The sequence below is a fragment of the Mesorhizobium sp. KR1-2 genome (assembly GCF_040045035.1).
Lineage (GTDB): Bacteria > Pseudomonadota > Alphaproteobacteria > Rhizobiales > Rhizobiaceae > Pseudaminobacter.
In genome coordinates, this window is the sequence record NZ_JBDZDS010000011.1 from 54,501 (window position 1) to 169,843 (window position 115,343).

Genomic DNA, 115,343 nt, shown 5'->3' on the forward strand with positions numbered 1-115,343 from the left:
TCGATTCTGCGGGGCCACCCTAGAGCAACGCACCTCCAGATGAAAAGCCCGTTGGCGAGGCACAATCGCCGTGATCGGGGCGCAGCTCCATCCCGGGGCACAAAAAAATGCCGCCGTGGTGGAGGGGAACCACGGCGGCGACTTTTAAAAAGGGTGCGGCAGCCCGGAGAGGGGGGATTAGGCTGCCGCAACGTCCGGTCCAGGCGGGGGACGGGCCTTATCCGGACTCGGCTAAGATTGCCGATGATCGGTATTTGGAGCGAGCAACATGGCAATTCAAGGGCGCCTAGATTACGGTTTTGTAACATAACCGTGATCGCCAAAACTGTCAGCTTTGGCAGGACGCAGACGCCGTTTCCGCGCTTTGCAATGGACAGTTTTCGGCCCGCAAGGTAGGGCTAACTCCATGAAAACAGGCGATCACCTCTTCCTCGTTGACGGCTCCGGCTACATCTTCCGGGCCTATCATGCACTGCCGCCGCTGACGCGCAAATCGGACAGTCTTCCGGTCGGCGCGGTGTCCGGCTTCTGCAACATGCTGTGGAAGCTGATGAAGGACGCGCGCAACACCGATGTCGGTATCGTGCCGACGCATTTTGCAGTGATCTTCGATCATTCTTCGAGAAACTTCCGCCACGATCTCTATGCGGAATACAAGGCCAACCGTTCGGCGCCGCCGGAAGACCTGATCCCGCAATTCGGGCTGATCCGCCAGGCGACCCGCGCCTTCCATGTGCCCTGCATCGAAATTGAAGGGTTCGAGGCCGACGACATCATTGCCACCTATACGCGGATGGCCCGTGAGGCCGGCGGCGACGCGACCATCATCTCGTCCGACAAGGACCTGATGCAGCTCGTCGGGCCGTCGGTTTCCATGTACGACCCGATGAAGGATCGCCAGATCGGCATTCCGGAAGTGGTCGAGAAATGGGGCGTGCCCCCTGAAAAGATGATCGACCTGCAGGCGCTGACGGGCGACTCCGTGGACAACGTGCCCGGCGTGCCCGGCATCGGCCCCAAGACGGCAGCCCAGCTTCTGGAACAGTTCGGCGACCTCGACACGTTGCTCGCACGTGCCGGCGAGATCAAGCAGGACAAGCGCCGGCAGTCGATCATCGACAATGCCGACAAGGCGCGCATCTCGCGCGAGCTGGTGAAGCTCAGGACGGACGTGCCGGTGCTCGAGGCGCTCGACGAACTCGTGCTGCAGCCGCCGAACGGGCCGAAGCTGATCTCCTTCCTCAAGGCGATGGAATTCTCGTCGCTCACCCGCCGCGTGGCGGAAACGACCGGCACGGAAGCGGCGGAGATCGAGCCGGCGACCGTCATCGTCCAGCGGAAAGAGGAGGCCCATGGCCCCGACCTCGATGTTGGCGCCGCTTCCGCCCAGGCGCCTGCGCTGCAAAGCGCTACCGCGGTGGCTGAAAATGCGCCCCCCGCCTCGGAAGCCGTTTCGAGTCGAGGCTCAGACGGGCTCTCCCCGTCCGCGCTCGCCGAGGCGCGGGCGCATGCGGCCGTCGCCGAGAAGATCGACACCGACAAATATATCTGCATCCGCGACTTGCAGACGCTGGCCGACTGGGTGGCCGAAGCCACCGAGGCCGGCGTGGTCGCCTTCGACACCGAGACGACCTCGCTCGACCCGATGCTGGCCGAGCTCTGCGGCTTTTCGATCGCCACGCGGCCCGGCCGCGCTGCCTATGTGCCGCTGAGCCACAAGAACGGCCAGGACGACCTGCTCGGTGGCGGCCTTGTCGAAAATCAGATCGCGATCCGCGACGCGCTGGCGCTCATCAAGCCACTGCTGGAGAATCCTGCCGTCCTCAAGGTCGCGCAGAACATGAAATACGATCTCGTCATCATGAGCAGGCATGGCATCGACGTCGCCCCGTATGATGACACGATGCTGATCTCCTATGTCATCGACGCAGGACTGAACGGCGGCCATGGCATGGACGCGCTGGCCGAGCGCTGGCTCGGCCACAAGACGATTGCCTACAAGGACGTGGCCGGCAACGGCAAGGCGGCGACCACCTTCGATCTGGTCGGCATCGACAAGGCCACGCGCTACGCCGGCGAGGACGCCGACGTCACCTTGCGGCTCTGGCGCGTGCTGAAGCCGAGGCTGGTGGCCAAGGGCCTGGTTTCTGTCTACGAGCGACTGGAACGGCCGCTGATCCCTGTCCTAGCGCAGATGGAGCAGCGCGGCATCTCTGTCGACCGGCAAATCCTGAGCCGCCTTTCGGGCGAGCTCGCGCAGGGCGCAGCCGCGCTCGAGGACGAGATCTACCGGCTCGCCGGAGAGCGATTCACCATCGGCTCGCCCAAGCAGCTCGGCGACATCCTGTTCGGCAGGATGGGCTTGCCCGGCGGCTCCAAGACCAAGTCCGGCCAGTGGTCGACCTCCGCGCAGGTGCTGGAAGACCTGGCGGCGACGGGCCACGAACTTCCGCGCAAGATCGTCGACTGGCGCCAACTCACCAAGCTGAAATCGACCTACACCGACGCCCTGCCCGGCTACATCCACCCCGAGACCAAGCGCGTCCACACCAACTATGCGATGGCCGCCACCTCGACGGGTCGCCTGTCGTCGTCCGAGCCGAACCTGCAGAACATTCCGATCCGCACGACGGAAGGTCGCCGGATTCGCACCGCCTTCATCGCCGACAAGGGCTTCAGGCTGGTGTCGGCCGACTACAGCCAGATCGAGTTGCGCGTGTTGGCGCACGTCGCCGACATTCCGCAGTTGCGGCAAGCTTTCGCCGACGGCATCGACATCCACGCCATGACGGCGTCGGAGATGTTCGGCGTACCGGTCCAGGGCATGCCCTCCGAAGTCCGCCGCCGCGCCAAGGCGATCAATTTCGGCATCATCTACGGCATCTCGGCCTTCGGCCTTGCCAACCAGCTCTCCATTGCCCGCGAAGAAGCCGGCGACTACATCCGGCGCTATTTCGAGCGCTTCCCCGGCATCCGCGACTACATGGACGGCACCAAGGCCTTCGCCCGCGAGAACGGCTATGTCGAGACCATCTTCGGCCGGCGTGCGCACTATCCGGAAATCCGCTCGTCCAACCCGCAGGTGCGTTCCTTCAACGAGCGCGCGGCGATCAACGCGCCGATCCAGGGCTCGGCCGCCGACATCATCCGCCGTGCCATGGTGAGGATGGAAAAGGCGCTGCCGGAAGCCGGCCTCGGCGCTCGCATGCTGCTGCAAGTGCACGACGAACTGATCTTCGAGGTGCCCGACGAAGAGGTCGAGGCGACGCTGCCGGTCGTGCGCTCGGTGATGGAAGGTGCAGCCATGCCGGCCGTGGCGCTGAAGGTGCCGCTGCAGGTCGAAGCCCGCGCCGCCGACAACTGGGACGAGGCGCACTGACACTGACGTAAGGAGCAGGTGAAAATGACGTCGCGCATCGAAACGCCCGCTGTCCTGGTCGACCTCGACCTCGCGCGCCGCAATGTCGAGAAATTCCAGGCCTATGCGGACGGGCATGGCATTCGCGTGCGCCCTCACATCAAGACCCACAAGCTCCCTTATATGGCCGAGATGCAGCTCGATGCCGGCGCGATCGGCATCACCTGCCAGAAAGTCTCCGAAGCTGAGGCGATGATCGCGGCAAGCGAGCGCATCACCGATGTGCTGATCACCTACAACATCATCGGCGAGGCAAAGCTCGCGCGCCTGGCCAAGCTGAACGACAAAGTGAAGCTCAGCGTCGTTGCGGACAATGCCGTCGTTGTCGACGGGCTTTCGGCCCATTTCAGCAAAGTGGGCAAGCCGCTTGCGGTGCTGGTGGAATGCAACACCGGCGCCAATCGCTGCGGCGTCTCCACGCCGGATGAAGCCGTAGAGCTTGCCCGGCGGATCGCGGCGGCACCAGGCCTGGCCTTCGCAGGGCTGATGACCTACCCGCCCGTCAACGGCGCGGCTGCGGTGCAGCAGTTCATGAGCAAAGCGCGCGATCTCATCGAGGCCAAGGGCATTGCCGTTCCCATGATCACCTCGGGTGGTACGCCGAGCATGATGGACGCAGCGGAAGCGCCGATCGTGACCGAATACCGACCGGGCACCTATATCTACAACGACCGCTCGCTGGTGGCGCGCGGCGCCTGCGGCTGGGAGGATTGCGCCCTGACCGTGTTGGCGACCGTGGTTTCGGTTCCGGCGCCCAACCGCGCCATCATCGATGCCGGCAGCAAGACGCTGACCTCCGACCTTTTCGGCCAGACCGGCTACGGCCACGTGCTGGGGCGCCCCGACATTTCCATCGACCAATTGTCGGAGGAGCACGGCCGCCTTGTCTCGCAAGGCGAGATTGGGCTGACCGTGGGGCAACGCATTCGTATCGTGCCGAACCATGCCTGCGTCGTCGTCAACATGGTCGACGAGGTTCAGATCGTGCATGGGGAAGAGTTCGTCGCGGCTTGGCCGGTAGTGGCGCGCGGCCGCATCACCTGAGGCGCCGGCTTACGCCGCCAGCGCCGCGCATTTGGCGCAGGTGCCGCGAAATTCGATCACCGCTCGTTTCGCGGCAAAACCTGTCGAGCCGACCCAGGCGTCGAGCTGCTCGCCGATGACCTCGTCGGAAAACTCCGAAACCTGGCCGCATTTGTCGCAAATGGCGAAGGCGATCATGCGGTGACTGTGGTCGTGCGGCTCTGAACAGGCCACGAAGGCGTTCATGCTCTCCAGCCGGTGGACGAAGCCGGCATTCATCAGCCCGTCGAGCGCGCGATAGACCTGCAGCGGCGCGCGAAAACCCTGATCGCGCAACTGGTCGAGCAGCATGTAGGCGCTGAGCGGCCCGCTCGAAGCCTCAAGCTTCTCGAGCACGCGAAGCTGGTTCTTCGTCAGCCTGTCCCTTGCCGCCATGATGTTGCTCTCGCCCTTCCTTGCCCGCTGCTTCGAAACTTGGCTCGAAACGGCAGGTTTGTCACTCTCTTGAGCTCACATAGCGATTTGATGGGCAATTTGCCACTGCGGGAGGCCGCGCGATGCCGGGCATCGGCGCCATCCGTTGTCCCAGCCGCAGCCGAATCGAGTGCTGCCCTGCCGCCGGCCCCACCTGTTCCGACGGCGCTACAGCTTCGTCCAGGCCGCGTTCTTCTTCGAAGATTTCACGCAGGCTTCCACGAAGGCCACGCCTTCGACGCCGTCATGGACGGTCGGGAAGATCACGTCCTTTGCCGGCTTGCCGTTCTTGCGCCGCGCAGCGCGGATCGCCTTGGCGGCTTCGGCATAAATCGTGGCAAAACCTTCCAGATAGCCCTCGGGATGCCCGGCCGGCACGCGCGTGACGCGGCCCGCCGCAGGCCCGGCGCCAGCGCCCGAGCGCGTGATGAGTTGCCTGGGCTGGCCGAAGGGCGTGTACCAGAGATAGTTCGGGTCGCTCTGCGCCCATTCGATGCCGCCCTTGGTGCCGTAGACACGAAGCTTCAGCGCGTTCTCGTTGCCCGGCGCCACCTGGCTTGCCCACAGCATGCCCTTGGCCCCGCCCTTGAAGCGCAGCATGACATGCGCGTTGTCGTCGAGCTGGCGCCCGGCCACGAAGGCGTCGAGGTCGGCCGAAAGACTGTCGAGTTCCAGCCCGGTGACGAAGCGGGCGAGGTTGTAGGCATGGGTGCCGATGTCGCCGGTCGAACCGCCTGCGCCCGACTGCTTGGGGTCGGTGCGCCACGCCGCCTGCTTGGAGCCCTTGTCCTCGGCCTTCTCGGTCAGCCAGTCCTGCGGATACTCGGCCTGCACCACGCGGATTTCACCGAGCTGGCCCTTCTGCACCATCTCGCGGGCCTGCCGGATCATCGGATAGCCGGTGTAATTGTGGGTGAGGACAAAGACTTTACCGGTCTTTTCCACCAGTGCGGCGAGCTTCCTGGCGTCGGCCAGGTTGGAGGTCAGCGGCTTGTCGGAGATGACGTGGATGCCGGCTTCGAGGAACGCCTTGGCGGCCGGATAATGCATGTGGTTGGGGGTGACGATGGCCACCGCTTCGATGCCGTCCGGGCGCTTCGCCTCGGCCTTGGCCATCTCCTGGAACGAGCCATAGGTGCGCTCCGGATCGAGCCCGAGCTCGGCGCCCGAAGCTTTCGCCCTTTCGGGATCGGACGACAGCGCGCCCGCCACAAGCTCGAACTCGCCGTCGAGGCGAGCGGCAATGCGGTGCACGCCGCCGATGAAAGCCCCCTGCCCGCCGCCCACCATGCCGTAGCGGATCGGGCCTTCCCTGCGCTCGCTGCGTCCCTCTATCGCCATGTCGAAACCTCCCCTCGCGGCTCGTCCGTCTTGAACCATGTCCTATCCGGTGACCGGAACCTCTCCGCGATCGGGCCGCCGGTTCAGATGCTCAGCAAATGCCCATCATCTTGCGCAGCGCGGAGCGGTCCGTCGCGCCGCCGGCAAAATCGTCGAAGGCCTTTTCCGTCACCCGGATGATGTGGCTGTCGATGAAAGGCGCGCCCTCGGCCGCACCGACTTCGGGATGCTTCAGGCAGCATTCCCACTCCAGCACCGCCCAGCTTTCATAGTCATAGGCGGCGAGCTTGGAGAAGATACCCGAGAAATCGACCTGGCCGTCGCCGAGCGAGCGGAAGCGGCCGGCGCGCTGCACCCAGCCCTGATAGCCCGAATAGACACCCTGCCGCCCGTCCGGATTGAACTCAGCATCCTTGACGTGAAACGCCTTGATGCGCTCGTGGTAGATGTCGATGAAGGCCAGGTAGTCGAGCTGCTGAAGCAGGAAATGCGACGGGTCGTAATTGATGTTGCAGCGCTTGTGGCCGCCGACCGCATCGAGGAACATCTCGAAGGTCGCCCCGTCGAACACGTCCTCGCCCGGATGGATCTCGCAGCAGAGGTCGACGCCCGACTCCTCATAGGCGTCGAGGATAGGCTTCCAGCGCCTGCCGAGTTCGCCGAACGCCTCCTCGATCAGCCCCGCCGGCCGCTGCGGCCAGGGGTAAAGGTAAGGGAAGGCGAGCGCTCCGGAGAAGCTGACCGAAGCCTTCAGCCCGAGATGCTCCGAGGCCTTGGCGCCGAACATCATCTGCTCAACCGCCCATTTCTGGCGCGCGATCGGATTGTTGTGGACCTCCGCCGGCGCAAAGGCGTCGAACTGGCTGTCATAGGCGGGATGCACGGCGACGAGTTGGCCCTGCAGATGCGTCGACAGCTCGGTGATCTCCACGCCCGCGTCGGCGCAGATGCCCTTGACCTCGTCGCAATAGGTTTTGGAGGAAGCTGCCTTCCTGAGATCGAACAGTCGCCCGTCCCAGGTCGGGATCTGCACGCCCTTGTAACCGAGGTCGGCCGCCCATTCCGCAATGCTTTTCAATGAATTGAAGGGCGCGGCGTCACCAGCGAACTGCGCCAGAAATATTGCCCGGCCCCTTCAGCGTCTTTGCCATGCTTCTGCTCCCCTCCTCAAGCGCGTCACCGTAACCGGAATCGCAGGTTACATCAAACCGCCGGCCGGTTCGCGCAGATGTGTTCACCCTTCAACAATCTCTGGGCGGGGCTTCTGCGCCGGGCTTCATGTCTGCGCCGCGAATCCGATGATCCATAAACCGATCGAGGAGACTGTGACGGTGGAGGGGGGTATGATTGCAATCCCGGACCTCCCTCCGAACGCCCCCGGAGGCCCACAAGCAGAGCGCCTGACGATGAAAGACAACAACCTGCTCGCCAAACTTGCCGCCCACCTGTTTTCCTGCTCCGCCGCAGAGACCGGTCGCACTCCCTCCGAACGCGAGCTGGCCGAGCATTTTTCCGTGAGCCGCGGCCAGATCCGCGAGGCGCTGGCGATCCTCGAGGCGATGCGCATCGTGGAACGGCGCGCCAAATCCGGCATCTACCTCACTACCCGCCAGGCGAGCGTGGAGGCCATGGCGCTGTTCGCCAAGGCGGGCGTGCCGCTCGACCCGATCCAGATCTACGAGACGGTGGAACTGCGCAAGATCCACGAGATCAAGGCCGCCGAGCTTGCCTGCTCCCGCGCCACCGAGGAGAACTACGAGCGGCTGCGCGAGATCCTGAAGGAATCCGAGGAACGGCTCGCTGCCGGCCTGGACCTTGCCAAGCAGGACCGAGACTTCCATCTCGAGATCGTGCGGGCGACCAAGAACAGCGTCTTCCATCGGGTCTGCAGCGTCTACTACATCATGGGCGAGCAGCGCCTGCCGATCTATTTCAGCGACCCCGAGCGCGGCCGCAAATCGCATGCCGAGCACATCCGGATCTACGAGGCGCTGCTGCGCCGCGACGGCAACCTCGCCCAGGCGCTGATGAGCGCGCATCTGCAAGGTGCGGAGAGCTACTGGAAGGGGCTGATCGCCGGCACCGAACCCGGCACGGCGCCCAACCAGCCCAAGAGCGCGGCACGGCAGCCCGGATGACGGCTGGGATGGATGCCTGAACTCGCCGGCGTTGAGGGCTTGCGGAAAAACACCCTCCCGCCCCGAGCGGAAGCGATGGCAAAGCGAGGGACGTCCGTGATCGGCTGCCTGCGTGGCCCTACCTCCCGTCGTCCTCGGGCCGGAGCACGAGCGCAGCGAAGTGCGGAGGTTCCGGGGACCCAGGCCGCGGACTCGCAACCGGCAGTCCGAGGCAGGTTTCGCGTCAGAAAACTATCCGGGGAAGTCGGCCCGGCTCTGATCCGCGGCTTTTCCAAGCGTTATCCCGGAGGGGGCGCAGTGATTTGCGCGGATCGGCCTGCACCGCTGCGGCAGCTTTGGCCGACCGGCATGGGTCCCCGGAACCTCCGCACGTCGCTTCGCTCGTGCTCCGGCCCGAGGATGACGGCGGCCGGCGCTATCCACGCTTAGCCGCTCCCCTACCCGGCCCTGCCCAGCGCGGCCTCAACCGCAGTCGCGATGGCGAGCAGGCGGTGGTCGTGGCCGTGGCGGGCAAACAGCATCAGCCCGGCGGGAAGCGCCATGTCGGGCATGGGCAGCGATATCGCGGTGAGATCGAACTGGTTGGCGACCTGCGGATTGCGCAACACGAGATCGTCCGTTCGGTTCTGGGCGGCGATGTCGTTTTCCACCGAGGCGATCAGCGGCGCGACGATGGGCGTGGTAGGCAGGGCGAGGACGTCGACCTCGGCCAGGCGCGCGTCCATGGCGCGGGCTAGCGCCGTGCGCCGCTCGATGAGCTTTATGTAGGCGCCGGCCGAAACCGTGGCGCGGCGCGCCAGCGGCCCGGCGACGCGCGGATCGACCCGCGCCGCGAGAGCCGGATCGGCCAGCCATTCGGCATGCACGGCCGCCGCCTCGATGCCGGCGATGGAGCCGCCGCGGGTGGCGCCGATCATGGCGTCGACGATGTCGTCGATGCCGTGGTCGGCAACGCGGGCGCCGGCCGCTTCCAGCAGGCCGAGACTGTGCCGGAAGCCGGCCTCGACCGCCGGCTCCATGCCCTCCAGCAGGCGGCCGCGCGGCAGGCCGATGCGCAGGCCCGCGAGCGGCACGGCGCGCGGGGCGCAAAACTCCTCGCCGGCCATGATCGCGTCGGCCCGGGCGCAGTCGGCCACGTTCCTGGCCAGCGGCCCAAGCGAATCCAGGGTGGAGGACAGCGGAAACGCCCCCTCGAGCGGCACGCGCCGGGCGGTTGGCTTGAAGCCGACCACGCCGTTGAGCGCGGCCGGGATGCGGATGGAGCCGCCGGTGTCCGAGCCTATGGCAATCTCGCTGGTGCCCTCGCCCGCGGAAACGCCGGCGCCCGAGGACGAGCCGCCGGGAATACGGGCGGGATCGGCCGCGTTGCCCGGCGTGCCGAAATGCGGGTTGGTGCCAACCGCAGTGAAGGCGAACTCGGTCATCGCCGTCTTGCCGACGATGACCGCCCCGGCGCGGCGCAGGCGCTGGACGACGAGCGCGTCGCGCACGGCAGGCGCCGCCTCGCGGCGGATTGCGGAACCGGCCAAGGTGGGCTCGCCGGCGACGTCCAGCAGGTCCTTGATGGAGACGAGCCGGCCGTCCAGGGCGCCGAGCGACACGCCCGCCTTGCGGCGGGCATCGGCGGCGTCGGCCGCGGCGCGGGCGGCTTCGGCATAGACGCGGGTGAAGACGCGCTCCTCGCCCGAGCGGGCCGAGAGGCGCGCGAGGACGGCTTCGAGACGGTCGCGGCTAGACTGCATGGCTCCCCCTGCTTGCCTCGGTCCGGCGCGGTTGACTAAAAGAGATTTCGGGCACCCCGTTCGAGGGCGCTATCCATCTATTCGACCACGGCAATTTCGGGAAACCGGTTCCCATTTTTCGGGCATCCGGTCAAGGCAAACGCAGGACCAAGGAAAAGCACGATGCAGAAGACGATCGAGACGATCAGGGGCAATGGCGACGGGGTGGCTTACGAATTTCCCGTCTTCCGCATCGCGGGTTCGGCAGCCGACGCGCCGAGCGCCTATATCCAGGCCGCACTCCACAGCGACGAGCTGCCCGGCGTGGTGGCGATCGACGCGCTGATGCCGAAGCTGCGCAAGGCCGAGGCCGAGGGCCGCGTGCGCGGCAACCTGACCATCGTGCCGCGCGCCAACCCGGTGGGCCGGGCGCAGCAGTTCTTCGGCGCGACGCAGGGCCGGTTCCATCTCGGCACGCGCACCAACTTCAACCGCGATTTCCCGCTGATCGACCGGCCGGACGCCAGCCTGCTGCCGGGCGACGACGCGCCGCTGAACGCCGACGAGCAGCTTAAGGCACGGCTGTTGAAGCTTTCGCTCGGGCACGAGATCGTGCTGGACCTGCACTGCGACGACGAGGGCCTGCCCTATCTCTACATCCAGAGCGACCTCTGGCCGGCCATGGCCGATTGTGCCGCCTCGATGGGCGTGGACGCGGTGGTGCTGTGGAGCGACGCCTCCGGCGCCTCCTTCGACGAGGCGGCTCTGTGCCCCTATCTGAAGCTGCCGGCCGCGGAGGCGAAGCTGGAGCGCCGCGTGGTGACCACGGTGGAATATCGCGGCATTTTGGACGTTGAGGCCGGCCATGCCGAGGCTGACGCCGAAGGGCTCTACCGGCTGCTGGTGGCGCGCGGCGTGATCGAGGACAAGTCGGTGGAGACGCCGAAGGAATTCAAGGGCGAGGTGGCACCCATCGACCATATCGAGATGATGCCCGCGCCGGCTGCCGGCGCGATCCTCTACGACGTGAAGCCCGGCGACCGGGTGAAGGCCGGCCAGCGGCTGGCAACGATCGTGGCTGCCCCGGGCGAGCAAGGCGGCCGCGTGGAGGTGCTGGCGCCGCAGGACGGCTTTATCCTGACCCGCCGCGCCACCCGCTCGATCCGGGCCGGCGACGATCTGGTGAAGCTGGTGGGCGTGGCGCGCAGCGCCGATGCACGCTCGGGCGCGCTGGAACAGTAGTTCCGAAGGCCGATTTGGGCCCGTCTCGCGTCGCGAGCGGGCCTCAGGGCTGTGCAGCGTAACAAAACTGACATGCAACCGACATGGCGGTTTCATGTTGGTCCGTTAGCGGAGTCTTCCCAAGAGGCTGATACAGCCAAACAGGGAAGCCGCCATGCTCGAAATCCGCAATGTCTCGCGCCGCTTTGGCAAGAAGACCGCCGTCGACAGCGTCGCGCTCGAAATCCAACAGGGTCAGATGGTCGGTATCATCGGTCGCTCCGGCGCCGGCAAGTCGACCCTTCTGCGCATGATCAATCGCCTCATCGATCCTACCGATGGGGCGATTTTTTTTGACGGCAAGGAAGTGTCGGCCCATCGCGGCGGCACGCTGCGCCGCTGGCAGCGCGACTGCGCCATGGTGTTCCAGCAGTTCAACCTGGTGCCACGCCTCGACGTGCTGACCAACGTCCTGCTCGGCCGCCTGAACCATCGCTCCACCGCGCTCAACCTGATGGGCATCTTCTCCCGCGAGGAGCGCGCGATGGCCCTTGGAGCCCTTGAGCGACTGGACATCGCCCAGACCGCGCTGCAGCGCGCCGGCACTCTCTCCGGCGGCCAGCAGCAGCGCGTGGCGATAGCCCGCGCTCTGATGCAGCAGCCCAGGCTGATCCTCGCCGACGAGCCTATCGCCTCGCTCGACCCGATGAACGCCAAGGTGGTGATGGACTCGCTGCGCGACATCAACCTGCGCGAAGGCATCACCGTCATCACCAACCTGCATACGCTCGACACCGCGCGCGCCTATTGCAACCGCATCATCGGCATGGCCGGCGGCAAGGTGGTGTTCGACGGCGCGCCGGAGGAGCTGACGCGCGAGGCCGTGCGCCTGGTCTACGGCGCCGACGCCAATGGCGAGGAAATCTCGGAAGCCATCACCTCCACCAGCATCCGCCCCGAGCGGCTGCGCAGAATAGAATCCGCCGGAAGCCTCGTGCCCGCCTTTGCCGGGCACTGAACGACCGTGATCGTCTCGCCCGCGTGAAGGGCTCAGTGCTGCCAAACCGCAACGACACTTCGACCCAACAGGAGTACACCATGTCGCTCAAGAAAGCCCTTCTGGGCGCGCTTGCCCTCGCCCTCTCGTGCGGCACTGCCGCCCGCGCCGAATCCCTGGAAACCTTCCGCGTCGGCATCCTCGGCGGCGAGAACGAGGCCGACAGCCTGCGCAACTACCAGTGCCTCGCCGACAAACTGCCCGCCGCGATCGGCGTCAAGGAAGTGAAGCTGTTCCCGGCCACCGACTATGACGGCGTCATCCAGGGCCTGCTGGGCGGCACGCTCGACTACGCCGAGCTCGGCGCCTCGGGTTATGCCAAGATCTATCTTGCCAACGCCGATGCGGTCGAGCCGATCCTGACCACGGTGCAGACCGACGGCTCCAAGGGCTATTACTCGATCATGGTCGCCCGCAAGGACTCGGGCATCAAGACGCTCGCCGACATGAAGGGCAAGAAGCTCGGCTTCGCCGATCCGGACTCGACCTCGGGCTACCTGATCCCCGTCACCTCGTTGCCGAAGGACCTCAACAACGTCGCCGTGAAGGACTTCTTCGGCGAAACCGGCTTCGGCGGCGGCCATGAGAACCTCGTTCTCGCGGTCAAGGACGGCAAGCTCGACGCCGGCACCACCTTCGGCTCGGGCGTCGGCAACTTCGACGAGGGCTACACCTCCGGCAACCTGCACAAGATGGTGTCCAAGGGCATGATCGACATGAAGGACTTCGTCGAGCTCTGGAAGTCGCCGCTGATCCCGAACGGCCCGATCGTCGTGCGCACCGCGCTGGACGCCGACCTCAAGGCCAAGTTCAAGCAGTTCATGGTCGACCTGCCGAAGACCGATCCGGCCTGCTTCTCGGCCATCCAGGGCGGCGACTTCACCAGCTACACCGAAGTGACGCCGGCCTTCTACCAGCCGATCATCGACGCCCGTAAGGCGCAGATCGGCGGCTAAGAGCCCTCGCATGACGATGGCCGGGTGCGAAAAGCGCCCGGCCATTTCTATAACCGACTTTCCAAAGTGGAGACGGCATGAGCCAGACTGCCCACACCTTGTCCGCCGAGGGCCTCGCCATCGAGCGGCACTGGCATGAACTGGCGGCACGGCGCCGTCTCTACACCGCCCTCATCGTCGGCGCGCTGGCGATCGCTCTCGGCAGTTCGCTCTGGTTCGCAAACGAATCCAACGCCGGCAAGTTCTTCGACCGGCTGCCGCATTTCTTCGATTTCGCCGGCGACATGCTGCCCCGCGACGGTCTCGAGATGTGGCGCGCGCTGTTCGACCTGCCCTCGCCCTATTTCGACGGCAGCCTGAAATACGATTACCCCGAAGGCCGCGTCTATCTCTTCGGTTCGGGCTTCTACGTCCCCGAATATTTCTACAAGATGCTGGAGACGCTGAACATCGCAGCACTCTCCACGCTGATCGGCTTCATCTTCGGCTTCCTGCTCTGCTTCCTCGCCGCCAAGAATCTCGTCGCCAGCCGCGTGCTGCGCTTCGTCGTGCGGCGCTACATGGAAATCCTGCGCGCCTTCCCCGAAATCGTCATCGCCGGCTTCTTCGCGGCGGTGCTCTCGCTGGGCGCCATCCCGGCCATCTTCGCCGTCGGCATCCACACCATCGGCGCTCTGGGCAAACTGTTCTACGAAGTGGTCGAGAACGCCGACATGAAGGCCGAGGAAGGCCTGCGCGCGGTAGGCGCCAACTGGTTCGAGCGCGTGGGCTTCGCCATCGTGCCGCAGGTGATGCCCAACTTCATGTCCTATGCGCTGCTGCGCTTCGAGATCAATGTGCGCGCCTCCACCATCATCGGCGCGGTGGGCGGCGGCGGCATCGGCGAGGAGTTGCGCCTGTCGATCGGCCGAGGCCACGAGGCCAAGACGCTCGCCATCATCCTTCTGTTGTTCACCACTATCGTGGCGGTCGACCAGCTTTCCGCCTGGCTGCGCGCCAAGCTGGTGGGCGCGCAATCCTTCGACTTCGGACGCTGACCATGACGCTTCTTTCCGCCGGCCAACTATCCGAGATCGAAAGCCGTCATCCGGACGTGTTCCACCAGCCGCTGCTGAAGCGCTCGCTGCCCCTGCTGATCGTGCTCGGCACGCTTCTCTACGTCGCCTATTGCTGGTGGTTCTTCGCCATCGGCACGGTGATTGCCGGCGGCCAGTGGGAGCGCGCCGAGATCTATGCGCGGCAGTGGTATTCCTATGACCTGAGGCCCACGATCCGCTTCTCCGGCGACGACGCCAAGATAAGCTGGCCGCGCTACTCGCCGCTGGGCGACAATCCCCACCCGGACTGGGTGGTTCAGGACGGCAACAGGTTCACGGTAGACTTCGGCTCGGCCGGCGGCGTCGTCGCCGATGCGAAGCTGGTCGAGGTCGAGCATCGCGGCGAGAAGCTGACGGTGCTGCTCGACCCCACGGGCGCCAAGCCGCAGGGCGAGCTGCCCGCCTGGGCAACGCTGCGCGAGGACGAGGTGAAGGCCGATTTCGGCTTTGCCGGCGAAGTGCGCATCCTGCCCGAGCGCGTGTCGATGAGCCGCCGCTTCCTTGGCTGGCCGAACTTCCTGTTCGACCCGCGTTCGCCCTTCTGGGGCAAGCCGCTGACCGAAGTGGCAGGGCTGATCGTCTCGGGCGAACGCATCAAGCCGGAGATGTCGAATGCGGCGCTTGCCTTCGACAACATCTGGAACAACTCGCAATGGCAGCATGGCGACGTCTGGACCAAGCTCTTGCAGACCATCGTGATGGCCTTCGTGGGCACGCTGTTCGCCTCCTTTGTGGCGCTGCCGCTGGCCTTCATCGCCGCGCGCAACATCACGCCGAGTTTTTTCGCCAACCAGGCCACAAAACGTTTCTTCGACTTCCTGCGCTCGGTGGACATGCTGATCTGGGCGCTGTTCTTCACCCGCGCCTTCGGCCCCGGACCGCTGGCCGGCATCTCGGCGATCTTCTTCACCGACACGGGCACGCTCGGAAAGGTCTATTCGGAGACGCTGGAGAACGTCGACGACAAGCAGCGTGAGGGCGTTCGCTCCGTGGGCGCCTCGCCGGTGGTGGTGCAGCGTTACGGCGTGATGCCGCAGGTGCTGCCGGTGTTCCTCAGCCAGGCTCTCTACTTCTGGGAATCCAACACCCGCTCGGCCACCATCATCGGCGCAGTGGGCGCGGGCGGCATCGGCCTGAAACTGTGGGAAGCCATGCGCACCAATTCGAACTGGTCCAACGTGGCCTATATGGTGCTCTTGATCCTGATCGTCGTGTTCATCTTCGACAACATCTCGAACGCTTTGCGGCGGCGGCTGATGGAAGGCAGCGCGGGGCGTTAGGCCTGCCTTTGCCTTCGCCTGGATTCGCTTTGTCAACTCTGGTCCGACCAGATAGACTGGCGATATTCAGGGGGGGAGCGATGAATATTGCAGCGGGGACGACCCGGGAGAGCCATCCGCCTTTCGACCACGCAAAGCTCGACCGGCTGATGGACGAGGCCGGCATCGACGTGCTGGTCGCGACTTCCAAGCACAATGTACAGTATCTGCTGGGCGGCTATAAATTCATCTTCTTCTCGGCCATGGATGCGATCGGCCACAGCCGCTATCTGCCGGTGCTGATCTATGAAAAGGGCCGGCCCGACCACGCCGCCTATATCGGCAACCGCCTGGAAGGTGGCGAGCACCACAACAATCCGTTCTGGACGCCGACGGTCGAGACCGCGACCTGGGGCTCGGTGGATGCGGCCACGCTGGCTGCCGCGCATCTGAAGAAGATCGGCAGGCAAGGCGCGCGCATCGGCATCGAGCCGGCCTTCCTGCCCTCGGACGCGCATGGCGTGCTGGCGCAGGCACTGGGCAACGAAAGGCTGGTGGACGCCACCGGCACGCTGGAGCGGTTGCGCGCGATCAAGACGCCGCAGGAACTCGACCTGCTACGCCAGGCCTCCGAGCTCATCACCGACGCGATGCTGGCGGTGTTTTCCGGCCAGCGCGCGGGTGCGAGCAAACGCGAAATCGTGGAAGCGCTACGCCGCGAGGAAACCGATCGCGGGCTGCAGTTCGAGTATTGCCTGATCGCCATCGGTGCCAGCCACAACCGGGCGATCTCGCCGCAGAGCTGGAACAAGGGCGAGGTGCTGTCGCTCGATTCCGGCGGCAATTTTCACGGCTATATCGGCGATCTCTGCCGCATGGGCGTGATGGGCGAGCCGGACCAGGAGCTGAAGGATTTGCTGGCCCAGATCGACGCCGTTCAGCAGGCCGCCTTCGCGCACTGCCGGCCCGGCACCAAGGGCGGCGACATGATTGCGCATGCCGAAAGCGTGCTGAAGGCCTCGCCGGTGACCGCCTATACGGATTTCTTCGCGCACGGCATGGGGCTGATCGCCCATGAGGTGCCGTTCCTCATGACCAACCACCCCGTGGCCTATGAGGGCGTCGATGCCGACAGGCCGCTCGAGCCCGGCATGGTGCTGTCGGTGGAGACGACGATGCTCCATCCCACACGCGGCTTCATCAAGCTGGAGGACACGGTGGCGATTACCGCAGACGGCCACGAGATGTTCGGCGAGCGCGGCCGCGGCTGGAATGTGGGAGCGTGAGGCGCGCTCCGGCGAACAGCCCCCTACCCGCCGTGCTTCTCCAAAAACGCCTCGGCCGAAAGCTCGCGGAAATCGTCGAGCGCGGTGCGCAGGCGCGCATGGTCCCAGTCCCACCAGGCAAGCGCCTGGTAACGCTCGGCGGTGCGGCGGTCGAAGCGCTCGCGGATCGGCTTGGCCGACACGCCGGCGACGATAGTGTAGGGCGCGACGTCCTTGGTCACCACCGCGCCTGAACCCACGACGGCGCCATCGCCGATCGTGACGCCCGGCAGCACCGTGACGCCATGGCCGAGCCAGGTGTCGTGGCCGATGCGCACGGCGTTGGAGCGCCGCCACTCGAAGAACTCTTCCTCATGGCCGGCATCCTCCCAATAGTCCGAGGCGCGGTAGGTGAAGTGGTGCAGGGTCGGCCGCCAGGTCGGGTGGTTGGTGGCGTTGATACGCACGGCCGCCGCGATGTTGGAGAACTTGCCGATCTCGGCGCACCAGACGCCGCAATCCTGCATGACGTAGGAATAATCGCCGAGCGTGCTCTCGTGCACGCGGCTGCGGTCGGCGATCTCGGTGTAGCGACCAAGCGTCGACTGGCTGACTTCCGCCGTCGGATGGACCAGCGGCTGTTCCGATAGTTTTGTCGTCATGCCGCGATCCTTTCCGGTGCGAACTTCGTCACGTCGATGATGCGGTCGGCGACCGCATCGCGCACGTCCTGGTCGTGGAAGATGCCGAGCAGCGCCACGCCCTCCCGCTTCTTCTGCGCGATCATGCCGACGACGACCTCGCGGTTGACGGCGTCGAGCGAGGCGGTCGGCTCGTCGAGCAGCAGGATGGGATGGCTGGTGATGAAGCCGCGCGCGATGTTGACGCGCTGCTGCTCGCCGCCGGAGAAGGTTGCCGGTGGAAGCAGCCACAGCCTTTCGGGCAGGTTGAGGCGCGACAGCAGCTCGCGCGCCTTTTCGCGCGCCGGCTCCCTGCCCTCGCCCAGCGCCACCAGCGGCTCCGCGACCACGTCGAGCGCGGAGACGCGCGGCACGGTGCGCAGGAACTGGCTGACATAGCCGATGGTATCGCGGCGGATGGCGAGCACGGTGCGCGGGCTGGCCGAGGCGAGATCGACGAGCTGGCCGCCATGGTTGGCGATGATCTGGCCCTCATCCACGGCATAGTTGCCGTAGAGCATTTTCAGGATCGAGCTTTTGCCCGCGCCCGAGGGCCCGCCCAGCACCGCGCATTCGCCGGCAGTCAGCGAAAACGAGACATCGGCCACCACCGGCAGCTTGATGCCGTCGCGCAGGTGCATGGTGAAGCTTTTGGCGACTGCGGAAACGACGAGAGGCGTGGCCATGGTTACACCTGCAAAATGGAGGAAACGAGAAGCTGGGTGTAGGGCGCGCGCGGATCGTCGAGCACGCGGTCGGTGAGGCCGGCTTCGACGACATGGCCGTCCTTCATCACCATCATGCGCTGGGAGAGCAGGCGCGCGACGGCGAGGTCGTGCGTCACGACGATGGCCGCGAGGCCGAGATCGGTGACGAGGCCGCGCAGCAGGTCGAGCAGCCGCGCCTGAACCGACACGTCGAGACCGCCGGTGGGCTCGTCCATGAAGACGAGACGCGGGCCGGTGACGAGGTTGCGCGCGATCTGCAGGCGTTGGCGCATGCCGCCCGAGAAGGAGCGCGGCTCGTCGTCGATGCGGTCCTCGCCGATCTCGACGCGGGAGAGCCAGTCGATCGCGGTCGAACGGATATTGCCGTAGTGGCGGTCGCCGATGGCCATCAGCCGCTCGCCGACATTGGCGCCGGCCGAGACGGTCATGCGCAGGCCATCGGCCGGGTTCTGGTGCACAAAACCCCAGTCGGTGCGCATGAGGAAGCGGCGTTCCGCCTCGCTCATGCGGTAGAGGTCGCGCCAGCTGCCATCGCGCATGCGATAGCTGACGCCGCCCGAGCTTGGCGTCAGTCGGGTCGACAGGCAGTTGAGCAACGTGGTCTTGCCCGAGCCGGATTCGCCGACCACGGCCAGGACCTCGCCCGGCCAGAGGTCGAAGGTGACCTCCTCGCAGCCCAGCCGCGCGCCGTAATATTTGGACAGCGCGTTGACGCGCAGAAGCGGTTCGTCGGTCATTCGGCAGGCTCCATGGCTTCGGGGGCGAGATGGCCGCGATGGCCTTCCGCCTGACGCTTTTCGCAGTGGTCGGTGTCGGAGCAGACGAACATGTGTCCGCCCTTGTCGTCGAGGATCACCTCGTCGAGGTAAACCTGCTCGGCCCCGCACAGCGCGCAGGGCTGGTCAAAAGTCTGGATCTCGAAAGGATGGTCCTCGAAGTCCAGGCTGACCACTTCGGTGAAGGGCGGAATGGCGTAGATGCGCTTTTCGCGGCCCGCGCCGAACAGCTGCAGCGCCGGCGACATGTGCATCTTGGGATTGTCGAATTTCGGCGTCGGCGACGGATCCATCACATAGCGCCCCTCGACCTTGACCGGATAGGCATAGGTGGTGGCGATGCGGCCGTGCTTGGCGATGTCCTCGTAGAGCTTCACATGCATGAGGCCGTATTCCTCGAGCGCATGCATCTTGCGAGTCTCGGTCTCGCGCGGCTCGAGATAACGCAGCGGCTCGGGGATCGGCACCTGGTAGACCAGCGTCTGCCCCGCCTGCAGCGGATATTCGGGAATGCGGTGGCGGGTCTGGATGATGGTGGCCTTGGCCGTCTCGGTGGTGACGGCGACGTCGGCGACCTTCTTAAAGAAGGCGCGGATGGAGACCGCATTGGTGGTGTCGTCGGCGCCCTGGTCGATGACCTTCAGCACATCGTCCGGGCCGATGATGGAAGCGGTGATCTGGACGCCACCGGTGCCCCAGCCATAGGGCATGGGCATTTCGCGACTGGCGAAAGGCACCTGGTAGCCGGGAATGGCGATGCCCTTCAGGATGGCGCGGCGGATCATCCGCTTGGTCTGCTCATCCAGATAGGCGAAGTTGTAGGTTGCGATATCCGTTGGCTGCATGGTCATTCTGCCGCTTCCTGCTGTTCGAACTGGTTTTCGCGCGCATCGTGTTCGGCGCGCATGCGGCGGATGAGGTCGAGTTCCGCCTGGAAGTCGACATAGTGCGGCAGCTTCAGGTGCTCGACGAAGCCGGTGGCCTGGACGTTGTCGGAATGCGAGATGACGAATTCCTCGTCTTGGGCAGGCGCAACGACATCCTCGCCGAATTCGCGGGCGCGGAGGGCACGGTCGCACAGCGACATCGACATGGCCTTGCGCTCGGACTGGCCGAAAACGAGCCCGTAGCCGCGCGTGAACTGCGGCGGCACCTTTGCCGAACCCTTGAACTGGGTGACCATCTGGCACTCGGTGACGCGGATGCGGCCGAGCGGTACGGCAAAGGGCAGTTCCGGCACGTCCAGCTCCAGCTCCACCTCGCCGATGCGGATCTCACCGACGAAGGGGTGGTTGCGGCCATAGCCGCGCTGCGTGGAATAGCCGAGCGCGAGCAGAAAACCTTCGTCGCCGCGGGCCAGTGCCTGCAGGCGCAGGTCGCGCTCGATGGGGAAGTCCAGCGGCTCGCGCGTCAGGTCGCCGGTGACGTGATCCAGCGGCATGTCGCCATCGCCTTCGATTAGGCCCTCATGCGCCAGGATTTCCGAAACGCGCGGCATCCGCCCAGCTTCGGCGTCGCGCTGTTCGGGCTCATCGACCGGCGAGCCGGCAGCGATCTCGGGGTCGAGCAGGCGGTGGGTGTAGTCGAAGGTGGGGCCGAGCAGCTGGCCGCCCGGCAGGTCCTTATAGGTTGCAGAAACGCGACGCTCGACCAGCATGGCGCCGGTGTCGATGGCGTTGGTGTAGCCGAAGCGCGGCAGCGTGGTGCGATAGGCGCGCACCAGGAATACCGCCTCGATCAGGTCGCCGCGCGACTGGGCAATGGCGAGCGCGGCCAGCTCACGATCATAGAGCGACCCTTCAGCCATGACGCGATCGACACCGAGCGCGAGCTGTTCCACGATCTGGTCGATGCGCAGCGCCGGCACCAAACGGTCGCCGCGGCGACGGTCGGCAAGCAGCTTGTGCGCGTTGGAAATGGCGGCATCGCCGCCTTTGACGGCCACATACATGGGTCAGGCCTCCGTGGTCTTGATGCGCGTGGTGCGCGGCAGGCAGGCCACCCCTTCGGGTGCGGCCAGTATGACGTCGACGCCACGCGGGAAGCGGGCGCGGTTCTGCTTCCACTGCTCGACAAAGTGGCGCGGCAGGGAAACGGGCGCGAAAGCGAGCAACGTTTCGATGCCGGGGCCTTCGAGGTGAAGCGTCTCGCCACCCGAAAGGCTGGGCACCTGGAGGATGAGCGTGGTGGAGCGGTCGGGATATTCCTGCGACCCTTGCGCGAAATTCTCGAGCGCGATGAGCTCAGCCGGGCCCGAGACGATGGCGAAATGCGCGTCGGCCGGAGCGTGGGCCAGCGGCGCGCCGGTGTGGAAGCCGAGCCAGTGCCTGGCAGCGGGCGATGCCTGCAGGGCCGGATCGAGCCAGAGCGGCGTGTCGGCGTCGCAAAGCGACAGCGCAACGGCAGCCGCGACCGGCGAAAGCGGCGCGGGCGGAGCGGTGAGCTCGCCGCAGGGCTGGATGGTGCCGGGGCGCGCCATAGCGTCCATGACGGCGCGGAACATCGTCTGCGCGTCGAAGACCGGATTGGCGAAGCCGCCGTCTATTGCCTCAATTTGCATCAATCCTCTCCGCGTACCATGGTGAAGAAGTCGACCTTGGTCGCCGCCGCCTCGGCGTGGCGACGTTCATCGGCTTCGGCTTGAGCCGCCTGCAGCGGCGCGATGATCTTGGTTTCGATGTCGTTGCGGCGCGACGTGTCCTGCCAGAGCGCATCGGCTATGGCCGAAAGCAGCGCCTTTTCCTTGTCGCGGCCGAGCGCATAGGCATGGCCCACGGCGCCGCCCTCCACCCGCACCGTGGCGCGGGTGACGGTCGCCTCGCCGAAGTTGAACGGCGCACCGCCGCCGCCGATCCGCCCGCGCACCGTGACGAGCCCGGTTTCTGGTCCGCGCAGCCGCTGCGCATCGCGCGGCAGGCCGGATGCGTCCCACAGCGCCTTCAGCGTTTCGCCCGGCGCGTCGGCAAGCGCGGCCATCGCCGCCTTGCGCGCCAGCGCCTCTTCCTTTTCGTGCCGCCTATCGGTCTTCATGGCCGCTCCATTGACTTCCGTAGATTTGTCTATTGCTCTATACAACAGAACAAATTATACTCCCTTTCTAATTGCTGTCCATGACGGCTGGATGACGGAGCGGGCAAAATGGAGCACACCGGCGAAGACCAGATGGAACGCCGCAGCGGCGTGGCGCTGTGGCGGCAGGTGGCCGACCGCATCCGGCTGGGCATCAGCAACGGAACGCTGGGAGAAGGCGGCAGGCTGCCGCCGGAAATCACGCTGTCGCAGCAATTCGGCGTGAACCGCCACACGGTGCGGGCGGCGATCTCGGCGCTGGTGCAGGAAGGTGTGCTGCGTGCCGAGCAGGGGCGCGGCACGTTTGTCGAAAGTCGCAAGCGGCTGGCCTATCCGATCAGCGCGCGCACCCGCTTTTCCACCGGGCTGAAGGACCAGACCCGGGCGCGCAAGGTGATCTCGCTTGCCCACGCGATCGAGCCGGCGGCGGGGCGCGTCGCCGAGGCCTTGCAACTGGAGCCGGGCGCGCCGGTGCTGCGGCTAGAGACGGTGAGCGAGGCCGACGGCCGGCGCGTCTCACGCGGCACGAGCTGGTTCGACGCCACCCGTTTTCCGGGCTTCGCCGAGATATTTGCCGAGACCGGTTCGGTGACGGCGAGCTTCGCCCGCTTCGGCGTGGACGATTATGTTCGCCGCTCGACGCTGGTATCGGCGCGGCATGCGGATGCCGACGACCTCGACACCCTGAAACTGTCGCCCGGCGCCATCGTGCTGGTGGCAGTGGCTATCAATGACGATCTCGGCGGTCGGCCGATCCAGTTCGCCGAGACGCATTTTGCCGCCGATCTGGTGGAGCTGACGATCGAGACGTAGGGATGGTCCTGGCCCGCAGTTATCCGAGCCGCGACGAATTGCGAGGTCTCGGCTCAAATCTCCGCAGGTCACGCAAGGCATTAGTCGCACGACGGTCGAGGCCTGGATCCCCGGAGCCTCCGCACTTCGCTGCGCTCGTGCTTCGGCCCGAGGATGACGGATTGCTTTTTTGCTCCGCGCCAATCTCCGACGCTGGCGATTGGCACTGCCCTCTCCACCGTCATCCTCGGGCCCCGAGCGCGAGCGTAGCGAGCGGCCGAGGGGTTCCGGGGACCCATGCCTCGATGGTGACGAAGGCCGCTCCCAATCAGAAGAGCTCGCAGCCGCCTCACACCGCCACCGAATGCCGGGCGCCGTTGTTGCCGAGATAGGCGTCGAAGGCCGAGACCACCGCGCGCACCACCGGCCGGCCGCGGTCGGTGACGACAAAGCGGTCGCCGTCGCGCGCGATCAGGCCGTCCTCGTCCTGCGCCACCAGCCGGTCGGCAAGCTCGATCACCGGTGCTCCACTGGCGCCGAAGCTGCGGGCGAATTCCGACCGCGAGAAGAAGAAGTCGCACATCAGCCGCTCGATCACCCAGGCGCGCATGCGGTCTTCCACCGACAGCGCAAAGCCCTTCGCCACGGCAAGCCCGCATTCGGACACCAGCCGCTCGTACTCGCCGGTGGCCGTGTTGTTCTGGACATAGCCTTGGCTCAGCTTGCCGATGGCCGAGGCGCCGAAGCCGATAAGCGTGTCGAGGTCGTCGACCGTATAGCCCTGGAAATTGCGCCGTAGCCGGCCCTCGCGATGCGCCACCGCCATGGAGTCGGCCGGCTTGGCGAAGTGGTCGATGCCAATCGCCTGATAGCCGTGGCCCGCGATGATTTCGGCGGCGCGGCTGGACTGCTCGAAACGCTCCATCACGCCCGGCAGTGCTGCCTCGTCGATCATGGTCTGGTGCTTGCGCATCCACGGCACATGGGCATAGCCGAACAGCGCGATGCGGTCCGGTTGGAGGGAAAGCGCCTGCTCCACCGTTGCCGCGACGCTGTCTGCCGTCTGATGCGGCAGGCCGTAGAGCAGGTCGAGATTGACCGACTGCGCGCCGCGTGCGCGAGCGGCATCCACCACCGCCGTGGTCTGCGCAAAACTCTGCTCGCGGTTGATCGCGGACTGCACCTTTGGGTCGAAATCCTGCACCCCGAGGCTGACGCGGGTCATGCCGATTTCGGCAAGCGCGTCGAAGCGCGCCTCGTCCATGTCGTTGGGGTCGATCTCGACGCTGATCTCGGCATTTTCACGGAAGGCGAAGCCCGAGCGTAGCACGCCGTTCAGCGCGCGCATGTCGTCCGGCGTGAGCATGGTGGGCGAACCGCCGCCGAAATGAAGCGCGCCCACCTCGGCCCTGCCCGCCACAATCTCGGCCACAGTGGCGATCTCGCGATGCAGGAATTGCAGATATTTGGCCACCGGCTCGTAGCGGCGCGTCTGCTTGGTGTTGCAGGCGCAGAACCAGCACAGACGGTCGCAATAGGGAATGTGGACATAGAGCGAGAGCGCGGTGCCCGGCTCAATCGCGCCAAGCCATTCGCGGTAGGTGCCGGAAGTGACGCCCTCGTGGAAATGCGGCGCGGTGGGATAGCTGGTGTAGCGCGGAACGGGCGCTGCATGCTTGCGGATGAGGTCTGGCTGCATCGGTCGGGCTCCGTAAAACTCCGACAGACATAGAGGCGGCCATCGCGGCGTCGTTGATCTCGATCAAGGCCGTCGGAGAGGTCTTTTGCACCGCCGCGCCCTGCCCCGGCGCGGCGGCGAGCCCGCCACAAGGCGGGCTCAGTAGTCCTTTTCGTAGAACACGCCGAGGCTGGAATCGCCATCGGACCCCACCGCGCCCTTCGCCTTGAGGTCCTTGGTGATGTCGAGATTGACCGTGCCGCGCGTGGAGCCCTGGGCACCCGCCTCCACACCCAGATAGATATTGTCCTGGATATAGCGGCCGGCGCGCACGGCGGCGTTGCCCTTGCTGTCGGTGACCACGTCGAGATCGTCGAGGCCGGTGGCGTTGCGCAAATTGCCCAGCAGCGAGTTATTGGAGCCACCGGCCAGCTCGGCCGCGGCTGCGGCAAGCTGCGCGATCTGGAAGGCCGACAGCTCGTCGATGCCGCGGTTGAAGATCAGGCGGGCGAGCACTTCGTCCTGCGGCAGCTCGGGCTGCGAGGAGAATTTTACACTGATGTCGGAGGCACGGCCCGAGACCGTGATGAACACGGTGATGTCGGTGCCCTGCGAGCGCGCCACGAAGTTGAGGAACGGGTTGAGGTCGCCCACCAGCGTGACCGTGCCTTCGTCGAAGGTGATGCGCTGGCTGAGGATGCTGAGCCGGCCGCGGATGAGCTGGAAGCCGCCAACCGGCTGGATGTCGGACACCGGGCCGGTGAGCTTGACCTGGCCGCCGAGCTCGGCATCCAGCCCGCGCCCGCGCACGAAGACGCGGGCCGGCGCATTGACGCTGACGTCGAGCCGCATGACGCTCGGCCGGCCGGTCGGCGTGGGCGTGCCGTCATTGGCGCGCGCGCGCTTCAGCGTCTCGGCCACCCCTTGAGACGGCTTGAGGTGCTTGACGTCGAGCGCGGCCGCACCACCGGCGAAGCTTTCCGGCACGGTGATCTCGGCGCGGCTGACATTGATATTGCCCGAAAGCACCGGATCGCGCGCGAGCGGGCCGGTGATGGCAAGGCTGCCCCCGACCGTGGCCACCACCAGCGTGCCGTCGGCATAGCGGGCATCGTTGAGCGTGACGCGGATGTCAGCCGGGAAGCTTGCCGCTGCGTCGAGCGAGATGGTGCCGGTGGCGCTGACCGAGCCGCCGGCGGCGAGATTGGCCGAGGCGTTGCGGATCGTGACCTGGTCGCCGTCGATGGTGCCCATGACCGCGATGGACTGCAGGCGGACATTGCTTTCCGGATCGACGAATTCGGCGCCCTGGGTGGAGAACATGCCCCGGATGGACGGGTTCTTCAGGTTGCCGGAAATGGTGGCGTTTGCCGAAAGCGTGCCGCCCGCCTGCGCGCCGCGCTCGGCGAGAAAGCGGTTGGCCAGCGCCAGCGGCGCCTCTCCGCGGACGGTGAGGTCCACGCCCTCGCCGGAGACCGGCACGCGGCCGCTGGCTGTGAGAGACAGGCCCTGCGGACCGCTGGCGGTGGCCGACGACAGCGTCAGCACCTTGTCGGCGAAATGGCCGGAAGCGGCGATTTCGAGCGGTGCAGCACCCGCTTCTTCCAATGCGGCCGCGCGAATGCCCGCGCCGTGCAGGTTGAAGGTCGCCGCCGGGTTGGCGATCTGGCCGGAAACCTTGGCGCTGCCGGAGATGTTGCCGCCGAGCCCTTGGCCGGGGGCGGCTGTGTTGAGCACGGCGAGCGGGAAGGATTCGAGCCCGATGTCGAGCGCCAGTGCACCCTTGTCGAGCGGCACGGCGCCGCTGGCCGTGGCGCGCAGGCCGTCGGGGCTGGTCACCGCCGCCTTGACGTTCAGCCGGCTGGCTGTGGAGTTGCCTTCGGCTTCGAGGTTGATCGAGGCAAGACCCGCTTCGCGCAGGGCGGCGGCGGCGATCGAATTGCCCTTGAGCGAGAAGCGCACGTCCGGGTTGGCGCGGGTGCCGCCGATTTTGCCGGTGCCGTCGACCGTGCCGGCCAGCGCCAGGTCCGGGCGGACGGCGTTGGCAATGGCCAGCGGCAGCTTGGTGATGCTGACGGCGAGGTCCAGCTTTTCGTCGATCTCGCCGCGCGCGCTGACGCGCCCGCCGCCGACGTCGAGCACGAGATCATCGATGGAGATCTTTTCGCCGCGCATCTGCAGCGCGGCCGGTTCGGCGAGCTTCGCGGCGAGATTGCCCTGGGTCAGCTGCGCCTGCTGCAGGGCAAGCCGATAGCCGCCCTCGACAGGCGACAACGCGCCGGAAGCGGCGGCGACGGCTCCATTCTCGAGCCTCGCATTGGTCTGGAAATTCGTCGTCCGGCCTTCCTGCCTGGCGGTGGCCTGCAGCGTGGCGACATCGACGCCCCCGGCAACAAGCTTGCTGGCGTTCAGCGAGCCGTCGGCGATCGGCACGCCGAACAGGTCGGCGACGGTCGCGTTGAGATCGGCCTTGCCGACATGGACGGTTTCGACCACCAGCTTGTTGATGTCGGCGCGGACGGTAGCGTTCTGCTTGCCGTCCTGATGGGTCAACGCAATATCGGCATTGACCGCGCCGGTGGCCTGCTTGAGCAGCAAGGCCGCGGCGGTGGAAACATCAGGCGCAGCGAGCGACAGCTTGCCGTCGAGCAGGCCGTCCTTGTTCTGCGTCACATCGCCGGTGATGCGGGCGCCGCCTGCGGTGAATTTCAGGTCGCCGAGGCGCTTTTCGTCGTCATTGACGGCGACTGCCGAGGCAAGCTCGACCCTGACCCCGTCAAGGAAGGCGTTGCCGGTGACATTGCCGTTAAGGTCGCCCTTCTGCAGCGTGCCTTCGAAGTCGAGCACGGCATTTTGTAGCGTCTTGCCGACCAGCGTGCCGGTCGGAACCTCGGCGCCGAAAGTCAGGCCGATCAGCCCTTCGGTGCCGGAAGCGCGGCCCTTGGCGGTGAGGCGGCCGGCGGCCTTGTCGGACACCAGCGCCAGATCCGCCACCGAGAGGTCGAAGCCGAAATCGGCAGTGCCGGTGGCGAAGCGGCCATCGGCCTTGGCCTCAACCTGGTCGTTGAAGATGCGCAGCTGCCGCGCCACCAGGCCGGTCTCGCCGCGCGCGACGCCGCCGGTGATGCGGGTTTGCCCATGCAGCAGATTGTCGGCAGCCGGCGTGCCGATGCCCAGCCCCTCGGCCGTGCCGTCGAGCGCGAGGTCGAAGGCGCCGGTGAGCGGCTTCAGCTCGCCCTTGGCGACGAGATCGGCGCCGCCGGAAAGCTGCCGGTCGGCCAGGCTGGAGAACGGAGCCAGCGATCTGGCCTTGAGGCCGATGTCGCCTTTGAAGACGAATTCGGAAATGTCGCCGGCAAGCGACAGCGAGAAGCCGTTGGCCGCGATTTCGGCTTTGGCGAGCTTCACCGGCGCGCCGGCGCTCCATTCCCCGCCGACATCCAGCGCGATGTGGTCGCCCAGCGCCTCGGTGACATCGGCGCGCTTGGCGACGATGCCGGACACGCCGCCGGTGGCAGCGAAGGTGAGATGGCGCGACGCCGGGTCGGCAATGTTCTGTGCCAGGCCCGAGAGCAGCATCTCGGCCGACTTGGACGAGAAAGTCTCGGTTGCGAGGTCGTCGATCTTCAGCGAGCCCGACCACTCGTCGCCCGGCTTGTCGCCAAAGGCCAGCGCGAGGCTGGCGCGCTGCACGGTGTTCTGGCCCGGCACGGGCAGAAGCACCGGCTTGCCGGCGGGGTCGGCGATGTCGGCATTGAGCGTCAGGCGCTGGAGGAACCCGTCGGGGGCCGTCTCGGCGGTAGCCTTCAGGTCAAGCGCCGCGCTTTGCAGGTCGAGCTTTTCCAGGAGCAAGCCGCCGCCGTCGCGTACCAGGCCGGCGGTCTGCAGCTTCGTCTCGGCGCCGAAGAAATCGCGGAAGCGCGGCGACACCAGCTGGGCGATGGGTCCATGTAGGTCGGCATTGAAGCCGAAGCCGTCGTCCCGATGACGCACTTCGGCCGTGCCGGTCAGCGCGCGCAGGCCATCGGCATCGAGCGTCAGGTTGAGGTCGAGGTCCGAGATCGGCCCCTTGCCGCCCAGCGCCAGCGCCATGGGCGGGCGCCCCTCGACGTTGAGAAGATTGGCGACGATGCCGTTGGCCGGCTCGTCGAGCTTCAGGTCGAGGTCGAGCACCTGCGTGGAATTGGCATAGGCCGCCCGGAGCGCGAGCTGGCCGCCCGGCCCGTCGAGGCGGTTGACGTTCAGCGTGGTGTCGAGCGAGCCGTCGGCAAGCTGCAGGTTGCCGGTGATCGCCACATCGGCGGCAAGGCCGAAGACGCTTTCGTCGAAGGTGACATGCGGCACCTCCAGCGCGCCGAGCGAGACCGAGAGCGGCAGCTCGGGCACCTGGAAACCGCCGGCTTCCGGCGCCGGCGCGCCTTCCGCCGGCAAGGGCTTGCGCATGACGTCGATGCGGTCGGCGGCGAGCCTGTCGATCGATAGCCGGCCGAGCAGCAGCGCCGAGCGGGTCCAGACGATGCGCGCATTGGTGATGCGCAGCCACACGCCCTCGCGGTCGGCGATGGTGATCTCGCCGATGGTGGCATCGGACGACAGCGCGCCCTGGATGTTGTCGATATGGATCTGGCGGTCCGGCGTCGAAAGCTGGTTCTCGACGAAGCCGACGAAATAGGAGCGCTCTGCGTCGGCCGAATCCTGCGCGAGCGCCGACAGCGCGAACGCGGTCAGCGCGCCGACGAAAAGGGCGATGGCCAGAATGATCCGGGTCAAAACGCTTGTCCTATTCCGACATAAAAGCCGATGGTGGGATCGCCCGGGCCGCGATTGAGCGGTACGGCTGCGTCGAGCCTGATCGGCCCAAGCCCGGTGATGTAGCGCACGCCGCCACCGACGCCGACGCGAAGCTGGTCCCTGAAGTTCGGGATGGAATCGCCGCCGACATAGCCGGCATCGGCGAAGCCGACCAAGCCGATGGTGTCGGTGACGCGGGCGCGCAGCTCGGCCGAACCCTCGATCAGGGAGCGCCCGCCGATAATGCGGCCATCGCCCACCGGCACGCCGATGTTGCGATAGGCATAGCCACGCACCGAGCCGCCGCCGCCGGCAAAGAACAGCTTGTCGGGCGCGATCTCGGCCACCGAAGGCCCGGCAATGGCACCGAGCTTGAGGCGGCCGGCGGCGACTATGCGCTTCTCCTCGCCAAAGCCGAAATAGGCGCGGCCCTCGGCCATGGCCCGCATCGCCGGATTGCCGTAGTTGAACTCGTAGAAGGGCTCCAGCGACACTTCGGCGTAGTAGCCTTCCGTGGCGTCGGCCTTGTCGTCGCGGCTGTCATAGATGTCGCCGCCGACGAGGCCGACATTGACGAAGTTGCGGCGGCCGAAGACATCGTCCTCGAAGCGGGCGGCGCCGGCATTGAGCGCCATGCGGCCGGACAGCTGGTCGCTGAAGATCTGGGTCAGGCCGGTCTCGGCGGTGACGCCAGTGCGGGTGTAGGCGTCTAGCACCTCGCGGTCGCCGACCACGGAAGCATAGAAATCGGTGTCCGGCGTGTAGAGGCCCGGCCTGGTGAAGGTGGCGCCGAGCCGGTAGGTCAGTTCCTTCGGATTGAAGGTGTTGACGAGGCCCAGCACCTTGGCGTCGAGGCGCAGGCGCTCGGCATGGCCGAACAGGTTGCGGTGCAGCCAGTAGGCTTCCACGCCCGCCCCGTCGAGCGTGGAATAGCTGCCACCGAAGCCGAAACGGCGCGGCAGGCGCTCCTGCACTATGAGGCTGATGGGCAGCTGGCCGTCCGCGCCGATCGTGTCGCCTTCCTGGAAGCGCATGGCGCGGAACACGTCGAGCCGCGACAGCCGCTTGCTGGCGCGGGCGAGATCGTCGGGGTCGTATTCCTGGCCGGGCTCCAGCCCGGTCATCCAGGCGAGGAATTTCGGGTCGATGCGCTCGGTGCCCTCGACCTCGACCGGCGCGTAATAGGCCATGCGGCCGGGCTCGATGGTGAGCGTGGCGTTCACCACGTCGCGGTCGTGGGCGGCCTCGACGCGACGGTCGGCCACGCTTGCCTTGGCATAGCCCTGCTGGCGCCAGGCCTCGACCGCCAGCCGTTCGGCGGAAAGGATGACGCCCGAGCGGGCCACCTCGCCCGGCGCGAAGCCGACGTGCTCCGGCTGCTCGACCTCGTCATCGGGCCTCACCGGCGGCGGGGCGCGATTGACGATGCTGGTCTCGCCGAACAGGAAGACGGGGCCCGGATTGACCACGACACTGACCGCGACCGGATCGGGCAGTTCGGTGTCGGGCGGCAGGTCGGCCGCCTCGCGCCCGCCTATGAGAATGCTGATGCTGCCGCCATAACGGCCTTCGCTGTAGAGCGCGGCGAGCAGACGGCGGTAGTCGCCGCGCGCCTTGGCGAGCAGGCCGGCGGCACCCGAGGCCGGCTTCTCGTGGTCCTTCCAAAGGGTGGAAGCACCCTTGAGCTTCGATTCGACATCTTCATTGCCGCCGGAAACGGAGAAGTCGACCGTATAGTTCTGCGGCTCGCCGATGACCTCTTCCGACGAATCAGTCTTCTTAGCTCCGAAGATATGGACGCCGAACAGCTCGAAGGCCGCCGCCGGCGCGGCAGGCACGGCAGACAGACCTATTCCAGCAAGCAGGCAGAGCCCCCGCGAAGTCCTGGCAGTAAAAAGTCTCACTCAAGCTCCTAGACGCCGGTCGAATAGGCCGAACGCACCAAAACCAGCGCGCCTCGAAAAGCTCTCCGCCCCCTCAAGAGAGAGGTCGATACTAGGTGATCGCGAAGTGGGAAAAAAGCCTCGGCAACAAAACAGGCAGAAAATCGGATGCAATTTTCAGTCGACATGTGACTGAAAGTAGACGCCAAAGGTTGCAGGTTTGCAAATGACCGCTGGGTGCGGCGGCCATTTGCAACTTCCTCAGTGGCCCGAGCTGAGCTTCAACCCGATGAGGCCCGCCACGATCAGCGACACGCTGACGATGCGGAACAGGGTGGCAGCCTCGCCGAAAGCGATGATGCCGACGATGAAGGCGCCGATGGCGCCGATGCCCGTCCAGATGGCGTAGGCGGTGCCGAGCGGCAGCGTCCGGAGGGCCAGCGCCAGCAACCACAGGCTAATCAGCATGGTGACGCCGGTGACGATGGAAGGCATGAGTCTGCTGAAGCCCTCCGACTGCTTCATCGTCGACGACCAGACGACCTCGAAGACGCCGGCGAAGAAGAGATAAATCCATGCCATATGCTTACTGTCCTCTGTGCTTGCAGGGCGCGCCTAGAGCTGCGCCGGTTTGAAATTCCGGAATCTGAGCGCAGGAATAGGGCCGGCGTCAAATGGCCGTCGTGCATTTTCGACATGAACCGGCATGCCGCGCCACAAGCCAGACGGCAAGGACGACGGGTCCACGCCGCGAGCTGCAATTGCGAAACGATGCCCGGGAAGGGAGCGGGATGGATTGGTCCATTACTTCGGGTCTCCGAAACAATGGGGCCGTCCCCGATGGTCTTAGACGCGGGCCGTCCCGCGCGGGCTCGATATAGACAACTCCCGGGCCAATGGCCAGACCCGAACGCGCGCAGCGTCGGCTATCGGCACTACATCCGGCGGATCGGCGCGCCGAGCTGGAGAAAATCGCGCTCGCGGCAGGTGAGGACCAGCACCTGCTGGTTCTGCGCCGCCTTGCCCAGCACCAGATGCATGCGCTCCAGCCGCGCCTCGTCGGTGTTGACCAGCGCATCGTCGAGCACGATGCAGGCCTCCTGCCCCGCCTCGCGCAATATATCGGCCAGCGCGATGCGGGTGATGACGGCGATCTGCTCGCGCGCGCCGACGCTCAAGCCGCCGAAGGGCTCGGCCACGCCATTGCGCACCAGCTGCTCGATCTCGAAGGTCTCGTCGTGCAGCACGATGTCACTGTCGGCCTGGATGAGCCGCAGATAGGGGGCGGAACGCTCGCGCACAGGCGCCAGCCAGCGGTCCTTGGTCTCGCGCTGCGCGTCGGCCAGCGTGGCATGAAGCAGCTTTGCTGCCTCCGCCTCCAGCGTCATGGCCTTCAGCCGCGCTTCACTGAGAACGATCTGGCCTTCAAGCTGGGCAAGCTGCTCGCCCAGGCCGTCCCTGCCGAGGGCGCGCAGCGCGGCCTCGATCTCGCGCCGTTCGTTGTCGAGCCGGTTGATGTCGGCCTCGATCTCGCGTTCCGACTGCTCGGCCTGTTTCAAGGCGATCTGCTTGGCTTCCGGATCGGCGCCGGCGAACGCGGCTTGGGCCGCCGCACGGGCCTGTTCGGCCTGCCGGAAGGCCTGTTCCTCGCGCGCGCAGTCCTCATCGAGGGTTCTGTCGTCGGCTTCGGCTCGCGCGACGACCAACTCTTCCTGGCGCTTGGCGCACCGAGCCTCAGCGACCGAGGCGCGCTCCTCCCGCACGGCGAGGTCGCGCCGCGCCGTCTCGACAGCGGCGCCGCGCTCCTTCGCCTCGGCCTCGACCGCGCGCAGCGCAGCGGCCGCCTCACCGCAGTCGCGCCGCGCGGCTTCGATGTCGGCCGGTTCGCAAGCTTCCGCCTCGGCGCCTTCGGCCAGAAGCGCGTTGCGGGCAAGCTCCTGCCGCAGCGCCTCGATGCCGTTCGGCGCGAGCGCGGCAAGGGTGGCGCCATGCGTCTTCACCTCGGCGCGCGCGGCCTCCTGCTGGCGCAGCGAAGCGCGCGCGGCCGCGACATCGGCCAGCTCCAGCCGGCGCAGCGCCTTGTCGAGCGCCTGCCTGGACTGTTCCGCGGCCTGCGCCAGCTCTTCCGTGCCGCCGCCGGGGTGGATGCCGATCTCGCCATAGCCTTCGAGGACAAGTCTTGCGTCGCGCGACAGCGAAAGTTCCGTGCCGGCCTCGACGGGCTTGCCGTCGAGATGCGCGGCTTGCGCGCCTTGCGGGTGCAGCGTGATGCGGACGCTGGCCGCCTCCAGCCGCATGAGCGCCTGTTCGACAGCGCGTTCCAGCTTCTCCAGCGCCCCGACGTCCTCCGCCGTCAGCGTGGAAGCCTGCGCGAGCGCCAGCGCCTTGCGGCGAGCGTCGTCGGCCTGCTCGGCAAGCTTCAGCTGGCCGGTCAGCCGTTCCACGGCCTGCGCCGCCTGCCGGCGGGCGAGCGCCTGCTCCATGCCGCGCAGGCGCGCCGTCGCCTGCCGCTCGGCAGCCGTCGCGGCCTCCAGTCGGATAGCAGCCTCGGCGGCGACGGCCTCCAGCCGAGCGAGAGTGGCCAACACCTCGTCGCGCGCGCTGCGAGCGGCGTCCGATGCGCTTTGGTCGGCAGCGAGATCTGCCACGAGCCTCCGGCGCGCCGCGTTGCGGGCGGCGGCCGCGTCGAGCTTCAGCTTCGCATGCTCCACCGCGCCTGCGGCAGCACGCAGCGCGTCCTCGAGGCCGGCCACGGAGGCAGCCGCCTGCCGAGCGGCGGCGGCGCGCTTGCGGCTTGCCTCCAGCGTGTCGTCGCGACGGTAGCGGGCGAGGATGTTGTGGATGCCGGCGAGTTTGGAAACCCGCTCGTCATGCTCGGCCATCCGCCTTTTCAGGTCGGCCAAATTCTGGCGGTCGGCGTCGAGCTGAACGGCAAGCGCCTTGAACTCGCCGCGGGCGTTGCCTCGCTTGTCCCAGAACTGGTCCCGGCGCGCCTCGGCAGCGGCCAGCAAGGCGCGGCCGCGCTCGCCGCCGGTGACCTGGCCGATCTCTCGCTCCAGCGCAGACGCCAGATGGTTGCGGCCCGCGCCGATGCCCAGCTGCCGATGCGACATGCCCTGCTCGACCCAGAGCAGGCCGAACACGCCGTGATGCTCCTGCGGCTTGGTCCCGCCCGAACTCGACGGCGTGAAGCCGAACATTTCGGCCAGTTTCTCTTCCACCGCATCGCCAACGTAGCGCTCGCCATTGCCGGTCAGCTCCGCTTCCTGGCGCTGGCAGAACGCCTTGCGCAGGGTCCAGATTGCGCCGCCGCGCTCGAATTCGACCAAAACTTCCGGCCGCACCGACTGGTTGTAGGGCTGCATGGCCGCCGCTGCGGTGCCGCCGACGCGGTGACGCTCGAACAAGGCGGCGCGTAATGCGGCAAGGAGAGTTGATTTGCCGGCTTCATTGTCGCCGACGATGACGTTGAGCCCATCGCCGAGATCGTCGACGACGACATGGCCGAGCTTGCGGAAATCCTTCACCTCGATGCGGCGCAGCTTCATCTCAGCGCCCGCCATTCATGTGGTCGACATACATCATGCGCAGCGCCACGCGCGCGGCGGCCGCCTGCGGGTCGGCATCATTGGCCGCCTGGGCTTTCAGCCGCTCGACCGCCAGCCGCACGAAGCCGGACGAATCCAGCGCGTCGAGGTCGTCGTCGGTCGGCTCCTCGAACAGGCCGGCATCGTCTACATCGAGATGGTGGAAGCGGTTGCGCCAGTTCTCCAGCTCGGTCTCCAGCCGGTAGCGCTCGGCAAGGCTGACGCCGCCCTTCAGGGTCAGCGTAACGACGCGGCGGGCTGCTTCAGCTTCCAGCTCGGCCAGTGCGTCGAGCCCGGCCCGGCAGGTGCCGTCGAGCATTTCGGCCTCGACCTGATGCCACTGGAAATGACTGGTCGCCACGGCCTCCACGCGCTCGGGCGCATCCGGCCCGTCGAGCTCGACTATGTGCACGAAGCCTGAGCGATTGGCGCGGTGGCGGTCGGTTTCCGGCGTACCGGAATACCAGGTGCGCTGTGCGATCTGCAGCGAACCGTGCCAGTCGCCCAGCGCAAGATAAGACAGGCCGGCGGTGAGCGCCCGGTCTTCGGGGATTTCGTTGCTGGCCTCGGCCGCACCCGGCAGGCGGTTGGCCACGCTGCCATGGGCGAGGCCGATGCGGACCATGCCTTCCGGCGTGGCGGCGGCGTCGAACCATTCGGTCTGGTCGAGCGATTCGCGCCGGCGCGTCAGCGGCGCGGGCAAGATGACGGCGCGCCCGTCCCAGCCCTCGATGGGCTGCGGCCGGTCGGCGATGACGATGTTTTCTTCCGGCCCCATCTGGCGCAGGCGGCTCCAGACACTATGCGCGAGCGCGGCGTCGTGGTTGCCGGGCAGAAAAATCCAGCGGCCGGAAAAGGGTTTCAGCGCGTCCAGCGTGCGCAAAATGGTGCGGTCCTGCACCTCGTTGCTGTCGAAGGCGTCGCCCGCGACCAGAACGGCATCGACATTGCGGGTAGCCGCCAGCCGGGCGATCTCGCCGATAGTGGCGATGCGCTGGGCGCGCAGCTCCGCACCCGCATCGCCCGGAACGTTGCCGAAGGGCTTGCCGATCTGCCAGTCCGCCGTGTGAAGAAACCGGAACGCCATGCCTGCCTTGTTGTCGCCCGCCAAACCAGCCGTTTGGCGCGGCGGCGGTGCTTGCTTCTCCGCCATCGGTCGAATCGGCGGGTAACCGAGATTGGGTTTGGATGCGGGAATGTCAATTCGCGGGCTGGGCCAAAGGTTAGATGGGCGCGACCCGTTGCGACGCCGCGCCAGATTGGTATCATGGTGGTATTACTTTGGTATCGATATTGGTCGGGAAGGGCGTGGACGGAGCCCTGAACTGGCCCGGTTTCAACTGCCGCCCGAAACGGACCCCGCCATGAGCAGCACCCCCATTGCCATCGCCTATCTTGCCGAGCTGACGGCGCGCATCGGCCGCCTCATCGAAGACAACGGCGCGGCGATCGCGGCCGGGGCCGACGCCATCGAGCACGCCGCCCGCAATGACGGGCTGGTCTACATCTTCGGCACGGGCCACAGCCACATGCTGGCGCTGGAGGCGCACTACCGCGCCGGCGGGCTGGCGCTGACCGTGCCGATCCTGTCGAGTGCGGTGATGCTGCACGAGGGCGCGGTGGCGAGCACGGTGTATGAGCGCATTCCCGGCGCGGTGGCGCCGATCTTCGCCCGCTATCCGATCGGCGCGAAGGACGTGCTGATCGTGATCTCCAACAGCGGCGTCAACGCCGCCCCGGTGGAGGCGGCCCGCATCGGCAAGGAACGCGGCGCCACTGTCATAGCCGTGACATCCGAGACCTATTCCAGCCAGGCAGCGCAGGGACGTCCGCGCATCGCAGACATTGCCGACATCGTGCTCGACAACGGCGCGCCTGCCGGCGACGCCATCGTCGACGTGCCGGGCAGCGAACTGCGCGTGGGGCCGATCTCGACCTCGGTGGGTGCTGCGATGATGAACGCCATGTTCGCCGAAGTCGCCGCGCGCCTGGCCTCCGCCGGCTCCGACGCGCCGATCTATCTCAGCGCCAACATGCCGGGCGCCAAGGAAGTGAACGACGCCTTGGTGGCACGTTACCGCAAGCGCAACCCGCATCTGTGAGTGGCTGGCCGGCCTCTGGTCCAACGCCTGGCTCTGGGCGCGCAGCCCCATCCGGTATTTGATCCATGTCAAGGCCGGCGGCGCCGGCCCTGAAATGATGCCCCCGACAACAGAAAGGACTCGGAATGTACAAGCACATCCTCATCGCCACGGACGGCTCCGAACTGGCGCAGAAGGGCGTCGACCACGGGTTGTCGCTCGCCAAGAGCCTCGGCGGCAAGGTCACCGTCATTACCGTGACCGAGCCCTTTCCGATCTACGGCATGGCCGGCAACTTTGCCTGGGTGGCCAGCCCCGCCGACATCGAAAGCTACAACGCCAGCAGCAAGGAATTCGCCGGTAAGGTGCTTGGCGCGGCCAAGGAAGCCGCCGACAGGATGGGCGTGCCGGTTGAGACCTTGCATGCCGACGACAACACGCCGGCCGAGGCAATCCTGGCAACCGCCGAAGCCAAGGATTGCAGCCTGATCGTCATGGCCTCGCACGGGCGGCGCGGGCTGAACCGCATCCTGCTCGGCAGCCAGACGCTGGAAGTGGTGACGAACGGCAAGGTGCCGGTTCTGGTCATCAAGTAAACCGGGAACACGAGTCGGCCGTGTAGCAAGCCCCCTCTCCGCCTCGCTGCGCTCGGCACCTCTCCCCCGCGCTGCGGGGGCGAGGAACCGGAACTCGCCAAAGCCGCGGCATCGCAGAACTTGGGTTCCTCGCCCCCATGAAAATGGGGGAAGCAAACCGGAGAGGGGGTCTTCGTTGCCCCCACCGGCATGAATGGAACAGCCCGCCCCTACTCCGCCGCCGCCACATGCCGCACCCGGCCGATCCTCGCGGCGCAATATTTGAATTCCGGGATCTTGCCGTAAGGATCGAGCATCGGGTTGGTCAGCTTGTTGGCCGGGCTTTCGTTGAAGCAGAACGGCATGAAGATGGTGCCGTCGGCGACCTCGCGATCCGCCCGCAATATCGCCTCGATGACGCCGCGCCGCGTCTCCACCGTGATCATGTCGCCGGGGGCGAGACCGTTGCGGGCGATCTCGTAAGGGTTCATGGCGGCGATGCCGTAGGGCTCGATGGCGTCGAGCACGCCGGCCCGGCGCGTCATGGCGCCGGTGTGCCAGTGCTCCAGCAGGCGCCCGGTGGTAAGCACCAGCGGGTAGCTCTCGTCCGGCACTTCGTCGGGAGGCAGAAGGTCGGCCGGCACGATGCGCCCGCGCCCGTCCTCAGTCGGGAAGCCCGAGGAAAAAACCACCTCGTTGCCGGGCTTGTCGTCGGCGTCGGCCGGATAGATGACCGAATCCTCGCGCTCGATACGCTCCCACGAAATGTGGTTCAGCGAGTGCATGACGCTCGCCATCTCGGTGTAGACTTCGGACACGTCGCCGTAATGCCAGTCGAGCCCGATCCGGTTGGCGAGGTCGACGATTATGTCTAGGTCCTGTCGCGCCTCGCCCGGCATGTCGAGCGCCGGCCGGCCCATCTGTATCTGGCGGTTGGTGTTGGTGTAGGTGCCCCATTTCTCGGCATGGGCCGAAGCCGGCAGAATGACGTCGGCATGCCAGGCCGTCTCGGTGAAGAAGATGTCCTGCACCACCAGATGCTCCAGCATCGCCAGCGCCTTGCGGGCATGCGTCTGGTCGGGGTCGGACATGGCCGGGTTCTCGCCCATGATGTACATGCCCCGGATCTCGCCGGCATGGATGGCATCGACGATCTCGACAACCGTCAGGCCCGTCTTCGGGTCCAGCGTCTGGCCCCAGAAATTCTCGTAGTGGCTGCGGATATCGACGTTCTCGACCGACTTGTAGTCGGGATAGTACATCGGGATCAGGCCTGCGTCGGACGCGCCCTGCACGTTGTTCTGGCCGCGCAGCGGGTGCAGCCCGGTGCCCGGCCGGCCAACCTGGCCGGTGATGAGCGCCAGCGCGATCAGGCAACGCGAATTGTCGGTGCCGTGGACATGCTGTGAAATGCCCATGCCCCAGAAAATGATCGAATGTTCGGACTTGGCATAGGTGCGCGCCACCTCGCGCAGCACGGCGGCCTCGATTCCGCAGACCGGAGCCATCGCCTCGGGCGAAAAATCCTTCACCTTGGCCTTCAGCGCCTCGAAGCCCGAGACATTGGCCTGGATATACTGCTCGTCGTAGAGCTTTTCCTCGATGATGGTGTGAAGGAGCGAATTGAGCAGCGCCACGTCGCTGCCGGCGGTGAATTTCAGCGCAAGGGTGGCGTGGCGCATCAGGTCCTGGCCGCGCGGGTCGATGACGATCAGCTTCTTGCCGCGCTTGGCCGCCTGCTTGAAGAAGGTCGCCGCCACCGGGTGATTGACCGTCGGCCGCGCGCCGATGACGAGGATGCAATCGGCCTTCATCGCATCGTTGAACGGCGCCGACACCGCGCCGGAGCCGACCCCTTCCATCAGCGCCGCGACGGATGATGCGTGGCACAGCCGCGTACAGTGGTCGACATTGTTGGTGCCAAAACCCTGCCGCACCAGCTTCTGGAACAGATAGGCTTCCTCGTTGGAGCCTTTGGCCGAGCCGAAACCGGCCAGCCCCTTGCCGCCATGCTCGTTGCGGATCGCCACCAGACCGGCGGCGGCGCGTTCCATCGCCTCTTCCCATGTCGCCTCGCGGAATATGGTCAGCGGATCGACGCCGCGTAGGTCGGCATTGGCGTCCTTCGGCGCGTCGTCGCGGCGGATCAGCGGCTTGGTCAGACGCTCCGGCGACATGGCATAGTCGAAGCCGAAGCGGCCCTTGACGCAGAGACGGTTCTCATTTGCAAAACCGTTGCGGCCGTCCACCTGGACGACGCGGTTGTCCTTCACCGCCACCCGCGTCTGGCAGCCGACGCCGCAGAAGGGGCAGAGCGTATCCACCACGCGATCGAAGGATTTTACGGCGCGCGTGCGGAATTCCTTGTCCATCAGCGATTTTTCGTAGAGCGCGCCGGTTGGGCAGGCCTGCACGCATTCGCCGCAGGTGACGCAGGTGGAGTGCCCCATCGGATCATGCATGTCGAAGACGGGGATGGAATGGTCGCTGCGACCCGCCATGCCGATCACGTCGTTGACCTGCACCTCTCGGCAGGCGCGCACGCAGGCATTGCAGGCGATGCAGGCGTCGAGATTGACCGCGATCGCCGGGTTGGAGATGTCGAACTCGGCGGCCTCGCCGTTGAACTTGGAGGGATAGCGGCGGCTGCCCGAAATGCCCATGGACGCGGCCCATTGCCAGAAGGCGGACTGGTTGTCGGGCCCCTCTTCCGCCGGGCGCATGTTGCTCGCCAGAAGCTCGAACACCATCTCTCGCGACTTCTTCGCGCGCTCGGTGTCGGTGCGAACCACCATTCCTTCCGCCGGCTTTCGGATGCAGGAGGCGGTGAGCACGCGCTCGCCCTCGACATCGACCATGCAGGCGCGGCAATTGCCGTCGGGCCGGTAGCCCGGCAGGTCGACATGGCACAGATGCGGGATCAGCGTGCCCTCGCGCTTGGCCACGTCCCAGATGGTCTCGCCTTCGGCGGCGACCACCGGCTTTCCGTCGAGCATGAATTTGATCGTGCCAGCCATCACAGGTCACCCCGGAAGTGTTTCAGCAGGTGGTTGACCGGGTTGGGTGCGGCCTGGCCGAGCCCGCAGATGGAAGCGTCGCGCATGACGCTTTCCAGATCGCGGATCGCGGCCTCGTCCAGCGGTGCCGGCTTCTGCAGCAGCGCCACCATCTTGGCCGTTCCCTCGCGGCACGGCGTGCACTGGCCGCAGCTTTCGTGCTTGAAGAAGGTCAGCAGGTTGAGCGTAACGTCCTTGGCGCTGTCGGCCTGCGAGAACACCACGATCGCATGCGAGCCGACGAAGGCGTCGAGCTTGGCGAGCTCTCCGCCGAAATCCAGCGGTATGTCGCCCATCGAAGCGGGCAGGATGCCGCCGGAGGCGCCGCCGGGCAGATAGGCCTTGAATTCGTGGCCGTTGGCCATGCCACCGCAATAGTCGTCGATCAGCTGGCGCACGGTGACGCCGGCCGGCGCCATCTTGACGCCCGGCTCCTTCACCCGGCCTGAAACCGACCAGGAGCGAATACCGGGATGGCCGGGCAGGCCCTTGGCCGCGAACCACTCCGCGCCGTGCTCGACGATGTCGCGCACCCACCACAGCGTCTCGACGTTGTGGTTGAGGGTGGGCAGGCCAAAGAGCCCCACCTCGGCGATGTAGGGCGGGCGATTGCGCGGCAGGCCGCGCTTGCCCTCGATGCTTTCCAGCATCGCGCTTTCCTCGCCGCAGATATAGGCGCCGGCGCCGCGCCGAAGTTCGATGAAGCCCGAGGCGATGATGCCGGCCCTGGCAAGCGCCGCGATCTCTGTGCGCAGGATTTCCAGCACCGCCGGATATTCGTCGCGCATGTAGAAATAGATGCGCTCGGCCTCGACCGCGTGGGCGGCAATCAGTGCGCCTTCCAGCGTGCGGTGCGGGTCGCTTTCCAGATAGAAGCGGTCCTTGAAGGTGCCCGGCTCGCCCTCGTCGCCATTGACGGTCATCAGGCGCGGGCCCTTGAAGGAGCGCACGATGCTCCACTTCTTGCCGGCCGGGAACCCTGCCCCGCCAAGCCCGCGCAGGCCGGCGGCCTGCATGGTCTCGATCAGCGTTTCGGCTGCAATCTCGCCGGCACGGACCTTTGCCAGCAGGCGATAGCCGCCCGCGGCGCGATAAGCATCAAGTCCGACATAGGGCGGCACCACCGTCTTGGTTGCGCCGTCGCGAGCCATTTTCATCAGGCTTTCGCTGGTGGCGTTATCGACCTCGCGCTCGCCGATGCGCGCGGCGGGCGCGGTGTCGCAGCGGCCCATGCATGGCGCACGCACCACGCGTACTTCCTTCGGGTCGACGCCCGCGGCGACTTCCTTCAGCAGCGTCTCGCAGCCGGCTAACATGCAGCTGATGGAATCGCAGACGCGGATGGTCAGCGGCGCGGGCGGGGTCTCGCCTTCCTTGACGATGTCGAAATGATCGTAGAACGAGGCGACCTCGTAAACCTCGGTCTGCGACAGCCGCATCTCCTCGGCCAGCGCGCGCAGATGCGCGGCCGACAGGCAGCCATAATGATCCTGGATCAGGTGCAGGAATTCGATGAGCAGGTCGCGGCGGCGGGGCCTGTCGATCAAAAGGTCGCGCACCTCGTGCAGCGCCTTGTCGTCCAGCCCGCGCCCCTTTGTGCCACGGTCGCGGCCGCCGCCTCGCCTGAATTTCGGGTCCTGGATGTTCACCTGCGCCACCTCCGCATTTCGCGTCGACGTTGGAGCAATGCCAGCCTGCAACCACTATAGGGCAAGGCAATCAGGTGACGCTAGGTAAATCAACCCCCGCCATTGACGACCCCATTTGCCTTCTCGATCACGAAAACGATGCGGCCGTCCTGCCGTTCCGTCGCGACAAGAAGGTCGCCGGTCTCGGAGAGCAGGTTGGGAATGTCGATGGAAGCGAGCGGGTCGGTGCAGACGACCTCGATCCGCTCGCCCGAAGCAAGTCCGCGAAGCGCCTTGCGGGTCTTCAGCGCCGGCAAGGGACATTTCAATCCGCTCAGATCAAGCTTCGTCGTCATGTCGCGCCTACGGTGCCTCACAGGTGCCAGCTGGTCAATCGAGGCATAAGGCGGCTGGTGCAGACGAATTTTCGGCCAGGCATCCTTGCGGCGGGCACGCAGACGTGACATCGGGACGCTTTGATCCACCGGACAAATCGGGCGTGCCCGGCGCGACAGCGCATTTTCGCCTTCGACTTCGCGCGGATCATCGCACAAGTTGGAGACGGTCGAGCACGGCATGACAGCAAATCCGGGGACCGCCGAAATCAAGCCTGCCATCCAGCTTGCACTTGGGATGGCGATATCGGGATCCGTCGGCGTCTTCGCGGTTCAATCCGGGCAGCCTACGGTCAACGTGGTTTTCATCCGCTGCATTTTCGGCTGCCTTTCTCTTGGCGCCTGGTGCTTCCTGACCGGGAACGCGCGTGACCTGATCGGCTTCGACCGGCGCAGCCTGCTTCTGGGAATACTCAGCGGCCTGTTTTTGGTCCTCAACTGGTTGGCGATCTTCGAAGCGTTTCGCCTCACGTCCATCGGCTTCGCCACGATCATCTATCATTTGCAGCCGTTCTGGATCGTGCTCGCGGGCGGCCTTCTGCTTGGGGAAACCGTCTCGCGCTCGAAATATTGCTGGATTGCGTTCGCCTTCCTCGGCCTGCTTCTGGTTGTCGGGCCGAAGATCGGCACCATCAATGCGGATGCCGGATTCGCCGTCGGCGTCATCTACGCGCTGATCGCCTCCATGCTCTATGCGGCGTCGACGCTGACCGTGCGTGCGCTGCGCAATTCGAAGCCCGAGGCCCTGAGCGTGTTGCACTGCCTGATCGGGGCAGTGTTGTTCCTGCCGTTCATGAACGCCGCGGTCGTTCCGCCGGTCACTTCCTCTGACTGGCTATGGCTCGCCGGCATCGGAGTCGTGCACACCGGCATCGTCTACGTGCTGCTCTACAGCGCCTATCCGCGCCTGCCGACGACGGCCATCGCGGTGCTGGCCTTTCTCAATCCTGCAACAGCGTTGCTAGGCGACCTCATCGTCTATGGGCGGGCCATCACCTTGCTGCAGGCCGCGGGATTGGTCCTGATCCTGCTCGCTGGTCTGGGTGTAAACTTGGGTTGGCGGTTTCCAGCTGGAAGACGCGCGGGAGGGCCCGACCGGATACCCGGACTTGCCGACCCTCAGAGCAAAGCCGAATAGGGCAGGAAGCGCACGACGTCGCCCGGTTTGACGCCCGTGACCTCCTCGCCAAGCTCGACCAGCCCATCGGTGTCGACCAGCGAGGACAAAAGGCCCGCCCCCTCGCGCGGGAATTTTTCCGCCTCATGGGTTCCGTCGGCGCCCTTGCGCAGACTTGCACGCACATATTCGCGGCGGCCGGGTTTCTTGCGGTAGGAGAACGCGGCACGCAGCGGCATCGCCAGCAAGGTCTCCGGTTTAGCTCCGGCAAGCGCCCGGATCGCAGGTCGGGCGACATGGGCGAAGGTGACGAAACTCGCCACCGGATTTCCTGGCAGGCCGATGAAGGCAGCGCCGCGAATGACGCCCATGGCGACCGGGCGGCCAGGCTTTATCGCCACGCGCCAGAACACCAGCGAGCCGACGCTTTCGACGCTCGCCTTCACATGGTCGGCCTCGCCGGTGGAGACGCCGCCGGAGGCGAGGATCAGGTCGTGCGTGGCTGCGGCTTCTTCCAGCACGCGGGCGATCGCTACGCCCTCGTCGCGCAATATGCCGAGGTCGGTGACGACGCAGCCGAGCCGGGCCAGCATGGCCCGCAGCATGAAGCGGTTGGAATCGAAGAGTTGCGCAGGGCCGCGCGCTGTTCCCGGCGAAACGATTTCATTGCCCGTGGAAAACACTGCCACTCGCACCCGCCGCCGCACGGAAACCTCGGTGAGGCCGAGGGCGGCGACCAGCGCCACATCCTGCGGGCGAAGAATCTGCCCGGCGCGCAGCACTACGCTGCCTGCGGCGACGTCTTCGCCCATTGGCCGCACATTGGCGCCGCGCTTCAGGCCGGCGGGCAGGATCACGTCGCCTGTCTCGTCGAGGCGGACATCTTCTTGCATGAACACCGTGTCGGCGCCCTCGGGCATGGGCGCGCCGGTGAAGATTCGCACGGCATGGCCGGGATCGATCAGCGCCCCGGGCGACATGCCTGCCTGAACGCGGGCGGCGATGGGAAAGGCCTTTTCGCCTTCGGCGGGCAGATCTGCGCCATGCAGGGCGTAACCATCCACCGCCGAGTTAGTAAAAGGCGGCAGCGGCAGCGGCGCGACAATATCTTTTGCCAGCACACGGCCGTCAGCCTCGGCCAACGTCACGCTCTCCGTTTCGGCAACTGGCATCAGCCGCGACGCGATCAGCGCCACCGCCTCGTCCACCGACATCGTCGGCCCGCCAAAGGCGAAGCAGTCGTCGGAAAGTTGCGCCATGGTTTTTCCCTCCGACCTTCGCCGGGCGGGAAGGCCGGCCTGAGCTTGCGCTGAAAGGGAGGCCGCGCGAGGCCCTCGCCCTTTCAAGATTGGCCTGAATTTGAACAGGCTATAGACTGGGGGTCAAGCTGGCGGCGTGCCAAGCCGCCTGCGGAGATCGCCATGGAGCAGACGCGACAAAAGGCCGAACCGGCCGTGGTCCTGCCCAACCCGGATGACCCGCGCCTGACCGAGCGCGTCGCCGGCATCGACCACACCGGCGCGCCGGTCAAGGTGCAGGTGCCGGTGGAGCGAGCGCTGACGCTCTATCTCAACGCGCAGGAGATCGTCACCATGATGACGATCAACGACTATCCTGAATATCTGGCGATTGGCTACCTGCTCAACCAGAACATGCTGAAGCCCGACGACGTGGTGACCGGCGTCGACTACGACGACGAGCTGCAGGTGGCCGTGGTGCGCACCGAGCGCCACACCAATTACGAGCACAAGCTGAAGAAGCGCACGCTGACCTCGGGCTGCGCGCAGGGCACCGCCTTCGGCGACCTGATGGAGGCGCTGGAGGAGATCGACCTGCCGGACGCGGAGCTGCGCACCTCCTGGCTCTACGAGATGACGAAGACGATCAACACCACGCCATCGCTCTATCTCGCCGCGGGCGCCATTCACGGCTGCGTGCTGTGTCAGCAGGGCCAGCCTATCTGCTACATGGAAGATGTCGGCCGTCATAACGCCGTCGACAAGCTCGCCGGGTGGATGTACCGGCACAATGTCGACCCGGCCGACAAGATCCTCTACACGACCGGCCGGCTGACCTCGGAAATGACGATCAAGACCGTTCGCATGGGCATACCTATCCTCATCTCGCGCTCCGGCTTCACCGCCTGGGGCGTCTCGCTCGCCAGGCAGGCGGGCCTGACGCTGGTGGGCCGCGCGCGCGGAAAACGCTTCATCGCCGTGTCGGGCGAAGAGCGGATCGTGTTCGACCAGGACCTCGCTTCCGTCGAGGAGGAAGCATCCCGACATCACCGCAAGGGCGCCGAAGGCGATGACTGAAACGAAGACCGAAACGATCGGCGTGATCCTCGCCGGCGGGCTGGCGCGGCGCATGGGCGGCGGCGACAAGCCGATGCGCGCCATCGGCGGGCGCCCAATCCTCGACCACGTCATCGAGCGCTTTAAGCCGCAATGCGACGGCCTGATCCTCAACGCCAATGGCGACCCGGCGCGCTTTGCCGCCTTCGGCCTGCCCGTGGTGGCCGACAGCGTGGCCGATTTTCCGGGGCCGCTGGCCGGCATACTCGCCGCGCTCGACTGGACGGCACAAATGCGGCCGGGCGTTAACTGGGTGGCGAGCGTGGCCGGCGACTGCCCCTTCCTGCCGCGCGATCTGGTGGCGCGGCTGCATAGAGCGCGGGCCGCTGAAGGCGCCATGCTGGCAGTGGCGGCGTCGGCCGGCCAGTCGCATCCGGTGATCGGCCTGTGGAACGTGGCGCTGCGCGAGGAGCTGCGCCACGCGCTGGTCAAGGAAGATATTCGCAAGATCGACCGCTGGACCGCACGCTATCCGCTGGCCACCGTGCCCTGGCCGACCGAGCCGGTGGACCCATTCTTCAACGCCAATACGGTCGAGGATTTGGCCGAGGCGGAGAAGCTGGTGGCGCTGGCAGGGTAGGTTTGTTTTCCTGGCCTGCGGAAGGCCACCCGGTTCCGGTCGGCCCTGCCTCCGCGCTCAGCGAGAGCAAGGGGTACGCCCTTCACGGTATCTGTTACTGAATCGTCGCAAAGCTTCGCCGTCGAGGCATGGATCCCCGCAACCCCTCGCCTCGCTATCGCTCGCGCTCGGGGCGCGAGGATGACGGGGTAGCTATTTCGCCGTCGTCCTCGGGCCGGAGCACGAGCGAAGCGAAGTGCGGAGGCTCCGGGGACCCATGCCTCGAAGTCGCCACCCCTCGGCGGGTCCAGACCTCGATCACGCCGGCCTGAATCCCGCGTCCTCCAATGCCCGCCGAACCTCGGGCGAACGCAGCGCGATCAAAAACGCTTGCACGGCTGGCCGGTCGCGCCGCACCGAAACCAGCGCGAAGTCGTAGTGCTCTTCCGTCAGCGGAATGAAGCCCAGCCCGGCGGCTTTCGCCACCGGCGCGATGGTGACGCCCCAATCCGCCCTGCCCTGCAGCACTGCGGCGGCCACCGCGTTGTGCGATTTCGGCTGGTTCCAGTAGCCGTCCGGCCGTGCGCCGGCGAGCAGCGCGTCGATGAGGATGCGCGTGCCGGCGCCCTGGTTGCGGCTGACCATCAGGCAGGCAGGGTCGGCAAGTGCTGCCTTCACCGCCGCCTCGGCAGAAAGGCCTTCGAAGCGCATGTCGCCCTTGCGATAGACAAACCCCTGCATGCGCCGCCAGCCGGGCACCAGTTCGAGGCCGGGCGACAGGAAGGGCTGATTGTAGGTCTGTGTCTTTTCATCGAAGAGATGGATGGGCGCGAGGTCGCATTCGCCACGCCGGGCCGCCGCCAGCCCACCAAGACTGCCGACGGACAGCGAACGCACCGAAAGCCCCTGCCGCACCAGCGGGGCGATCACGCGGTCGAGCCCGGTGCAATGACTACCTATGATGACGAGATCAGGCACATGGACCTGCGGCGTGAACAGCGTCACCTCAACCTGCGCCCCGGCGGGCAAATGGTCGGCCAGCGCCTCGATGCGGACAAAACCGTCGGCCTGGGTGAAGGAGGTGATGGCACCCGAGCCCTTGCCGGTGGGATAGGCAACCAGCCCCTCCTGCCCCTCCACCAGCGAGACCATGACGAATTCCGTGCGGCCCAGTTCGGACGGCACGCGCAGCGGCACGGTCGCGGAAACATGGGCGTCGGCGCGCGGCGGCAGGCCGGCCATACGGCGCAGCACGGGCACGATCATGTCGTGGAAGGTGAACATGGCCGAGGTGGGGAAGCCCGGCAGGATGACCACCGGCTTGCCGTCGCAGATGCCGAGACACAGCGGCTTGCCGGGTTTCAGCGCCACACCATGAGCGATGATACCGGGCTTTCCCAACCGCGCGATGATGCGGTGGGTGACATCGCCCGCGCCCTTGGACGTGCCGCCCGACAGGATCAGCATGTCGTGCTCGGCAAGTGCGGCGCGCATGGCCGCCTCCAGCGTCGCTTCATCGTCCGGGAAGGCGCCGAGGAAGGTCGGCTCGCCGCCGTTTTCGGCGATGGCCGCCGAAACGATGGCGCCGTTGGTGTCGTAGATGCCGGCGGGCGGCAGCGTCGTGCCGGGCTGCACGAGTTCGTCGCCGGTGGAGAGCACCGCAACCTTCGGCTTTCGCGCCACCGGCACGACGGCGATGCCGCAGGCGGCCAGCATGCCGATTTCGCGCGAGCCGATCATGGTGCCGGCGCGCAACAGCGTTTCGCCGCGCGCGATGTCGGAGCCGGCATAGGAGATGAACTGGCCGGAGCTGGCCGCGCGCCGCACCGCGATGCCCTCGCCGGCCGGCTCGGTGTGCTCGACCATGACGACGGCGTCGGCGCCGCGCGGAATGGGCCCGCCGGTGGAGATCAGCGTGGCTGTGCCGCCGAGCACGGCCAAGGCAGGTTCGGTGCCGCAAGCGATGCGCTCGTCGTTGAGCGCCAGTCGCCTGGTGCGCCCCTCGCCCGCCTCGGCAAGGTCGGCCGAGCGCACGGCAAAGCCGTCGACATTGGCACGGTCAAAAGGCGGCACGTCGATGGGGGCGACGACGTCCTGCGCCAGCGCGAGACCGAGAGCATCGGCCAGCGGACGGTGTTCGACCGCGACGGGGCGCGGAAACAGGGCCGCCTCGAAGCGAGCCAACGCCTCCTCGCGCGACAGGATCGTCAAAAACTGCTCCTGCTCGATGTCGGGGCGGACGGTGGCGCCGGGCTTGTTCATGACGCGATCCAATCGCGGAGAGGAAAGGCCGTGACTTCCGTTCCAGCGGAAAAGCCTTCGCTGTCAGCCGGCACGGCCAGCCAGGCGTCGGCTTCGGCGATGCACTGCAGGGGCAAAACGCCGGTGGTGAGCGGCAGCCAGGCAACATTTTCGCGCTTCAGCAGCACGATTTCCGTGACGCCGACGATGGAGGCGATCTTACGCGCCAGAGGCAGGCTAAGCCCCCTGCGCGGCAGGCGGGCCGAGAGACGGTCGAGCGCCGGCAGCGCGAGCGTCAGCCAAACGGCAAGCGCCTGGTCCGGCGCGCCGGGAAGAGCTACGACCGGCGTTGGCCCGAGCCGACCGACGGCCGCGCTGCGCCCCGGCTCCAGCGCGATGCCGTGCGCGGCCAAGGCATGGCGCTGGGTCAGCCCCATCGCCGTTTCGTCGCGGCGCCCCTGACCGGTGCCGCCAACCAGCAGGACAAGGTCGGCGGGTTCCGCGTCGAGCGCTTCGGCGATGGAAACCGCGTCGCGCGCAACCGCCTCGATGCCGACCAGCAAGGCGCCGACGGCACGCCCCAGCTCGGAGATCAGTTCGGTGGTGGCCGTGCCGCCATCGGTAGCGGCGACATCGATGATGCGAAACGAGGGCCGCCGCACCGGCAGGCGCTCAAGGCCGGCGCGGCGGGCAAGCAGGAGATCATATGGCGAAATCGTGCGGCCGGCCGCAACGAGCGGCTGGCCGGCGGCGATATCCTGCCCGGCACGGCGCACGCCCTGCCCCGGAACGGCATCTGCCAGAACCTGAACCAGCGTATCGACCGTCTCGACCAGGCCGGGCTCGACAACGCAGTCACATCCCCTGGGCATCGGCTGACCGGCCTCGACCCAGAATGGCTCGCCGGCGACCGGCAGCGGCGAATAGGACGAGGCGCCCACCAGATCGCCCGCGGCGAAGGCCCAGCCGTCAGCCTCGGCCTCGTCGGTTTCGGGCAGTCCTCGCGCCAGCGGCGGCATCCCGGCCGCGACGCAACCCAGCGCCTCGGCAAGCGGCACCTCTTCGGGCGCGACCGGCTCGAGGCCGTCGAGCAGCCGCGCAAGCGCTGCTTCGACGCCGGTCAGCGCGGGGCCTTGCGGACGGGCGGTCGTCATGGCCCATCATGAGCCATGACGGGCGCGATTTGCAACGCCGCTCTGCGCGGTCAGGAGCCCGTGGCGGCGTTGGGAAAGAAAAGCTGCTGGCCGTCGATCTTGTAGGCGGCGATTGCCTGCTGCCCTTCCGGCGAGATCAGCCAGTCGACGAAGGCCTGGCCGAGATCGGCCTTCACATTGGGGTGCCTAGCCGGGTTGACCAGCATGACTCCATACTGGTTGAACAGCCGCTTGTCGCCTTCCACCGCGATCTCGAGGTCGCCACGGTTCTTGAAGGACAGCCAGGTGCCGCGATCGGACAGCACGTAGGCATTCATGGCGGCGGCGGTGTTGAGTGCCACCCCCATGCCCTGGCCGATCTCGCGATACCAGGGGCCCCTGACTGCGTCGATGTCGATGCCGGCGTCCTTCCAGAGCTTCAACTCGGCCAGGTGCGTGCCGGACTTGTCGCCGCGCGAGACGAAGAGCGCCTGCTTCTGCTCGATCGCCTTCAGCGCCGCGACGATGTCCTTGCCTCCGGTGACGCCGGCCGGGTCGCCCTTGGGGCCGACCAGCACGAAGTCGTTGTACATGACGTCGAAACGCTTCACGCCGTGCCCTTCCTCCAGGAATTTTTCCTCCTGCGCCTTGGCGTGGACGAAGACGACGTCGGCATCGCCGCGCCGCGCGGTGTCCAGCGCCTGGCCGGTGCCTTGCGCCACGACCTTCACGTCGATGCCGGTCTTATCCTTGAACAGCGGCAATATGTGCCCGAACAGGCCGGAATCCTGCGTGGAGGTGGTGGAGGCGACGATGATGGAGCGCTCCTCGGCCAAGGCGGCGGCAGAACCCGCGGCTAGGAGGAACAAGGCGGACAGGCAGAAAAGGAAGGCTCGGCGCAGCATCGGAAACTCCATTTTCAGCGGTTTATAAAAACGTCAGAGAACGAGTTCGCCGCGCAGGAAGGCGGCAGCCTCCGGCGTCGACGGATGGTCCAGGAAATCTTCGGCCGCGCCCTGCTCGCACAGGCGGCCGCGCACAAGAAAAAACACCTCGCCTGCCAGCCGCCGCACCTGGCCGAGATCGTGCGAGGCCATGACGATCTTGATGCCCGAGGCAGCCGCGGCTCGCGGCGCGGGCCTCAACTTCGTGCCGCTTGCCTGGGAGAATTTCGACCTGCTGATGCGCCAGCGCAGCTATTTCCAGTCCCCGTTCCAGGCGCTCGCCGCCTTTCTCGCCAGCGATGGTCCCGCCCGGCGCGCCGCCGAACTGACCGGCTACGACGTCTCGCCCGCGGGCCGCATCCGCTTTGCCCGCTGACAGCGGGCTACTGGAACAGCTTCAGCGCATCACCGATGGCGGCCAGGGTTCGCTGTAGCGGTCCCAGCATGAGCTGCTGCCGGTGCTGAAAAGGGCACTGCGGCGCATGTCAACAACGTCCAGCTCGGGCGCCATGGCCGCTGGCGGTCGAATGTCTGGACTTATCCGGGCGGCTCCAGCCTCGGGTCCGAAGCGCGAACCCGCGCGGACGACCACCCATGGTGAAGCCGCGGGCGATGCTGGAGGACGCCCTGCACGACATCAGCTACCGCGGCGAGATCGTGCTCGACCCGTTCCTCGGCTCCGGCTCGACGGCGCTTGCCGCCGAGACCACCGGCCGGCGCTGCCGAGCGGTCGAGATCGACGGCGGCTACTGCGATGTCGCCGTCAAGCGTTGGCAAGCCATCCTGTCGGATACCGGCGAGAGCTTCGCCGAGGTTGCCGAACGACGAGCACAGGGGATCGACGGAAAGGAAGGCGGCGATGACCAGAAAGCCTGATGATTTGCCGCCGGTTGATCCACACACCATCGGCTATCGGCGGCAATGCCTCAGCCAAGATTGACGATCAGTTGCGACAAGGCCCCGCCTTGTCTGATCGGGATCGAGTCCTATGCAACCGCCCATCATTGGGCGCGAAATTCCGACTTGCAAACCGGGCGGGCTCTAGTTTCCACTGAGAATTGGCACGGCCGGCAGTAAAGGTTGCTCAATCGGTTGAGTTCGCCGCGGCCTTGTCAGGATGAGTGGTCGGGTCGTCGGCCGGCGTCAGAAGCTCTATGCCGGCTGTTTTGAGCGCCTCGGCGATCGCGCCGGTAGGCGCGCGATCGATCACCAGCCTGTCTATCTCCTCGAGCGGGCAGACCCGGAACAGGGCCATCCGGTTCAGCTTGGAGGAATCGGCGATCACGGTGATGCTGCGCGCCTGCGCGATCATGGCGCGGCCGACCTCGGCTTCCTCCAGCGAGAAATCCATCACGCCGAACTCGTCGATTGCACCGACCGTGATCACGGCGTGCACGGCCTGGAAGCGGCCGACCTGCTCGACGGCCAGCGAGCCGAGATTCTCTGCCGCTTCGGACACATACTCCCCGCCGATGACGAAGACGCGGTTGCCGCTCTCGCCCTGGGTGATGATTTGCGCGATTGTCACCGAATTCGTGATGACGGTGATGCCGCTTCGCCTGGCCAGTTCCTCGGCGAACATCACCGTCGTCGTGCCGGTGTCGACGAACAAGGTGTCGCCCGGCTCGAACAACAGCGCGGCTCGCCGCGCGACGGCGCGCTTCTCCCGCATATTCTCGGTCATTCGCAGCTGGAAGCGGTTTTCGCTGCGCGGCTCGGGCAGCGAGGCGCCGCCATGGAATTTCCGAATGAGACCCTCGGCGGCCAGCTCCGTCAGATCCCGGCGGATCGTTTCCTTCGATGCTTCGAGCTCCTCCGCCAGATGCTCGACGCTGAGCCGTTGTCCGTCACGGAGCATCTGGAGGATGCGGTCGCGACGCTCGTTCGGCCGAAATGGCTTTGTCATGCGGGTATGCCCGTCTCCGGATGTTGACGACACGCGTGCGCGTCCGAAGCCGTTTCCTGCGGTTTCTTCACGTCTGCACGTCGGGTGACCGTATGCGGCTTCCAGTCAGAGATGTCGCTGCCAAGGCCTGAATCCGGGCCGGTCACCCAGTTGGCGCACAATCTCACGTCGGTCGGCGTCGCGTCAATCGGTCGAGTTTCGGTCATTCGTGCAAAATTTCGCTTGGCAATCCTGCTCTATTATGACCAAATGAACAATAGTTACGACTGAATGGGCAAATTTGGTGACCGATCAGGATTTTGATTTCGGCATCATCGGCGGGGGTGTGGTGGGCTGCGCCGTGGCGCGACGGCTGACCCTTGCCGGCGCCACGGTCGTGCTGATCGAGAAGGGCGCCGACATACTGAGCGGCGCCAGCAAGGGCAACAGCGCCATTTTGCACACCGGCTTCGACGCCGATCCCGGTTCGCTCGAACATGTCTGCCTGCGCTCCGGCCATGCCGAATATCTGGCGATACGGGAGCGCATGAACCTGCCGTTGCTCGAAACCGGAGCGATGGTGGTCGCCTGGTCGGACGAGGACGTGGCCAAACTGCCCGGCATCGTCGAGAAGGCACATGCCAACGGCATCTCCGATGTCCGCATGATCGAGCGCAGCGAGGTCCTGCGCCGTGAGCCGCACCTGACAGAGGGGGCCAGGGCCGCAGCCCTGGTGCCTGGAGAAGGCATCATCGATCCGTGGTCCGCGCCGCTCGCCTATCTCTCGCAGGCCATGCTGCATGGCGCCGAAGTTCGCCGCGGCAGCGAAGTGACGGGCGGCGAGTTCGACGGCGCCGTCTGGCATCTCGAGACGACCACCGGCCCGTTGCGCTGCCGTTTCGTGGTCAACTGCGCCGGGTTGTTCGGCGACCAGCTCGAGGCGCTGCTGCTCGGCGATGCCTCTTTCGAAATGCGCCCACGCAAAGGCCAGTTCATCGTCTACGACAAGGCGGCAAGCGCGCTTCTCAAAACCATAATCCTGCCGGTGCCGACCGAGCGGACGAAGGGCGTGGTGGCCTGCCGCACGATTTTTGGCAATGTGCTGGTCGGGCCGACCGCCGAAGAGCAGCAATCGCGCAGCGATGCCTCTACCGACTTTGCCACGCTGGAAGTGCTGCGCGCCAAGGCAGCCGAGATCGTCCCTGCCCTCGCCTCCAGTCCGATTACCGCGACCTATGCCGGCATCCGACCAGGCACCGAGCGCAAGGAATACCGCATCCGTCACGAGCCGACGCGAAACTGGCTGACTATCGGCGGCATCCGCTCGACCGGCCTCAGCGCGGCCCTCGGCCTCGCCCAGCACGTCGAGAGCCTGCTCGGGGGGGCCGGTTTCGTCCCGAGGCCGCTCGACAACCCGGCCTGGCCTCGCATGCCGATGCTCGCGGAGAGCGGATCGCGGGACTGGGAGGCAGATGGAAACGGCGGCGTGGTCTGTCATTGCGAGCTCGTCACCGAGCGCGAGATCCGCTGCGCGCTGGCCGGCCCCCTGCCGGCGCGCGACCTTGCCGGCCTCAAGCGCCGCACTCGTGCCACGATGGGGCGCTGCCAGGGCTTCTATTGTTCGAACAGGCTGTCGGAGATCGCGGACGAGCATTTCGTCGAGCCGCTGGCGGTAGGAGCTGCGCATGCCTGACGCCGCGCCACCGGATATGTGGGACATCATCGTCATCGGGGGCGGCCCGGCCGGCCTCGCCGCCGCCACCCGACTGCGCGAGCTTGGTGTCGACAAGGTGCTTGTCCTCGAACGCGAGCCGGAAGCCGGCGGCATCCCGCGCCACTGCGGTCATCCGCCTTTCGGCATGCGCGAGTTCCAGCGCATCCTCACCGGCCCGGCTTATGCCCGCCGTCTCGTGAGTCGCGCACTCGCCGCCGGCGTCCACATCCGCACGCAAACCGATGTCGTGCGGATTGCCGAAGGCGGTCGCCTCTCGATCACCAGCGCCGACGGCCTGGCGGAACTGTGCGGGCGTCGCGTCCTGCTGGCGACCGGCACGCGCGAGACACCCCGCTCCGCGCGGCTCGTTGGCGGACGTCGTCCGCTCGGCGTGATGTCGACCGGGGCGCTGCAATCGCTCGTCTATCTCGGAAATCGCGTGCCGTTTCGCCGCCCGGTGATTGTCGGCACCGAGCTCGTCTCTTTCTCGACCCTTCTGACCTGCTGGCGCGCCGGCATCCGCCCGGTCGCCATGATCGAGGGCAACGACCGGCCGACCGCCTGGCGCCTGAGCGCGCTGCTGCCTCGCCTGCTCGGCATTCCGCTTCTGTATCGCAGCCGCGTCACGCGGATCGAAGGTGCGGCGCGTGTCGAGAGCGTCGAGGTCGAGATGCCGGAGGGACCGCGTACGATCTCGTGCGATGGCGCGCTGTTCACCGGCTGCTTCACCTCCGAGGCCACGCTGGCGCGAATGGGGCATCTCGACGTTGACCCGCTCAGCAGCGGTCCCGTCATCGACCAGTACGGGCGTTGCTCCGATCCCGTTTACTTCGCGGCCGGCAATGTGCTTCGCCCGGTCGAGACAGCGGGCCGGTGCTGGCAGGAAGGTTACGACCTCGCGGCCGTCATCGCGGCCGATCTCGCCGGGCGCTTGCCGGCACGCACGACGGTGGTTCCTGTGCGGGTCGCTGCGCCGCTGAAATATGCAGTCCCCCAGCAGATCGCCTTTCCTCTGGCTGAAGGAGGACTGCGCCACATCCAGCTTCGCTGGCAGCGTGCCGCCAGCGGCAGGCTTGAAATCGCCGATTCAACAGGGGCCGTCTTCGGCCGGCACATATCCGCGCTCCCCGAAAGGCGCGTGCTTCTGCCGCTGGACAGGCTGTTGCGCGGAAGTCCTTGCCGCGAACTGGACATCCGCTTTCGGGAAACAGGTGAAGAGGGCAGCGGATCGTTGGTATCCGTGAACAAAACAGAGCAACTCAAACAGGGGAACTAAAATGACGACGAGCAGGAGAACCGTTCTCAAGGGTATCGGCGCGGTTGCCGCAGCTTCCGCATTCCCGATGCCGTATATCCGCAACGCCGAGGCCGCGACGCTCGAACTGCGCTGGCTGTGCTGGGAGCACTACAACGTCAAGGCGCTGACGGAGGCGTTCGAAAAGGAATTCAACTGCAAGGTCTCCGCCGGATTCTTCGACGGCAATTCGGAGGCCTACAACAAGCTGCGCGCCGGCGGCACGAACGATTTTGACATCGTCATGGCCGACGGCTTCTGGCCGCGTCTTTACGCCAAGCAAGGCTTGACCCAGACGCTGGACACCAAGAAGCTCGTCAACCTCGACAAGGTGTTTGACGACTTCAAGGCGCCGAACTTCATGCTGCTTCAGGATGAAAGCGGTGAGAACACCGTCGCCGCCTCGAACTGCTGGGGCGGCTATGGCTTCACGATCAACCTCGACAAGATCGACGAAGCCGACCAGGACACGGTGTCTCTGCTTTTCAATGAAAAGTACGCCAAGCATCTGTCCTCCAGCGCCCGCTTCGAAGAGAACATCGCGCTCGCGGGCATCCTTGCGGCCTACACGCTCGGCACCAAGGAAAAGGAACGTCCGGACGGCAAGAGCTTCAACCCCTACGTCCTCACCGACGAGGAACTGGAAGAGGCCAAGAAGCTGCTCATCAAGCAGAAGAAGCTGCTGGTCACCCGCTGGAACGACGAGGATACGCTGGAGCGCCTGCTACGCGCGCAGAGCGTCTGGGCCTCGCCGGAATGGTCGGGCATCTACCGTCGCATCCGCTTCGACGAACTCGACGGCAAGTCCAAGCTGCGCATGAAGCACGTCCTGAGCTTCAAGGAAGGCGGCCTTGGCTGGGTCGACACCTGGGGCATCACCTCAGGCGTCAAGGACGAGAAGCTCGATCTGGCCTATGAATGGATCAACTTCCGCCAGCGGCCCGAGAACATGGCGATCGTCGCGACCCAGATCGGCTGGGCACCGACCGTCGATGTGCGATCGCTCATCCCCGAGCGCTACGTCGAGACCCTGTTCTTGAACCAGACCAGCGCCATCAAGGGCCTCTACCAGTTCGACGCGCCTTCTTCCCCCGAGAAGTGGGAACGGGTCTGGTCGGAAGTCGAGGCGGCCTGAGCGGCCAATCGAAACACCTGCGGGACGGTGCCTGGCACCGTCCCGCCCCTTGAACTGGATATACGATGCAAGACGCCGTCCTAAAACTCGACACCGTGTGCAAGACGTTCGGCAGCGTGGTCGCCGCTGACGACATAGAACTGTCCGTCGGGCAGACGGAATTCTTCGCGCTGCTCGGTCCATCGGGATCGGGCAAGACGACCATGCTGCGCATGATCGCGGGGCTCGAGCGGCCGACATCCGGGCGCATCCTGATCGGCGACCGCGACATCACGGACCTGCCGCCCTATGCGCGCGGCATCGGCATGGTGTTCCAGGATTTCCTGCTGTTTCCGCACAAGACGGTGGCCGAGAACATCGTCTTCCCGCTCAAGATGCGCAACGCCTCCACGGAGGAGAAGCGAAAGAACCTCGACTGGGTTTCGGGGCTCGTTCGCCTAAAGGGGCTGGAGGAACGCTACCCACATCAGCTTTCCGGGGGGCAGAAGCAGCGCGTGGCACTCGCCCGTGGCCTGGTCTCCCGTCCCGAGCTCCTCCTGCTGGACGAGCCGCTCGCCAATCTCGATCGCGAGCTGCGCAAGGAGATGGAAATCGAGATTCGCCGCTTCCAGATCGAGCTTGGCATTCCCTTCGTCTACGTCACCCACAATCAGGAGGAGGCGCTGACGATGGCCGACCGCATGGCCGTCATGAGGGACGGTCGCATGGAGCAGATCGGCGGCAAGTTCGACCTCTATCACGACCCGAAGACACGCTTCGTCGCGAGCTTCCTCGGCTCCCCCAACGCCATCGAGGGCAAGGTGACGTCGCTGAACGGCGCTTTCGCCCGGCTCGACTGGCACGGCTTCAGTTTCGAGGCGCGAGCCCATCCCAGCCTTGCCGTCGGTGACTCCGCGGTCTGCTTCGTGAAGAGCGAGAAGATCGAGATCAACCCCAAGGAAGGAGCCATCGCCGGCACGCTGCGCGACGCGATCTTCAAGGGGCAGTATGTCGACCACCTCGTGCGCTTGCGCGACGGCCGCGAATTGACCGTCAGCGGTCCGCCGGTGCCGATGGCCCCCGGCTCCGACGTGTTCCTGAGCTGGCCGGCAGCCGCCGGCGATGCTTTCCCGCTGAAGGGGTGAGACCATGTCGAACCGCCTCCGCTTCTGGGCGCTCGCCCTACCCGGGACGGCCTTCCTGATCGCGTTCCTCGTCCTGCCGCTGATCTCGATCATCGTGTTCAGCTTTTGGCGGACCGAAAGCTACGAGATGATCCGGGACTGGAACGTCAACAACTACACGGAACTCCTGTCCAATCGCACCTACTTGACCTTCCTTGGCCGCTCGCTCGTCATGGCGACGGTGGTGTCTGCCATATGCCTCGTCTATGCGTGGCCGGTCGCGCTGTTCATCGCGCGCTATGGCGGACGCTACAAGCTGATCCTGCTGCTCCTGACCTCGGCGCCGTTCCTGACCGGCGAGATCCTGCGCATCACCGCGCTGCAACAGATCCTCGGCCCCATCGGCATCATCAACATGGCGCTCGGCACCTTCGGCTTCGACCCGATCGAAGCGCTGATGTACTCCTCGACGGCGACGGCTGTCGGCCTCGTCTATCTTTGGGTTCCGTTCATGGTGCTGGCGATCTATCTCAGCCTGCTCAACTTCGATTTCGACCTGCTTGAGGTCGCCAAGGTCAATGGCGCACGCCCGCTGCGCGCCTTCTTCGAGATCACCTGGCCGCTCAATCGCGCCGGCACGGCGATCGGCGTGGTCCTCGTCTTCATTCCCACGCTCGCCTCCTCCGTCACCTCGCAGTTTCTCGGCGGGCCCGACGGGGCGCTCTACGGGAACATTCTCGCCCATCAGTTCGGCGCCACCGGCACCTGGGCCTTCGGTTCGGCCATGGGCGTGGTGCTGTTCCTGATTTCGGCCCTGGTTCTGGCGGTAGTCCGGGTCGCGGTCGGCGATCTGCGCCGCTCCGGCGTCACCGCGCCCGGGGGAGGCTCACTATGACCCGCGTAAGCTTCGGCACACAGGCTCTGCTGCTCGCAGCACTTTATCTGTTCCTCTATGCACCGATCCTCTACATCATCTACGTCTCGTTCCAGAACGACAGCATCTGGCCGTTTCCGCCGAGCTTGACCTTCGATCATTTCGAAAGCCTGCTGGAGCAGCGCGACTATACCGCCGGCTTCTGGAACAGCCTGATCATCGCCAGCGGCACAGGCATAATCTCAAGCCTGTTCGCCACGATGGCGGCCATGGCCATCCTGAAATACCGGGTGCCCGGCCGCGGTGCGGTGGCGACGCTGTTTCTCGCCCCGCTGTTCATCGCCAACATCCTGATCGGGATATCGAGCCTGATGTTCAACAAGGCGCTGCTGGGCATGCCCGGAAGCGTGCTGGCCGCGATCCTTGCCAACTCGACCTATGCCACGGCCTTCGCCTTCCTCGTCGTCATCGCCCAGCTGGCACGTTACGACTGGCGACTGGACGAGGCTGCGCTGGTCTTCGGGGCCACGCCGCGCATTGCCTTCATGGAAGTGACCTTGCCGTTGATCTGGCCGGCGATCTTTGGCGCCTTCATCGTCTCGTTCCTGCTGGCCTTCAACAACCTCGAAATCTCGTTCTACAATCTTGGCGCCACCCCAACCCTGCCAACGCTCGCCTGGGGCTCTTTGCGGCATGGCGTATCGCAAGAGCTATACGCATTGGCGGCGCTCATCAATTTCGGGGTCTTCGCCATCCTCGCCGGGCTCTACGGGCTGCTGCGTTCGGGACTGCTGAAGCTCGACTACAAGGAGTAGGGTCATTCGCGTCGCAGCAATCGATCAGGGGACAACGTCCACCCGCGCGCTCGTGGTCAGCGCCGAAGAGGCGCGGGTGGTCAATGCGCTCGGACACGGCCAGGCCTTCCCGCAAACAGGCTGGGTGGAGCAGGACCCAAACGAACTGCTGCGCAATGTCAGGGCATGCCTGGATGCGGCGGGAGACGTCACGGCGGTGGGCCTCGCCAATCAGGGCGAAAGCTGCCTTGCCTGGGATCGCGAGACAGGCCGGCCCGTGTCGCCGGTCATCGTCTGGCAGGACGCACGCACCCAATCGCTTATCGAGCAGCTTGCCGCCCAAGGCGCCGGGGAGCTGACCCGGTCGCGCGCCGGCCTGCCGCTTGACGCGTATTTCTCCGCCTCGAAACTCGCCTGGATCCTGGACAATAATGCCGACGCCCGCAGGCTGCATCGGTCGGGACGGCTGTGCCTCGGCACCACCGACGCCTTCCTCATTCACAATCTGACCGGCGTCTTCGCAACCGACATCTCGACCGCGGCGCGGACCTCCCTCATGCATCTCTCGGGCGCATGGGACACGGAGTTGTGCGATTTGTTCGGCGTGCCGATCGAGTGCCTGCCGGAAATTCGTCCGACAGTTGGAGACTTCGGTGCGGTGAGGCTAGGCGCGCGCGACGTGCCCTTGCAGGTTGCGGTCGTCGACCAGGCAAGTGCCCTCTATGGTCACGGCGCGCGCCGGCGCAGCGATGCCAAGATCACCTTCGGCACCGGCGCCTTCGTCCTGTCGGTCGTCGGCCCTGCACCTTGCGACACCCTCGATACCGGGCTTTCGCTGTCGCCTGTCTGGCAAAGGGAGGGCGCAGTCACCTATGGTCTCGAAGGCGGCGTCTATGATGCGAGTGCGGCGCTCAACTGGGCTCGTTCGCTCGGCCTGTTTTCGGACTACGCGGAAATTGCCGCCTTCGAGGGGCCGATGGCCATCCAGCGCGATCTCGTTTTCGTGCCGGCCCTCTCGGGGCTGGCCGCGCCACATTGGGATCGCCGTGCCGGCGGAATGTGGCTGGGCATGTCGCTCGACACAAAGCCGCTCGATCTCGCGCGGGCAGTGCTCGAGGGGATCGCCTTCCAGACCGCCGAGGTGGTCGATGCGATGGATCGCATCAACCCGATCGGTCCTTCGATTTCCATCGATGGCGGTATGTCGGCCAATCCGGCCTTCTGCCAGATGCTGGCAAATGTTCTTGGCCGCGAAATCATCGTGCCCGACCTGCCTGAGCTGACGGCCCTGGGCATCGCCGCACTGCTCGGCATTCCGTCCACGCCGGTCACGACGGCGAACTACCAGCCGGAGCGGTCGTCAGGCGAATGGCGGCATCAGCTGCGACGCCGGTATTCCGAAGCCGTCGGCCGCGCGGCGAATTGGCGAACGTGAGCCAACCAGGGCAAAGCGAGACACCCTCGCTTTGCCCCTATGCGTGAGAACGACTGGCAGCGGCCGAGGTGCGCTCCGACTGATCCTGGCGGCGCCGCTCCCAGCTCTCATCTATCTCGTCCGTCCCGACGACGCCCTTTGGCCGCAAGGCCATCGACAGGACGATGATTAGCCCGAGGAAGAAGCCCGTCAGCCCGAGGAACTCGGGAAACTTCACACCGAAGATGACCGGGCTCGACTCGAAGTAGCGCATGATTTCGAAGCCGGCCGTCACCACGATCACACCGATCACTGCACCGGATATGCTGTGCATTCCACCCAGGATCAGCATGGCGAGCGTCAGCAGGGTGGTGTCGAAATAGAAGCTCTTCGGGCTCACCGATCCGATCAGGTAGACGTAGAGGACCCCGCCCAGGGCGACGACGCCCGAGCTGAGAACCCAAGCGATCAGACGCACGAGCCGCACGTTGACGCCTGCGCTTTCGGCTGCGATCCGGCTTTCGCCACTCGCCCGCAACTGGACGCCGAGCGGAGAATCCCTAAACCAGCGCCCCAGGAAGATCACTAGCACCGCGCATCCTAAAAGAAGCCACGCATTGGCCTTCATCGGCACCCCGTAGAGGGCACGCATGCCTCTGGTGAGCTCAACCCAGTTGACCAGCACCGTATGCACGATGACCAACAGGGCCAATGTGAGGATTGTCGCCGATATTCCCGATTCCCGAGTGACCACCACTCCCACGATGAGCGCTACCAGCATGGCGAGGATGATCGCCATGATGCCGGCTTCTATCGGACCCATCTGGAATGCGGCCAGGCCGAACGGAGCCTCGGGAATGATCGTCTGCTTGATGCTGGCCGGAATGGTGAGAATGGCGGCCGCATATCCCGCAATTCCCATGAAGCTCACGTGACCGAGATTCACGATGCTGGTGTTGCCCATGAACATCTGAAGGCCGATCACGAGGATCAGGTTTATGAGAAACACACTCAATATGCGGACCTGAGCGCCGTCGCCCAGCGCGATGACAAGCAGCGCGATCGCGATGGGCAACAGAGCCGTCAGTGCGGCGCCCTTGAAGGTACGTTGCATCCCGGTCATTCGTCTTTGTCCCCAAACTGACGCTTGGTGCCCATCAGGCCTTCTGGCCGCCACACGAGGATCACCGAAACGAGAACGAACACGAACGCGTCCCGATAGCCGGAAATGCTTGGCGGCAGGACGATCTGGAAGAAGACTTCAAGCGCGCCGAGAAAGAAGCCGCCAACCACGGCTCCCCCAAGCGAACCGAACCCACCCAGCACTGCAGCCACAAAGGCCTTGAGAACCGGGGTGAAGCCCATGAACGGATCCACCACCCCGCGCCTGGCGATTATGAAAATCGCTGCCAGGCCGGCGAGAAAGCCGGATACGGCAAACGCGGCGGCGATCACCTTGTTCGCATTGATCCCCACCATGCGGACCATGTCGAAATCCCGCGCCGCTGCCCTCATGGCCAGGCCGATATTCGTGCGGCGCAGGATCAAGACCAGAAGCAGCAGCGCCACGGCCGTTGCGGTGGTTTCCAGCAATTGGATGACCTGGATCCGTGCCAACCCGATATCGATCTGATAGGCCAGCCACTCCGGCGTCGGTACGGATTTGGACCGGGTCGCGACAAGCGTGACGAAGAAATTCTTGACCACGATGCTGACGCCGAATGCCGTCAGCAGGCCGGTCGCCGCAGGTGCATAACGAACAGGGCGAAAGGCGACCCGCTCAAGGGCGATCGATATCCCTACCGCGGCGAGGATGCCGATAGGCATCAACACCACGGCGTAGTCGATGCCGCTGACCGCAAAGACCGCGAACATGACATATCCGGCGACCGCTATGACCTCGCCATAGGCGAAGTTCACCAGCCCGATGACGCTGAAGACAATGGCAAGACCAAGCGCAAGGAGCGCATAGTTGCCGCCGATGCTCAACGCATTCAAAATTTGTTGGACTACGTATTCCATGCGCAATCCCTTTGGCCACGTGTCGGCAGCGAGATCCTCATTGCGCTTCCCCTAGACCCATGTAGTGGCTCATCAGGTCGTGCGAATTCAGCAGTTCCTGCGCCGCTCCTTCGAAGCGCAGGCGTCCCGAATGCAGTAGGTAGGCGCGGTCGGCAACGCTCAGCGCCTCGTTGGCGTTCTGCTCCACGAGCAGGATCGTCAGTCCGGAGGCTTTCAGTTCGGCGATCAGCTCGAAGATGCGCTCCACGATCACCGGCGCCAGCCCCAGCGAGGGCTCGTCCAGCATGACGATGCGCGGACGCGACATCAGGCACCGGGAGATGGCAAGCTGCTGCTGCTCGCCGCCGGAAAGCGTTCCCGCCTTCTGGTGGTAACGCTCCTTGAGGATGGGAAACATCTCCAGATATTTCGTCAGCTGCTCAGCGCGGATCGCCTTGTCGGGCTGGGCGCTGCCGCCAAGCTGCAGGTTCTCGGCCACGGTGAGGTTGGCGAAAACGCGCCGCCCCTCGGGCGAGATACCGATGCCGCAGCGCACCTTCTCCTCAGGGGGCGCGAGGGTCACGTCGCGACCCTCGAACCGGATGTTCCCCGAAGAGACCTGCACGATACCCATGACCGCAGAGATCAAAGAGGTCTTCCCCGCGCCGTTGGGCCCAAGGAGGGCGACGACCTCGCCCTCGTTGACCCGCAGGTTCACGGACTGGACCGCTTTGACGGCCCCGTAGTCGACCGAGACGGAGTTCAGCTCCAGCATCGCAGCGTTCACATCATCATTCCGCAGCGTTGGAAGGCTTCCAGGTCGAGTTGCCGGCCGGGACCCAATCGGGCAGGATCCGGTCGGCGAGCTCGAACTGTCCGTTCTTGGCCTGGATGATGACGATGTCCTTCAGCGGCACGCCCTCGCGACCCTTGAAGGTAATCGAGTTGGCGGTGATGCCCTGCATGTTTTCGATGTTGCTGATGGCCTCGTTGATCTTGGCCGGATCGTCCGAGCTTGCCGTCTCGATCGCCTGACGGACGATCTCGACCGCTTCACCGCCCAGGCCGAAAAAGACGTTCTCGATCTTGAAGCCGCGTGCGGTACAGTCGTCGTAGAAAGCCTTCAAGGGGCTGCCTTCCGAAGGGAAGCCGTGCGAGCCGAAGTTCATCAGCTTGCCCCCGGCGCCGGCTGCCGTCAGCATTGCGGGATCGTCGAATGTATCGGTGCCGAAGACGGGGATGTCCAGCCCGGCCGCTTGCGCCTGGCGCATGAAGGCGCCACCGTCCGGCATCACGAAGGCCGAGAAGATCATGTCCGGCCGGGGGTTCATTGCCGCGATCTCGGTAATCTGGGGTGAATAGTCGCTCGTCCCCCAGTTCCAGTTGAGTTCGCCGACAACTTTTCCGCCGAGATGCTCGAAGGTCTCGCCGAAATAGCGTGGCGTGGCGATCGAATAGCTGCCGATGTCGTGCGAGATCATCAGGAGGGCCGTCCTGTAGCCCTGCTTGAACGCGAATTGCGCGGCGGCTGCGGCCGAGGCGTTGTCACCATATGCGGTCAGATAGGCAATGCCGGGAATTGCAGCCGGCCACTGGACCTGCGTGGAGCCGACCGAGATGACAGGAATGGAGTAAGGCAGCGCCATCTGGCCGGCCGGGATGAGGCCGTCGTCGGTCGGCGGTCCAAGCAGGACTTTTGCGCCGGCGTCGATCAGCTCCTGTGCGGCGGTTCCGGCCAGCGCAGCGTCGCTCTTCATGTCGCGCGACAGCAGCTTCAGTTTTCGGCCGCCCAGAACACCTCCCTTGTCGTTCACAATGTCGACCATGCATTGAACGCCGCTCACGCTGTCGTAGGGAGCAAGTTCGCCGGTCGCCGCTGCCACATGCCCGATGATGATGTCGTCATCGGCATAGGACGAGGCAGGAAAAGCAATCAGCGAGGCAATCGTCGCTGAAACGAGAGAACCTTTCCAAAGCCTGTTCAAAATCATCGCTGTTTCCCCATTTCTTTTATCTTGATTGAGTTTGCCGCGGTGTTTGGCCCGCAGTCGTTTCGGAGCGCTGCCGCGCTTTTCTTCCCAGATAGATTTCCGCGACCTTCGGGTCGTCCCGCAGAACGGTCGGCGGGCCGGCGGCCACAAGCTGCCCCATGTCGAGCACATAGACGCGCTCGCAGACGCTGGTGATGAAGGAGAGGTCATGGTCGATGACGATCACGCCGCATCCCATCCACTCGCGGATCGACATGATGGCGCCGACGAGTTCCTGCGATTCTCCTTCGACCATGCCCGCGGTGGGCTCGTCGAGAAGCAGAAAGTTCGGGGCGAGAGCGAGCGCTCGCGCGATCTCGACCCGCCGCTGAGTGCCGTAGGCGAGCTCGCTGGCCTTGCGGCCAGAGAAATTGGTGATCCCCAACTGATCCATCAGGCGCTCGATCGTCAGTGCGCCCAGGGCCGACGCACGATGCTGTCGCGCGGTCGTAAAGGCGACCTCGATGTTTTGCCGAACGGTAAGGTTCGAAAACAGGCGGATGTTCTGGAAGGTGCGGGCGATGCCGGCGATTGCCGTGCGACGAGGGCCGATATTGTGCACCGGACGGCCATCCAGCGTTATCGAGCCGGTATCGACGGTCAGAAGCGAGGAGATCATGTTCAGAAGCGTCGTCTTGCCGGCGCCGTTCGGCCCGATCAGGCCGACGATCTCGCCAGCATTGCAGGCAAGCGACACCCCGCTTACCGCAGCAACGCCTTCGAAGCGTTTGGACACATCAGAAACAAGTAGCTCCACCAGGCGTTCTCCCCCAACGCATCAGCTTGCCTATGGTAGCCAGGCCCCTCGTAGCGCGTGCGCTCGAAACACGATCCTCGCGCCGCATCTTCTTCTTTTGGTGCCCCGGCCTTTCACAGCCTTCGGCACTATCCCGGGCTATGCTTTAGCATGCGTAAATGCCTGCGACTTGACCTTCCTGGCCCAATTATTGACCGCAAGGCCGAGCGCTGGGCCCGTCTTCAGGAATTGATCAGCTTCACCGACCAGCGACCTTCTCCAGCAACTGGATGATGGCATCGCGCGCCTTCACCAACTCCGATGTAGGCCCAGACATGAAGATGCGGCCGGTCGCGCCGATCATCTGGACGTCGTTGATGATTGCTTCCGGCGCCACGCGTTCGGCCTCGTTGGCGGCCACGCAGGCGAACAAGGCGGGCGCCAGCTCGAACACGAGCAAGCTGTTGCCGGGTACCAGAATGGACGCATCGCGCGAGCGGTTCAGGATGATCGCGTGCTGGTCGGACAGGTCCTCTATGATGTCGTGATAGTGGATGCTGGGGGCGAGCTGGTCCTCCGGCCGCGCGCCAATTCCTTCCAGAATGGCACGGCCGGCGGCTTCGAGTTCCTCCTTGTCGGAGGAATGCAGTTCGAGCAGCCCGAACTGCCTCTCTGTGTAGAGGATGCCAGGCTCCATGTCGGGGGCCGCCTTCAGCGCAAGATCGGCGATGCGATGGATCGACAAGGCCGGCGCAACCTCGATGATCAGGCTGTGCTGACCCGCAAACGACGGATAGCCGCGCGCGCGGGTGGGCGAACTCAGATATGCGGCAAACTGGGGCTGTAGGTCGTAGATCGGCAGGTAGACCCGAAGTTCCGTCATATCGGACACTCCCACGGTGATTGTTCGGCAATGATCAGAAATGGCCGCAGCTTTTACCTCGCCGCCGAAAAACTCCGGCGTGCAAGCCCCGCGTCGACCATCTCTCCTGTTCGTTGGTCCTACTTGGCCGCAACGGCGGTGAAGTACTTGGCCAGGTCCTGATGGGGACGCGGAATGACGTGCACGGCGACGACTTCGCCCACCGCGTTGCCAGCTTCGGCTCCCGCCTCGGTCGCCGCCTTGACCGCACCGACGTCGCCGCGGATCACCACCGACACGAGGCCGCCGCCCACTTCGTTGCGTGCGACGATCTCGACATTTGCCGCCTTGACCATGGCGTCCGCGCTTGCCAGCGCCGCCACGTAGCCGCGGGTCTCGATCATTCCGATTGCTAGATTAGCCATGGGTTCTCTCCTGATGATTTCTCAAATCCGTGATTTCGATGGACGGGCGCGAACGACGTCATTCCTGGGTCTCGTCGATCGAACCGATGATGAGGGCGTCGACTGGCGCCTTGATCTTGGTGAAGTAGGCGGCGGCCACCGAGCCTTGCGTCACCAGCACGGCCTCTCCCTGCGCGCAGCCCAATGGATCAAAGGCAACGAGGCTGGCGCCGCCCTCGGTGGTGACTTCCAGAAGCGCCCCGCCCGGCAGGGTTTCGATCGCCTTGGAAGACCAGACACGGCCGGTTACGCGTCCGCGGATCATGATGTAGCCCTTTCGATCTTGATGCCTCGCCGACGCAATTCATCTTGTGCGAGCGGCGTCAGGCGAACCGTCTTTCCCACGCGCACGGCGACCGTGCCTTCGGGCAGGTTGCGAATCTCGCGCTCATTTACCAGCCCGCGCTCGAAGCTGACGGGCGCGAGCGAGGGGCGCGGTTGCGGGCGCTCATATGCTTCGACAGTGGCTTGCGTCCCCATCATGGGAGCTGCCAGCCGGAAGACGTGCCGACCGTTCTCGATGTCGGCTCTCGCCCGGCTGTCGCTGGCAAGCGCCAGAATGCGTCGCACGAAGGCCGCCAGGTCCGCGTCGGACGCAAGCGTCACGCCTTCTTCGCGGATCTGCGGTGCGCTCTGCGGCCGCGCGACGCCGCGCGCGGCAAGCTCCTCGCGCAGCACCTCCCGGATCATGGCCCTTATGTCAACGGTCATCCCGGCTGCTCCTAGCGCGCGCCGTGAGCGCGCAGGGCAGCCTCTGCGGCATCGCGCGCGTTGCGGATTTCGGCCTCGTCGCCGGACAGGTAGAGCCGGCCGCTGGCGCCGATCATGCGGTAGTCGATCAGCTTGATGTTGGCCGCCTTCTCCGCCTCGTTGCAGGCGAGGATGGCATAGGAGGCTGGCTGGCATTCGAGCAGATAGAGGGACTCGCCGCCGACGATCATCGACCCCATCCGGTTGCGGTTGATGAGGAAGGCGTGCTGCGGATCGATGCGGGTGACGACCTTGGAAGCGAGTATCTCCGGGCGCTTGGCGTCGGCCTCGTCGGCACCGAGCACCGACAGAACCGCCTGCGCCGCGGCCTTCACCTCCGCCGTCGAGCGGGAGTGGAATTCCAGGTAGCCGTACTGCCTCTCCACGACGAGCATGCCGGCGCGTACGTCGGCGCCCTTCAGGGCAATGTCGGTGAGCGCCTCGATGTCGAGGCCAGGCGCGACCTCGATGATCTGAGCCGCCATGGCGCGACGGGGCAGCGCGCCCCTGATCCAGGTCGCCAGATAGGCGAGCGTCTGGGGCTGCAACTGGTCGATGAAAATGAAGGAGCGAAGCTCAGCCATGGGATCAACGCTCCTTGAGCACGGCGCGAAGTTCTTCCGCGATCAGGCGGCGCAACTCGTCCCGCGCGGCATCGGACAAAGGTGAAGCGGCATTGCCGTTTGAGAAAGCCGCACTCGGTACCGGGCGGCGCGGCGCGGCACTTCCGGGCACGCCATCGGACGGCGCGGTGGGCAAGGGACCCTCGAAGTTCGGCCCCAAATTCTCGAAATTCCCGAATTTGACGTCGGCCTCGGTGCTGTAGGCAATGCGCGACCAGTGAACGAGGTGCTGGGGGCCGACATTTTCGCCGATCGAGCTGCGGCCGAAATAGCCGGTGCCCACCGTGAATGTGGGAGCGAGGTTCGTGCCGAAGCCAGCCGCGCCCTGGCTGCAGGGGGAGTTGACCACAATGCGATAGGCTTCGACCGCGTTGCCGTAGGCCATGATGACCGAAGGGTCGTTGGCGTGGATCGCGGCCGAATGTCCGGCACCCGTCATGCGCAGTATGGCGCGCGCATGGCTAAGCGCCTGGGTCCGGTTCTTGGCGACGTGATAGGCAAGGACCGGGCAGAGCTTTTCCTTGGACAGGCGCTCTTCGACGCCTATCTGGTCGATCGGCGTGACCAGGATGCGTGTCTTCTCGGGCACCCGTATGCCTGCGTCCTCGGCAATCAACACAGCGTCGCGGCCGACGCACTCGACGTTGAAGCCCCGCGGATGGAACAGCAGGGACCGCAGCCGTTCCGTCTCATCCGGCTCGCAAAAATAGGCCCCGGCGGCCTGCATGGAGCGCCGCAGCTGCTTGTCGACTTCGGGCAGCGTCAGCACCACGCTTTCGTTCGTGCACAGCACCGAATTGTCGAAGCTCTTGCCGTCGACGATGCGCCTCGCGGCCTTGTCGATGTCGGCGGAAGGGTCGACATAGACCGGCGCGTTGCCCGGCCCCACGCCGATCGCAGGGTTCGAGGAGGAATAGGCCGCCCGCACCACGGCGTTGCCGCCGGTGGCAAGGATGACGGAGGTCTTTGGCGAGGCCATGAACTCCTCGATCAAGGGGATGTTCGGCTCTTCCACGATCTGGATGATGGCGTCGGGCGCTCCGGCCGCGCGCGCGGCAGCCATGAGCGTATGGGCGGCGTCCACGCAACAGGCGCGTGCGGCGGGATGCGGGCTGATGACGATGGCATTGCGCGTCATCAGCGCCAGCAGGACCTTGTAGTAGAGCGTGGCGACCGGGTTGGTGGAGGGCGTCAGTGCGAACACCACGCCGGCCGGGCGCGGGAGCTTGACCATCTTGGCTGCCGCATCGATGCGCGGATTGACGTAGTCGTCGTTGCGGTAGAACTCGACGAGACCGGTCGAGGCCAGCTCATTCTTCAGCTTCTTGTGGGCGGCGACGCCAAAGCCGGTTTCCTCCACCGCCCAGTCGGCATATTTGCCGGCATTCGCGTGAGCCGCCTTCGCGACGGCATCCACGATGGCCATGGTTGCATTGCGGTCATAGCGCTGGAATATCTGCCCGGCCCAGCGGGCCCGTTCCAGCATCATGTCGGCACGGCCGTGCAGATCAGCCTTGCTGCCTGCAATATCCACGAGCGTTCTGATTTGCGGTTCCATCAGTTGATCACCCGTCGCCCGCCCATGATTTCCTTGCGCGCCAGATCGACGGCGATCTCGACCCGTCTGAGCAGGTCTTCCGCATCGTTCTGGGTCAGCAGGAGTCCGGGCTTGAATTGCAATACCCGCGGATCGAGCGTGGAGAAGATCGCCCATACGCCGTTCTGGTAGAGGTGCTTCATCACCGGCTTGGCGCCCTGCGGGTGGTTGAACTCCAGCCCCATGACGACGCCATGCTGTCGGATGCCGATGAAGAAGTCGGAATATTCCGCCATGATCCGGTCAAGGCCGGCACGCAGGAAGTCGGCGATGAAATTCACCATGCTGCGCACTTCCGGCCGCTGGACGATTTCAAGCGTCTTCATCGCCACGATGCAGCCGAGCTCGGCGCCGCCCATGGTCGAGATGTGGCCGAACCCATCCTGTTTCAGCCAGCCGCCGCACTTCTCCGAGATCAGCACGCAGGCAATGGGGTACATCCCGCCCGAAATGCCCTTGCCGGTCACCATGATGTCCGGCACCACGCCATAGCGCATGCAGCCCCACATCTCGCCACAGCGCATCAGGCCCGTCTGGACCTCGTCGGCGATGTAGAGTGCGTCGTAACGCTCGCACAGCTTCTTCACCGCCGGCAGATAGCCCTCGCGCGGCATCGGAAAACCGTAGGTGGCGGGGATGGTTTCCATGATGACCGCTGCCACGTCGCGCTTGCGCAGCGCGTCCTCCATGGCGTTGAGGTCGTTGAAGGGTACCTGGACGAACTCGCCCGCGGTGTCTTCCGACAAGAAGAGCTTGGAGAAGCGATCATCGCCGGTCTTGAGCGCCAGGCCCGTGTGGCCGTGGTACGCCTTCACGATCGAGACGATCTTCTTCTTCTGCATGGCATGGCGCGCGGTCTTGAGCGCGATATCGATGGCTTCGCCGCCACCCGAGCCATAGGCCGTATATTTGAAATCGGGACCCGGCGCGCAGGCCGCGAGCGCTTCGGCGAGCGCCGTGCGAGCCAGCGCCGGAAAATGGTGATTGCCCATGTCGAAGCGGGCCGTGCCAGCCTTCAGCACTTCCACCAGTTCGGGGTGACGATGGCCGAGATTATAGGTACCGCCATTGAGATGGACGTCGATCAGGCGGCGTCCGTCCATGTCGTAAAGGTAGTAGGCCTCGCGCCGATCGATAACGAGATCGACGCCCATGTCCTGCCAGTCCTGGGTCTTGCCCGGGTTCCAAAACTCCCGAGATCTTTCGAGAAATTCCAGCTTCTCCTGGCTCATCGCATGGTCTCGTCGGTTGAATGTGGCGCTTGATTGCAAGCTGTTGCGCAAGTCCTAGGGTCAATCCGACCGCGCCGCTTGACAGCAACGGGGTGCGGATTGACAGCACCTGCTCAGGCGTGGGTGTCGAGATAGGCTTGCGCCAATGTCGCCGTGCCTTGTGCGAAGACCGGGGCCAGTTCCTGGGCGATCTCGACCTCTGGGTGCGACCCGATCCAGGCGAGCAGAGCCATGCGCCGCAACATCACGAACGTATCGATCTCGGCCTCCTCCTCAGCGGACAAAGGCCGTACCTTGCGGTACCCCTCCACCCAGGCCTGCTTGAGGGCGGGGACCTGGGGATGGTCCTCCATGAACGAGACGCCGGTGGCGAAGTCGTAGAGAAACCAGCCAAAGCCGCAATCGTCGAAGTCGATCAGCCGGGTCTTGTTTTCGTGAACCAACAGATTGGCAAGGCGCATATCGGCATGGATCAGGCCGTATCGCTCCGCACTCTTGCCGAATCGCGCAAGGCGACGCTGGATGGTGCTTTCGAGGCGTTCGAGCTGGTCGCCGATGGCGGCGTCTATGCCGGGGCCGTCGCGCCAGTCGCCCCAGGTCGGGGTCAAGCCAAACACCGTACTTTCATCCCAGGTCATCCTCTCGAAACCGGCCGGGCGCTGCCAGGACGACGAGTGCAGATGCGCGCGCGCTGCAATCTCGCCCAGCTGTGCGAATGGCGCAACCAGATCGTGATCGGGATTGGGCTCGTGGCCGGGGAGGAAAGCGAACATCACCATATGTCGAGGCGCCGGCAAGCCTTCCACGGCCGCCGTCTGGATCGGGCTTCCGTCGCGGCCGACCAAATAGCCGGGCGTCTCCACACCACCCCCACGGCCCAGCGCGTGTGACCATGCAAGTTCCGAGGCAATGGCATTGCGCGAATGATAGTTCTCGCGATGCACCCGCAGGATGGAGCGGAATCCGTCCGGCGCCTCGACGAGATAGGTTGCATTCTCGGATACGTTGATGAGGCGGGCCGAGGCTTCCGCCGGAACGTCCCAGCGGCTAAGCGACTGCTGCACGAGCCGCTGAAGCCGCTCAAGAGTTTCCTCTTGCGACATGGCAATCTCCAATTGTGTTTCAGGGAGCTATGACGGTCAGATGCCGGCGATCGCCTCGAGCGATTCCGGCAAGGTCTGCCCGCCGTCCACGATGATCTGCTGACCGGTGATGTAGCCGGCCTCGTCAGACGCAAAGAACAGAGCCGCGTTGCCGATGTCCTCAACCGCGCCCAGACGCTTGAGCGGGATCGAGGCAGCCATCGTGTCGAGATAAGCTTGGCCAAGTCCTTCCAGCCCCTCGGTGACGATGTTGCCCGGCATCACGGCATTGATGGTGGTGTTGTAGCGCGCCAGCTCCATGGAAGCGGTCTTGAGAAAGCCGAGCTGGCCTGCCTTCGAGGCGGCGTAGTGGGTCCAGCCGGGATAGCCGGTCACCGGTCCGGTGATCGAAGAGGTGAGCACAACGCGCCCCTTGCCCGCTTTCTCGAAATAGGGGATGCACGCCTTGACCGACAGGAACGCGCTCTTGAGATTGGTGGCCATCACGCGGTCCCATTCCGAAGGGTCGAGATCGACCATCTTGGCCTGCGGGAAGATGCCGGCATTGGCGCACAAAATATCCACGCCGCCGAAGGCATCCGCCGTGGCTCGTACCATCGCCCGGACCGAGTCCCAGTCGGCCACGTCGCAGGAAACGGCCTCGGCCGTGCCTCCGGCCGCGCGAAGTTCGGCGACGGCAGCTTCAGCGGCTTCCTTGCCCCGTGCCGCGATCATGACTTTGGCGCCCTGCGCAGCGAAGACGCGAGCGATACCACGGCCGATGCCCTTCGACCCGCCGGTCACGATGACGCTTCTGCCTTTGATCGACGTCAGCATGTTCTTCCTCCCATTGTTCAGGATCTGCTCGCGCGGGCCGTGCGCAAGGCGCGCAGCAGCTGCGGGACGATCATTGCTATCAAGACGATGACGATTGAGCTGGTAACGGCGATCATGCCGAGCGCCGGCACCTGCGGCGAGTAGCCGGAAACCATCTTGGCGTAGAGCCATTTCGGCAATGTGGAGTCGGCGCCCGTCGTGAACAGCGAAAGCGGGAAATTCCCCCAGCTCAGCAGGAAGGCAAACAGGCCGGAGCTGATCACACCCGGCATGAGCAGCGGGATGGTGAGTTCTTTCAAAATCTGCCACGTGGAGGCGCCGAGATCGCGCGCGGCTTCCTCGAGCATCGGGTCGAAGCTGTAGGCCTGGATGGCCACGATCAAGGTGGCGATGGGCGCGATCCATACCAGGTGCGCGACAATGGCCGTTTTCCATGTCGGCACGATGCCAAGGGAGTTGAACCAGATGAGCAGGGCAAGCCCCAGCACCGCCTGCGGGAAGAATATCGGCAGCAGAACGAGTTTCTGGAACAGGCTGCGATACCGCCACTGGTAACGCGCGAACGCCAGGCCGCCGAAAAAGCCCAAGACCATAGAGACCATGGTCACGATCGTCGCGATCGTCAGCGAGGTGTGGACGAGTTCGCTGACCGTAGCGCTTGCCAAGGCGCTTTCGTACCACTGCAGCGTGTAGGCCTGGATCGGAAACGACAGATAGCGCGCCTTGGCTGCCGAGGCGAACCCCACCGACACGATCGGCAGATAGAGGAAGGCCACTACCAGCAGGCCGTAGCAGACCAGGACTATCGATGTGATGCGCGACGTCTTCATGAGCGCTTGCGTCCCATGATGGCATCAAGATCGATGCGCGAGATGGTTGCAATCGCGAGAGCGCCGATGACGAGGATCAGGCTCATTGCCAGAGCCGAGCCCAAAGGCCAGTTCTGCCCGTAGGAGAAGGCCGTCTCGACCTCGGAGGCGATCACGATGACGGACTGGCCGCCGAGCAGCTTGGATTCCGCCAGCGCGCCGGCCGCAAGCACGAAGCACAGCAACGAGCCGACCAGAATACCGGGGGCGGCCAGCGGAAGATCGATCTCCCAAAGGATGCGCCAGCGAGAGGCGCCGAGATCCGCGGCCGCCTGACGGGCGTCGTCCGGCACCATGGCGATGCCTTGCGTGAGCGGAAACAGCATGAACGGGAAATAGACGTAGACCAGGCCGAAGACGGTGATCGGGATGTTGTAGAGCGCGCCTTCCAGCCGAAGGCCCGTCAGTTCATTCAGGTAGCCGTCGACTAGACCGCCCTTCATGAGGGTAACGACCCAGCCAAACAGCCGGATGTTTTCCGAGACGAACAAGGTGACTGCGACCGCTATGGTCAGGAAGAGCGTGAACCTTCCGAAAACCTTGGCCATGCCATAGGCCAGCGGCCAGCACAGCAGGAACAGGATCACTGTTGCCGTGAATGCCATGGCAAGCGACCACAACAGCGACTTGTAGTAGCCCTGCTTGAAGAACACCGCATAGGCGGAAAAGTCGGGAATATGGGCCATGTCGAAGACACGCTGCGGCATGATCGAGAAGCCGGCGATGACGACAAGCGGCGCAAGGAAGCTTGCTGCAAGGAGCAGGCTCAGAGGCAGCGCGCACAAGGTTCCGAGCTTGCGGTCCAGGCTGTTCATTGGCGCTCTTGCCCAATGATATGGCAATGTTCCACGTCCCAGCCGAGCACCACCTCGTCGCCCGGCTTGCCCCTGAAGCGGTCCTCGCGGAGCTTCTCAACGGTGACAAGGGAGCCGTCCCGCCTTTCCACCTCGTAGTGCATGCGCGAGCCCAACAGGTACTCCGCACGGACGACCCCGCTCAGCTGAAAATCGCTCACCTGGCCCTTTTCGAGGAAATGCACGAATTCCGGCCGGACCATCAGCGTCGCGCTGTCTCCAGGGAGCAGCTCCGCCGCTACCGGCGTCGAACCCGCGGGAAGGTTGATCGCAATTCCGTCGCCGCTCAGGCTGCCGTCTCTGTCGACTTCAACGTCGAACAGATTGACCTCGCCCATGAATTCCGCGACGAAACGGCTCGTTGGGCGCGCATAGATCTCGTCGGCCACCGCGATCTGCTCGAAGCGCCCGGCCCGCATGATGGCGATGCGATCCGACATCACCATCGCCTCTTCCAGGGAATGGGTGATGTAGACGAAGGTCTTGCCGGTGCGCGTGTGAAGGTCCTTCAGCTCCTTCTCGAGCGTCTTGCGCAGACGGTAGTCCAGCGCGGACAAGGGCTCGTCGAAGAACAGGATTTCCGGATCGAACGCCAGCGCCCGCGCCAGCGCCACGCGCTGCCTTTCGCCGCCGGAGATCTGCGTCACTCCCTTGCCGTAGTAGTCCTCTCGCAGGCGCAGGAGTTCCATCAGCTCGAGCGCCCGCTTCTTGCGCTCGGCGGCAGGCACGCCGCGGATCTTGAGCGGGAACTCGATGTTCTGGCCGATGCTACGGTGCGGAAACAGAGCCAGCGACTGGAAGACCATGCAGGTCGGCCGCTTGTTCGCCGGCAGGCGCTCGATGCGCCTGTCGCGCAGCCAGATCGCGCCGGACGTCGGCTCGTCCATGCCCACCAGCAAACGGATCAGCGTGGTCTTTCCACTTCCCGACGGACCGACGATGGTCAGAAACTCTCCGTCGGCGATATCAAGGCTGATGTCGCGCAGGACGGTCAGCCCGCCGAAACGCTTGACTATGTTTTCGAGCCGCAGGATGGGATTGCCCGGCATCGGTCTACCTTGAAGCTGGTCTACTAGGGTCACCGCATTGCGGGCTGCCTCGGCCTCCGCCTGAGGCAGCCCGTGATGGATCAGCGGCGCTTTGCTGCGGTGTAGATGGCGTTCAAGGCGTTGTAGTCCTTGATGACATTGTACTGGAGCGAACGGGACAGCTCTTCGTCGATGCTGTCCCACTGGATCGCATCGAGCTCCTCGGGCGTGTATTTGGCGAAAACTGCCGGGTCGCCCATCTGGGTGACCGGGTTGTATGTGCCTTCGGCAAAGCTGACTGTCTTTGCAATGTCGGGCTGCTGCACGAAGTCCAGGAAATCCTCGGCCAGCCCCGACGGGTCTGGGTTGTTGATCGCGGAGGTCAGCTCGACCCAGACCAGACCACCCTTGCCGTCAACCGGCCCTCTGCGTGGCGTGATCGCGCGGACATTGGAATTTCCGTCGAAGCGAGCTGGCGAGGCGGTATAGGTGCCGCCGGTGAAATAGGCGTCGATCTCGCCATTGATGAGGGCGGTGGTCATCGCCACCAGATCGTCGGTGAGGAGCTTGGCGTTGCCGAAGATCGCTTCGGCCGTGCTCTTGAACGTCGTCCGCTTGGCGTCGTCCATGTCGCTGAACGGATCGAGGTCGCCGGCCAGGCAAAGATGCATGATATTCCAGTCGCCATAGGTCAGGACACCGTATCGGTCCTTCATGGCCGGATCGAAAAACAGCTTCCAACCCTGGTCTTCGGCCATCTCGCGGCTGATCTTGTCGGTGTTTACCACGAAGCTGAAAGGCCCGTAGCGCTGCGGCATGCCGAGCAGATCCCCGGTGTCGGAGAAGGCCAGCGGGTACGGCTTGGCGAACTCGCCGCTCATCTTTTCGAAATAGCCCATGAAGCGCTCCTTGTTGAGCGGCTTGATGAGGCCTTCGGGAAACAGGCGGCGGGCCCAAGGCTGATTGACGTTGAGCACGTCCCAGACATTCATCTCACCCGCACGAAGACGGTTGATCATGTCCGGGTCCGAAGTGCCGCTTTCGGCGCGCACGCGTGCGCCAGGATGTAGCTCCCGGAAGGGGCCGAGAACATTGTCCGTGTTGTAGCCCTCCCAGCACAGTATGTTCAGTTCGTTGTCGCGGGCGGCGAACGCACTGCCTGTTCGCCCGGCCACAGCCGCCCCGGCGATGCCGGCGAGACCCATGTTGAATGCTCTGCGTGAAAGCTTCATGCGCAACCTCCCGATCGTGCCGTTATTGATCAGCCTCTGCGGGCCTTACGGTGGGTTATATTCGGCGCTCAAGAAACCAGCTTGACATCTACTTGACCGAATTTGACATACCGCAAGCAAGTTGCCGAACGTGCACGGCATGACTTGCCAAATCTCAAACCGGGTGGATAATCGGCTCCAATCTTCAAGACAGATTGCAGCACTCGGGGAGGAGGCGCTCAATGCTGGAGGGGGGCGAGGCGCGCCCGCATGCGCCACCGAAAGTCCTGGCATCGGCCGCCAATGGCGTGATCGAGCTGATACAGCGTAAGGGCGGCTGTGCTGAAGCGATATTCGCCAGCGCATCGATCCGCATGTCGGACGTGGGTTGTCCGACAAACGAACTCAATCTGCATCAGTATTGTACGCTTTTCGAGCAGGCCGCTCGACAGACCGGGAATGACAACTTCGGCCTGGAGTTTGGAGCCCAGTTCCAGCCCAAGGAACTCGGGCCATTGGGATACGCCGCGATATCTTCGCCCACTCTCGGCGCGGCGCTTCGCAATGTCGAGGCTTATTTTCCAGCCCACCAGGGACAGTCGACCTTCAGCTTCATTCCGGAAGGCGACATAGTCTGGCTGAGCTACCAGATAACCGACCCACGCATCGCGGACCGCCGCCAGGATGCGGAACTCTCGCTCGGCATGTTCTGCAACATCTTCCGGCAGGCGCTGGGGAAGAACTGGGCGCCGCTGGAGGTGAGGTTCGAGCATTCCAAACCCGATGGCGCCAGCGACCATTCCCGTTATTTCAACGCGCCGGTTCAGTTCGGCAGGCGCACCAACGCCTTCGCCTTCCGCCGCGACGTGCTTGGCAGCAAGATGCCGGAGCCGGATCCATATCTGTTTGCAATCATCGAAGCCTTGCTGCGGTCGCGGCGCGATTTCGCCGGCGACCCGCAAGACATCGTCTCGATATTGCGCAACCAGGTAAAGATGCATCTGGGCGAGCGCACGCCCAGCATGACGGACATCTCGGTCATCCTGGGAATGAGCAGCGCGACCCTGCAGCGGCAGCTGAAGGAGATCGGCGTCACCTACAACGACATACTGCGCTCTGCGCGTGAGGAGCTTGCGCTGCATTACATGAAGAACAGCGACATGCCCTTGACCGACGTGGCGCTAAATCTCGGCTATTCGGAACTGTCGGCCTTCTCCCGCGCCTTCCGCAACTGGACCGGCATGAGCCCGCACCGCTTCCGTCGCATCGGCGCGTTCAGCAAGTAGGCGCCTAAGAGTCAGCCAGATGATGTCCCAAGGAGTGGTGTAGCTTCGGCGCTGGCCGTGCTTTCCGGCTTGGGCCGGGAACGGATCGGCTTGCCGCAGCGGGCAGGCTGATGAGCGGATCATCGCTCATTGCGGCGACATCATCAGCGCGAAGCCTGTGCGGCCTTCATCGCTTCGCAGGTGGGTCTCGTTTGGAAGCTGGTGTCGGACCCCTGCGCTCGGCCGGCTCCCTCGTGGCCGAAATCAAACGCGACGAAACCGGCGATCGTCTTGGTCCTGTTCACGCCACGAGGCATGGCAAGCGCTACCGCCACTATGTCTCCCGGCGGTTGTTGAGCGGCGTGGGCAAGGACGACGCAACCGGCTGGCGGCTTGCCGCATCCGAGATCGAGCCGGTCGTCAACGCTGAACTCTGCGCACTGCCCGCTGACGAGGCCGCCATCAGCGGTTGGGTCTGTGCCTTAAGGTCTCCAGCCCAAATGATGCCCGCGCTTGCTGCAGCCCGGCAGTTCCGAGCCGACGCCCCGGATCAGCAGAGACAGCGCTGCGGCATGATCTCCAGAGTATTTGCCCGAATCACGTTGTCGCCGGGCTGCATCCGCTTCGAAGCCCGACCGGGGCACTTGCTCGATAAGCTTCTGGGCGGCGTTGTCCCATCAGTTGGCGATGGCAAGCCGGGCGGCGCCGAAAATGCCCCGCGCCGCCTGCTTGGGACCGGTCGTCTTTGTTGACGACCACGCGGCGGCAAGGACGACCCGGCAAGCCGGCGCGCATGATTCGCGATGCAGCCTGTATCATGGCGATGCAGCAACCATCGAACCCCTAAACCAGTGGGCACCGACCGGCCGTATCAGCCCAATTCCAGCCGAAAACTCGACCTCAGGACCGCGCCCCGACCAAAACCGGCCACTAAGCCGCAGAAATGGCGAGACTATTCTCGGAATGAAAAAACAGTCTGTTTTGGCGAAGACTGTTTGGTGGAGCCAAGCGGGGGAGCCGGCGAAACACCAAAAACCGCAGAACTCCGGCCTTTTCTCCGTTGCTCAGCGTGGGGACGGTAGCAGCTTTGCGTAGCAAATCAAGGCGCTGAAAGGACATTGGAGACGAGGCGAGTTTGATGCTACAGGTTGCACGAACAGTGCGATCATAGGAACCGATGGACTACTTCGAGTTCGCAGCCCGCTATCCTGACTTTGCAATTGAAGCGAAGCTTGCAAAGCGACGAATGGAAGAGGTCTCACATGCCGTTAGACAGGCATCATCCCGTGATCGTCGTCGTATACTCCTGCGACGACTACTTCTCGAAGATTTCTCGACCCGGCTCCATTTTGCCTTCGAGGGCGTTCGTAGGGCGGAGCGGCTTGCATCCTACGAGCCGAGGGAGATCAGCCGGATCGCAACCGAGTTAAATGTTTACGCCCCGCTTTGTGAGCCTGTGGAAACCTGCGTCATTAGACGCGGTTCTCGCAGTCGAAGGATTTTCAGTTTTCGTCCTAGATCACGCGCCCGACAGTTATTAGTCGCGGAAGCAATCAAGGCGATCCACGCTCCCTTCCCCAACCAGTTCACGGTTGACGGAGGGGTGCCGGCAGCACTTGATGCTGTTGAGCAAGGTGTCCGGGATGGCTTCGTATTCGGCAGAGAACTCGATATTCGGGATTTCTATCCGAGCGTCCAGCTTGGGCACCTTGTAAGTGTGCTCCATCCACTCCCAAGAGCGGTTGTAGAAAATACGGTCTGGATGGGCGATGCCGTGCCCCTAGAAGGTCCTGATCTCTTTCTACATGGAGTAGACGCTGATGGCCCACTTCCCGTCAGAGGCTTGCGCGGATTGCCGCAAGGTTCGGCCTGTTCACCCATCGCCGCCGAGAGGCTTGTTGCCGACGTGATACGCGAATTGCCTACGGGCGTCCGCGTCATCACCTACGCCGACAACATTATGCTTCTAAGCGAGACAAAGGACGGGGTGGAGCAGGCGACGACGGCCCTTGCTGCGGAATTAGAAGCGCGTTCGGCAGGGTCTCTGACGTTGAAGGCCCCTTACGGCGAAATCTACGATGCACGGATTGAAACCGTGCGCTTTCTTGGGCGGGAGGGCGAGGTTTATCACAAAGCGGGCGAGACCGGCATTGACTGGCCCCCAAACTACTTTGTTCTTAATCAAATCTTCGAATTGATTGAGGAGCCTTCCACGCCGAGTGACCTCCTCCGCACACAAATTCGTCGTGTGGAGAAGTGGGGTCGAACATATCCGCGTTGGATGCGAGGAGCCGAACATCGATTGCGATTGCTCGCTCAACTCAAAGCTAAGCAAGCCTATCTTTCCGGGAGAGTTGAAAGGAGCGTTCTCGTCGGAGAAATCGAACGACACTGGCGCGCGCTCGGCTCAGCAAGTCCTCTGGATGAACTTCTCCCCGAACCACCGCTGGGAAGCGCCACTTCGCGAGACGATTTGGCAGGTCTCATCACCCAAAGACGCGCACGCATTCAATCACACCGGTTGTCTTAGCCCCCGACGTGGAGAAAGGTATTTTCCGAGCGAAATTGACGCAGATGCAACAAGTTGCAACTGCAACTAAATGCTCTAATCCGTTGATACGAGCACTTGCAGACACCCAGTTTTCCGCCTCTATCGCGGAATGTGGACGCCATAGCTCTGCGACGCCGTGCCGAATACGTCGGTGATCTGCAGCCCGTATTTGGCGCGTAGCTGCCCGGCGAGGTCGACCGGGGTCAGGGAGAGCCGAGCAAACCATTCGTCACCAGTGACGGCGTATTGGGCGACAATGGCACGCCAGCGGTCGGGGCTGCGGAAGCGCTGATGCAATGCGAGGTGGATCGACTGTGTCAGCGCGTGCGGATGCCAATGATAGTAACTCTCCGAATGCAATTGCACGCGATCCGTCCGGCCGGAGATGCAACAGACAGTCGGCTTCGCCATCAGCCTATTGTCGATCAAGAACATGACTAGCTGCCAGCCGCGCACGCGTTCTTCATGCGTGAAGCCGTTATAGACCGGAAGCGCGCCCCACGGCCATTTGCGGAGGCCTTTCATTGCGGCCCCGTTGCTAAGGGATCGGCCTCGACTGCCAGCGGTGCAACTTGTGCACCGAGGCGTGTCAGAATGCCGGCAACCTGATCGGCACACATGCTAATGATCTCGGGGCGCTCCAACCCGGCGCCAACACTGATCGGAATGAGCACGCGGCGGTCCTTCTCGACCATAGCCGTGGTCTGGCCGGGGAGCACCGTTCCGCGCCGGAGCGCGTCCAGCACATAGGGTGGCGCGAAGTTATCGAACCGCAGCCAGAGCGGCGACAGCCTGTGTGTGGCCCAAGCCGCGCAGTCGAAAGCGAGAAAGAACACGATGTCGCCGGAACGTAGATAGCGGCCGTAATAACCGAGACCGCCGGCAGCCGTGAGCCGCTTCGTATCGCAGATGCCGTCGCCGATCAGCGCCTCGCCGACATCGTAGGCGATTTGGCCAAGCTGCATGTAGCGCTGCGGAATGTCGGCGGCGGTCAGTTCCTCGCTGCGGAAGGGAATGAAGGCTTCCGTGTCCATACGCTCGCACAGACCGACGAGCTGGCGCACATCGTCCAGCCGCTCGGTCTCGCGCGCAATCTCCATCTCGCGCAGGATGGCAGACAACACAGCCCGCCAGCTCGTCAGAACAAAGGAATGGCCCGGCCCGAACGACGCATGCCAAAGCTCGGCTTGCGCCTCGCGCCGCTGGCCAAGATCATGGCCGCCGCTTTTCAGGCGCTTGGTCAGTTCCGACCACAGCGCCGTCATCCGGGCGGACGGGACCACGAAGACCAGCGCTCCGGGTTGGTCCGGGGACAGCCGCGCGGCATAGGTCAGCGGCTGATTGGCGGTCAAACCTGCCCAAAATTTACACTCCACGACACAGTGCCGCTTGAGGTCTGCACCACAGCCCTCGATATCGGGTCGGGCTTGGTCATCTGCGGCCGCCTGCGTGGCGAAGGAGAGGTCGGCGGGCATCGCCACCCCGCCGGCCCCGGCAAGCGCCCTGAACGCCACTCGGGCCGCAGGCGAGCGCGACAGGATAAAGCCCAGCGCCTCGATGGCGATATTCTCGGGGGACGGCGCGAACCGCGTGGCAAGATGCGCAAACAGCGTCTCGGTCATTGCGGGCAAGCCACCCCCATACGAGAGGCCCTCCCTGACTTCGACTGCGTTGGAAAACCCTCCCCCAAAACATTGGTGAGATAAGGGTCGCGTGTGTGCGTGCTGCGTTCATCGCATAGATGAAGCCGCGCAAAGGCAACCATCAGAAGCTCACGTCTGGGCTATCGACACATGCCGCCCTGTTGACATTCGGGTTCTGCGCCAGCATCTGTTCGACGGCCGGAGCGACAACATCTTTGGCCGCTATGCCATATCGCCGGATGATTTCGTCCCGCAGCACGACGACTTGCGCCGTCATTCTGGGCAGCGGCACCCCTTTACAGACTATCAGCAGATATTCGCCCATCACGAGCGTGTTGAGCAGTTGCTTGTCGGTAACCGAACCGAAGAGCGCCTGTCCTCCTCGCGTAACGCCCGGCGTGGTCGGCGCATACTGAGCAAAGGCCGGCGTTATCATACTGGCCGTAATGCCTACGACGACATTACGGAGAGCGTTTTTTCGTCTCGAAAGTTTGCATGAGGTCGCGGCATCTGCATCAACGCATCGCTGAGCCGCCCCAGCTTCATGATCGTTTATCACGCGATTTCCCCCGGTGGGCTGTGCTGTCGGTCCGTCCCCGCAGCGTGCCCTTGATCTTGGTGATCGGGGTGTTAGCAACCGGATAGTCTCGGCCCCATGGCCTTTAGCTCGGAGAGCCTGTTGCATACGCCACAGGCACCCCGACCATACAGGTCAAGGCTGGCGTCCTTCCGGTGGACACCAAACCGGACTATCCGAGGTTGCTACGCCCCAGCGCTGCACGTTACAACGCCAACATCGTTTTGGCGGGTGTGCCACACCTCTGTCAATCGCTTGGCTCGCGACAACTGCCAAGACCGGTTGAGCAAAACTTGGTCTTCAACGCCAAATCAGATACTTGTCTCAAACACTTGAGAGCTGATGGGCGATGGTAACGAATGCCGACACTGCGATGGTTGACGAGGGACGATGACATTAGGGCTGCCGGAACGGTGCCCTACCGACTGCTTGAGGAAGTCCCTGACCTCGGCTATGGCGACCGCAACACCGGTGACATGCTAATTCAGGGCGACAACCTCGATGCTTTGAAGGCACTGCTGCCGTTCTATGCCGGTCAGGTGAAGTGCATCTTCATCGACCCGCCCTACAATACGAAGTCTGCGTTCGAGCACTACGACGACAATTTGGAGCACTCGCAGTGGCTGGCGATGATGTGGCCCCGCCTCGAACTGTTGCGTGAGTTGTTGTCGGAGGACGGTTCCATCTGGGTCAGCATTGACGACAACGAGGGCCACTATCTCAAGGTCCTGATGGACGAGGTGTTCGGGCGGAGGAATTTCATCACCACGGTGATCTGGCATAAGATGTTTTCAGTGAAGAACTCGGCGCAGCATTTCTCTGAAGATCATGATTATGTTTCGGTCTTTTCGCGCAACAAAGACGTCTGGCGTCCAAATGAGCTTCCGCGATCCGAAAAGCAGGACGCCATGTATAAGAACCCGGATAACGATCCTCGCGGACCTTGGACCTCCGGCGACTTCTCTGCTCGAAATTTCTATGGAGCGGGGACCTACCCTATCACCAATCCGGCGGGGCGCGTGATCGCTGGCCCCCCGCCCGGCATGTATTGGCGCTTCTCGAAGGAGAAGCTAGCTGAACTAGACGCGGACAATCGCATCTGGTGGGGTAAAGATGGAAACGGCGTGCCTCGATTGAAGCGGTTTCTATCCGAAGTGAAGGGCGGTCGGGTTCCACAAACCATCTGGCAGCACGCAGAAGTCGGCCACACTCAAGAGGCGAAGAAAGAAGTCGTAGCATTGGATGCTAACGACGTTTTCAGCACCCCAAAGCCCGAGCGCCTGCTCCAGAGGGTGCTGACCATCGCCACCAATCCCGGCGACCTTGTTCTCGATAGCTTCCTCGGCTCGGGCACGACTGCCGCCGTAGCTCAGAAAATGGGCCGCCGTTACATCGGCATCGAAATGGGCGACCATGCCGAGACCCATTGCCAGCCGCGTTTGCAGAAAGTCGTGGATGGTGAGCAGGGCGGCATCTCCGAGGCGGCAAACTGGAAAGGCGGCGGCGGCTTCCGCTTCTATCGTCTCGGCGCATCGGTATTTGACGAGACTGGTCAAATACGACCCGACATCGAGTTCCCGGTGCTCGCGGCTCACGTGTGGTTTTCGGAAGTCCGGTCCCCATGGTCGAAGCCTTATCCGCTATCTCCAGTGCTCGGGCTTCATGATGGCCGTGCCTATGGGCTGCTCTACAACGGCATCTTGGGCGACAAGTCGGCCAGCGGCGGCAACGTGCTGACGAGGAAGACGCTGGCCGCGATCCGAGACGCGCTGCCCGAGGGCTTCGCTGGTCCCGTCACGGTCTATGGCGAACGCTCCGCGCTGTCTGATGCTTCGCTGCTGCACGAGCAGATCACCTTCAAGCAGACCCCCTATGACGTAAAGGCGCGGGCGTGATGCAACTCAAGACTTATCAGGCCCAGACGCTAGGCACTCTGCGACGGTTCCTCGAAAAGGCCCGCGTGGAAGGCCCCGGCGCTGCTTATGAGGCCATCGTCAACGAACCGGAAATGGCGAGGCGGCTGAAAGGCTTCGCAGGCTCCTACAAGGCTCTGAACGGTCTGGACGAGACACCCTATGTCTGCCTGCGGCTGCCGACCGGCGGCGGCAAGACCGTGCTCGCTGCCCACGCCGTCAATATCGCCAAGGAGACATGGATCGAACGCGACTATCCGCTGGTGCTGTGGCTGGTCCCCACGACCACGATCCGCAAACAGACCGTGGACGCGCTCAAGAACCCGCGCCATCCCTATCGCGCCGCGCTGGACGATGCTTTCTCCGGTCGCGTCCGCGTCTTCGACATCGGCGATTTCACCCAACTCCTGCCGCATGACCTGCGCTCGAATTGCTGCGTCGTCGTCGCCACAATCCAAACACTGCGCGTCAAGGACACCGAGGGCCGCAAGGTCTATTCGCACCACGAGATGCTGGAGCCACATTTCACAGGCGTGCCTGACAAGATGCCGGGGCTGGAGATCATCGAAGCCGGCAGGGGCGCGGGCACAATCAAGTTCTCATTCGCGAACCTGATGCACCTGCACCGCCCGCTGATGATCGTTGACGAGGCGCATAAGGCTGTCACGGGCCTATCCCGCGAAATGCAGAGCCGCGTAAACCCGACCGCCATCATCGAGTTCACGGCGACCCCGCGCACCAACTCGAACATCCTGCACTCGGTGTCGGCTCAGGAACTTAAAGACGAGGAAATGATCAAGCTGCCGGTCATGCTCGCCGAGCATCAGACGTGGCAGGCCGCCGTGACCGGGGCGATCTCGAAACGCGCCGAGCTTGCCGAGGATGCGAGCCGGGAGCGCGACTACATCCGGCCCATCGTCCTGTTTCAGGCCCAGAACAAGGATGAGGAAGTCACCGTCGCCGTGCTCAAGCAACACCTGATCGACGTGGAAGGCATCGAGAAGCACCGCATCGCCGTTGCCACCGGTGACCAGCGCGACCTCGACGGCATCAATCTGTTCGATCCGGCATGTGAAATTGATTTCATCATCACGGTCGAGGCACTGAAGGAGGGCTGGGACTGCTCTTTCGCCTATGTTTTCTGCTCTGTCGCGAACATTTACAGCGCAACCGATGCCGAGCAGCTACTGGGGCGCGTGCTGCGGATGCCTTACGCCAAGCGGCGGTCGGTCCAGTCGCTCAACCGCGCTTATGCCAACCTGACCTCGAAATCGTTCTCGGAAGCCGCCTATGCTCTGAAAGACCGGCTCGTCGCCATGGGCTTCGAGGAAGGCGAGGCCGAGGACAATATCATCCCCGAGCAGCTTGACCTGAGCGAAGGTCTGTTCGGCCATGCTCGCCGTCCGCAGCCGAGCGTCACCGTATCGCTCGACGCCGACGCTGCTGCCGTAAAGGAACTGGAGGCTGTCGCGCCGTCCAAGGTTCGCGTCACTGCCGGCGGGGACGGCAAACCCGTGGTGAAGATCACCGGCTTCCTCAGCCCCGCCGAGAAAGAGAAGCTGATCGCGGCCCTGCCCGATACGGAAGTCGGCAGCTTCTCCGAACAGGTCGCCAGCTATGAGGCCGAACATCTGCACCAAGCCTCGCCTGCGGAGCGGGGTGAGACCTTCACCGTTCCTGCGCTGATGGCGTGGGTGCAGGGCGAGCTTGAACTCGCCGACACCGACATCCTCATGGAGTATCACGACTGGTCGCTTGCCGACCATTCGCCAAAGCTGGAGGCCAAGGACTTCGCGATACAGGCGACGGCGCACACGTTCGAGATCGACATCGACCAGCAGCGGCTGTTCGTGAAGCACGCCGACCAGAGCGCCCAGCTTCTGCTCGACATCCCGGTCGAAGGGTGGAGCGAGCAGACGCTCGTGCTGTTCCTCGACCGTCAGGTGCGGGATAAGTTCATCGGACAAGGGGAGCTCGTCCGCTGGCTGACCGACCTCGTGAACTACCTCACCGGCCCGCGTAACATCCCGATGTCGGCGCTGATGCAGTGCAAGTATCCGCTGGCCCGCAAGGTCAAGGAGCGTATCGCCGACATTCGCACCAAAGAGCGCGAGGGCGTCTATCAACGCTCGCTGTTCGCGTCGGAGGCGAAGCCCGAAATCTCCTTCGACAACGGCTTCTTGTTCGCCGACGACATGTTCGCCGGGGTCCGCACCTATCGCGGCTCCTATCGGTTCTCGAAACACTTTACCGGCTGGGACCGGGTGGCGGCATTCGATGGTGCGGACGATGGGGAGGAACTGGCCTGCGCGAAGCTGCTCGACAGCCTGACCGAGGTAAAGCACTGGATCAGGAACGTTCCGAGGCACCCGGATGCGTTCTGGCTGCCTACTGCCTCGGGCAGGTTCTACCCGGACTTCGTAGCGGAACTGACCGATGGCCGCATCCTCGGGGTCGAATACAAGGGTGCGCATCTGACCGATGCTGCGGACACTGACGAGAAACGCGCCATCGGGGCGCTGTGGGAGAAGGCCAGCGGCGGCAAGGGTCTGTTCCTCATGGCCGAGAAACAGGTGGAAGGACAAGACGTGCGGCAGCAGATGCTGAACAAAATCCGGTAGGCACGCGCGGCAGATGGTGACGAAAGAGGTCAACCATTCGAAAAAGACGCCAGTATGCGATAGACCGAGGCCCGACCGATCCCGAGTTGCCGCGCGATGCCGCTGGCTCCGATACCTGCGGCTTTCAGATCGACAACGGATTGCTCTTTGGCGCGAGCCGTTGGCTTTCGGCCCTTGTATTTGCCTGCCGCCTTGGCCACCGCAATGCCCTCGCGCTGCCGCTGCAGCATGACTTCCCGTTCGAACTGTGCCATGGCGGCGAATACCGTGAGCAACATTCGACCGGACGGCGACCGCGTGTCGACTTCCCCGCCGCCAAAATCGAGAATGCGCAGCGCAACGCCCTTTCGCTCCAATTCTTCGACGATGGAGAGGAGATGCGATGTCGAGCGTGCCAAGCGGTCGAGCCGGGTCACCAATAGCACGTCTCCTTCTCGGACGAAGTCGAGCGCCGCTTTCAGTTGCCGACGCTCGCCGACCGAAGAGACCTGCTCGGCGAAAATCTTCGTGCAACCTGTTGCGCCGGCAAGATCGCGCTTCTGCGCCTCCAGCCCGGCGGCCTGTTCGGCAGTCGAGGTTCTGGCATATCCGACGAGCATTCCGGCCCCCTGTGTCTCACATCAGTCTAGAGACAATCCGGGAACTGTATCAAAACTCAAGCGATAACTTATTTGAGACGCCGCTTAAGTGCATAGCCAATGTCTCGCTGGGGCAAGCCCTTGAGAGATATTCCTGTGGAGGACCAGCGCACCCTTTGCCCCAGCGGGCACTCCCGTACTAAGCTCCTACGCCCCAATGTATTTTGTGAGGGGCAATGCTATGTACGGTACGAGGTAGTACGCCGGATCCCACTCGGCGCGGCTGGTGGGCCATTGGAAGCAACAGATGAAGCCAGACCTTCGGGGTTTTGCCTTTGCCAGCCGACTAAGCGAGAATGGCAGAAATACAAGCGCCTTCGCTTCGCTCGAAGAGGAACTCCCAATTAGCTCAATTCCCCAGAAGAAGCGGCCGCCTCAGAAAGAACCCAAGGCAGCGCCTCAGAAGGAACCCGCGCAGCCTCAGCTTGCCAGTCTGCGGCGTAGAAACAGCAATGGGAGCGAGCTATTCCACTTTGTTGAGCCTCAGCATCACGCATCTGACATCGTCCTCGACGCTGAGAATTACAGGCTCCTTTCGGAGATTGCTGAGGAATTCCGGAGAGGCGATGACCTTCGCAGGTTTGGTCTTAAACCGAGATCCAAGCTGCTGTTTTGCGGCCCGCCCGGGTGTGGCAAGACGCTGTGTGCGGAAGTACTAGCGTACGAACTCAAGTTGCCGCTTTTGGTGGCACGGCTCGACGGGATTATTACCACCTTTCTCGGGGAAACTGCCAGCAACTTGCGGCAACTATTCGATGTGGCGGCTAGCGTGCGCAGCGTGCTATTTCTGGATGAGTTCGATGCGTTGGCTCGAACTAGAATGGACGGCAATGAGCACAGCGAAATTCGCCGAGTTGTGAATAGCCTTCTCACGCTGATTGAGGACTTCAAAGGACGCGGATTGCTGATAGCCGCGACCAATCTTCAATCATCAATCGACGCAGCGGCTTGGAGACGCTTCGACGAAGTCGTACTTTTCAAATATCCCACGCGAACTCAAATCCTGCGGCTGATTAGGGCGAAGACAAAAAACTTCACGGCAGAAGTCGACTTCAGCGATTTCATAGACGATTTGGCGGGCATGTCGTTCGCCGAAGTCGAACGCATTTGCCTCGCAGCAATAAAGCGAGAAATCGTGCACGGAAACTCAACCTTAGGTCGTCAAGCCTTTGCGTCAGCAGTGAGAGATGAGAAACGGCGGATTGCCATCCGCACAAAAATCCGGGGTGATGACACGCCCTAAGCTGAGGGAGGGGGCATGGCAACGTATGAGCATTTGCCGCTAAAGCGGATTGAGGGAGAGCTTCAGCGACGCAAGAACGGCTTCCCCGGAGGAGTGCAGCGCCAACCTTCGGAGCATGGGAAGAAAATCAAGGCTGATATAGATGCTACGCAGGCCGATTTTAAGAAGCTGCCTCAGATAGAAGGCGTCGATCCTTCCCTCATTCTCAAGATCAAAGTTGCCGGCCTAATTCAGGATGATGATTGGCGCAAACTTGGTCTCAGCATCCTCTCTATTGACGGCGACAAGACGACTGTCCTCTTCGCTAACGATAAATCACTCGCGTCCTTCCACCAAAAGGTGGATGCGTATCGCAGTGGGCCGCCTGACGGGCAAAAGCATCCTCAGTTTGCCCAACTGATCGGCTCTATCGAAAGCGTTTCACTTGTAGAGCCAGAAGATCGAATCGGAAGAGTTCTGAGGTCGAATGGATTTAGTGACCCCACCGACTTTAAGCCAGATCAGGAATATACTCTCGATTTCGAACTGCATCGCCCAAATTCCGAGGACGACGCTCATTTATTTATTTTTCGGCTGGAGAAGTTGATCGGCGCTCACGCGGGTAAAGTCCTGAGCGTCTACAATGGACAACACCTGCTCCTCGTCCGCGCGAATTGTCTCGGCAAGTCTGTCATCGAAGCGCTGGCAATGCCCGAGGTGGCAGTCATCGACCTGCCGCCGCAACCCGATCTCGCTACTGCTGACCTGAGCGACATGGACTTAGCAGGGATTGAAGGAGGAGCGCCTCCAAATGAAAATGCGATCGTCATTGGGATTGTCGATAGCGGGGTAAATTTCGGCCACAAGCTCCTCACAGCCACGGAAGCAGGTTCATTCTCTGCCTCAGCTAGCTTTGGTCCTGAGGACGAAGGCGGGCATGGCACTTCCGTAGCGTCAATAGCTGCGTATGGGGATATTCAGGCACGTATCGCGGCAAACGATTTCGATGCTCAATTTAAGATCGCCAGCGCGAGAGTGACTACGAAAGACGGGAAGTTCCCCGAGGAGACATCTGTTCCCGCGCTGATGGAGGCCGCTATTACGAGGCTTCACGACGAATTCGGGTGTCGAATAATAAATATCTCGCTTGGAGATGCTCAACGAGTTTATGACGGCTCACGCGTTGATCCGTGGACTGCGACACTAGACCGGCTCGCACGCGATCTCGACATAGTGATTGTTGTTTCCGCAGGGAATAGAGATGATCTGACCGCGACTTATGGCGACAAAATCACAAACCTCTACCCCGAAATCCTTGTTGAACCCGCCGCCCGGATCATCGCGCCTGCGATCGGCGCTAACGTACTGTCGGTGGGTGCTATTGCGCACTCAAATGGCTTGTCTTCGGAGGAAGAGGAGCTCGTAGGCGTCCGGCCCATCTGTGGCAAAGAAGAGCCAGCACCCTTCACACGAACCGGCCCCGGAATTCGGGACATGGTGAAGCCCGAGTTCGTTGATTTTGGCGGCACGGCAGTTTGGGATGGTCCGACACAGCGGCTCGTGAATGGCAACCTGAAGCCTTCCGCAGGAGTATGGGCATTTGCACATACTCCGCTCGAAAGGATCTTCCGATCACGTTCGGGCACCTCTTTTTCAGCGCCCAACGTTTCTTACAAGGCCGCACTTGTGATGTCAGAGTTCCCGAAAGCATCGGCGAACCTGATCAGGGCACTACTTACAACATCGGCCCGCCTCCCTCAGGCCCCTCTTCAACGTCACAACCCGCTCTCCGTGAAAAACCTGCGGCACGTCTGTGGTTACGGAATTGCTTCTCCAATCGATGCTGCACTATCGGAGGATAGTAGGGTCGTCCTTTATACCGAAGACAGCCTAACACTGGACCATTTCGCCGTGTATGAAGTGCCGATCCCGGGCGTATTTCAGTCGACGAAGGGCAGCAAAGAAATCAGGGTCGCGCTGGCATTTGATCCCCCAGTTCGCCATACCCGAGCAGACTATCTCGGCATCACAATGGGATGGCGTCTACTTCGGGGAACCAGCCCGGAAGAGATCTTCGATCGGTTCAGAAAATGGGAGCCAGACGAGGGGAAACCACCTGAGTTTGAGAGCAGGTTCGTCTGCCCAACTGATATTGGCTCGAAACTTCGGGAAAGGAGTACATTGCAAGTGGGCACGTACGTGGGAAAGAGCGACATTAGCGGTTACGGAGATCGCTACTACGTTGCCGTATGGTGCGCCAGACGATGGGCTCCTGATGAAATCAAGGCGCAGAAATTTGCGCTATGCGTTCAACTTCGACACGAGAACGTTAACACGCTCTACAATCTGGTGAAGACACCTGTTCGGGTCAGAACGTGATGCTGAGGCGAACTAAGGGATAAAGGGGGTGTCACACCGCATAAGAGATGCACCCCGTTGCACGGCAGCGGGAAACTCTTCTGGAAACCTCCCCAAAGCAGACCGCAAATAGCTGACCACAGCGTACTTGGCGGGTTGCGCCGAACGCCGCCGAGCTACGCCTTACTCAGTCATGCGGAGATGGCTGAGGTCCACTCTCGGGAGGCTTAGCATCTCAATCCATGGTGCGAGAGTATCGGCTTCTTTGCCGGTGCCGTAGCGGCGACCAGTTTTCTTGCCTCGTGTCCAACCGCATATGGCATCACTTTGCTCTTCAGGGACTTGCCCCCTGTCTAGAGCATCCTTCATGGTGTGCCGGAACACATGAAAGCAGGTGCGAGAGGAAAGATCTTTGATCCCGACAGATCGCAGAAAACTCGCAAAGCGCTTGGAAAATAGTGTGCTTCGCGTACCATCAGACGCAAGTGGAACATCGTCGAAGAGCTCGATCTTGCCGTTAGCGCGCTTCTCATCCACAAAGTTGAGGAAACCGAAGCTCACGAGGGCGGAGTGAATAGGAATTTCACGCTCGCTCTCTGGCGTCTTCAAGCGCATGTCCGGAGTGAGCACTATAAAGTTCGTTCCGGCTTCGCTTTTCCGAATGTGCTCGGTGGTGAGTTGAAGGATTTCACCTAGCCGCATCCCGGTGAAGAGCGCGATGAGAGGAACCCAGTATCGGCTGCGGCGAACTATGTGCGGACCGGGTCGAGCAAATCGATACTCATCGTCCATGCATCCGGTGTAGATGGGGGCATGGAAGATTGCTGTGAGTTGATGGTCGGTGAATGACCTTCGTTTCCCTTCAGGTCGTCCTTTAGTTGCTAGAGGCTCAATGTCGCCGAGCCTAATGTCTTGAATGTGTTCTTCGTTGTGCGCCCACTTCAAAAATCTCAGCATCATGTTGAGATAGGTAACCTGCGTTTCGAATGCCATCTTGGGGAGCCCCCGCTCGTCAGCCAATGCAGCGGCTTCTTCCAAGCTCCGACCTTTTCCTGCCCGCTTTGTGAAGTTTGAGGGAAGCCGGGCCACAACATCCCGAAACTGCATGCAGTCTGAACGCCTTACAGTGCCGATGTACCTGTCTACGCCCAGATAGGCGACTACCTGATCAAGCGCGGCTCGGTATTTGCGTTCTGTTTTGGCACTCAGGGGCCTGATTTCAAATTTGTGCCTCCAGAAGATCTCCGAAGCGGCCCTGACCGTCAGCGATGCTTCTGGCGTGAACCTCACCGATAAGTCGTCCGCGCCGATGTCCTGAAAATCGGCGTCGATAATCCGCCGCGAAAAGTCGCCGGCAAATCGGGCGCGCTCCTCCTCCGCAATGACGATCAATGCCCGGCGGACATACTGTCGGAGCGCCGGATCAGACGGGGACGAAGGTCCAGTGACTGGCTGCTTATTGAGCAAACGCCTGACAGCTTGGGATACTCGCAACTGGCCATTTTCATTGAAGGCCCGTAAGTCGACCAAATCACCGTCAATCTGAGACGCGATGTGGCCGGCTTGCTCCTCATCATATTCATAACGGGTCTTGTCGAACTCATTGAGCGTGCGCGCTTCTGCGACGAGTTTCCGCGCCAGAGCGCGCGCCACCTCTGCCAAAACGGCTTCAGCCTCTCTATCCGTGGAACCGCTCCTGTCGCCGCCAACAAGGACATCGCGGCGGCGGCGCTGTTCGGCAAACTCGCGTTCCATATTCAGCGACTGTTCAAGGTAGCGCTCTTTGGCAACCGAGAAGTCATTGGTTCCGAGACTAACCCAGATGTCCTTACGGCCGATTCGCTCGACCAAATCCTTGGGTACGCGAACGCGAAAGTAGAAGATGCCGCCTCGCCCTCTCGGGCGCAATCCGGGAAATCTTGCCATATCATCCATGCCGTTTGCGTAGCACGATTGCGTAGCAACTGACGAGATGCACTTGGCTTTAAAGCCAAGAATGGCGCAAATCTGCGGTTTTAGGGAAAATTTGGTGGAGCCAAGCGGGATCGAACCGCTGACCTCTTGCATGCCATGCAAGCGCTCTCCCAGCTGAGCTATGGCCCCACAATCCGGCATAACCGGGTGCCGTTTCCGGCGGGAAGGTCGTTTGGGTGTTGCCCCGAACCGACCGTGAGGCGGCTTCTAGCGCCGCCCTTTGAGAAGATCAAGCCTCTTTCGAGCTTTTTTTGAACAGGTGCGCCGACTTTGCGGCGCACCTGTGGAAACATCAGTTTTCGTCGTCGTCGCCGACGCCGATGATGCCCGAAACGTCGTCGCTGTCTTCTTCCTCGTCCTCGAGGAAGGTATCGTCGTCATCGTCGCCGAGGTCGACGTCTTCCTCGTCCTCGATCACGATAATGTCCTCGTCGCCCTTGACCTCGTCATCGGCATCCTCGAGCGAGACGACATCCGCGCCTTCGTCCTCGGTGTCGATTTCGCGATCCTCGACCTCGTCTTCCTCGTCGTCGACCGGCTTGCTGCTGGTCGTCTCGAAGAAGGACCGGGGATAGGTCTTTCCCGTGTAGGGAGAAACGATCGGATCCTTGTTGAGGTCGTAGAATTTACGCCCCGTCTCCGGATCGATACGCTTTGTGCCAAGTTCTGGTTTAGCCACCGTAGATCCTCGTCTGCAGAGTTTGGTCCCCTTAACCACTGTTTTAGGCGCTGTCAAAGCTAAAACAATATGATTCTCGAGGACTGCTAAGGCCTATTCTGATGCTGCGCGCGGAAGGGGATGACCCGCGCGGCGGGCCATGATAGGAGACCCGCGCAACAAACGGAAAACCACGGTTTTTCGCGTTCGCCAAGAGGTATTTTTCATGTCGCACCACGCCCTTCCGCAACCCGCCACGGCGGCAAGATCGCCGGCGCTGTCTGGCACGGTCCGCATGCCGGGCGACAAGTCGATCTCGCACCGCTCCTTTATGTTCGGCGGATTGGCCTCTGGCGAGACGCGGATCACCGGCCTTTTGGAAGGCGAGGACGTGCTGCGCACCGGCGAAGCCATGAAGGCGATGGGCGCGAAAATCGAGAAGCGTGGCGACGAGTGGATCATCCAGGGCACGGGCAACGGCTGCCTACTGGAGCCCACCGCGCCGCTCGATTTCGGCAATGCCGGCACCGGTTCGCGCCTCACCATGGGCCTTGTCGGCACCTACGACATGGAAACCACCTTCATCGGCGACGCGTCGCTGTCGGGCCGCCCCATGGGCCGCGTGCTGAACCCCTTGCGCGAAATGGGCGTGCAGGTGCTCAATGCCGCCCCCGGCGACCGCATGCCGCTGACGCTGCGCGGACCGAAGGTGGCCGCCCCCATCAGCTACCGCGTGCCGATGGCATCGGCGCAGGTGAAGTCGGCGGTTCTCTTGGCCGGCCTCAACACCCCGGGCATCACCACCGTGATCGAACCGGTGATGACGCGTGACCACACCGAAAAGATGCTGAAAGGTTTTGGCGCCAATCTCGAGGTGGAGACTGACAAGGACGGCGTGCGCCACATCCGCATCGAGGGCCAGGGCAAGCTTTCCGGCCAGACGATCGCGGTGCCGGGCGACCCCTCCTCCGCCGGCTTCGCGCTGGTGGCGGCCCTCATCGTGCCGGGCTCGGACATCGTCATCGAAAACGTGCTGATGAACCCGACCCGCACTGGCCTCATCACCACGCTGCTGGAAATGGGCGCGCGGATCGAGCTCCTCTACCAGCGCAATGCCGGCGGCGAAGACGTGGCAGACCTGCGCGTGCGCGCGTCCGAGCTCAAGGGCGTCACCGTGCCGGCCGACCGCGCGCCGTCGATGATCGACGAATATCCGGTGCTGGCGGTGGCCGCCGCCTTCGCCGAGGGCGAGACGGTGATGCAGGGCCTCGAAGAACTGCGCGTGAAGGAGAGCGACCGCCTCGCGGCCGTTGCGCGCGGGCTCGAAGCCAACGGCGTCGACTGCACCGAAGGCGAAGCAACGCTCGCCGTGCGCGGCAAGCCGGGCGGCAAGGGGCTGGGCGGCGGAACGGTGAGGACCCATCTCGACCACCGCATCGCCATGAGTTTTTTGGTGCTGGGACTGGCGTCTGAGAAGCCGGTCACGGTGGACGATCAGACCATGATCGCCACCAGCTTCCCCGAATTCATGGGCCTGATGACCGGCATGGGCGCGAAGATCGAGGTGCTGGAGCCCACCGCGTGAAGGGCTTCGTCATCGCCATCGACGGCCCCGCGGGCGCCGGCAAGGGCACGCTGGCGCGTCGGCTTGCCGACTATTACCGCCTCAACCTTCTCGACACCGGACTGACCTACCGGGCCGTGGCGCATATGCTGATCCTGAAGGGCTGGCCGCTCGACGATGAGGCACATGCGCTGGAAGCGGCAAGACTGGTCGACCTCGGCCAGTTGGACCGCGCCGTGCTCTCGGCCCACGACGTGGGCGAGGCCGCCTCCAAGGTGGCGGTCATCCCTGCGGTGCGGCGGGCGCTCGTGGAAAAGCAGCGGGCCTTTGCGGCCACCGCGCCGGGCGCGGTGCTGGACGGCCGCGACATCGGCACCGTCGTCTGCCCCCAGGCCGACATAAAACTCTACCTCACGGCGAGCGCCGAAGTGCGCGCGCGGCGGCGGCTGAACGAGATCGAGGAAAAGGGCGGCCATGCCGAGTTTTCGGAGATCCTTGCCGACATCGTGCGGCGCGACGAACGCGACATGGGGCGCGCCGATTCCCCGCTCAGGCCCGCCGAGGACGCGCACTTGCTCGACACGTCGGAAATGGATATAGAAGCCGCGTTTCTTGCGGCAAAATCGATCGTCGACGACGTGATGGCCAAGAGAGGCACCGCCTGAGCAGGAATTTCCGCTTCATTCCCTTGCCGGAACCTGCGGACTTCTCCATATCGGGCACAAACCCGTCTGCCAGCATTCACCTGCGCCGGAAAGCCGCGATTAGCGGTACAGGGCTGTAAAAGCCCGGGAACGCCGGCAGGCCAACGCAACACGAACCCTAGGCGCCAGTCCCTCACGAGGGACACTCCAGGAGATCATATGTCACAAGCAAACCCGACTCGCGACGATTTCGCGAGCATGCTCGAAGAATCGTTCTCGGACGGTCACTCGGGCGAAGGCCAGGTCGTCCGCGGCACCATCACCGCGATCGAGAAGGACATGGCCATCATCGACGTCGGCCTGAAGGTCGAAGGCCGCGTCCCGCTGAAGGAATTCGGCGCCAAGGCCAAGGACGGCACGCTGAAGGTCGGCGACACCGTCGAGGTCTATGTCGAGCGCATCGAGAACGCGCTGGGCGAAGCCATGCTGTCGCGCGACAAGGCCCGCCGCGAAGAGAGCTGGGTCAAGCTCGAAGAGAAGTTCAACAAGGGTGAGCGCGTCGAAGGCGTCATCTTCAACCAGGTCAAGGGCGGCTTCACCGTCGATCTGGACGGTGCCGTTGCCTTCCTGCCGCGTTCGCAGGTCGACATCCGTCCGATCCGCGACGTCACCCCGCTCATGCACAACCCGCAGCCCTTCGAGATCCTCAAGATGGATCGCCGTCGCGGCAACATCGTTGTTTCGCGCCGCACGGTTCTGGAAGAGTCGCGCGCCGAGCAGCGTTCGGAAATCGTGCAGAACCTCGAAGAAGGCCAGGTGGTCGAGGGCGTGGTCAAGAACATCACCGACTACGGTGCGTTCGTTGACCTCGGCGGCATCGACGGCCTGCTGCACGTCACCGACATGGCATGGCGCCGCGTCAACCATCCGACCGAGATCCTTAACATCGGTCAGTCGGTCAAGGTGCAGATCATCCGCATCAACCAGGAAACCCACCGCATCTCGCTCGGCATGAAGCAGCTCGAGAGCGATCCGTGGAGCGAGATCGGCACCAAGTTCCCGCTCGGCAAGAAGATCCGCGGCACGGTCACCAACATCACCGACTACGGCGCCTTCGTGGAGCTGGAGCCGGGCATCGAGGGCCTGATCCACGTTTCGGAAATGTCGTGGACGAAGAAGAACGTGCACCCCGGCAAAATCCTCTCGACCTCGCAGGAAGTCGACGTGGTCGTGCTCGAGGTCGATCCGGCCAAGCGCCGCATCTCGCTGGGTCTCAAGCAGACGCTGGAGAACCCGTGGGAAGCCTTCGCTCGCAACCATCCGGTTGGCAGCCAGGTCGAGGGCGAGGTCAAGAACAAGACCGAGTTCGGCCTGTTCATCGGCCTGGAAGGCGACGTGGACGGCATGGTGCACCTGTCCGACCTCGACTGGAACCGTCCGGGCGAGCAGGTCATCGAAGAGTACAACCGCGGCGACGTGGTCAAGGCTCAGGTGCTCGACGTCGACATCGACAAGGAGCGCATCTCGCTCGGCATCAAGCAGTTGTCGCGTGACGCCGTCGGCGAAGCCGCCTCGTCGGGCGAACTGCGCAAGAACGCCGTCGTCACCGCCGAAGTGACCGGTATCAAGGATGGCGGTCTCGAAGTGCGTCTCGTCGACCACGACATCGAAACCTTCATCAAGCGTTCGGACCTGTCGCGCGATCGCGACGAGCAGCGCCCCGAGCGCTTCACCGTCGGCCAGAAGGTCGATGCGCGCGTCATCGCCTTCGACAAGAAGACCCGCAAGCTGCAGGTCTCGATCAAGGCGCTGGAAATCGCCGAAGAGAAGGAAGCGGTTGCCCAGTACGGCTCGACCGACTCCGGCGCTTCGCTCGGCGACATCCTGGGCGCTGCCCTGAAGAACCGCGGCAACAAGGACGACTAATCGTCGCCTCGCATGCCTGCGAAAGGAAAACCCCGCCGGAGCGATCCGGCGGGGTTTTTGTTTGGACCAATCAGCAAAAGGCGGAAGAATTCACTCTTTCGGCGCATTGCTCTAGGCTGATGCGCAAACAGACGATTCACGGAAACCGAAGCCCGTGCCGAATTCCGCAAACTGGCCTGCCTGACGAAATGAAAGACAATTCCGTGACCGAGCGGGTCTCGCCCCTTTCTCCCTTCAAGCACGGCATCTTCCGCTCCGTCTGGACCGCAAGCCTGGCGTCCAACTTCGGCGGGCTCATCCAGAGCGTGGCGGCGGCCTGGATGATGACGGCGATCTCCAACTCGGTCGACATGGTGGCGCTGGTGCAGGCCTCCACGGCCTTGCCCATCATGCTGTTTTCGCTGGCCTCTGGCGCCATCGCCGACAGCTTCAACCGCCGCAAGGTGATGCTGACGGCGCAATGCTTCATGCTGGTGGTTTCGGTGGTGCTGACGCTGACCGCCTATTCCGGGGTCATGACGCCGTGGCTGCTCTTGACCTTCACCTTCCTGATCGGCTGCGGCACCGCGCTCAACAACCCGTCATGGCAGGCCTCGGTGGGAGACATGGTGCCGCGCGCCGACCTGCCGGCGGCGGTGGCGCTCAACAGCATGGGCTTCAATCTCACCCGTTCGGTCGGCCCCGCCCTCGGCGGCGTGATCGTGGCGGCGGCGGGCGCGGCCGCAGCCTTCGCCGTGAACGCCGTCAGCTATCTGGCGCTGATCTTCGTGCTGCTGCGCTGGAAGCCGGCGGTGACACCGAGCACGCTGCCGCGCGAGTCATTCGGCGGCGCGATGACGGCGGGCCTGCGCTATGTAGCCATGTCGCCCAACATCGAGAAGGTGCTGTTGCGCAGCTTCGTCTTCGGCTTCACAGCCATCTCGGTGATGGCGCTCTTGCCGCTGGTGGCGCGCGACATCGTGCAGGGTGGCCCGCTGCTCTACGGCGTGTTGTTCGGCGCCTTCGGCATCGGCGCGGTGGGCGGCGCGCTGATCAGCGCAAGGCTGCGGCAGGTGCTGTCCAGCGAATGGACCGTGCGCCTCGGCTTCGTCGGCTTCGCAGCCTGCGCGGCGATTGCGGGCATCAGCACCATGTCCTGGCTGACCTGCGCGGCCCTTCTGGTGGGCGGCGCGAGCTGGGTGGTCTCGTTGTCTTTGTTCAACGTCACGGTGCAGATGTCGACGCCGCGCTGGGTGGTTGGCCGCGCGCTGTCGCTCTACCAGACGGCCACCTTCGGCGGCATGGCGCTGGGAAGCTGGGTTTGGGGCCTGCTGGCGGAACAATACGGCGCAAGCCAGGCGCTGCTCTATTCCGCCGTGCTGATGATCGCGGGTGCGGCGCTCGGCCTGAAGTGGTTCACGCTGCCTGAGCAGACCGCGCTCAATCTCGACCCGCTCAACCGCTGGAAGGAGCCCCATCTGGCGCTCGACGTGAAGCCGCGCAGCGGACCGATCACCATCATGATCGAATATGTCATCCGCACAGAGGACATAGCCGAGTTCCTCGACGTGATGGCCGAGCGCCGGCGCATCCGCCGCCGCGACGGCGCGCGGCACTGGACACTGTCGCGCGACATGGAAAACCCCGAGCTGTGGATGGAGACCTACCACACGCCGACCTGGGTGGAATATGTGCGCCACAACCAGCGCATGACCCATGCCGATGCCGCCGTCAGCGAGCGTATCCGCAAGCTGCACAGCGGCGCCGAGCCGCCACGCGTGCGGCGGATGATCGAGCGCCCGACGGACTGGTCGGTCGAGCTCAGCCAGCCGAAGCCGGTGATAGACTTGCATCATTGAGAGGCGCGGGCCATGCCCGCGCCGATCCCCTACTCCACCCCGATCTCGATGAGGCAGGCCTTGCCGGCGGCACGCGCCCGCTTCAGCGCGGCGGGAAGGTCAGCGATCGCCTCCAGTTTCTCCGCGCCCATGCCATAAGCCTCGGCCAGTCGACAAAAATCCGGCGGCGCGGGCGACACACCGACCGGCTCGACGCCGACATCGCGCATGGAGGTTTCGATCTCGCGGTAGCCGCGATTGTTCCACACCACGAAGATGACCGGCGCCTCGGCATCGAGTGCCGCGCCCAGCTCCGGCAGCGTGAACTGGAAGCCGCCGTCGCCCGAGAGACAGACCACCGGCGCATCCGGCACGGCAAGCGCTGCACCGATCGCCGCCGGCGGACCAAAGCCCAGCGCGCCGAAGCCGGTGGCCGCGTTGAACCAGCCGGACGGGCGGTCGTGATCGTAGTAGAGGTTGGCGGCGTAGATGGGCTGGGTGGAATCGCCGACGATGATCGAGCCCGGCAGTGCGTCGCGGATCATCTCTACCGCCTCGACCTGGCCGCGCATGACCGGGCCGATTTCCTCCAGCGACTCGCTGCGCGCCCTTTCGGCCCGTGCTGCGCCCCAGCCTTCATCCGAAGCATTGCGGCGCGACGACGCCAGCAATTCGCCCATCGCTGCAAGCGTCGAGCCGCAGTCGGCACGGATGCCGAGCGTGGCCGGATGCCGGCCGATCTGCTTGCCATCAATATCGATGCGGATGAGGTTTTGCGGCTTCACGAAGCCGCCGTCACCATACATGTCATAGTCGGTAGGGCCGAATTCGGTGCCGGCCGCGATCACCAGATCGGCTTCGGCGATCAGAGCCCGCACGGCCTTCAGGCTGGGGCTGGCCGGTACGCCGAGCGGATGCTTGTGCAAGAGGCCGCGCGCATTGGCGGTCTCCACCACCGGCGCGTCGATCAGCTCGGCCAGCCGGCGCAAGGGCGTCTCGGCCATCTTGGCGCCGCCGCCGGCGAGAATCAGCGGCCGGCTGGCCGCACCCACCAGCCGCGCGGCCTCGGCCACCGTTGCGGCTTCGGCCTGGGGCGCGGAAGCGTCAAACGGGTGGGCGGCGAGGCCGTCGGCGGGCTTGCCCATGACATCGGTCGGGATCTCGATGTGCACCGGGCCAGGGCGGCCGGAGGCGAACAGCGCAAAGGCGCGCGAAAGCACCTCGGGCAATTCATGACCGTGCTCGATGCGCTGCGAAAACAGCGCCACCTTCTCCATCATGCCGCGCTGGTCGGGCAGCTCGTGCAGGAAGCCAAGCCCCTTCCCCAGCGTCGGCGAGGCGTTGACGCCTGAAATCACCAGCATGGGAATGGAATCAGCCCGCGCCTGCCCCATGGCGGTCAGCGTGTTGGTGAGCCCCGGCCCGGTGATGACGAAGGCCACGCCCGGCTTGCCCGTGACGCGCGCATAGCCGTCGGCCATGAAGCCGGCCCCCTGCTCATGACGCGGCGTGACATGGCGGATCTTCGAGCGGGCAAGCCCGCGATAAAGCTCGACCGTGTGCACGCCCGGAATGCCGAACACGGTGTCGACCCCATGCGCCTCGAGCAATGAGATCAGCGCCTCCCCCACGGTGGTCATGTCTTTTCCTCCTCACGTAAATTCAATTCGAGCAGCGCCTCGACCGTTGCGATGCCGATGTCGGCCAGCTCGCGCGTTGCGAACATGTCGCCGGCAAGGCAGCCTTCGATCCACAGCCCGTCGATGATGGCGTTAATGGCGATGGCGTGGCGGCGCAGCTCGGCCTTGGTCGCGGCGCGCCCTTCAGCCTGCAGCACCTCGGCGACCAGCGCTTCGACCTCGTCGCGGAAGCCGAGATAGCCCTCGCGGTGGGCAACCGCGAGCGCCGGGTCGGAATGGGCCCGGCCGATGAACCCGGCCCACAGCGAGAACACCCGCGCGTCCACCACCGGCGGCCCGAGATTGGCCGCGACGAAGGCGGCGAGCCGACGGCGCGGGCCGGCGCCTTCCATGGCAAGGGCTGCCTTGGCCTGCTCGGTCATGCGGCCGACGATTTCCGCGTAAGCCGCCTGCAGCAGCTCTTCCTTGCCGGGGAAATAATGCCGGATCAGCCCGGCGGTCACGCCGGCGCGCTGGGCAATTGCGCGCACGGTGGCGCCCGGTAGGCCGCGTTCGGCCACGCAATCCAGCGTCGCTTCGATCAGGTCCTGTCGCCGCCGCTCCTCGCCCTCGCGGCGGAACTTGCGGCGGGAGGAACCGTCGTTCATTGGCGCAGGATCGGCCGGGTCAGGCAGGTCGGGCCGCCTTCGCAAGCTATGCACAGCGCATCGGCCTCGAAGGTTTTCACCACGCAGCCGGCGGCTTGCATGGCGGCCTGCGTCTTGGGGAAGCCGGCCACCGCGATGACCTCGCGCGGGGCGGTCGGCAGCACGTTGAGGCTGAGGCCGTTGGAGACGTGGAACTCGTCGGCATCGCCGTGGACGAGCGTGATGCCGCGCCCGCGCAGCATCTGATAGAACGCGGCCGGCAGAAGCGGCGCATGGACAAGCGCCAGATCGTCGGCCAGAGGGCTGATGACGGACATCAGGTGCAGGCAGGCCTCCTCACCCTGCCACAGCGGCAGATCGAAGCCCAGAACTTCCACGCCGAGCGGGCCCAGTATGGCGGCGAGCTGCCTTATGCCTTCCTGGTTGGTGCGCACACCCCTGCCCACGGCAAGCGTGTGGGCGTCGACCCACACGCAGTCGCCGCCCTCCACCTGGCCCGGCGCCTGAATGCGGCCGAGGACCGGGATGCCGAGGCGCTGATAGGTCTGCTCATGCAGCGCCGGCTCGGCTTTGCGCAGGGCCTTGCCCATCGAAAGGATCACCGCGCCATGATTGGTCATCAGTGAGGGATCATGGGTGAAGACGGAATCCGAAAGGCCGTCCTCGCGATCCTCGACCCATTCGATCTTCGCGCCGGAAGCCGCTACCATTTCGGCCAGCGCCGCATGCTGCACCGCCGCCTTCGCCGGATCGAAACCGGGCCCGTAATGCCATGCCGCCCTATCGGCCCCGCGCATCGAATTGGCGGCGGAGCGCATCAGAACGCGCCTCAAAGGGGCGGCCATGGACTGAGACCCGAAAGCGTTCACGAGCACCTCTCCGTGCTGAAAAAAATGAACAAAATTTCACGCGACGATATTTATACACTTGCATAACAATGCCGCAAGTGCCGTAATGCGCGGGATTGACGGGCCCGAGCCAACGGGTCCATGCTGATCTTGGGGAGGATCGCGCGCCGCATGAAGGGTAACCGGAGAAGTCTTCGACGAATCGCCAGGCGTTGGGTGGAGTGCCAGGAATGAGCGCCGAGGGCGCGGTCGCCACCGCACCGGACCTGGCGTCGAGTGGCGCGGCCGAGGCCATCCACATCGAGAACCTGCACAAGAAATTCGGCGATCTGCACGTGCTGAAGGGCGTGTCGCTGAAGGCGCGCGACGGCGACGTGGTGGCCATCATAGGCGGCAGCGGTTCGGGCAAGTCGACGCTGCTGCGCTGCATCAACTGCCTCGAAAACCCGACCAGCGGCCTCATCCGCGTCAATGGCGAAGAGATCCGGCTGAAGCGTGACAGCCACGGCAACAGCATGCCCGCCGACCGGCGCCAGATCGAGCGCATCCGCTCGCGGCTCGGCATGGTGTTCCAGAGCTTCAACCTGTGGAGCCACATGACGCTTCTGGAAAACGTCATCGAGGTTCCGGTGCATGTGCTGGGCGTCAAGCGCGACGAAGCCATCGATACCGCCGAGAAGCTCCTGGCGCGCGTGGGCCTCGCCGAGAAGCGTGACGTCTACCCGGCCTTCCTGTCGGGCGGCCAGCAGCAGCGCGGCGCGATCGCGCGGGCGCTGGCCATCCAGCCGCGCGTCATGCTGTTCGACGAACCGACCTCCGCGCTCGACCCCGAACTGGTGGGCGAGGTGCTGCGGGTGATCGGCGACCTCGCGCGCGAAGGGCGCACCATGATCCTCGTCACCCATGAAATGAAGTTCGCCCGCGAGGTTGCGAGCCACGTCATCTATCTCCACAACGGACAGGTCGAGGAGGAAGGCCCGCCCGAACAGATCTTCGGCGCGCCGAAATCCGAACGGCTCAAACAATTCATCCGCAACATCTCCTGAATGCAAGCGGACGAAACACCGGGAACACTCAACAAGAACAGGGAGTCTTGCAAATGATCAGAGGTCTGAAGATCGCCGCGGCAGCGGTGCTGCTGGGCGTTGCCGGCATGGCCGCCGCGCACGCCGAAGAGATCAAGGTCGGCTTCTCGCCGGAAGCCTATCCGCCGTTCTACACCCAGGATGCCTCCGGCAAGTGGGAAGGCTGGGAGGTCGAGATCGTCAACGCCATTTGCGACGAAGCGAAGCTCGACTGCGTGCTGACCCCGATTCCGTGGGACGGCCTGATCCCCGCGCTCAAGACCAAGAAGATCGACGCGATCATGAACTCGATGTCGATCACCGAGGAGCGCAAGAAGGAGATCAACTTCTCAAGCAAATACTACAACACGCCGACGGTCGTGATCGGCGCCAAGGACCAGAAGTTCGACGCCACGCCCGAAGGGCTCAAGGGCAAGGTGCTCGGCGTCCAGGTTTCCACCATCCACGCCGCCTACGCCAAGAAGCACTTCGGCGACGCCGCCGCCGAGATCAAGGAATACCAGACACAGGACGAAGCCAATCAGGATCTCGCCGCCGGCCGCCTCGATGCCACCCAGGCTGACTCGATCGCGCTGGGCGACTTCCTGGCGTCGGACGCCGGCAAGGCCTGCTGCGACCTCAAGGGCGAAGTCGCGCCCGATGATGAAGTGCTTGGCCTCGGCGTCGGCGCGGGCGTGCGCAAGGAAGACACCGCGCTGCAGGAAAGGCTCAGCGCCGCCATCAAGGCCATTCGCGACAATGGCAAATATGCCGAGATCACCAAGAAGTACTTCGATTTCGACATCTACGGCGCTGCCAGCCAGGCCAACTGAGGCTTAGTCCCTTCGACCGGGCGGCTGGTGCATAGCGCCGCCGCCCGGAATGCCGGCTGTACATCCGAGCGGGAGAACCAAGCTGTCTGACTTCCTTGCAGCCGTCTTCGGACACGGCACCCTTGAGCTATTGGCGCTCGAACCTCCCGGCCGGGGAGCGTTCCTGCTCCTGGGCTTGATGAATTCCATCATGATTGCCGTCGGCGCCACGGTACTCGGGCTGACGATCGGGATAGCCGGCGCCTGCGGCAAGCTCTATGGCAACCCGGTGATCAAGGACCTCTGCGAGGTCTACACCACGCTGGTCCGCGCGGTTCCGGAACTGGTGCTGATCCTGCTCCTCTATTTCGCCGGCACCGACCTCATCAACCGGGTGCTTGCCGTCTGGGGCTATCCGCCGGCCGACATCAACGGTGTTGTGGCGGGCATATTTGTGCTCGGAGTCGTGCAGGGCGCGTACTCGACCGAGGTGCTGCGCGGCGCGATCCTTGCCATCCCGCAGGGACAGATCGAGGCGGCCCGCGCCTTCGGCATGCCGCTGATGCTGATGCTGAAGCGCATAACTTTGCCGGCTATGCTGCCCTTCGCCATACCGGGCCTTGCCAATCTTTGGCTGATCGCAACCAAGGACACCGCGCTTCTGGCCATCGTCGGCTTCAACGAACTGACGCAGACCACACGCACTGCCGCAGGCGCGACCAAGGCCTATTTCACCTTCTTCATGGCCGCCGGCGCGCTCTATCTTGCGCTCACTTTGTTCTCCAACCTGATACTCGGCCGGGTCGAGCGCTGGGCAAGACGCGGGCTGCCGTCCGTGGGGGGCGCGGCGTGATGTCGAGCGAATCCTCTGTCCTGACAGCCGCCCCACGGACCTCAGCCTGGCTTCAGCCGCACCGGATCGTGCTGATACTGATTGCCGCTGCGCTGGTGCTCGCTTCCGTCTTCTACATGCGCTGGGACTGGCTGCCGCGCTATCTGCCGATTGCCATCGAAGGCATCTGGCGCACGATCTGGCTACTGGTAGCAAGCGCCGGGCTCGGTATCATGCTGGCCATTCCGCTCGGCCTCGTCCAGGCCACCGGGCCAAAGATCCTCTCCGTTCCAGCCAAGACGTTCTGCACCATCATCCGCGGCACGCCGCTCTTGCTGCAGGTTTGGCTGCTCTATTACGGGCTGGGCTCGCTCTTCCCGCAATTCCCGTGGATCCGCGAATCCTTCATGTGGCCCTATCTCAGGCAGGCATGGCCCTATGGCCTGCTGGCCCTGACGCTCTCCTTCGCCGGCTATGAGGGCGAGGTGATGCGCGGTGCCTTTGCCGGCGTGGCGCGCGGGCAGCTCGAGGCCGCGCGGGCCTTCGGCATGAGCCGCTGGAAGATATTCCGCCGCATCTGGCTGCCGCAGGCGGTCCAGCGGGCGCTACCGACGCTGGCGGGCGAAACCGTTCTGCAACTGAAGGCCACGCCGCTGGTGGCCACCATCACGGTGGTCGACATCTATAACGTCGCATCGCGCGTGCGGCAGGAGACCTTTGTCGTCTACGAGCCGCTGCTGCTGCTTGCACTGGTCTATCTCTGCATCACCGGCATCATCGTCTTCGCCTTCCGCAAGCTGGAGGCCCGGATTCCGGCGCGACTGGGGTGAGCATGACCGAAACTGTCAGGCTCGGCCTCGACGAGGCGCTGTCGCTTTGCCGCGAAGCGGCAATGCGTGCCGGGGCCAGCCTCGACACGGCGGCAGCCCTCGCCAAAGCTTCCGTCGACGCCGAGCGAGACGGCCAGGCGACCGTCGGCATCGCCCATCTCGTCGATTATCTCGAGGCGCTGGAAGCCGGCCGCATCGACGGCAAGGCCGAGCCGGAGCTTTCGCGTCCGGCCTGCGCCATCATACTGTCGGACGCCAGAGGCGGCTCGGCGCATCTGGGTTTTGACCGCGCCTTCGACGACCTTGCGCAGACCGCGCGGCAGCTTGGCGTGGCCGTCTTCTCGCAGCACAACGCCTTCACCTGCGGCTCGCTGGGCTATTTCGTCGGCCGCCTGGGCGAGGCGGGGCTGGTCGGGCTCGCCGCCACCAACGGCCCCGCACTGCTGGCCGGCTCGGGCGCAACCAGACCGGTCTATTGCACCAACCCGCTGGCTTTCGCCGCCCCCGTGGCTGGCGGCGCGCCGCTGGTGATCGACCAGGCCTCCAGCGCCACCGCCTTCGTCAATGTCCGCAAGGCCGCGCATGAGGGACGCGCCATCCCCGAGGGCTGGGCGCTCGACGCGGAAGGCCGGCCGACCACCGATGCCAGAGCGGCGGTGAAGGGTGCCCTGCTCGCCTTTGGTGGCGCGCGCGGCGCAAACATCGCGCTGATGGTCGAGGTTCTGGCCGCGGGCCTTTCAGGCGCCAACTGGTCGCTCGACGCGCCTTCCTTCACCAGCGGCGAGCAGAGCCCGGGTGCGGGGCTGTTCGTACTGGCGCTGGAGCCCAAGCTCCTCGATCCAGATTTTTCGGAACGCATGGCCGCCCAGATCAAGCGGCTTTCAGGCGACTATGGCGTGCACATACCGGGCCTGGCCAAGGCGGCGGCACGCGAACGCGCAGAGCGCGACGGCATCGCCATCGACAAGACGCTGTACGACCGGCTTGCCAATTGGAAGAGACGCTGAGCCTCCGCGCCCTTCTCCTCGGCGCATAAAGAAGCCCCACACGCCGGCGGGGCTCCAGTTCCGGTCAGGGATGGGGGGGTGGACTCAGTGATGGCGCTTCAGCCAGGTGTCGATGTCTTTTTCGGCCTGCTCGGAGTCCTTGCCGTAGCGTGCCTGGAGACGTCCAGCGAGCTCTTTGCGCTTGCCCTTGATGACGTCGAGATCATCGTTGGTGAGCTTGCCCCACTGCTGCTGTACCTCGCCTTTGAACTTTTCCCAATTACCTTCAACCTGGTTCCAGTTCATCTGAATCTCCTTGATTTCATTGAGATTTGTGGCCGGCGCTCGGCGCGAACCGAAAAGTCAACGGGTCAGAACGCCTTCGGTTCCCTCTAAAAAACATGAATAAGGCATTCAACTTCATGTCACGGCTCGACACGCTCGATCGCTCCGGCGGATTCTTCTTGTTGACAATACGGCGCAAAGCCGGCTCGCGCGCCCTTTGCCTTTATCGCGAAAATCATTATGAACGAGCCTAGCCAAGCCAGAAGGGCGTACGACCGGAGCCAGACATGACCGAAATCCTCCAGATCCCCAAACTCGTCACCGTTTTCGGAGGGTCCGGTTTCATTGGCCGCCATGTGGTGCGCGCGCTCGCCAAGCGGGGCTATCGCGTGCGCGTCGCCTGCCGAAGGCCCGAGCTCGCCGGCCACCTGCAGCCCCTGGGCAGCATGGGCCAGATCCAGCCGGTCCAGGCCAACATACGCGTGCGCTGGTCGGTCGACCGGGCCGTGGAGGGCGCCGATCACGTCGTCAACCTCGTCGGCATCCTTGCCGAATCGGGACGGCAGAAGTTTCCGGTGGTGCAGGAGTTCGGCGCGCGCGCCGTTGCGGAGGCTGCCCGCGCCGTCGGCGCAGGGCTGACCCATGTCTCGGCTCTGGGCGCGAATGCGCAGTCCGAATCCGTCTATGCCCGCACCAAGGCGGGCGGCGAGCGGGCCGTGCAGGAGACGATCCCCGATGCGACGATCTTCCGTCCGTCTATCGTGTTCGGCCCCGAGGACGGTTTCTACAACCGCTTCGCCAACATGGCCCGTTTCTCGCCGATTCTGCCGCTGATCGGCGGCGGCACCACCCGCTTCCAGCCGGTCTATGTCGTCGACGTCGCCGAGGCGATCGCGCATGCGGTCGAGGGCAGCATCGAGCGCGGCCGGATCTATGAGTTGGGCGGCCCCAACGTGCTGACCTTCCGCCAGTGCATGGAAGAGATGCTCGATGTCATCCACCGCCGCCGGATGCTGGTGTCGGTGCCTTGGTGGGCTGCGAGCCTGCAGGGCGCAGTGCTTGGCATGCTGCCCGGCAAGCTTTTGACCTCCGACCAGGTGACGCTGCTGAAGTCCGACAACGTGGTGTCGCCGGAAGCCGAGCGCGAAGGCCGCACCTTCGCCGGCATCGGAATCATGCCGCAATCGACCGCGACGATCCTGCCGAGCTATCTCTGGCGCTATCGCCCCGCCGGCCAGTTCTCGCGCGACAACGAGGCCTGAACCAGGCCACGTTGCCCAACCTCTAACAGGGGTCGAGGCGCTTGGTCATGAAGACCCGCTTCAACCCCTGCTCGACGGCACGGTGCGTTTCGACATAGCCGGTCCGCCTGTAGAGCGTCTGGTTCTCTGTCATCAATTCATGCGTATAGAGCCGTATGGCGAGAAAGCCTGCGGTCCGCGCCTGGCTTTCGGCGAAATCGAGCAGCCTGCGCCCATACCCCTTGCCCTGCGCCGCCGGATGCACCGCAATATTGTCGAGAAGCATCGCATCCCGCTCCGGGATCAACACCAGAATCCCGACGATCGCATCCCCCTCGGCAAGCACGTGCACGGCCCCCGCGGCGATCCTGGCAACATAGTCGTCCAGCATCGGGCCCGGTTGCTGCCCGATGCGCGCGATATAGCCGCAATAGGCCTCGTGGACGAGCGCCTCTACCGCCGCAAGATCGTCGGGCGCGGCAAGACGTAGTTCAGTCATAAGACATCCCCCCTTGTCATAGCCTGCCCGGACGAGCCGCTATGCCATTTTGTGCCGTCTGTTCACGCTGCCAGGGCGACCCGAAAGCGAAAGCTGCGTCTCCTGCTTCTGGCGCGTGGCGACCACCTTGCCCTTGGCGACGACGCAAAGGCGCTCGGCGCGCAGGCGCAGCGCCTCGACCGGATTGCCGGCATCGAGCACCACGAGGCTCGCCGTCTTGCCGACTTCGAGGCCGAGGTGGTCGAGGCCCATGATCTCGGCATTGGTCCGGGTGACCATGTCGAAGCACTGGCGCATGCCCGCCGGGCTGGTCATCTGCGCCACATGCAGGCCCATGAAGGCGACGTCGAGCATGTCGGCGGTGCCGAGCGGATACCACGGGTCGAGCACGCAGTCCTGGCCGAAGCCGACCTTGATGCCGGCCTTCAGCATTTCGGGCACGCGCGTCATGCCGCGGCGCTTGGGATAGGTGTCGTGGCGGCCCTGGATGACGATGTTGATCAGCGGGTTGGGGCAAGCCGAAACGCCGGCCTCGGCAATCAGCGGCAGGAGCTTCGAGACGTAGTAATTGTCCATGGAGTGCATGGAGGTGAGGTGCGAGCCGTTCACCCTGCCCTGCAGGCCAAGACGCTGCGTCTCATAGGCCAGCTGCTCGATGTGGCGCGAGTTCGGATCATCCGTCTCGTCGCAATGCATGTCGACCATCAGGCCGCGTGTCGCCGCGATCTCGCACAGCTCCGTCACCGAGCGGGTGCCGTCGGCCATTGTGCGCTCAAAATGCGGAATGCCGCCGACGATCTCCACGCCCATGTCGAGCGCGCGGATGGTGTTTTCGCGCGCAGTGGGCGAGCGATAAAAACCGTCCTGCGGGAAGGCGACAAGTTGCAGGTCGATGTAAGGCGCGACCTCTTTCTTCACCTCCAGCAGCGCCTCGACGGCGAGCAGCCGGTCGTCGCAGGTGTCGACATGGGTGCGGACGGCAAGCAGGCCCATCGAGACGGCCCAGTCGCAATAGGCGAGCGCGCGGCTCTTCACCGCCTCATGGGTCAGCAGCGGCTTCAGCTCGCCCCAGAGCGCGATGCCTTCCAGGAGCGTGCCCGAGGCATTGATGCGCGGAATGCCGTAGGAGAGCGTCGCATCCATGTGGAAATGCGGATCGACGAAAGGCTGCGAGACAAGATTGCCGGTGGCATCCACCACCTTGGCCGCCTCGGCCTCGAGCTTTGGCTCGATGGCCGCGATTTTTTCTCCACGGATGCCAATGTCTGCGACGTTGCCGTCGGGCAGAATGCCGCCACGGACAATCAGGTCAAAACTCATCTCTCGCCTTTCTGGTAGGGGATCATCAGCGCCTTGGGATAGGTAGCGCGGCGCGCCACCAGGATCAGCGCCAGGATGGACAGCGCATAGGGCATCATCAGGAACACCTGATAGGGCACCACGCCGCCGGAAATCTGCTGCAGGCGGATCTGATAGGCATCGAAGGCGGCAAAAAGTATGGCGCCAAGCAGCGCCTTGCCCGGCCGCCATGAGCCGAACACCACCAGCGCGATGCAGATCCAGCCGCGGCCGTTGATCATCTCGAAGAAGAAGGAGTTGAAGGCCGACATGGTGAGGAATGCGCCGCCGACCGCCATCAGCGCGCTGCCGACCATGACCGCACCCATGCGGATTCCGGTGACGCTGATGCCCTGTGCCTCGACGGCGGACGGGTTTTCGCCCGCCGCGCGCACGGCCAGGCCGATCGGCGTGCGGTAGAGCATCCAGGCAACCACGGCGACCGTCACAAAGGCCAGATAGGTGAGCGGCGTCTGTGAAAACAGCGCCTCGCCCAGCACCGGTATCTTCGACAGGCCGGGAATGGGCAGCGGCTGGAACGGCTCGATCTTGGGCGGCGTGGTGACCTGCGGCAGCGCCAGCCGGTAGGTGAAATAGGTGAGGCTCGTGGCGAGCAGCGTGACGCCGATGCCCACCACATGCTGTGACAGGCCGAGCGGCACGGTCAGCGTGGCATGGAGCAGGCCGAACATGGCGCCCGCAAGCGCCGCGACGGCCACGCCGGTCCAAAGGTCGCCGCCGGAATAGACGGTGAACCAGCCGGCAAAGGCGCCGACGGTCATGATGCCTTCGATGCCGAGATTGAGCACGCCCGCGCGCTCGCAGATCAGTTCGCCCATGGTGGCGAAGATCAGCGGCGAGGCGATGCGGATCGCAGCCACCCAGAAGGAAGCGGTGAAGAGGATTTCGAGGGCCTGCTCCATCACTTCCACCTCACCCGATAGCGCGTCAGCAAAATGGCGGTGACCATGGTCAGAAGCGCGGTCGCCACCATCACCTGCGCGATATAGCTCGGCACGCCGGCCGTGCGGCTCATGGCGTCGGCGCCGACGAAGATGCCGGCGACGAAGATGGCCGAGGCGATGACGCCGAGCGGATTGAGCATGGCGAGCATGGCCACCACGATGCCCGAATAGCCGTAGCCGGGGGAGAGATCGAGGGTCAGGTTACCCTTCAGCCCCGACACTTCCGAGAAGCCGGCAAGAGCCGCGATGCCGCCGGACAGGATCGCCGTCTTGATCAGCACGCCGTTCACCGGAATGCCGGCGAAGTTGGCGGCTTCCTTGTTGTTGCCGACCGCGCGCATTTCGTAACCAAGCACCGTTTTCTTCATCACCACCCAGGCGACGATGGCCGCGACCACCGCGATGACGAAGCCATAGTGCAGGCGCTTGCCCTGGATGATGCGCGGCAGCTGCGCGTCGGCGATCACCTTGGAGGATTGCGGCCAGCCAAGGCCCGTCGGGTCCTTCAGCACGCCTTCCAGCAGCATGGACACGAAAAGCAGCACAATGAAGTTGAGCAGCAGCGTGGTCACCACCTCGTCGACGCCGAAGCGCGTCTTGAGGATGGCGGGGCCGAGCAGCAGCAGCGCACCGGCCGCCATGGCCGCGATCATGATGATCGGGATCAGCAGATAGGACGGCAGTGGCAGCGCGCCGGTGCCGAGCACCACCGTCACCACGCCGCCGATATAGAGCTGGGCCTCGGCGCCAATGTTCCAGAGCTTTGCGCGGAAGGCGACGGCCACCGCAAGCCCGGTGAAGATGAGCGGCGTGGCGCGGGTCAGCGTTTCAAGAAGCGCGAATTGCGAGCCCGCCGCCCCCTTTGCGACGAGGTAGAAGACGGAGAGCGGCGAGGCGCCCGCCGCCAGCACCAGCAACGAGGAGATCACGAAGGTCGCGATGATCGCGCCCACGGGATAAAGCAGCGTGACCGCCAGCGAAGGCGCGGGTTTGGGTTCAAGCCGCATTGGTCACCTCGCCATGGCCGGCCATCAGTTCGCCGAGCTCGCGGATGCTGCGCTCGCCGCGCTTGGAGGGCGAGGAAAGCTGCCCCTTCGACATGACCAGGATGCGGTCGGACAAGGCCAGTATTTCCTCCAGGTCTTCCGAAATCAGCAGGATCGCCGCGCCCCTGTCGCGCGCTTCCAGCAGCCGGCGATGCACGAAGGCAACGGCCCCGACATCGAGCCCACGCGTGGGCTGGTTGGCTAGGATCACGGCCGGCTCGGAATCGAGCGCGCGGCCGAGAATGAGCTTTTGCATGTTGCCGCCGGAGAGTAGCCGGATGCGCGCCTCGGGCGACGGGCATTTGACGTCGTAGTCGCGAATGATCTCTTCAGCGAAGTTTCTTGCCGCTTTCCAGTCGAGAAAGCCGTGGCGGCTGAAGCGCGGCGTGGCGTAGCGCTCGGAGATGACGTTCTCGGTGACGCTCATGTCGCCGATGCTGCCGACCGCATGGCGATCCTCGGGGATACGGCCGATGCCGTTGGCAAGGGCCGCGCGCGGCGACCAGTTGCCCGCCACGGACCCGCCGATGACGATCTCGCCGGACGCCGGCTGCATCGTGCCGGAGATCAGCGACGCAAGCGCGGACTGGCCGTTGCCGGAAACACCCGCCAGCCCTGTGATCTCGCCGGCGCGGAGCGCGAGCGACAGGCCATCGAGGCGCGTGGTCGTACCTTGACGGGCGGTCGAGACGTTCTTCAGCTCGAATACGACCGGGCCGGTCTTCGGCGCGCTCACCGGCGGACTGGCCACTTCCTGCCCGACCATCAGCGCGGCAAGTTCGGTACGGTTGGTGGTGGCGGTCGCACGCTCGCCGGCCAGCGTTCCGGCGCGCAGCACCAGCACACGGTCGCTGACGGCCATGACCTCATTCAGCTTGTGCGAGATGAAGATGATCGACAGGCCCTGCGCCACCAGCAGCTTCAGCGTGCGGAACAGCGCGTCGGTCTCGGCTGGCGTGAGCACCGCCGTCGGCTCGTCGAGGATGAGGATGCGGGCGTCGCGATACAGCGCCTTGAGGATTTCGACGCGCTGGCGCTCGCCCACCGAGAGGGTGGCGACGGTGGCATCGGGATGCACGGTCAGGCCGAAATCGGCCGAGAGCTTTTCGATGCGCCGCCGCGCGGCCGCACGATCAAGGCGAAGCTTCCAGGGGCTCTGCGTGCCGAGCGCGATGTTCTCCAGCACGGTCATGTTCTCGGCCAGCGTGAAATGCTGGTGCACCATGCCGATGCCGGCATCGAGCGCAGCGCGCGGGTCGCCCGGCGGCAGCGGCTTGCCGAAGGCTTCCACCGTGCCCTCGTCGGCCACGTAATGGCCGAACAGGATGTTCATCAGCGTGGTCTTGCCGGCACCGTTCTCGCCCAGCAGCGCGATGACCTCGCCGCGCCTCAGCGTGAAGGAGATGGCGTTGTTGGCCACCAGCGGGCCGAACCGCTTGGTGATTCCATCGAGGCGCAGCACGGCGGGCGCCCGCTCTTCAGCAACACCACCACGGACAAGGAGCGACGCCTC

At 64.5% G+C, this 115,343-nt stretch carries 97 protein-coding genes, 1 tRNA gene and 3 pseudogenes (1 of these 101 only partly in view); 41 read left to right on the plus strand and 60 right to left on the minus strand.

Annotated features, from left to right (window positions below; genetic code table 11):
* Positions 1-406: 406 nt before the first annotated feature.
* The gene (gene polA / locus ABLE85_RS19995) at positions 407-3,379 is read left to right on the plus strand and encodes a DNA polymerase I (protein WP_348794470.1); all 2,973 of its coding nucleotides are present in this window, start codon (positions 407-409) and stop codon (positions 3,377-3,379) included.
* A 24-nt stretch (positions 3,380-3,403) separates the two neighbouring features.
* Entirely contained in the window at positions 3,404-4,462 is a 1,059-nt protein-coding gene (locus ABLE85_RS20000; protein WP_348794471.1) for a D-TA family PLP-dependent enzyme, read from the plus strand.
* A gap of 9 nt (positions 4,463-4,471) precedes the next feature.
* On the opposite strand, the gene ABLE85_RS20005 is transcribed toward ABLE85_RS20000, so the two are convergent.
* From ABLE85_RS20005 to ABLE85_RS20015, 3 genes and pseudogenes are all read right to left on the minus strand, one after another.
* The gene (locus ABLE85_RS20005) at positions 4,472-4,876 is read right to left on the minus strand and encodes a Fur family transcriptional regulator (RefSeq protein WP_348794472.1); all 405 of its coding nucleotides are present in this window, start codon (positions 4,874-4,876) and stop codon (positions 4,472-4,474) included.
* A gap of 207 nt (positions 4,877-5,083) precedes the next feature.
* Complete coding sequence (locus tag ABLE85_RS20010) at positions 5,084-6,256, minus strand: Gfo/Idh/MocA family oxidoreductase (RefSeq protein WP_348794473.1); 1,173 nt, start codon at positions 6,254-6,256, stop codon at positions 5,084-5,086.
* Between the two features lie 91 nt (positions 6,257-6,347).
* Positions 6,348-7,407, minus strand: a pseudogene (locus ABLE85_RS20015) (sugar phosphate isomerase/epimerase).
* 255 nt (positions 7,408-7,662) lie between these two features.
* Here ABLE85_RS20015 and ABLE85_RS20020 point away from each other — a divergent pair.
* Entirely contained in the window at positions 7,663-8,394 is a 732-nt protein-coding gene (locus ABLE85_RS20020) for a FadR/GntR family transcriptional regulator (RefSeq protein ID WP_348794474.1), read from the plus strand.
* Positions 8,395-8,831: 437 nt separating this feature from the next.
* Here ABLE85_RS20020 and ABLE85_RS20025 read toward each other — a convergent pair whose 3' ends face one another.
* A complete protein-coding gene (locus ABLE85_RS20025; RefSeq protein ID WP_348794475.1) occupies positions 8,832-10,136 on the minus strand; it encodes an amidase in 1,305 nt (434 codons plus the stop codon).
* Positions 10,137-10,298: 162 nt separating this feature from the next.
* On the opposite strand from ABLE85_RS20025, the gene ABLE85_RS20030 reads away from it, so the two are divergent.
* The 6 genes from ABLE85_RS20030 to ABLE85_RS20055 all read left to right on the plus strand — a co-directional run bounded on the left by ABLE85_RS20030 (position 10,299) and on the right by ABLE85_RS20055 (position 16,991).
* Complete coding sequence (locus tag ABLE85_RS20030) at positions 10,299-11,357, plus strand: succinylglutamate desuccinylase/aspartoacylase family protein (protein WP_348794476.1); 1,059 nt, start codon at positions 10,299-10,301, stop codon at positions 11,355-11,357.
* A gap of 154 nt (positions 11,358-11,511) precedes the next feature.
* Complete coding sequence (phnC, locus tag ABLE85_RS20035; protein WP_348794477.1) at positions 11,512-12,354, plus strand: phosphonate ABC transporter ATP-binding protein; 843 nt, start codon at positions 11,512-11,514, stop codon at positions 12,352-12,354.
* An 80-nt stretch (positions 12,355-12,434) separates the two neighbouring features.
* Positions 12,435-13,349, plus strand: a complete 915-nt coding sequence (gene phnD / locus ABLE85_RS20040) for a phosphonate ABC transporter substrate-binding protein (RefSeq protein WP_348794478.1) — start codon at positions 12,435-12,437, stop codon at positions 13,347-13,349.
* Positions 13,350-13,426: 77 nt separating this feature from the next.
* Complete coding sequence (gene phnE / locus ABLE85_RS20045) at positions 13,427-14,386, plus strand: phosphonate ABC transporter, permease protein PhnE (protein WP_348794479.1); 960 nt, start codon at positions 13,427-13,429, stop codon at positions 14,384-14,386.
* A 2-nt stretch (positions 14,387-14,388) separates the two neighbouring features.
* On the plus strand, positions 14,389-15,726 hold the full coding sequence (phnE, locus tag ABLE85_RS20050; RefSeq protein WP_348794480.1) for a phosphonate ABC transporter, permease protein PhnE: 1,338 nt from the start codon (positions 14,389-14,391) through the stop codon (positions 15,724-15,726).
* A gap of 80 nt (positions 15,727-15,806) precedes the next feature.
* Entirely contained in the window at positions 15,807-16,991 is a 1,185-nt protein-coding gene (locus ABLE85_RS20055) for a Xaa-Pro peptidase family protein (RefSeq protein WP_348794481.1), read from the plus strand.
* 23 nt (positions 16,992-17,014) lie between these two features.
* Here the strand turns inward: ABLE85_RS20055 and ABLE85_RS20060 are convergent, their stop codons facing one another.
* From ABLE85_RS20060 to phnG, 7 genes are read right to left on the minus strand one after another with little or no spacing between them, the layout of a single operon-like run.
* On the minus strand, positions 17,015-17,632 hold the full coding sequence (locus ABLE85_RS20060; RefSeq protein WP_348794482.1) for a DapH/DapD/GlmU-related protein: 618 nt from the start codon (positions 17,630-17,632) through the stop codon (positions 17,015-17,017).
* Positions 17,629-18,336 (minus strand): phosphonate C-P lyase system protein PhnL, encoded by a 708-nt coding sequence (gene phnL / locus ABLE85_RS20065; RefSeq protein ID WP_348794483.1) that lies wholly within the window; start codon positions 18,334-18,336, stop codon positions 17,629-17,631. Before phnL ends, ABLE85_RS20060 begins: the two co-directional genes overlap by 4 nt.
* 2 nt (positions 18,337-18,338) lie before the next feature.
* Positions 18,339-19,115, minus strand: a complete 777-nt coding sequence (gene phnK, locus ABLE85_RS20070; RefSeq protein WP_348794484.1) for a phosphonate C-P lyase system protein PhnK — start codon at positions 19,113-19,115, stop codon at positions 18,339-18,341.
* Positions 19,112-20,005 (minus strand): alpha-D-ribose 1-methylphosphonate 5-phosphate C-P-lyase PhnJ, encoded by an 894-nt coding sequence (locus ABLE85_RS20075; RefSeq protein ID WP_348794485.1) that lies wholly within the window; start codon positions 20,003-20,005, stop codon positions 19,112-19,114. The genes phnK and ABLE85_RS20075 overlap by 4 nt, the downstream gene beginning before the upstream one ends.
* A complete protein-coding gene (locus tag ABLE85_RS20080; protein ID WP_348794486.1) occupies positions 20,002-21,105 on the minus strand; it encodes a carbon-phosphorus lyase complex subunit PhnI in 1,104 nt (367 codons plus the stop codon). Before ABLE85_RS20080 ends, ABLE85_RS20075 begins: the two co-directional genes overlap by 4 nt.
* Before the next feature lie 3 nt (positions 21,106-21,108).
* Complete coding sequence (gene phnH / locus ABLE85_RS20085; protein ID WP_348794487.1) at positions 21,109-21,714, minus strand: phosphonate C-P lyase system protein PhnH; 606 nt, start codon at positions 21,712-21,714, stop codon at positions 21,109-21,111.
* Positions 21,714-22,184 carry a phosphonate C-P lyase system protein PhnG gene (gene phnG / locus ABLE85_RS20090; protein ID WP_348794488.1) on the minus strand — a complete coding sequence of 157 codons (471 nt, stop codon included), beginning with the start codon at positions 22,182-22,184 and terminating at the stop codon, positions 21,714-21,716. Before phnG ends, phnH begins: the two co-directional genes overlap by 1 nt.
* A 108-nt stretch (positions 22,185-22,292) precedes the next feature.
* Between phnG and phnF the strand changes: the two genes are divergently transcribed.
* A complete protein-coding gene (gene phnF, locus ABLE85_RS20095; protein WP_348794489.1) occupies positions 22,293-23,036 on the plus strand; it encodes a phosphonate metabolism transcriptional regulator PhnF in 744 nt (247 codons plus the stop codon).
* Between the two features lie 328 nt (positions 23,037-23,364).
* On the opposite strand, the gene hemN is transcribed toward phnF, so the two are convergent.
* The 6 genes from hemN to ABLE85_RS20125 form a co-directional block, all read right to left on the minus strand.
* On the minus strand, positions 23,365-24,714 hold the full coding sequence (gene hemN / locus ABLE85_RS20100) for an oxygen-independent coproporphyrinogen III oxidase (protein ID WP_348794490.1): 1,350 nt from the start codon (positions 24,712-24,714) through the stop codon (positions 23,365-23,367).
* A 138-nt stretch (positions 24,715-24,852) separates the two neighbouring features.
* Positions 24,853-29,463, minus strand: a complete 4,611-nt coding sequence (locus ABLE85_RS20105) for a translocation/assembly module TamB domain-containing protein (protein WP_348794491.1) — start codon at positions 29,461-29,463, stop codon at positions 24,853-24,855.
* Positions 29,460-31,349 carry an autotransporter assembly complex family protein gene (locus tag ABLE85_RS20110; RefSeq protein WP_348794603.1) on the minus strand — a complete coding sequence of 630 codons (1,890 nt, stop codon included), beginning with the start codon at positions 31,347-31,349 and terminating at the stop codon, positions 29,460-29,462. The genes ABLE85_RS20105 and ABLE85_RS20110 overlap by 4 nt, the downstream gene beginning before the upstream one ends.
* A gap of 279 nt (positions 31,350-31,628) precedes the next feature.
* Positions 31,629-31,949, minus strand: a complete 321-nt coding sequence (sugE, locus tag ABLE85_RS20115) for a quaternary ammonium compound efflux SMR transporter SugE (RefSeq protein WP_348794492.1) — start codon at positions 31,947-31,949, stop codon at positions 31,629-31,631.
* A 353-nt stretch (positions 31,950-32,302) separates the two neighbouring features.
* A complete protein-coding gene (locus tag ABLE85_RS20120) occupies positions 32,303-34,930 on the minus strand; it encodes an AAA family ATPase (RefSeq protein WP_348794493.1) in 2,628 nt (875 codons plus the stop codon).
* Complete coding sequence (locus tag ABLE85_RS20125; RefSeq protein WP_348794494.1) at positions 34,917-36,041, minus strand: DNA repair exonuclease; 1,125 nt, start codon at positions 36,039-36,041, stop codon at positions 34,917-34,919. Before ABLE85_RS20125 ends, ABLE85_RS20120 begins: the two co-directional genes overlap by 14 nt.
* Positions 36,042-36,318: 277 nt before the next feature.
* On the opposite strand from ABLE85_RS20125, the gene ABLE85_RS20130 reads away from it, so the two are divergent.
* Positions 36,319-37,056: an SIS domain-containing protein gene (locus tag ABLE85_RS20130; protein ID WP_348794495.1), complete on the plus strand. Its 738-nt coding sequence runs from the start codon at positions 36,319-36,321 to the stop codon at positions 37,054-37,056.
* Positions 37,057-37,181: 125 nt separating this feature from the next.
* A complete protein-coding gene (locus ABLE85_RS20135; protein ID WP_348794496.1) occupies positions 37,182-37,631 on the plus strand; it encodes a universal stress protein in 450 nt (149 codons plus the stop codon).
* A gap of 209 nt (positions 37,632-37,840) precedes the next feature.
* Here the strand turns inward: ABLE85_RS20135 and fdhF are convergent, their stop codons facing one another.
* From fdhF to ABLE85_RS20150, 3 genes are all read right to left on the minus strand, one after another.
* Positions 37,841-40,627 (minus strand): formate dehydrogenase subunit alpha, encoded by a 2,787-nt coding sequence (fdhF, locus tag ABLE85_RS20140; protein WP_348794497.1) that lies wholly within the window; start codon positions 40,625-40,627, stop codon positions 37,841-37,843.
* Positions 40,627-42,315: an NAD(P)H-dependent oxidoreductase subunit E gene (locus ABLE85_RS20145; RefSeq protein ID WP_348794498.1), complete on the minus strand. Its 1,689-nt coding sequence runs from the start codon at positions 42,313-42,315 to the stop codon at positions 40,627-40,629. Before ABLE85_RS20145 ends, fdhF begins: the two co-directional genes overlap by 1 nt.
* Positions 42,316-42,404: 89 nt before the next feature.
* Complete coding sequence (locus tag ABLE85_RS20150) at positions 42,405-42,650, minus strand: sulfurtransferase TusA family protein (RefSeq protein WP_348794499.1); 246 nt, start codon at positions 42,648-42,650, stop codon at positions 42,405-42,407.
* Positions 42,651-42,870: 220 nt separating this feature from the next.
* Between ABLE85_RS20150 and ABLE85_RS20155 the strand changes: the two genes are divergently transcribed.
* Positions 42,871-43,827 (plus strand): DMT family transporter, encoded by a 957-nt coding sequence (locus ABLE85_RS20155; RefSeq protein ID WP_348794500.1) that lies wholly within the window; start codon positions 42,871-42,873, stop codon positions 43,825-43,827.
* On the opposite strand, the gene glp is transcribed toward ABLE85_RS20155, so the two are convergent.
* Positions 43,809-45,065 carry a gephyrin-like molybdotransferase Glp gene (glp, locus tag ABLE85_RS20160; protein WP_348794501.1) on the minus strand — a complete coding sequence of 419 codons (1,257 nt, stop codon included), beginning with the start codon at positions 45,063-45,065 and terminating at the stop codon, positions 43,809-43,811. The two genes, ABLE85_RS20155 and glp, sit on opposite strands and share 19 nt — an antisense overlap.
* A gap of 162 nt (positions 45,066-45,227) precedes the next feature.
* Between glp and ABLE85_RS20165 the strand changes: the two genes are divergently transcribed.
* Together ABLE85_RS20165 and mobA are read left to right on the plus strand one after the other, a co-directional pair.
* Positions 45,228-46,121: a formate dehydrogenase accessory sulfurtransferase FdhD gene (locus ABLE85_RS20165; RefSeq protein WP_348794502.1), complete on the plus strand. Its 894-nt coding sequence runs from the start codon at positions 45,228-45,230 to the stop codon at positions 46,119-46,121.
* The gene (mobA, locus tag ABLE85_RS20170; RefSeq protein ID WP_348794503.1) at positions 46,114-46,740 is read left to right on the plus strand and encodes a molybdenum cofactor guanylyltransferase MobA; all 627 of its coding nucleotides are present in this window, start codon (positions 46,114-46,116) and stop codon (positions 46,738-46,740) included. The genes ABLE85_RS20165 and mobA overlap by 8 nt, the downstream gene beginning before the upstream one ends.
* A 297-nt stretch (positions 46,741-47,037) precedes the next feature.
* Here mobA and ABLE85_RS20175 read toward each other — a convergent pair whose 3' ends face one another.
* From ABLE85_RS20175 to ABLE85_RS20190, 4 genes and pseudogenes are all read right to left on the minus strand, one after another.
* Complete coding sequence (locus ABLE85_RS20175; RefSeq protein ID WP_348794504.1) at positions 47,038-48,981, minus strand: molybdopterin biosynthesis protein; 1,944 nt, start codon at positions 48,979-48,981, stop codon at positions 47,038-47,040.
* On the minus strand, positions 48,978-50,114 hold the full coding sequence (locus ABLE85_RS20180; protein ID WP_348794505.1) for a molybdopterin-binding protein: 1,137 nt from the start codon (positions 50,112-50,114) through the stop codon (positions 48,978-48,980). The genes ABLE85_RS20175 and ABLE85_RS20180 overlap by 4 nt, the downstream gene beginning before the upstream one ends.
* A gap of 50 nt (positions 50,115-50,164) precedes the next feature.
* Positions 50,165-50,998, minus strand: a complete 834-nt coding sequence (locus ABLE85_RS20185; RefSeq protein ID WP_348794506.1) for a substrate-binding domain-containing protein — start codon at positions 50,996-50,998, stop codon at positions 50,165-50,167.
* Between the two features lie 33 nt (positions 50,999-51,031).
* Positions 51,032-51,220 (minus strand): annotated as a pseudogene (locus tag ABLE85_RS20190) (ABC transporter ATP-binding protein); the annotation flags it as partial.
* On the opposite strand from ABLE85_RS20190, the pseudogene ABLE85_RS20195 reads away from it, so the two are divergent.
* Together ABLE85_RS20195 and ABLE85_RS20200 are read left to right on the plus strand one after the other, a co-directional pair.
* Positions 51,213-51,413 (plus strand): annotated as a pseudogene (locus ABLE85_RS20195) (substrate-binding domain-containing protein); the annotation flags it as partial. The pseudogenes ABLE85_RS20190 and ABLE85_RS20195 overlap by 8 nt on opposite strands.
* 218 nt (positions 51,414-51,631) lie before the next feature.
* Entirely contained in the window at positions 51,632-51,913 is a 282-nt protein-coding gene (locus ABLE85_RS20200) for a DNA methyltransferase (RefSeq protein ID WP_348794507.1), read from the plus strand.
* A 208-nt stretch (positions 51,914-52,121) separates the two neighbouring features.
* Here ABLE85_RS20200 and ABLE85_RS20205 read toward each other — a convergent pair whose 3' ends face one another.
* The gene (locus ABLE85_RS20205; RefSeq protein WP_348794508.1) at positions 52,122-52,943 is read right to left on the minus strand and encodes a DeoR/GlpR family DNA-binding transcription regulator; all 822 of its coding nucleotides are present in this window, start codon (positions 52,941-52,943) and stop codon (positions 52,122-52,124) included.
* Between the two features lie 283 nt (positions 52,944-53,226).
* Here ABLE85_RS20205 and ABLE85_RS20210 point away from each other — a divergent pair, with 283 nt between their 5' ends.
* The 7 genes from ABLE85_RS20210 (at position 53,227) to ABLE85_RS20240 (ending at position 61,271) form a co-directional block, all read left to right on the plus strand.
* Positions 53,227-54,615, plus strand: coding sequence for an NAD(P)/FAD-dependent oxidoreductase (locus tag ABLE85_RS20210; RefSeq protein ID WP_348794509.1), 1,389 nt, complete (start codon positions 53,227-53,229; stop codon positions 54,613-54,615).
* A complete protein-coding gene (locus ABLE85_RS20215) occupies positions 54,608-55,912 on the plus strand; it encodes an FAD/NAD(P)-binding oxidoreductase (protein ID WP_348794510.1) in 1,305 nt (434 codons plus the stop codon). Before ABLE85_RS20210 ends, ABLE85_RS20215 begins: the two co-directional genes overlap by 8 nt.
* Position 55,913: 1 nt before the next feature.
* Positions 55,914-57,065, plus strand: coding sequence for a PotD/PotF family extracellular solute-binding protein (locus ABLE85_RS20220; RefSeq protein WP_348794511.1), 1,152 nt, complete (start codon positions 55,914-55,916; stop codon positions 57,063-57,065).
* A 65-nt stretch (positions 57,066-57,130) separates the two neighbouring features.
* Entirely contained in the window at positions 57,131-58,189 is a 1,059-nt protein-coding gene (locus tag ABLE85_RS20225; protein WP_348794512.1) for an ABC transporter ATP-binding protein, read from the plus strand.
* A gap of 4 nt (positions 58,190-58,193) precedes the next feature.
* Positions 58,194-59,063 (plus strand): ABC transporter permease, encoded by an 870-nt coding sequence (locus tag ABLE85_RS20230; RefSeq protein ID WP_348794513.1) that lies wholly within the window; start codon positions 58,194-58,196, stop codon positions 59,061-59,063.
* Positions 59,060-59,857, plus strand: coding sequence for a hypothetical protein (locus ABLE85_RS20235; protein WP_348794514.1), 798 nt, complete (start codon positions 59,060-59,062; stop codon positions 59,855-59,857). The genes ABLE85_RS20230 and ABLE85_RS20235 overlap by 4 nt, the downstream gene beginning before the upstream one ends.
* Before the next feature lie 19 nt (positions 59,858-59,876).
* Positions 59,877-61,271 carry an FGGY family carbohydrate kinase gene (locus ABLE85_RS20240; protein WP_348794604.1) on the plus strand — a complete coding sequence of 465 codons (1,395 nt, stop codon included), beginning with the start codon at positions 59,877-59,879 and terminating at the stop codon, positions 61,269-61,271.
* Positions 61,272-61,308: 37 nt separating this feature from the next.
* Here the strand turns inward: ABLE85_RS20240 and ABLE85_RS20245 are convergent, their stop codons facing one another.
* From ABLE85_RS20245 to ABLE85_RS20330, 18 genes are all read right to left on the minus strand, one after another.
* Complete coding sequence (locus ABLE85_RS20245; protein ID WP_348794515.1) at positions 61,309-62,373, minus strand: branched-chain amino acid ABC transporter permease; 1,065 nt, start codon at positions 62,371-62,373, stop codon at positions 61,309-61,311.
* Complete coding sequence (locus ABLE85_RS20250) at positions 62,370-63,272, minus strand: branched-chain amino acid ABC transporter permease (RefSeq protein ID WP_348794516.1); 903 nt, start codon at positions 63,270-63,272, stop codon at positions 62,370-62,372. Before ABLE85_RS20250 ends, ABLE85_RS20245 begins: the two co-directional genes overlap by 4 nt.
* 37 nt (positions 63,273-63,309) lie before the next feature.
* Positions 63,310-64,026, minus strand: a complete 717-nt coding sequence (locus ABLE85_RS20255) for an ABC transporter ATP-binding protein (protein ID WP_348794605.1) — start codon at positions 64,024-64,026, stop codon at positions 63,310-63,312.
* Between the two features lie 16 nt (positions 64,027-64,042).
* Positions 64,043-65,242 carry an ABC transporter substrate-binding protein gene (locus ABLE85_RS20260; protein ID WP_348794517.1) on the minus strand — a complete coding sequence of 400 codons (1,200 nt, stop codon included), beginning with the start codon at positions 65,240-65,242 and terminating at the stop codon, positions 64,043-64,045.
* Positions 65,243-65,261: 19 nt separating this feature from the next.
* Entirely contained in the window at positions 65,262-66,038 is a 777-nt protein-coding gene (locus ABLE85_RS20265; RefSeq protein WP_348794518.1) for an ABC transporter ATP-binding protein, read from the minus strand.
* Positions 66,039-66,276: 238 nt separating this feature from the next.
* The gene (locus ABLE85_RS20270) at positions 66,277-66,900 is read right to left on the minus strand and encodes a microcompartment protein (RefSeq protein WP_348794519.1); all 624 of its coding nucleotides are present in this window, start codon (positions 66,898-66,900) and stop codon (positions 66,277-66,279) included.
* A gap of 119 nt (positions 66,901-67,019) precedes the next feature.
* The gene (locus ABLE85_RS20275) at positions 67,020-67,304 is read right to left on the minus strand and encodes a BMC domain-containing protein (protein WP_348794520.1); all 285 of its coding nucleotides are present in this window, start codon (positions 67,302-67,304) and stop codon (positions 67,020-67,022) included.
* A 58-nt stretch (positions 67,305-67,362) separates the two neighbouring features.
* The gene (locus ABLE85_RS20280; protein WP_348794521.1) at positions 67,363-67,608 is read right to left on the minus strand and encodes a EutN/CcmL family microcompartment protein; all 246 of its coding nucleotides are present in this window, start codon (positions 67,606-67,608) and stop codon (positions 67,363-67,365) included.
* Positions 67,605-68,054, minus strand: a complete 450-nt coding sequence (locus ABLE85_RS20285; RefSeq protein WP_348794522.1) for a hypothetical protein — start codon at positions 68,052-68,054, stop codon at positions 67,605-67,607. Before ABLE85_RS20285 ends, ABLE85_RS20280 begins: the two co-directional genes overlap by 4 nt.
* Positions 68,055-68,065: 11 nt before the next feature.
* A complete protein-coding gene (locus ABLE85_RS20290; protein ID WP_348794523.1) occupies positions 68,066-68,677 on the minus strand; it encodes a BMC domain-containing protein in 612 nt (203 codons plus the stop codon).
* 4 nt (positions 68,678-68,681) lie between these two features.
* A complete protein-coding gene (locus tag ABLE85_RS20295; RefSeq protein ID WP_348794524.1) occupies positions 68,682-70,274 on the minus strand; it encodes an aldehyde dehydrogenase family protein in 1,593 nt (530 codons plus the stop codon).
* On the minus strand, positions 70,274-71,545 hold the full coding sequence (locus tag ABLE85_RS20300) for an aminotransferase class III-fold pyridoxal phosphate-dependent enzyme (RefSeq protein ID WP_348794525.1): 1,272 nt from the start codon (positions 71,543-71,545) through the stop codon (positions 70,274-70,276). Before ABLE85_RS20300 ends, ABLE85_RS20295 begins: the two co-directional genes overlap by 1 nt.
* 113 nt (positions 71,546-71,658) lie before the next feature.
* Positions 71,659-72,660 (minus strand): phosphotransferase, encoded by a 1,002-nt coding sequence (locus tag ABLE85_RS20305; RefSeq protein ID WP_348794526.1) that lies wholly within the window; start codon positions 72,658-72,660, stop codon positions 71,659-71,661.
* A gap of 24 nt (positions 72,661-72,684) precedes the next feature.
* On the minus strand, positions 72,685-73,464 hold the full coding sequence (gene fabG, locus ABLE85_RS20310) for a 3-oxoacyl-ACP reductase FabG (RefSeq protein ID WP_348794527.1): 780 nt from the start codon (positions 73,462-73,464) through the stop codon (positions 72,685-72,687).
* Positions 73,465-73,481: 17 nt separating this feature from the next.
* On the minus strand, positions 73,482-74,294 hold the full coding sequence (locus tag ABLE85_RS20315; protein WP_348794528.1) for an ABC transporter permease: 813 nt from the start codon (positions 74,292-74,294) through the stop codon (positions 73,482-73,484).
* Positions 74,291-75,148 (minus strand): ABC transporter permease, encoded by an 858-nt coding sequence (locus ABLE85_RS20320; RefSeq protein WP_348794529.1) that lies wholly within the window; start codon positions 75,146-75,148, stop codon positions 74,291-74,293. The genes ABLE85_RS20315 and ABLE85_RS20320 overlap by 4 nt, the downstream gene beginning before the upstream one ends.
* Entirely contained in the window at positions 75,145-76,236 is a 1,092-nt protein-coding gene (locus tag ABLE85_RS20325) for an ABC transporter ATP-binding protein (RefSeq protein ID WP_348794530.1), read from the minus strand. Before ABLE85_RS20325 ends, ABLE85_RS20320 begins: the two co-directional genes overlap by 4 nt.
* An 80-nt stretch (positions 76,237-76,316) precedes the next feature.
* On the minus strand, positions 76,317-77,447 hold the full coding sequence (locus ABLE85_RS20330) for a PotD/PotF family extracellular solute-binding protein (protein ID WP_348794531.1): 1,131 nt from the start codon (positions 77,445-77,447) through the stop codon (positions 76,317-76,319).
* Between the two features lie 221 nt (positions 77,448-77,668).
* Here ABLE85_RS20330 and ABLE85_RS20335 point away from each other — a divergent pair, with 221 nt between their 5' ends.
* From ABLE85_RS20335 to ABLE85_RS20345, 3 genes are all read left to right on the plus strand, one after another.
* On the plus strand, positions 77,669-78,712 hold the full coding sequence (locus tag ABLE85_RS20335) for an AraC family transcriptional regulator (protein WP_348794532.1): 1,044 nt from the start codon (positions 77,669-77,671) through the stop codon (positions 78,710-78,712).
* A gap of 233 nt (positions 78,713-78,945) precedes the next feature.
* Complete coding sequence (locus tag ABLE85_RS20340) at positions 78,946-79,443, plus strand: hypothetical protein (protein WP_348794533.1); 498 nt, start codon at positions 78,946-78,948, stop codon at positions 79,441-79,443.
* Between the two features lie 425 nt (positions 79,444-79,868).
* Positions 79,869-81,221 carry a reverse transcriptase domain-containing protein gene (locus ABLE85_RS20345; protein ID WP_348794534.1) on the plus strand — a complete coding sequence of 451 codons (1,353 nt, stop codon included), beginning with the start codon at positions 79,869-79,871 and terminating at the stop codon, positions 81,219-81,221.
* 120 nt (positions 81,222-81,341) lie between these two features.
* On the opposite strand, the gene ABLE85_RS20350 is transcribed toward ABLE85_RS20345, so the two are convergent.
* The 3 genes from ABLE85_RS20350 to ABLE85_RS20360 all read right to left on the minus strand — a co-directional run bounded on the left by ABLE85_RS20350 (position 81,342) and on the right by ABLE85_RS20360 (position 83,321).
* Positions 81,342-81,767, minus strand: a complete 426-nt coding sequence (locus ABLE85_RS20350) for a hypothetical protein (RefSeq protein ID WP_348794535.1) — start codon at positions 81,765-81,767, stop codon at positions 81,342-81,344.
* Entirely contained in the window at positions 81,764-82,864 is a 1,101-nt protein-coding gene (locus ABLE85_RS20355; protein WP_348794536.1) for a hypothetical protein, read from the minus strand. The genes ABLE85_RS20350 and ABLE85_RS20355 overlap by 4 nt, the downstream gene beginning before the upstream one ends.
* Before the next feature lie 142 nt (positions 82,865-83,006).
* Positions 83,007-83,321, minus strand: a complete 315-nt coding sequence (locus tag ABLE85_RS20360) for a hypothetical protein (RefSeq protein ID WP_348794537.1) — start codon at positions 83,319-83,321, stop codon at positions 83,007-83,009.
* A gap of 554 nt (positions 83,322-83,875) precedes the next feature.
* Between ABLE85_RS20360 and ABLE85_RS20365 the strand changes: the two genes are divergently transcribed.
* Both ABLE85_RS20365 and ABLE85_RS20370 read left to right on the plus strand, forming a co-directional pair.
* Complete coding sequence (locus tag ABLE85_RS20365) at positions 83,876-85,357, plus strand: site-specific DNA-methyltransferase (RefSeq protein WP_348794538.1); 1,482 nt, start codon at positions 83,876-83,878, stop codon at positions 85,355-85,357.
* On the plus strand, positions 85,357-87,996 hold the full coding sequence (locus ABLE85_RS20370) for a DEAD/DEAH box helicase family protein (protein WP_348794539.1): 2,640 nt from the start codon (positions 85,357-85,359) through the stop codon (positions 87,994-87,996). Before ABLE85_RS20365 ends, ABLE85_RS20370 begins: the two co-directional genes overlap by 1 nt.
* Before the next feature lie 29 nt (positions 87,997-88,025).
* Here ABLE85_RS20370 and ABLE85_RS20375 read toward each other — a convergent pair whose 3' ends face one another.
* Positions 88,026-88,595 (minus strand): recombinase family protein, encoded by a 570-nt coding sequence (locus ABLE85_RS20375; RefSeq protein ID WP_348794540.1) that lies wholly within the window; start codon positions 88,593-88,595, stop codon positions 88,026-88,028.
* A 286-nt stretch (positions 88,596-88,881) separates the two neighbouring features.
* On the opposite strand from ABLE85_RS20375, the gene ABLE85_RS20380 reads away from it, so the two are divergent.
* Positions 88,882-89,877, plus strand: coding sequence for an ATP-binding protein (locus ABLE85_RS20380; protein ID WP_348794541.1), 996 nt, complete (start codon positions 88,882-88,884; stop codon positions 89,875-89,877).
* A gap of 15 nt (positions 89,878-89,892) precedes the next feature.
* Complete coding sequence (locus ABLE85_RS20385) at positions 89,893-92,235, plus strand: S8 family peptidase (protein ID WP_348794542.1); 2,343 nt, start codon at positions 89,893-89,895, stop codon at positions 92,233-92,235.
* Between the two features lie 162 nt (positions 92,236-92,397).
* On the opposite strand, the gene ABLE85_RS20390 is transcribed toward ABLE85_RS20385, so the two are convergent.
* From ABLE85_RS20390 to ABLE85_RS20400, 3 genes are all read right to left on the minus strand, one after another.
* Complete coding sequence (locus ABLE85_RS20390) at positions 92,398-94,149, minus strand: site-specific integrase (protein WP_348794543.1); 1,752 nt, start codon at positions 94,147-94,149, stop codon at positions 92,398-92,400.
* A 92-nt stretch (positions 94,150-94,241) separates the two neighbouring features.
* A tRNA-Ala gene (locus tag ABLE85_RS20395) sits at positions 94,242-94,317 on the minus strand.
* Between the two features lie 163 nt (positions 94,318-94,480).
* Complete coding sequence (locus ABLE85_RS20400; RefSeq protein ID WP_348794544.1) at positions 94,481-94,867, minus strand: TIGR02300 family protein; 387 nt, start codon at positions 94,865-94,867, stop codon at positions 94,481-94,483.
* 205 nt (positions 94,868-95,072) lie between these two features.
* Here ABLE85_RS20400 and aroA point away from each other — a divergent pair, with 205 nt between their 5' ends.
* The 4 genes from aroA (at position 95,073) to ABLE85_RS20420 (ending at position 100,818) form a co-directional block, all read left to right on the plus strand.
* On the plus strand, positions 95,073-96,431 hold the full coding sequence (gene aroA / locus ABLE85_RS20405; protein ID WP_348794545.1) for a 3-phosphoshikimate 1-carboxyvinyltransferase: 1,359 nt from the start codon (positions 95,073-95,075) through the stop codon (positions 96,429-96,431).
* On the plus strand, positions 96,428-97,075 hold the full coding sequence (gene cmk, locus ABLE85_RS20410; protein ID WP_348794546.1) for a (d)CMP kinase: 648 nt from the start codon (positions 96,428-96,430) through the stop codon (positions 97,073-97,075). Before aroA ends, cmk begins: the two co-directional genes overlap by 4 nt.
* A gap of 198 nt (positions 97,076-97,273) precedes the next feature.
* On the plus strand, positions 97,274-98,980 hold the full coding sequence (gene rpsA, locus ABLE85_RS20415) for a 30S ribosomal protein S1 (protein ID WP_348794547.1): 1,707 nt from the start codon (positions 97,274-97,276) through the stop codon (positions 98,978-98,980).
* A gap of 188 nt (positions 98,981-99,168) precedes the next feature.
* The gene (locus tag ABLE85_RS20420) at positions 99,169-100,818 is read left to right on the plus strand and encodes an MFS transporter (protein WP_348794548.1); all 1,650 of its coding nucleotides are present in this window, start codon (positions 99,169-99,171) and stop codon (positions 100,816-100,818) included.
* A 29-nt stretch (positions 100,819-100,847) separates the two neighbouring features.
* Here ABLE85_RS20420 and ABLE85_RS20425 read toward each other — a convergent pair whose 3' ends face one another.
* Genes ABLE85_RS20425 through ABLE85_RS20435 form a run of 3 tightly spaced genes read right to left on the minus strand, consistent with a single transcriptional unit; the run spans position 100,848 to position 103,929 of the window.
* On the minus strand, positions 100,848-102,437 hold the full coding sequence (locus ABLE85_RS20425) for a 5-guanidino-2-oxopentanoate decarboxylase (RefSeq protein ID WP_348794549.1): 1,590 nt from the start codon (positions 102,435-102,437) through the stop codon (positions 100,848-100,850).
* Positions 102,434-103,084, minus strand: coding sequence for a TetR family transcriptional regulator C-terminal domain-containing protein (locus ABLE85_RS20430; protein ID WP_348794550.1), 651 nt, complete (start codon positions 103,082-103,084; stop codon positions 102,434-102,436). Before ABLE85_RS20430 ends, ABLE85_RS20425 begins: the two co-directional genes overlap by 4 nt.
* A complete protein-coding gene (locus ABLE85_RS20435; RefSeq protein WP_348794606.1) occupies positions 103,081-103,929 on the minus strand; it encodes an arginine deiminase family protein in 849 nt (282 codons plus the stop codon). Before ABLE85_RS20435 ends, ABLE85_RS20430 begins: the two co-directional genes overlap by 4 nt.
* A 233-nt stretch (positions 103,930-104,162) precedes the next feature.
* On the opposite strand from ABLE85_RS20435, the gene ABLE85_RS20440 reads away from it, so the two are divergent.
* From ABLE85_RS20440 to ABLE85_RS20460, 5 genes are all read left to right on the plus strand, one after another.
* Positions 104,163-104,978, plus strand: coding sequence for an ABC transporter ATP-binding protein (locus tag ABLE85_RS20440; protein ID WP_348794551.1), 816 nt, complete (start codon positions 104,163-104,165; stop codon positions 104,976-104,978).
* 53 nt (positions 104,979-105,031) lie between these two features.
* A complete protein-coding gene (locus ABLE85_RS20445; RefSeq protein WP_348794552.1) occupies positions 105,032-105,829 on the plus strand; it encodes a transporter substrate-binding domain-containing protein in 798 nt (265 codons plus the stop codon).
* A 130-nt stretch (positions 105,830-105,959) separates the two neighbouring features.
* Positions 105,960-106,661, plus strand: coding sequence for an ABC transporter permease subunit (locus ABLE85_RS20450; protein WP_348794553.1), 702 nt, complete (start codon positions 105,960-105,962; stop codon positions 106,659-106,661).
* On the plus strand, positions 106,661-107,470 hold the full coding sequence (locus ABLE85_RS20455) for an ABC transporter permease (protein ID WP_348794554.1): 810 nt from the start codon (positions 106,661-106,663) through the stop codon (positions 107,468-107,470). The genes ABLE85_RS20450 and ABLE85_RS20455 overlap by 1 nt, the downstream gene beginning before the upstream one ends.
* A gap of 2 nt (positions 107,471-107,472) precedes the next feature.
* Positions 107,473-108,477, plus strand: a complete 1,005-nt coding sequence (locus tag ABLE85_RS20460; protein WP_348794555.1) for an Ldh family oxidoreductase — start codon at positions 107,473-107,475, stop codon at positions 108,475-108,477.
* A gap of 84 nt (positions 108,478-108,561) precedes the next feature.
* On the opposite strand, the gene ABLE85_RS20465 is transcribed toward ABLE85_RS20460, so the two are convergent.
* Positions 108,562-108,762, minus strand: coding sequence for a CsbD family protein (locus ABLE85_RS20465; RefSeq protein WP_348794556.1), 201 nt, complete (start codon positions 108,760-108,762; stop codon positions 108,562-108,564).
* Positions 108,763-109,028: 266 nt separating this feature from the next.
* Here ABLE85_RS20465 and ABLE85_RS20470 point away from each other — a divergent pair, with 266 nt between their 5' ends.
* On the plus strand, positions 109,029-110,003 hold the full coding sequence (locus tag ABLE85_RS20470; protein WP_348794557.1) for a complex I NDUFA9 subunit family protein: 975 nt from the start codon (positions 109,029-109,031) through the stop codon (positions 110,001-110,003).
* Positions 110,004-110,025: 22 nt separating this feature from the next.
* On the opposite strand, the gene ABLE85_RS20475 is transcribed toward ABLE85_RS20470, so the two are convergent.
* The 5 genes in view from ABLE85_RS20475 to ABLE85_RS20495 are tightly spaced (at most 39 nt apart) and all read right to left on the minus strand, a layout consistent with a single transcriptional unit that may run on beyond the window.
* Entirely contained in the window at positions 110,026-110,481 is a 456-nt protein-coding gene (locus ABLE85_RS20475; RefSeq protein WP_348794558.1) for a GNAT family N-acetyltransferase, read from the minus strand.
* Positions 110,482-110,520: 39 nt separating this feature from the next.
* The gene (locus ABLE85_RS20480) at positions 110,521-111,801 is read right to left on the minus strand and encodes an amidohydrolase family protein (RefSeq protein ID WP_348794559.1); all 1,281 of its coding nucleotides are present in this window, start codon (positions 111,799-111,801) and stop codon (positions 110,521-110,523) included.
* On the minus strand, positions 111,798-112,742 hold the full coding sequence (locus ABLE85_RS20485) for an ABC transporter permease (RefSeq protein WP_348794560.1): 945 nt from the start codon (positions 112,740-112,742) through the stop codon (positions 111,798-111,800). The genes ABLE85_RS20480 and ABLE85_RS20485 overlap by 4 nt, the downstream gene beginning before the upstream one ends.
* Positions 112,742-113,791, minus strand: a complete 1,050-nt coding sequence (locus ABLE85_RS20490) for an ABC transporter permease (RefSeq protein WP_348794561.1) — start codon at positions 113,789-113,791, stop codon at positions 112,742-112,744. The genes ABLE85_RS20485 and ABLE85_RS20490 overlap by 1 nt, the downstream gene beginning before the upstream one ends.
* Positions 113,781-115,343, minus strand: partial view of an ABC transporter ATP-binding protein gene (locus ABLE85_RS20495; RefSeq protein ID WP_348794562.1) — the 3' portion only. The gene runs 3 nt beyond the window's last position; only the last 1,563 of its 1,566 coding nucleotides appear in the window; the start codon falls outside the window, past its right edge; the stop codon is at positions 113,781-113,783. The genes ABLE85_RS20490 and ABLE85_RS20495 overlap by 11 nt, the downstream gene beginning before the upstream one ends.

Coding starts and splice junctions, on each gene's coding strand:
- polA (WP_348794470.1), top strand. CDS start 407: ATGAAAACAGGCGATCACCTCTTCCTCGTTGACGGCTCCGGCTACATC.
- ABLE85_RS20000 (WP_348794471.1), top strand. CDS start 3,404: ATGACGTCGCGCATCGAAACGCCCGCTGTCCTGGTCGACCTCGACCTC.
- ABLE85_RS20005 (WP_348794472.1), bottom strand. CDS start 4,876: ATGGCGGCAAGGGACAGGCTGACGAAGAACCAGCTTCGCGTGCTCGAG.
- ABLE85_RS20010 (WP_348794473.1), bottom strand. CDS start 6,256: ATGGCGATAGAGGGACGCAGCGAGCGCAGGGAAGGCCCGATCCGCTAC.
- ABLE85_RS20020 (WP_348794474.1), top strand. CDS start 7,663: ATGAAAGACAACAACCTGCTCGCCAAACTTGCCGCCCACCTGTTTTCC.
- ABLE85_RS20025 (WP_348794475.1), bottom strand. CDS start 10,136: ATGCAGTCTAGCCGCGACCGTCTCGAAGCCGTCCTCGCGCGCCTCTCG.
- ABLE85_RS20030 (WP_348794476.1), top strand. CDS start 10,299: ATGCAGAAGACGATCGAGACGATCAGGGGCAATGGCGACGGGGTGGCT.
- phnC (WP_348794477.1), top strand. CDS start 11,512: ATGCTCGAAATCCGCAATGTCTCGCGCCGCTTTGGCAAGAAGACCGCC.
- phnD (WP_348794478.1), top strand. CDS start 12,435: ATGTCGCTCAAGAAAGCCCTTCTGGGCGCGCTTGCCCTCGCCCTCTCG.
- phnE (WP_348794479.1), top strand. CDS start 13,427: ATGAGCCAGACTGCCCACACCTTGTCCGCCGAGGGCCTCGCCATCGAG.
- phnE (WP_348794480.1), top strand. CDS start 14,389: ATGACGCTTCTTTCCGCCGGCCAACTATCCGAGATCGAAAGCCGTCAT.
- ABLE85_RS20055 (WP_348794481.1), top strand. CDS start 15,807: ATGAATATTGCAGCGGGGACGACCCGGGAGAGCCATCCGCCTTTCGAC.
- ABLE85_RS20060 (WP_348794482.1), bottom strand. CDS start 17,632: ATGACGACAAAACTATCGGAACAGCCGCTGGTCCATCCGACGGCGGAA.
- phnL (WP_348794483.1), bottom strand. CDS start 18,336: ATGGCCACGCCTCTCGTCGTTTCCGCAGTCGCCAAAAGCTTCACCATG.
- phnK (WP_348794484.1), bottom strand. CDS start 19,115: ATGACCGACGAACCGCTTCTGCGCGTCAACGCGCTGTCCAAATATTAC.
- ABLE85_RS20075 (WP_348794485.1), bottom strand. CDS start 20,005: ATGACCATGCAGCCAACGGATATCGCAACCTACAACTTCGCCTATCTG.
- ABLE85_RS20080 (WP_348794486.1), bottom strand. CDS start 21,105: ATGTATGTGGCCGTCAAAGGCGGCGATGCCGCCATTTCCAACGCGCAC.
- phnH (WP_348794487.1), bottom strand. CDS start 21,714: ATGCAAATTGAGGCAATAGACGGCGGCTTCGCCAATCCGGTCTTCGAC.
- phnG (WP_348794488.1), bottom strand. CDS start 22,184: ATGAAGACCGATAGGCGGCACGAAAAGGAAGAGGCGCTGGCGCGCAAG.
- phnF (WP_348794489.1), top strand. CDS start 22,293: ATGGAGCACACCGGCGAAGACCAGATGGAACGCCGCAGCGGCGTGGCG.
- hemN (WP_348794490.1), bottom strand. CDS start 24,714: ATGCAGCCAGACCTCATCCGCAAGCATGCAGCGCCCGTTCCGCGCTAC.
- sugE (WP_348794492.1), bottom strand. CDS start 31,949: ATGGCATGGATTTATCTCTTCTTCGCCGGCGTCTTCGAGGTCGTCTGG.
- ABLE85_RS20120 (WP_348794493.1), bottom strand. CDS start 34,930: ATGGCGGGCGCTGAGATGAAGCTGCGCCGCATCGAGGTGAAGGATTTC.
- ABLE85_RS20125 (WP_348794494.1), bottom strand. CDS start 36,041: ATGGCGTTCCGGTTTCTTCACACGGCGGACTGGCAGATCGGCAAGCCC.
- ABLE85_RS20130 (WP_348794495.1), top strand. CDS start 36,319: ATGAGCAGCACCCCCATTGCCATCGCCTATCTTGCCGAGCTGACGGCG.
- ABLE85_RS20135 (WP_348794496.1), top strand. CDS start 37,182: ATGTACAAGCACATCCTCATCGCCACGGACGGCTCCGAACTGGCGCAG.
- fdhF (WP_348794497.1), bottom strand. CDS start 40,627: ATGGCTGGCACGATCAAATTCATGCTCGACGGAAAGCCGGTGGTCGCC.
- ABLE85_RS20150 (WP_348794499.1), bottom strand. CDS start 42,650: ATGACGACGAAGCTTGATCTGAGCGGATTGAAATGTCCCTTGCCGGCG.
- ABLE85_RS20155 (WP_348794500.1), top strand. CDS start 42,871: ATGACAGCAAATCCGGGGACCGCCGAAATCAAGCCTGCCATCCAGCTT.
- glp (WP_348794501.1), bottom strand. CDS start 45,065: ATGGCGCAACTTTCCGACGACTGCTTCGCCTTTGGCGGGCCGACGATG.
- ABLE85_RS20165 (WP_348794502.1), top strand. CDS start 45,228: ATGGAGCAGACGCGACAAAAGGCCGAACCGGCCGTGGTCCTGCCCAAC.
- mobA (WP_348794503.1), top strand. CDS start 46,114: ATGACTGAAACGAAGACCGAAACGATCGGCGTGATCCTCGCCGGCGGG.
- ABLE85_RS20175 (WP_348794504.1), bottom strand. CDS start 48,981: ATGAACAAGCCCGGCGCCACCGTCCGCCCCGACATCGAGCAGGAGCAG.
- ABLE85_RS20180 (WP_348794505.1), bottom strand. CDS start 50,114: ATGACGACCGCCCGTCCGCAAGGCCCCGCGCTGACCGGCGTCGAAGCA.
- ABLE85_RS20185 (WP_348794506.1), bottom strand. CDS start 50,998: ATGCTGCGCCGAGCCTTCCTTTTCTGCCTGTCCGCCTTGTTCCTCCTA.
- ABLE85_RS20200 (WP_348794507.1), top strand. CDS start 51,632: ATGGTGAAGCCGCGGGCGATGCTGGAGGACGCCCTGCACGACATCAGC.
- ABLE85_RS20205 (WP_348794508.1), bottom strand. CDS start 52,943: ATGACAAAGCCATTTCGGCCGAACGAGCGTCGCGACCGCATCCTCCAG.
- ABLE85_RS20215 (WP_348794510.1), top strand. CDS start 54,608: ATGCCTGACGCCGCGCCACCGGATATGTGGGACATCATCGTCATCGGG.
- ABLE85_RS20220 (WP_348794511.1), top strand. CDS start 55,914: ATGACGACGAGCAGGAGAACCGTTCTCAAGGGTATCGGCGCGGTTGCC.
- ABLE85_RS20225 (WP_348794512.1), top strand. CDS start 57,131: ATGCAAGACGCCGTCCTAAAACTCGACACCGTGTGCAAGACGTTCGGC.
- ABLE85_RS20230 (WP_348794513.1), top strand. CDS start 58,194: ATGTCGAACCGCCTCCGCTTCTGGGCGCTCGCCCTACCCGGGACGGCC.
- ABLE85_RS20235 (WP_348794514.1), top strand. CDS start 59,060: ATGACCCGCGTAAGCTTCGGCACACAGGCTCTGCTGCTCGCAGCACTT.
- ABLE85_RS20245 (WP_348794515.1), bottom strand. CDS start 62,373: ATGACCGGGATGCAACGTACCTTCAAGGGCGCCGCACTGACGGCTCTG.
- ABLE85_RS20250 (WP_348794516.1), bottom strand. CDS start 63,272: ATGGAATACGTAGTCCAACAAATTTTGAATGCGTTGAGCATCGGCGGC.
- ABLE85_RS20255 (WP_348794605.1), bottom strand. CDS start 64,026: ATGCTGGAGCTGAACTCCGTCTCGGTCGACTACGGGGCCGTCAAAGCG.
- ABLE85_RS20260 (WP_348794517.1), bottom strand. CDS start 65,242: ATGATTTTGAACAGGCTTTGGAAAGGTTCTCTCGTTTCAGCGACGATT.
- ABLE85_RS20270 (WP_348794519.1), bottom strand. CDS start 66,900: ATGACGGAACTTCGGGTCTACCTGCCGATCTACGACCTACAGCCCCAG.
- ABLE85_RS20275 (WP_348794520.1), bottom strand. CDS start 67,304: ATGGCTAATCTAGCAATCGGAATGATCGAGACCCGCGGCTACGTGGCG.
- ABLE85_RS20280 (WP_348794521.1), bottom strand. CDS start 67,608: ATGATCCGCGGACGCGTAACCGGCCGTGTCTGGTCTTCCAAGGCGATC.
- ABLE85_RS20285 (WP_348794522.1), bottom strand. CDS start 68,054: ATGACCGTTGACATAAGGGCCATGATCCGGGAGGTGCTGCGCGAGGAG.
- ABLE85_RS20290 (WP_348794523.1), bottom strand. CDS start 68,677: ATGGCTGAGCTTCGCTCCTTCATTTTCATCGACCAGTTGCAGCCCCAG.
- ABLE85_RS20295 (WP_348794524.1), bottom strand. CDS start 70,274: ATGGAACCGCAAATCAGAACGCTCGTGGATATTGCAGGCAGCAAGGCT.
- ABLE85_RS20300 (WP_348794525.1), bottom strand. CDS start 71,545: ATGAGCCAGGAGAAGCTGGAATTTCTCGAAAGATCTCGGGAGTTTTGG.
- fabG (WP_348794527.1), bottom strand. CDS start 73,464: ATGCTGACGTCGATCAAAGGCAGAAGCGTCATCGTGACCGGCGGGTCG.
- ABLE85_RS20315 (WP_348794528.1), bottom strand. CDS start 74,294: ATGAAGACGTCGCGCATCACATCGATAGTCCTGGTCTGCTACGGCCTG.
- ABLE85_RS20320 (WP_348794529.1), bottom strand. CDS start 75,148: ATGAACAGCCTGGACCGCAAGCTCGGAACCTTGTGCGCGCTGCCTCTG.
- ABLE85_RS20325 (WP_348794530.1), bottom strand. CDS start 76,236: ATGCCGGGCAATCCCATCCTGCGGCTCGAAAACATAGTCAAGCGTTTC.
- ABLE85_RS20330 (WP_348794531.1), bottom strand. CDS start 77,447: ATGAAGCTTTCACGCAGAGCATTCAACATGGGTCTCGCCGGCATCGCC.
- ABLE85_RS20335 (WP_348794532.1), top strand. CDS start 77,669: ATGCTGGAGGGGGGCGAGGCGCGCCCGCATGCGCCACCGAAAGTCCTG.
- ABLE85_RS20345 (WP_348794534.1), top strand. CDS start 79,869: ATGGACTACTTCGAGTTCGCAGCCCGCTATCCTGACTTTGCAATTGAA.
- ABLE85_RS20350 (WP_348794535.1), bottom strand. CDS start 81,767: ATGAAAGGCCTCCGCAAATGGCCGTGGGGCGCGCTTCCGGTCTATAAC.
- ABLE85_RS20355 (WP_348794536.1), bottom strand. CDS start 82,864: ATGACCGAGACGCTGTTTGCGCATCTTGCCACGCGGTTCGCGCCGTCC.
- ABLE85_RS20360 (WP_348794537.1), bottom strand. CDS start 83,321: ATGATAACGCCGGCCTTTGCTCAGTATGCGCCGACCACGCCGGGCGTT.
- ABLE85_RS20370 (WP_348794539.1), top strand. CDS start 85,357: ATGCAACTCAAGACTTATCAGGCCCAGACGCTAGGCACTCTGCGACGG.
- ABLE85_RS20375 (WP_348794540.1), bottom strand. CDS start 88,595: ATGCTCGTCGGATATGCCAGAACCTCGACTGCCGAACAGGCCGCCGGG.
- ABLE85_RS20380 (WP_348794541.1), top strand. CDS start 88,882: ATGAAGCCAGACCTTCGGGGTTTTGCCTTTGCCAGCCGACTAAGCGAG.
- ABLE85_RS20385 (WP_348794542.1), top strand. CDS start 89,893: ATGGCAACGTATGAGCATTTGCCGCTAAAGCGGATTGAGGGAGAGCTT.
- ABLE85_RS20390 (WP_348794543.1), bottom strand. CDS start 94,149: ATGGATGATATGGCAAGATTTCCCGGATTGCGCCCGAGAGGGCGAGGC.
- aroA (WP_348794545.1), top strand. CDS start 95,073: ATGTCGCACCACGCCCTTCCGCAACCCGCCACGGCGGCAAGATCGCCG.
- rpsA (WP_348794547.1), top strand. CDS start 97,274: ATGTCACAAGCAAACCCGACTCGCGACGATTTCGCGAGCATGCTCGAA.
- ABLE85_RS20420 (WP_348794548.1), top strand. CDS start 99,169: ATGAAAGACAATTCCGTGACCGAGCGGGTCTCGCCCCTTTCTCCCTTC.
- ABLE85_RS20425 (WP_348794549.1), bottom strand. CDS start 102,437: ATGACCACCGTGGGGGAGGCGCTGATCTCATTGCTCGAGGCGCATGGG.
- ABLE85_RS20430 (WP_348794550.1), bottom strand. CDS start 103,084: ATGAACGACGGTTCCTCCCGCCGCAAGTTCCGCCGCGAGGGCGAGGAG.
- ABLE85_RS20435 (WP_348794606.1), bottom strand. CDS start 103,929: ATGGCCGCCCCTTTGAGGCGCGTTCTGATGCGCTCCGCCGCCAATTCG.
- ABLE85_RS20440 (WP_348794551.1), top strand. CDS start 104,163: ATGAGCGCCGAGGGCGCGGTCGCCACCGCACCGGACCTGGCGTCGAGT.
- ABLE85_RS20445 (WP_348794552.1), top strand. CDS start 105,032: ATGATCAGAGGTCTGAAGATCGCCGCGGCAGCGGTGCTGCTGGGCGTT.
- ABLE85_RS20455 (WP_348794554.1), top strand. CDS start 106,661: ATGTCGAGCGAATCCTCTGTCCTGACAGCCGCCCCACGGACCTCAGCC.
- ABLE85_RS20460 (WP_348794555.1), top strand. CDS start 107,473: ATGACCGAAACTGTCAGGCTCGGCCTCGACGAGGCGCTGTCGCTTTGC.
- ABLE85_RS20465 (WP_348794556.1), bottom strand. CDS start 108,762: ATGAACTGGAACCAGGTTGAAGGTAATTGGGAAAAGTTCAAAGGCGAG.
- ABLE85_RS20470 (WP_348794557.1), top strand. CDS start 109,029: ATGACCGAAATCCTCCAGATCCCCAAACTCGTCACCGTTTTCGGAGGG.
- ABLE85_RS20475 (WP_348794558.1), bottom strand. CDS start 110,481: ATGACTGAACTACGTCTTGCCGCGCCCGACGATCTTGCGGCGGTAGAG.
- ABLE85_RS20480 (WP_348794559.1), bottom strand. CDS start 111,801: ATGAGTTTTGACCTGATTGTCCGTGGCGGCATTCTGCCCGACGGCAAC.
- ABLE85_RS20485 (WP_348794560.1), bottom strand. CDS start 112,742: ATGGAGCAGGCCCTCGAAATCCTCTTCACCGCTTCCTTCTGGGTGGCT.
- ABLE85_RS20490 (WP_348794561.1), bottom strand. CDS start 113,791: ATGCGGCTTGAACCCAAACCCGCGCCTTCGCTGGCGGTCACGCTGCTT.